Annotated in this window: 98 protein-coding genes, 4 tRNA genes and 1 pseudogene (2 of these 103 only partly in view); 59 read left to right on the top strand and 44 right to left on the bottom strand. The window is 66.4% G+C overall.

The window, feature by feature from the left end:
* Both fabG and RRU_RS15570 read right to left on the bottom strand, forming a co-directional pair.
* On the bottom strand, positions 1-707 hold the 5' portion of the coding sequence (fabG, locus tag RRU_RS15575) for a 3-oxoacyl-ACP reductase FabG (RefSeq protein ID WP_011390765.1). It extends 85 nt beyond the left edge of the window; the window shows 707 of its 792 coding nt (coding positions 1-707); its start codon is at positions 705-707; the stop codon falls past the left edge of the window.
* Between the two features lie 59 nt (positions 708-766).
* Entirely contained in the window at positions 767-1,768 is a 1,002-nt protein-coding gene (locus RRU_RS15570; protein ID WP_011390764.1) for a phosphotransferase enzyme family protein, read from the bottom strand.
* Positions 1,769-1,975: 207 nt separating this feature from the next.
* On the opposite strand from RRU_RS15570, the gene RRU_RS15565 reads away from it, so the two are divergent.
* The 4 genes from RRU_RS15565 (at position 1,976) to RRU_RS15550 (ending at position 5,991) form a co-directional block, all read left to right on the top strand.
* Complete coding sequence (locus RRU_RS15565) at positions 1,976-3,124, top strand: ABC transporter substrate-binding protein (protein WP_011390763.1); 1,149 nt, start codon at positions 1,976-1,978, stop codon at positions 3,122-3,124.
* A gap of 85 nt (positions 3,125-3,209) precedes the next feature.
* Complete coding sequence (locus RRU_RS15560) at positions 3,210-4,304, top strand: ABC transporter ATP-binding protein (RefSeq protein ID WP_011390762.1); 1,095 nt, start codon at positions 3,210-3,212, stop codon at positions 4,302-4,304.
* 5 nt (positions 4,305-4,309) lie between these two features.
* On the top strand, positions 4,310-5,176 hold the full coding sequence (locus RRU_RS15555) for an ABC transporter permease (RefSeq protein ID WP_011390761.1): 867 nt from the start codon (positions 4,310-4,312) through the stop codon (positions 5,174-5,176).
* 11 nt (positions 5,177-5,187) lie between these two features.
* Complete coding sequence (locus RRU_RS15550) at positions 5,188-5,991, top strand: ABC transporter permease (RefSeq protein WP_011390760.1); 804 nt, start codon at positions 5,188-5,190, stop codon at positions 5,989-5,991.
* 24 nt (positions 5,992-6,015) lie between these two features.
* On the opposite strand, the gene RRU_RS15545 is transcribed toward RRU_RS15550, so the two are convergent.
* A complete protein-coding gene (locus tag RRU_RS15545) occupies positions 6,016-6,723 on the bottom strand; it encodes a cysteine hydrolase family protein (protein WP_011390759.1) in 708 nt (235 codons plus the stop codon).
* A 110-nt stretch (positions 6,724-6,833) separates the two neighbouring features.
* Between RRU_RS15545 and RRU_RS15540 the strand changes: the two genes are divergently transcribed.
* A complete protein-coding gene (locus RRU_RS15540) occupies positions 6,834-7,628 on the top strand; it encodes a DeoR/GlpR family DNA-binding transcription regulator (RefSeq protein WP_011390758.1) in 795 nt (264 codons plus the stop codon).
* Positions 7,629-7,638: 10 nt separating this feature from the next.
* On the opposite strand, the gene RRU_RS15535 is transcribed toward RRU_RS15540, so the two are convergent.
* Positions 7,639-8,970, bottom strand: coding sequence for an aspartate aminotransferase family protein (locus RRU_RS15535; protein WP_011390757.1), 1,332 nt, complete (start codon positions 8,968-8,970; stop codon positions 7,639-7,641).
* 334 nt (positions 8,971-9,304) lie between these two features.
* On the opposite strand from RRU_RS15535, the gene RRU_RS15530 reads away from it, so the two are divergent.
* Entirely contained in the window at positions 9,305-9,616 is a 312-nt protein-coding gene (locus RRU_RS15530) for a YkgJ family cysteine cluster protein (RefSeq protein ID WP_011390756.1), read from the top strand.
* A gap of 1 nt (position 9,617) precedes the next feature.
* Here the strand turns inward: RRU_RS15530 and RRU_RS15525 are convergent, their stop codons facing one another.
* Positions 9,618-10,211, bottom strand: coding sequence for an SOUL family heme-binding protein (locus RRU_RS15525; protein WP_011390755.1), 594 nt, complete (start codon positions 10,209-10,211; stop codon positions 9,618-9,620).
* A gap of 229 nt (positions 10,212-10,440) precedes the next feature.
* Here RRU_RS15525 and RRU_RS15520 point away from each other — a divergent pair, with 229 nt between their 5' ends.
* On the top strand, positions 10,441-12,504 hold the full coding sequence (locus tag RRU_RS15520) for a PhoX family protein (protein WP_011390754.1): 2,064 nt from the start codon (positions 10,441-10,443) through the stop codon (positions 12,502-12,504).
* Positions 12,505-12,584: 80 nt separating this feature from the next.
* Here the strand turns inward: RRU_RS15520 and RRU_RS15515 are convergent, their stop codons facing one another.
* Positions 12,585-12,908 (bottom strand): rubredoxin, encoded by a 324-nt coding sequence (locus tag RRU_RS15515; protein WP_011390753.1) that lies wholly within the window; start codon positions 12,906-12,908, stop codon positions 12,585-12,587.
* 296 nt (positions 12,909-13,204) lie between these two features.
* Here RRU_RS15515 and RRU_RS15510 point away from each other — a divergent pair, with 296 nt between their 5' ends.
* The gene (locus RRU_RS15510; RefSeq protein WP_011390752.1) at positions 13,205-14,440 is read left to right on the top strand and encodes a PLP-dependent aminotransferase family protein; all 1,236 of its coding nucleotides are present in this window, start codon (positions 13,205-13,207) and stop codon (positions 14,438-14,440) included.
* 66 nt (positions 14,441-14,506) lie between these two features.
* Here the strand turns inward: RRU_RS15510 and RRU_RS15505 are convergent, their stop codons facing one another.
* Both RRU_RS15505 and pncA read right to left on the bottom strand, forming a co-directional pair.
* A complete protein-coding gene (locus RRU_RS15505) occupies positions 14,507-15,157 on the bottom strand; it encodes a GntR family transcriptional regulator (protein WP_011390751.1) in 651 nt (216 codons plus the stop codon).
* 134 nt (positions 15,158-15,291) lie between these two features.
* Entirely contained in the window at positions 15,292-15,897 is a 606-nt protein-coding gene (gene pncA / locus RRU_RS15500) for a bifunctional nicotinamidase/pyrazinamidase (protein ID WP_011390750.1), read from the bottom strand.
* Positions 15,898-16,674: 777 nt separating this feature from the next.
* Here pncA and RRU_RS15495 point away from each other — a divergent pair.
* The 9 genes from RRU_RS15495 to RRU_RS15455 all read left to right on the top strand — a co-directional run bounded on the left by RRU_RS15495 (position 16,675) and on the right by RRU_RS15455 (position 29,753).
* Positions 16,675-18,486 carry a carbon starvation CstA family protein gene (locus RRU_RS15495; protein ID WP_011390749.1) on the top strand — a complete coding sequence of 604 codons (1,812 nt, stop codon included), beginning with the start codon at positions 16,675-16,677 and terminating at the stop codon, positions 18,484-18,486.
* A 111-nt stretch (positions 18,487-18,597) separates the two neighbouring features.
* A complete protein-coding gene (gene pflB, locus RRU_RS15490) occupies positions 18,598-20,856 on the top strand; it encodes a formate C-acetyltransferase (protein WP_011390748.1) in 2,259 nt (752 codons plus the stop codon).
* A gap of 97 nt (positions 20,857-20,953) precedes the next feature.
* Positions 20,954-21,751, top strand: a complete 798-nt coding sequence (gene pflA, locus RRU_RS15485; protein ID WP_011390747.1) for a pyruvate formate-lyase-activating protein — start codon at positions 20,954-20,956, stop codon at positions 21,749-21,751.
* Between the two features lie 46 nt (positions 21,752-21,797).
* Positions 21,798-23,015, top strand: coding sequence for an acetate/propionate family kinase (locus RRU_RS15480; protein ID WP_011390746.1), 1,218 nt, complete (start codon positions 21,798-21,800; stop codon positions 23,013-23,015).
* Positions 23,016-23,205: 190 nt separating this feature from the next.
* Positions 23,206-25,317, top strand: coding sequence for a phosphate acetyltransferase (pta, locus tag RRU_RS15475; RefSeq protein WP_011390745.1), 2,112 nt, complete (start codon positions 23,206-23,208; stop codon positions 25,315-25,317).
* Positions 25,318-25,393: 76 nt separating this feature from the next.
* Positions 25,394-26,467 (top strand): cobalt-precorrin-5B (C(1))-methyltransferase, encoded by a 1,074-nt coding sequence (locus RRU_RS15470; RefSeq protein WP_011390744.1) that lies wholly within the window; start codon positions 25,394-25,396, stop codon positions 26,465-26,467.
* A 126-nt stretch (positions 26,468-26,593) separates the two neighbouring features.
* Positions 26,594-27,007 (top strand): hypothetical protein, encoded by a 414-nt coding sequence (locus tag RRU_RS15465; RefSeq protein WP_011390743.1) that lies wholly within the window; start codon positions 26,594-26,596, stop codon positions 27,005-27,007.
* On the top strand, positions 27,004-28,311 hold the full coding sequence (locus tag RRU_RS15460) for a KGGVGR-motif variant AAA ATPase (protein ID WP_011390742.1): 1,308 nt from the start codon (positions 27,004-27,006) through the stop codon (positions 28,309-28,311). Before RRU_RS15465 ends, RRU_RS15460 begins: the two co-directional genes overlap by 4 nt.
* Positions 28,308-29,753 carry a hypothetical protein gene (locus RRU_RS15455; RefSeq protein ID WP_011390741.1) on the top strand — a complete coding sequence of 482 codons (1,446 nt, stop codon included), beginning with the start codon at positions 28,308-28,310 and terminating at the stop codon, positions 29,751-29,753. Before RRU_RS15460 ends, RRU_RS15455 begins: the two co-directional genes overlap by 4 nt.
* Positions 29,754-29,768: 15 nt before the next feature.
* Here RRU_RS15455 and RRU_RS15450 read toward each other — a convergent pair whose 3' ends face one another.
* Positions 29,769-30,995: a bifunctional cobalt-precorrin-7 (C(5))-methyltransferase/cobalt-precorrin-6B (C(15))-methyltransferase gene (locus RRU_RS15450; RefSeq protein ID WP_011390740.1), complete on the bottom strand. Its 1,227-nt coding sequence runs from the start codon at positions 30,993-30,995 to the stop codon at positions 29,769-29,771.
* 252 nt (positions 30,996-31,247) lie between these two features.
* Between RRU_RS15450 and RRU_RS15445 the strand changes: the two genes are divergently transcribed.
* Genes RRU_RS15445 through cobJ form a run of 3 tightly spaced genes read left to right on the top strand, consistent with a single transcriptional unit; the run spans position 31,248 to position 33,378 of the window.
* On the top strand, positions 31,248-31,874 hold the full coding sequence (locus RRU_RS15445; protein ID WP_011390739.1) for a precorrin-8X methylmutase: 627 nt from the start codon (positions 31,248-31,250) through the stop codon (positions 31,872-31,874).
* Positions 31,871-32,605: a precorrin-2 C(20)-methyltransferase gene (locus RRU_RS15440; RefSeq protein ID WP_011390738.1), complete on the top strand. Its 735-nt coding sequence runs from the start codon at positions 31,871-31,873 to the stop codon at positions 32,603-32,605. Before RRU_RS15445 ends, RRU_RS15440 begins: the two co-directional genes overlap by 4 nt.
* A complete protein-coding gene (gene cobJ, locus RRU_RS15435; protein ID WP_011390737.1) occupies positions 32,602-33,378 on the top strand; it encodes a precorrin-3B C(17)-methyltransferase in 777 nt (258 codons plus the stop codon). The genes RRU_RS15440 and cobJ overlap by 4 nt, the downstream gene beginning before the upstream one ends.
* Before the next feature lie 9 nt (positions 33,379-33,387).
* On the opposite strand, the gene RRU_RS15430 is transcribed toward cobJ, so the two are convergent.
* From RRU_RS15430 to crtD, 5 genes are all read right to left on the bottom strand, one after another.
* On the bottom strand, positions 33,388-34,143 hold the full coding sequence (locus RRU_RS15430) for a cobalt-precorrin-6A reductase (protein ID WP_011390736.1): 756 nt from the start codon (positions 34,141-34,143) through the stop codon (positions 33,388-33,390).
* 9 nt (positions 34,144-34,152) lie between these two features.
* Complete coding sequence (gene tcuB, locus RRU_RS15425) at positions 34,153-35,322, bottom strand: tricarballylate utilization 4Fe-4S protein TcuB (RefSeq protein ID WP_011390735.1); 1,170 nt, start codon at positions 35,320-35,322, stop codon at positions 34,153-34,155.
* Positions 35,306-36,727, bottom strand: a complete 1,422-nt coding sequence (gene tcuA / locus RRU_RS15420; protein ID WP_014626486.1) for an FAD-dependent tricarballylate dehydrogenase TcuA — start codon at positions 36,725-36,727, stop codon at positions 35,306-35,308. Before tcuA ends, tcuB begins: the two co-directional genes overlap by 17 nt.
* Positions 36,728-36,798: 71 nt before the next feature.
* On the bottom strand, positions 36,799-37,560 hold the full coding sequence (locus RRU_RS15415) for a carotenoid 1,2-hydratase (RefSeq protein WP_011390733.1): 762 nt from the start codon (positions 37,558-37,560) through the stop codon (positions 36,799-36,801).
* Between the two features lie 137 nt (positions 37,561-37,697).
* Entirely contained in the window at positions 37,698-39,209 is a 1,512-nt protein-coding gene (gene crtD / locus RRU_RS15410) for a 1-hydroxycarotenoid 3,4-desaturase CrtD (protein ID WP_011390732.1), read from the bottom strand.
* Positions 39,210-39,411: 202 nt separating this feature from the next.
* Between crtD and RRU_RS15405 the strand changes: the two genes are divergently transcribed.
* The 10 genes from RRU_RS15405 (at position 39,412) to pufM (ending at position 49,097) form a co-directional block, all read left to right on the top strand.
* Positions 39,412-40,281, top strand: a complete 870-nt coding sequence (locus RRU_RS15405) for a polyprenyl synthetase family protein (protein ID WP_011390731.1) — start codon at positions 39,412-39,414, stop codon at positions 40,279-40,281.
* Positions 40,282-40,462: 181 nt separating this feature from the next.
* Positions 40,463-41,653, top strand: a complete 1,191-nt coding sequence (locus tag RRU_RS15400; protein ID WP_011390730.1) for a methyltransferase — start codon at positions 40,463-40,465, stop codon at positions 41,651-41,653.
* 69 nt (positions 41,654-41,722) lie between these two features.
* On the top strand, positions 41,723-42,676 hold the full coding sequence (gene bchC / locus RRU_RS15395; RefSeq protein ID WP_011390729.1) for a chlorophyll synthesis pathway protein BchC: 954 nt from the start codon (positions 41,723-41,725) through the stop codon (positions 42,674-42,676).
* Complete coding sequence (locus tag RRU_RS15390) at positions 42,673-43,641, top strand: chlorophyllide a reductase iron protein subunit X (RefSeq protein ID WP_011390728.1); 969 nt, start codon at positions 42,673-42,675, stop codon at positions 43,639-43,641. The genes bchC and RRU_RS15390 overlap by 4 nt, the downstream gene beginning before the upstream one ends.
* A gap of 103 nt (positions 43,642-43,744) precedes the next feature.
* Positions 43,745-45,151: a chlorophyllide a reductase subunit Y gene (bchY, locus tag RRU_RS15385; protein WP_011390727.1), complete on the top strand. Its 1,407-nt coding sequence runs from the start codon at positions 43,745-43,747 to the stop codon at positions 45,149-45,151.
* Complete coding sequence (gene bchZ / locus RRU_RS15380) at positions 45,148-46,590, top strand: chlorophyllide a reductase subunit Z (RefSeq protein WP_011390726.1); 1,443 nt, start codon at positions 45,148-45,150, stop codon at positions 46,588-46,590. The genes bchY and bchZ overlap by 4 nt, the downstream gene beginning before the upstream one ends.
* A 216-nt stretch (positions 46,591-46,806) precedes the next feature.
* Positions 46,807-47,016 (top strand): light-harvesting antenna LH1, beta subunit, encoded by a 210-nt coding sequence (pufB, locus tag RRU_RS15375; RefSeq protein ID WP_011390725.1) that lies wholly within the window; start codon positions 46,807-46,809, stop codon positions 47,014-47,016.
* 12 nt (positions 47,017-47,028) lie between these two features.
* The gene (gene pufA / locus RRU_RS15370; protein WP_011390724.1) at positions 47,029-47,217 is read left to right on the top strand and encodes a light-harvesting antenna LH1, alpha subunit; all 189 of its coding nucleotides are present in this window, start codon (positions 47,029-47,031) and stop codon (positions 47,215-47,217) included.
* 116 nt (positions 47,218-47,333) lie between these two features.
* The gene (gene pufL, locus RRU_RS15365; RefSeq protein ID WP_011390723.1) at positions 47,334-48,164 is read left to right on the top strand and encodes a photosynthetic reaction center subunit L; all 831 of its coding nucleotides are present in this window, start codon (positions 47,334-47,336) and stop codon (positions 48,162-48,164) included.
* A gap of 12 nt (positions 48,165-48,176) precedes the next feature.
* Entirely contained in the window at positions 48,177-49,097 is a 921-nt protein-coding gene (gene pufM / locus RRU_RS15360) for a photosynthetic reaction center subunit M (RefSeq protein ID WP_011390722.1), read from the top strand.
* A 675-nt stretch (positions 49,098-49,772) separates the two neighbouring features.
* Here the strand turns inward: pufM and RRU_RS15355 are convergent.
* The gene (locus RRU_RS15355; RefSeq protein WP_011390721.1) at positions 49,773-51,116 is read right to left on the bottom strand and encodes a M16 family metallopeptidase; all 1,344 of its coding nucleotides are present in this window, start codon (positions 51,114-51,116) and stop codon (positions 49,773-49,775) included.
* Between the two features lie 5 nt (positions 51,117-51,121).
* Positions 51,122-52,501 carry a M16 family metallopeptidase gene (locus RRU_RS15350; protein ID WP_011390720.1) on the bottom strand — a complete coding sequence of 460 codons (1,380 nt, stop codon included), beginning with the start codon at positions 52,499-52,501 and terminating at the stop codon, positions 51,122-51,124.
* Positions 52,502-52,712: 211 nt separating this feature from the next.
* Between RRU_RS15350 and RRU_RS15345 the strand changes: the two genes are divergently transcribed.
* Complete coding sequence (locus tag RRU_RS15345) at positions 52,713-53,945, top strand: multidrug effflux MFS transporter (RefSeq protein ID WP_011390719.1); 1,233 nt, start codon at positions 52,713-52,715, stop codon at positions 53,943-53,945.
* Here the strand turns inward: RRU_RS15345 and cobF are convergent.
* The 7 genes from cobF to RRU_RS15310 all read right to left on the bottom strand — a co-directional run bounded on the left by cobF (position 53,942) and on the right by RRU_RS15310 (position 61,040).
* A complete protein-coding gene (gene cobF, locus RRU_RS15340) occupies positions 53,942-54,715 on the bottom strand; it encodes a precorrin-6A synthase (deacetylating) (RefSeq protein ID WP_011390718.1) in 774 nt (257 codons plus the stop codon). The two genes, RRU_RS15345 and cobF, sit on opposite strands and share 4 nt — an antisense overlap.
* A 28-nt stretch (positions 54,716-54,743) precedes the next feature.
* Positions 54,744-55,388 carry an alanyl-tRNA editing protein gene (locus RRU_RS15335; protein ID WP_011390717.1) on the bottom strand — a complete coding sequence of 215 codons (645 nt, stop codon included), beginning with the start codon at positions 55,386-55,388 and terminating at the stop codon, positions 54,744-54,746.
* A 33-nt stretch (positions 55,389-55,421) separates the two neighbouring features.
* The gene (locus RRU_RS15330) at positions 55,422-55,979 is read right to left on the bottom strand and encodes a DUF3035 domain-containing protein (RefSeq protein ID WP_011390716.1); all 558 of its coding nucleotides are present in this window, start codon (positions 55,977-55,979) and stop codon (positions 55,422-55,424) included.
* Positions 55,980-56,043: 64 nt separating this feature from the next.
* Positions 56,044-56,526, bottom strand: coding sequence for a signal peptidase II (gene lspA, locus RRU_RS15325; protein ID WP_011390715.1), 483 nt, complete (start codon positions 56,524-56,526; stop codon positions 56,044-56,046).
* A 4-nt stretch (positions 56,527-56,530) separates the two neighbouring features.
* Positions 56,531-59,353, bottom strand: coding sequence for an isoleucine--tRNA ligase (gene ileS, locus RRU_RS15320; RefSeq protein WP_011390714.1), 2,823 nt, complete (start codon positions 59,351-59,353; stop codon positions 56,531-56,533).
* A 165-nt stretch (positions 59,354-59,518) separates the two neighbouring features.
* Complete coding sequence (locus tag RRU_RS15315) at positions 59,519-60,472, bottom strand: bifunctional riboflavin kinase/FAD synthetase (protein WP_011390713.1); 954 nt, start codon at positions 60,470-60,472, stop codon at positions 59,519-59,521.
* A 133-nt stretch (positions 60,473-60,605) separates the two neighbouring features.
* Complete coding sequence (locus RRU_RS15310) at positions 60,606-61,040, bottom strand: MaoC family dehydratase (RefSeq protein ID WP_011390712.1); 435 nt, start codon at positions 61,038-61,040, stop codon at positions 60,606-60,608.
* A gap of 470 nt (positions 61,041-61,510) precedes the next feature.
* Between RRU_RS15310 and RRU_RS15305 the strand changes: the two genes are divergently transcribed.
* A complete protein-coding gene (locus RRU_RS15305; protein WP_014626484.1) occupies positions 61,511-61,888 on the top strand; it encodes a hypothetical protein in 378 nt (125 codons plus the stop codon).
* Positions 61,889-61,953: 65 nt separating this feature from the next.
* Here RRU_RS15305 and RRU_RS15300 read toward each other — a convergent pair whose 3' ends face one another.
* The 11 genes and pseudogenes from RRU_RS15300 to RRU_RS15245 form a co-directional block, all read right to left on the bottom strand.
* The gene (locus RRU_RS15300) at positions 61,954-62,937 is read right to left on the bottom strand and encodes an MDR family oxidoreductase (RefSeq protein WP_011390710.1); all 984 of its coding nucleotides are present in this window, start codon (positions 62,935-62,937) and stop codon (positions 61,954-61,956) included.
* An 87-nt stretch (positions 62,938-63,024) separates the two neighbouring features.
* Positions 63,025-63,822 carry a hypothetical protein gene (locus RRU_RS15295; protein WP_011390709.1) on the bottom strand — a complete coding sequence of 266 codons (798 nt, stop codon included), beginning with the start codon at positions 63,820-63,822 and terminating at the stop codon, positions 63,025-63,027.
* A gap of 22 nt (positions 63,823-63,844) precedes the next feature.
* Positions 63,845-64,015, bottom strand: a pseudogene (locus tag RRU_RS20195) (putative PEP-binding protein); the annotation flags it as partial.
* A 138-nt stretch (positions 64,016-64,153) separates the two neighbouring features.
* Positions 64,154-65,674: an MFS transporter gene (locus tag RRU_RS15285; protein ID WP_011390708.1), complete on the bottom strand. Its 1,521-nt coding sequence runs from the start codon at positions 65,672-65,674 to the stop codon at positions 64,154-64,156.
* 351 nt (positions 65,675-66,025) lie between these two features.
* Entirely contained in the window at positions 66,026-66,808 is a 783-nt protein-coding gene (locus tag RRU_RS20235; protein ID WP_081467703.1) for an IS630 family transposase, read from the bottom strand.
* 33 nt (positions 66,809-66,841) lie between these two features.
* Complete coding sequence (ppdK, locus tag RRU_RS15270; protein ID WP_011390706.1) at positions 66,842-69,526, bottom strand: pyruvate, phosphate dikinase; 2,685 nt, start codon at positions 69,524-69,526, stop codon at positions 66,842-66,844.
* 2 nt (positions 69,527-69,528) lie between these two features.
* Complete coding sequence (glyS, locus tag RRU_RS15265; RefSeq protein ID WP_011390705.1) at positions 69,529-71,694, bottom strand: glycine--tRNA ligase subunit beta; 2,166 nt, start codon at positions 71,692-71,694, stop codon at positions 69,529-69,531.
* Positions 71,695-71,699: 5 nt separating this feature from the next.
* Entirely contained in the window at positions 71,700-72,587 is an 888-nt protein-coding gene (locus RRU_RS15260) for a glycine--tRNA ligase subunit alpha (protein WP_011390704.1), read from the bottom strand.
* 94 nt (positions 72,588-72,681) lie between these two features.
* The gene (locus RRU_RS15255; protein WP_011390703.1) at positions 72,682-72,969 is read right to left on the bottom strand and encodes a hypothetical protein; all 288 of its coding nucleotides are present in this window, start codon (positions 72,967-72,969) and stop codon (positions 72,682-72,684) included.
* A 69-nt stretch (positions 72,970-73,038) separates the two neighbouring features.
* Positions 73,039-73,821 carry a tRNA1(Val) (adenine(37)-N6)-methyltransferase gene (locus RRU_RS15250; protein ID WP_011390702.1) on the bottom strand — a complete coding sequence of 261 codons (783 nt, stop codon included), beginning with the start codon at positions 73,819-73,821 and terminating at the stop codon, positions 73,039-73,041.
* Positions 73,818-74,030: a DUF2007 domain-containing protein gene (locus RRU_RS15245; protein WP_011390701.1), complete on the bottom strand. Its 213-nt coding sequence runs from the start codon at positions 74,028-74,030 to the stop codon at positions 73,818-73,820. The genes RRU_RS15250 and RRU_RS15245 overlap by 4 nt, the downstream gene beginning before the upstream one ends.
* A 203-nt stretch (positions 74,031-74,233) precedes the next feature.
* On the opposite strand from RRU_RS15245, the gene RRU_RS15240 reads away from it, so the two are divergent.
* The 10 genes from RRU_RS15240 (at position 74,234) to RRU_RS15195 (ending at position 84,886) form a co-directional block, all read left to right on the top strand.
* Complete coding sequence (locus RRU_RS15240) at positions 74,234-75,259, top strand: polyprenyl synthetase family protein (RefSeq protein WP_014626480.1); 1,026 nt, start codon at positions 74,234-74,236, stop codon at positions 75,257-75,259.
* Positions 75,260-75,315: 56 nt separating this feature from the next.
* Positions 75,316-75,392, top strand: a tRNA-Pro gene (locus RRU_RS15235).
* 262 nt (positions 75,393-75,654) lie between these two features.
* Entirely contained in the window at positions 75,655-75,942 is a 288-nt protein-coding gene (locus RRU_RS15230; RefSeq protein WP_011390699.1) for a hypothetical protein, read from the top strand.
* Positions 75,932-76,501, top strand: coding sequence for a type II toxin-antitoxin system VapC family toxin (locus RRU_RS15225; protein WP_011390698.1), 570 nt, complete (start codon positions 75,932-75,934; stop codon positions 76,499-76,501). Before RRU_RS15230 ends, RRU_RS15225 begins: the two co-directional genes overlap by 11 nt.
* Positions 76,502-76,642: 141 nt before the next feature.
* Entirely contained in the window at positions 76,643-78,286 is a 1,644-nt protein-coding gene (pgi, locus tag RRU_RS15220) for a glucose-6-phosphate isomerase (RefSeq protein WP_011390697.1), read from the top strand.
* Between the two features lie 34 nt (positions 78,287-78,320).
* Positions 78,321-80,210, top strand: a complete 1,890-nt coding sequence (mutL, locus tag RRU_RS15215; protein WP_011390696.1) for a DNA mismatch repair endonuclease MutL — start codon at positions 78,321-78,323, stop codon at positions 80,208-80,210.
* A gap of 84 nt (positions 80,211-80,294) precedes the next feature.
* Complete coding sequence (locus tag RRU_RS15210) at positions 80,295-80,789, top strand: hypothetical protein (RefSeq protein WP_011390695.1); 495 nt, start codon at positions 80,295-80,297, stop codon at positions 80,787-80,789.
* Between the two features lie 42 nt (positions 80,790-80,831).
* Positions 80,832-81,791, top strand: a complete 960-nt coding sequence (locus RRU_RS15205) for an ArgK/MeaB family GTPase (protein ID WP_011390694.1) — start codon at positions 80,832-80,834, stop codon at positions 81,789-81,791.
* An 87-nt stretch (positions 81,792-81,878) separates the two neighbouring features.
* On the top strand, positions 81,879-83,069 hold the full coding sequence (lptF, locus tag RRU_RS15200) for an LPS export ABC transporter permease LptF (RefSeq protein WP_011390693.1): 1,191 nt from the start codon (positions 81,879-81,881) through the stop codon (positions 83,067-83,069).
* Positions 83,066-84,886, top strand: a complete 1,821-nt coding sequence (locus tag RRU_RS15195) for an ABC transporter ATP-binding protein (protein ID WP_014626477.1) — start codon at positions 83,066-83,068, stop codon at positions 84,884-84,886. Before lptF ends, RRU_RS15195 begins: the two co-directional genes overlap by 4 nt.
* Before the next feature lie 140 nt (positions 84,887-85,026).
* Here RRU_RS15195 and RRU_RS15190 read toward each other — a convergent pair whose 3' ends face one another.
* Positions 85,027-85,329 carry a helix-turn-helix domain-containing protein gene (locus RRU_RS15190; protein ID WP_014626476.1) on the bottom strand — a complete coding sequence of 101 codons (303 nt, stop codon included), beginning with the start codon at positions 85,327-85,329 and terminating at the stop codon, positions 85,027-85,029.
* Between the two features lie 167 nt (positions 85,330-85,496).
* Positions 85,497-86,435 carry a YgfZ/GcvT domain-containing protein gene (locus RRU_RS15185; protein WP_011390690.1) on the bottom strand — a complete coding sequence of 313 codons (939 nt, stop codon included), beginning with the start codon at positions 86,433-86,435 and terminating at the stop codon, positions 85,497-85,499.
* Positions 86,436-86,613: 178 nt separating this feature from the next.
* On the opposite strand from RRU_RS15185, the gene RRU_RS15180 reads away from it, so the two are divergent.
* The 6 genes from RRU_RS15180 to RRU_RS15155 all read left to right on the top strand — a co-directional run bounded on the left by RRU_RS15180 (position 86,614) and on the right by RRU_RS15155 (position 95,390).
* On the top strand, positions 86,614-87,669 hold the full coding sequence (locus RRU_RS15180; RefSeq protein ID WP_011390689.1) for a glycosyltransferase: 1,056 nt from the start codon (positions 86,614-86,616) through the stop codon (positions 87,667-87,669).
* Positions 87,670-87,741: 72 nt separating this feature from the next.
* A complete protein-coding gene (locus RRU_RS15175; RefSeq protein WP_011390688.1) occupies positions 87,742-88,797 on the top strand; it encodes a glycosyltransferase in 1,056 nt (351 codons plus the stop codon).
* Between the two features lie 21 nt (positions 88,798-88,818).
* Positions 88,819-90,579 carry an asparagine synthase (glutamine-hydrolyzing) gene (asnB, locus tag RRU_RS15170; protein ID WP_011390687.1) on the top strand — a complete coding sequence of 587 codons (1,761 nt, stop codon included), beginning with the start codon at positions 88,819-88,821 and terminating at the stop codon, positions 90,577-90,579.
* 102 nt (positions 90,580-90,681) lie between these two features.
* Positions 90,682-92,043 carry a dihydroorotase gene (locus tag RRU_RS15165; RefSeq protein ID WP_011390686.1) on the top strand — a complete coding sequence of 454 codons (1,362 nt, stop codon included), beginning with the start codon at positions 90,682-90,684 and terminating at the stop codon, positions 92,041-92,043.
* A 65-nt stretch (positions 92,044-92,108) separates the two neighbouring features.
* Complete coding sequence (locus RRU_RS15160; RefSeq protein WP_011390685.1) at positions 92,109-94,562, top strand: PAS domain-containing protein; 2,454 nt, start codon at positions 92,109-92,111, stop codon at positions 94,560-94,562.
* Between the two features lie 69 nt (positions 94,563-94,631).
* Positions 94,632-95,390, top strand: a complete 759-nt coding sequence (locus RRU_RS15155; protein ID WP_011390684.1) for an EAL domain-containing protein — start codon at positions 94,632-94,634, stop codon at positions 95,388-95,390.
* A 77-nt stretch (positions 95,391-95,467) separates the two neighbouring features.
* Here the strand turns inward: RRU_RS15155 and RRU_RS15150 are convergent.
* The 4 genes from RRU_RS15150 to RRU_RS15135 all read right to left on the bottom strand — a co-directional run bounded on the left by RRU_RS15150 (position 95,468) and on the right by RRU_RS15135 (position 96,894).
* Positions 95,468-95,544, bottom strand: a tRNA-Asp gene (locus RRU_RS15150).
* A gap of 234 nt (positions 95,545-95,778) precedes the next feature.
* Complete coding sequence (locus RRU_RS15145) at positions 95,779-96,342, bottom strand: hypothetical protein (protein ID WP_011390683.1); 564 nt, start codon at positions 96,340-96,342, stop codon at positions 95,779-95,781.
* A 237-nt stretch (positions 96,343-96,579) separates the two neighbouring features.
* A tRNA-Thr gene (locus RRU_RS15140) sits at positions 96,580-96,654 on the bottom strand.
* 165 nt (positions 96,655-96,819) lie between these two features.
* Positions 96,820-96,894: transfer RNA gene (locus RRU_RS15135), tRNA-Thr, on the bottom strand.
* Between the two features lie 140 nt (positions 96,895-97,034).
* Between RRU_RS15135 and RRU_RS15130 the strand changes: the two genes are divergently transcribed.
* Positions 97,035-97,217, top strand: coding sequence for a hypothetical protein (locus RRU_RS15130; protein WP_011390682.1), 183 nt, complete (start codon positions 97,035-97,037; stop codon positions 97,215-97,217).
* Positions 97,218-97,407: 190 nt separating this feature from the next.
* A complete protein-coding gene (gene murA, locus RRU_RS15125) occupies positions 97,408-98,685 on the top strand; it encodes a UDP-N-acetylglucosamine 1-carboxyvinyltransferase (RefSeq protein ID WP_011390681.1) in 1,278 nt (425 codons plus the stop codon).
* 118 nt (positions 98,686-98,803) lie between these two features.
* Here murA and RRU_RS15120 read toward each other — a convergent pair whose 3' ends face one another.
* Entirely contained in the window at positions 98,804-99,811 is a 1,008-nt protein-coding gene (locus RRU_RS15120; RefSeq protein ID WP_237703775.1) for an ATP-binding protein, read from the bottom strand.
* Positions 99,812-99,867: 56 nt separating this feature from the next.
* Complete coding sequence (locus tag RRU_RS15115; protein WP_011390679.1) at positions 99,868-100,620, bottom strand: response regulator; 753 nt, start codon at positions 100,618-100,620, stop codon at positions 99,868-99,870.
* Positions 100,621-100,755: 135 nt separating this feature from the next.
* Between RRU_RS15115 and RRU_RS15110 the strand changes: the two genes are divergently transcribed.
* The 5 genes from RRU_RS15110 (at position 100,756) to RRU_RS15090 (ending at position 108,656) form a co-directional block, all read left to right on the top strand.
* Positions 100,756-101,799 carry an efflux RND transporter periplasmic adaptor subunit gene (locus tag RRU_RS15110; RefSeq protein ID WP_011390678.1) on the top strand — a complete coding sequence of 348 codons (1,044 nt, stop codon included), beginning with the start codon at positions 100,756-100,758 and terminating at the stop codon, positions 101,797-101,799.
* 2 nt (positions 101,800-101,801) lie between these two features.
* Positions 101,802-104,831: an efflux RND transporter permease subunit gene (locus RRU_RS15105; RefSeq protein WP_011390677.1), complete on the top strand. Its 3,030-nt coding sequence runs from the start codon at positions 101,802-101,804 to the stop codon at positions 104,829-104,831.
* A 170-nt stretch (positions 104,832-105,001) separates the two neighbouring features.
* Positions 105,002-106,420: an efflux transporter outer membrane subunit gene (locus RRU_RS15100; protein WP_011390676.1), complete on the top strand. Its 1,419-nt coding sequence runs from the start codon at positions 105,002-105,004 to the stop codon at positions 106,418-106,420.
* Positions 106,421-106,464: 44 nt separating this feature from the next.
* The gene (locus tag RRU_RS15095; protein ID WP_014626474.1) at positions 106,465-107,694 is read left to right on the top strand and encodes an MFS transporter; all 1,230 of its coding nucleotides are present in this window, start codon (positions 106,465-106,467) and stop codon (positions 107,692-107,694) included.
* Positions 107,695-107,867: 173 nt separating this feature from the next.
* Positions 107,868-108,656, top strand: coding sequence for a glycosyltransferase family 2 protein (locus RRU_RS15090; protein ID WP_011390674.1), 789 nt, complete (start codon positions 107,868-107,870; stop codon positions 108,654-108,656).
* 4 nt (positions 108,657-108,660) lie between these two features.
* Here the strand turns inward: RRU_RS15090 and RRU_RS15085 are convergent, their stop codons facing one another.
* Positions 108,661-109,854, bottom strand: a complete 1,194-nt coding sequence (locus RRU_RS15085) for a glycosyltransferase family 4 protein (protein ID WP_011390673.1) — start codon at positions 109,852-109,854, stop codon at positions 108,661-108,663.
* Positions 109,855-110,073: 219 nt separating this feature from the next.
* Here RRU_RS15085 and RRU_RS15080 point away from each other — a divergent pair, with 219 nt between their 5' ends.
* From RRU_RS15080 to RRU_RS15065, 4 genes are all read left to right on the top strand, one after another.
* Positions 110,074-110,388, top strand: coding sequence for a hypothetical protein (locus RRU_RS15080; RefSeq protein WP_011390672.1), 315 nt, complete (start codon positions 110,074-110,076; stop codon positions 110,386-110,388).
* A 43-nt stretch (positions 110,389-110,431) separates the two neighbouring features.
* A complete protein-coding gene (locus RRU_RS15075; RefSeq protein WP_011390671.1) occupies positions 110,432-111,601 on the top strand; it encodes a tetratricopeptide repeat protein in 1,170 nt (389 codons plus the stop codon).
* Entirely contained in the window at positions 111,598-113,688 is a 2,091-nt protein-coding gene (locus tag RRU_RS15070; protein WP_011390670.1) for a tetratricopeptide repeat protein, read from the top strand. Before RRU_RS15075 ends, RRU_RS15070 begins: the two co-directional genes overlap by 4 nt.
* Positions 113,689-113,976: 288 nt before the next feature.
* Complete coding sequence (locus RRU_RS15065; protein WP_014626472.1) at positions 113,977-114,231, top strand: DUF2442 domain-containing protein; 255 nt, start codon at positions 113,977-113,979, stop codon at positions 114,229-114,231.
* Positions 114,232-114,387: 156 nt separating this feature from the next.
* Here the strand turns inward: RRU_RS15065 and RRU_RS15060 are convergent, their stop codons facing one another.
* Positions 114,388-114,605 carry the final stretch of a DUF2321 domain-containing protein gene (locus RRU_RS15060; RefSeq protein WP_042440478.1) on the bottom strand. The gene runs 265 nt beyond the window's last position, so the window shows 218 of its 483 coding nt (coding positions 266-483); its start codon lies beyond the right edge, outside the window; its stop codon occupies positions 114,388-114,390.

Raw genomic sequence — 114,605 nt, 5'->3', positions numbered from 1 at the left:
ACGTAAGCCGCTTCCTTGGTGGCGAAGAACAAGGCGGCATTGGCGATGTCGCTGACCGTGCCCAGGCGGCGCATCGGCACCGAGGCCTCCATCTTGGCGATGTAATCGGCGCCCATATCGGCCAACCCCTCGGTGAAGATATTGCCCGGCATCACGGCGTTGACCGTGATGCCCCAGGGCGCCAGTTCGATGGCGGCGGTGCGCATGAAACCCAATTGGCCGGCCTTGCTGGCGCCGTAATGCGACCAGCCGGGATAGCCGGTGACCGGGCCGGTGATCGACGAGGTCAGGATGATGCGCCCGGCCTCGCTGGCCTTGAGGGCTTCCAGGCAGGCCGACACCGTTAAGAAGGTGCCCTTGAGGTTGGTGTCGATGACGCCGTCGAAATCGGCCTCGGTCATCGTTCCCAGCTTGGCGGCGGGGAAGATGCCGGCATTGGCGCAAAGGATATCGATGCCGCCAAAGGCGGCGATGGCGGCCTCGGCCATCGCCCGGGTCTCGGCGGCCTTGGTGATATCGGCGGCGAAGGCCCGGGCGGTGCCGCCGGCGGCGGTGATTTCGCCAACCACCGCCTCGGCCGCGTCCTGGCCGCGCGCCACCACCAAAACGGCGCAGCCGACCTCGGCGAAGCGCAGCGCGAGGCCGCGACCGATGCCCTTGCTGGCGCCGGTGACGATCACGCTGCGCCCTTGAAGAGAGGTGAACATGGCAAGGGCTCCTGACAGAGGGGGAAAAGGAGAGGGGAGGGGTCGGGGAGTGTGGGGTTTTAGGCCGTTTGCTCAAGCCAGCGCGCCGCCAGGGCCACGGTGCCCTGGGTAAACGTCGTGCCCATCTGGCGGGCGAAGGGGATTTCGGCGTGGGAGGCCAGCCAGGCGGTCAGCAAGATACGGCGCAGAACGATGAAGGTCGGGATCTCGGCCAGTTCCGCAGCCGACAGCGGCGCCACCGCCTGATAACCCTCGACCCAGGCGTCAAGCAGGGCGGGCACGATCGGCTCGTGTTCGATGAAGCTGATGGCGGCGGCGAAATCATAGACGTACCAGCTTAGCCCGCAGTCATCGAAATCGATCACCCGCAGATGGTCGTCCTCGACCAGCAGATTGGCCAGCCGCAGATCGGCATGAACCAAGCCGAAGCGCTCGGGGCCCATGCCCAGGCGGGCGACCCGCCCTTCGATCCTGGCCAGGGCCTGTTCGATCACCGCCGTTCCGGCTTTGTCCAGGCCAAGGCCGGCCCGCCAGGGGCCCCAATAGCCGGCCGGCCCGACCATGGCGTCGAACGTCCAGACCTTGCGGACGAATCCCTTGGGGCGGCGCCAGCGCTTGGCATGGGCATGCATGCGCGCCGTCACCCCGCCTAGAACGCGAAACCAGCCGACCAGATCATCGCCCTGTTCGGGCTCCTTGCCGGCCACCCGTTCGAAGGCGACGGCGTGACGGGCCGGGCCCCCGGCGGGCGAGCGCAGGATCTGCACCGGCTGACCATCGGTTCCGGCGACCAGCGGCGCGGTTTCGATAACCTCCTCCCGGCGCAGGGCCTCGATCCAGGCCAGTTCCGAACGGATCTCCTCGGGCGAGGAATAGCCCACCCGATGCAGGCGGATCACCAGATCGCGGCCGCTCGCCTCGTCGCGCAGCCGAAAGGTGGCGTTTTCCGAAAGATTGAGCAGCGTCACCTCGGTGTGGGGCGACAGGCCCCAGGCGGGCAGGCCGCCCTGAACCATGGCTTGCAGGTCGGCAACGACCTCGGGGGCGTATTCGGCGGCCATCCCAGTCTCTCCGGGTTCGCGGGCAACGGGGCAAGTCACCCTAAAATTCTGTGACTTCCATCATGCTTTGTGGCTTTCATGTTGTAAAGTCCAGATATCGTGATGTAAGTTCCACATATGACGCGGCGTTCGCGGTCCTTTCCACCCCTATAACGCCGCGCTTGTTGGAAGCCCCACACCCTCCCACCCCACCCATGGAGTCCGGGCATGACACAGCTTTCCCGCCGATCGGTTCTTCAGCTCATGGGCGCCGGCGCGCTCGCCGTGGGCGGCCCGCTGGCGCTGGGCCGCAAGGCCTTTGCCGCCGGTCGCGACAAGGACCTCAATATCTTGTGTTGGGAGGGCTATAATTCGGCCCAGGTCCTCGACCCCTTCCGCAAGCTCACCGGGGCCACGGTCAAGGCCGAGTCCTCGACCAACGACCCGACGATGATCAACCGCCTGCGGGCGGGCGAGACCAATGTTTGGGATCTGATCAACGTCAACAATCCCTGGGCGCGCAAGATCCTGTGGCCGCAGAACCTGATCAAGCCGCTGGACCGCGCCGAGTTCGAGCCGTTTTTCGACAAGATGCTGCCCGAGTTCAAGGCGCCCTATCGGTGGGCGATGAGCGACGACGGCAAGGATCTGCTCGGCATGGCCCAGCGCTTCGGGCCGTTCTGCTTTGTCGTCGATACCGACAAGATCAGCCGCCAGACCGCCGAGGATCAGGGCTGGGATCTGTGGAACGACAAGGCCCTGGCCGGGCGCTACGGCATTCAGGAAAGCGATGACTGGAACGTCTTCGGCCTGTTCCTGATCGCCGGCATCAATCCCTTCAAGACCCATACCGAGGCCGAACTGGCCAAATTCGAGGAAACCGCCAAGGCCGTGTTCAAGGGCGCCAAGGTGGTTGGCGACATGGCGAGCATGAATCAGGCGCTGGTGTCGGGCGAGATCGATCTTTACCTGTCGGGCGGCACCTATACGGTCTCGCCGGCGCGGGCCGAGGGCTTAGGCAATCTGCGCGGCATCACCCCCTTGCGCGGGCCGATCGATGGCAAGGGCGGCGTGATGTGGGTTGAAATCACCTCGCAGGTCAATAATCCCCAGCTTTCGCCGTTGGCCGGGCAGTTCCTCAAGCACGTCCAGACCCCCCAGGTCGCCCATACGGTGGCCTTCGCCGAGGGCACCTTCAATCCGATCGCCCAGATGGGCAATCCCGATTGCTTCAAGCTGTTCTCCAAAGCCGAGCTTGACGCCATTCAGTGGGACTCGCTGGCCGAGGAAATGGCCCGCTCGGTCGCCTATGACATCGTGCCCGATTACGACAAGGCGCTCGATCTGATGACCGCGGCCAAACGGGTTCGCGGCTGATCCCGCGCGGCGGGACGGCCCCACCCGTCCCGCCGCGCCGTGCTCTTTTCTTCACGTCTCTGGCCCGCTTGCGGAGTGCCCGCCGATGTCTTCCCCCGCCGTTGCGATACCCACCCCCCGCAAGACCGCCGCCCTGCTTCATCTGTCGCGGGTCCGCAAAACCTTCGACGGACTGAACGCCGTCGATACCATCGATCTGACGGTGCGCGAGGGCGAGTTCTTCACCATCGTCGGCCCCTCGGGCTCGGGCAAGACCACGCTGTTGCGCATGCTGGCGGGCATGGATCGGCCGACGGCGGGCGATATCGTGCTGCGCGGCGTCAGCATTTCCAGCCTGCCGCCCAACAAGCGCCCGACTTGTCTGGTTTTCCAGTCTTTGGCGCTGTTTCCCCATAAATCCGTCGGGCAAAACATCGAATTCCCGCTGAAAATGCGCAAGGTCGGCGCCGAGGCGCGGCGCGAGCGGGCCGAAGAGCTGATGCGCATGGTGCGCCTACCCGAGTCCTATTACGCCAAGAACGTCATGAAGTGTTCGGGCGGCGAGCGCCAACGCGTCGCCCTGGCCCGGGCCTTCGCCTATGACCCGGAAATCCTGCTCTTCGACGAGCCGCTGTCGGCCATCGATTACAAGCTGCGCAAGACCCTGGAGAAGGAGTTGAAGGATCTGCACCGCCAAAGCGGCAAGACCTTCATTTACATCACCCACAGCCTGGAAGAGGCGATGGTGATGTCCGACCGCATCGGCGTGATGCAGGCCGGCAAGCTGGTTCAGGTCGGCACCCCCGAGGAAATCTACATGCGCCCGACCAACCGCTTCGTCGGCGAGTTCATGGGCGAGACCAATGTGCTGCCGGTGCGCTCCGATGGCTATGGCGGCTTCGCCATCGCCGAGTTGCCCGACAAATACAAGGTGGCCGGCCACGGCGAGGCCCTGGAAGGCTTCATTGTGCTGCGCCCCGAATTCGTTCAGTTCGTCGAGGCCCAGCATCCCCCCGAGAACACGCTGCGCGGCCGCATCTGCAACGAGTATTCCCTGGGTTCGCGGGTGCAGTATCAGGTTCAGGTCGGCAAGCGGGTGATCTTGATGGAACAGCCGCGTGGCGCGCTCTGCCCGCCGGGCGATGGCGGCGAGGTGCTGATCGGCTGGAACGCGGCCGATGCCGCCTTCGTGGCGGAGTAAGGGCGATGGAGGCGCGGTCCAAACCCCCTGTGCTGACGGCTGGCGGGCGCTGCTCGTTGCCGGTTCTGACCCTGCTGCTGCTCGGCTTCGTCGCCCCGCTGGTCGCCGTGATCGCCTTTTCCTTTGCCGAGCCCCGCAGCTTCGCCGCCTTTTCCAGCTTCACCCTGGCCAATTACCGCGAGATCTTCGATCCGGCCAATACGGTGTGGATGTCGTTCGCCTGGTCGCTGGGGCTGGCGGGGGTGACGGTCGCCTTGCTTGGCGTTATCACCTATCCGATCGCCCTGGGTCTGGTGCGGGTTTTCGGGCGCTGGGCGCCGGTGATCAGCATTCTGTTCGTCTTCCCGCTGTTTATCTCGGAGAACGTCCGGCTCTATGGCTGGGTGCTGTTCTTCATCAAGAACGGTGTGCTTGACGGCACCTTGCGGCTGCTGGGCGGTTCGGGGCCCGAGGTGCTGTATACCCCGGCGGCCACGCTGTTTGGCATGGTCTACACCTATCTGCCCTTCATGCTGTTTCCCACCGTGCTTGGCCTGTCGTTGCTGCCGCGCGACGTGGTCGACGCCGCGCGCGATCTCGGGGCGAGCCGGCTGCAGGCGTGGTGGGAGGTGGAATTGCCCTTGGCGATGCCGGGCATTCTGATCGGCACGCTGTTGACCTTCGTGCTGGCGGTCGGCGCCGTGGCCGAATCGAAGATCATGGGTGGGCAATCGTTGATCGTCATCACCCACGATATCGAAATCGCCTTCACCTATTCCCAGAACTGGCCGCTCGGCTCGGCTTTGGCGGTGCTGCTGACCCTGATCATCGGCGGCTTGACGCTGTTTGCCCTGTCCAAGCTCGATCTCGACCGCATTCTTGGGCGCAAGTGAGGATTCCGGCCATGGATATCAATCAAACCGACCGCCGCAATCGCGGGCTGCTCTGGGGCTGGACGCTGTTCGTGCTGGTGGTCTTGTATCTGCCGGTGGTGTGCAGCGCCTTGGCTTCGCTGTCGAAATCGCGCTACTTCCTGTTTCCGATCCGCCAGTGGTCGGGGGAATGGTGGCAGAAAACCACCGCGTCGATCGAAATCGGCATGCTGGTCAATACCTCGCTGATGCTGGCGGCGGTGGTAACGGCGATCAGCGTCGTTCTGGCCTTTTTCGGCGCCATGGCCTTCGCCCGCTATGACTGGTCGGGGCGGCGTTTGTTCCAAAAGGCGGTGCTTTTGCCGATCTTCTTTCCCCAGCCGGTGCTGGGTCTGGCCCTGCTGTTGTGGTTCAACGCCATCGGCGTGCCGCTGTCATGGCATACGGCGGTGCTGGCCCATCTGGTGTGGATCACCCCGGTGGTCACCCTGGTGATCGCCATCCAGGTCTATGGCTTCGATCCGACCGTCGAGGATGCCGCCTTCGACCTGGGGGCCAACCGCTGGCAGGTGCTGACCGAGATCACCTTGCCGATCCTGTGGCCGGGCATCTGGTCGGGCATGTTGTTCGCCTTCTTGCTGTCGTGGGGCAATTTCCCGCTGTCGCTCTATACGGCGGGGGCGGACGCCACCGTGCCCGAATGGCTTTATAACAAGATGGTCGCCGGCTATACGCCGATGGTGCCGACCCTGGGCACCATGAGCACCCTGGCCGCCGCCGGCGCCCTGATCCTGGGCGGCTTGGTGATGCGCCTTGTCCAGAAGCGGCGCGCCTGACCGGGCGCGCCCTTCCGTCCGTGGTTACGGCAGATAGCCCAGGACATCGTCGGCGGTCATCACCGCGCAATAGATGCGGTTGATGATCGCCAGTTCCTGGCGGTGCAGGGCGTCGGTGGCGGCGGCGCAGCCATCTTCGACAACGATCACCGAAACGCTTTCATCGGCCAAGCTGCGCACGGTCGACGACACGCATTGATCGGTGAAGATGCCGCAGCAGACCACCTGGGTCACCCCGAGGTTGGTCAGGATCAGCCGCAGATTGGTGCCCGTCAGGGCGCTGTCGGTGGTTTTGGTCACGACGATCTCGTCGCCCAGCGGGCTGAGCTCGGCCAGGATCTGCGAGGCCGGGGCGTCCTTGGGTAGCAGCAGATTGTTCCAGCCGGGCAGTTTCTGGCTGAGCGACCGGTCGCGGCCATCGGTGGTCTGGCAGGCGATGCGGGCGAAGAGCACCGGATGGCCGCCAGCGCGAAAGGCCGCCTGCAGGCGGGCGATGGTCGGAATGACCGTCTCCCCCATGCGCTGGTGAAAGGGCGTCCAGGCGTCGTAAGCGCGCTTTCCGGCGTCATCGAGGCTGGCCCGATCGGGGCGGCTGACATAGACGTTTTGCATATCGATGACCAGCAGGGCGAGCTTGCCGGCTTCGAGAAGCGGATCGTCAGGCGGGGGCGCATCCTGGTAATAGAACGAGCAAAAGGCGGTCTTCCACGCGGGCTGCGGGGCGTCGGACATCAGCGGGGGCTCCAGAAGAGTGGACTTCCCACAGAATAGCGAATTTCCGTGACCGAGTTGCCTCTATTATTGTAGGAAGATCAACATTTTGAGGCGTAAAGGAGTGGATGATGAGCGATAACGGCGCCTCCCCGGCGGGGTCGGGCAAGCTGTCGAAGGCCGGGCGCCAGGAGCGGATCGTGGCCGAGCTGCGGGCGGGACCGACCCTGCGGGTATCGGAGCTGGCGACCACCCTGGGCGTGTCGACCGAGACCATCCGCCGCGATCTCGACGAGTTGGAGGCGCGCGGCCTGATCAACCGCACCTATGGCGGGGCGGTCCGCCCCTTTGGCCCCGAGCCGACCATCCGCGAGCGCCATCAGATGCTGGTCAGCGAACGCGAGATCATCGCCGCCGCCGCCGCCCGCACCATCAGCCATGGCGATGTGCTGATCATCGGCGGCGGCGCCACCACCACCCATGTCGCCCGCCGGCTGGCCGCCGAGAAGCGCGATCTGAAGGTGTTCACCGATTCCTTCGCCGTCGCCACCGTGCTCGCCCCCAATCCCACCGTCGAGGTGTTCTTGTGTCCCGGCCGCTACAACGGCCAGGAGGGCTGCGTCTCGGGGGCCGAGACCATCGATTACATCGGCAAGATCTATGCCAATCACGCCATTTTGGGGGCCACCGGTCTGACCGAGGACGGCCCCAATGACGCCGATATCGACGCCGCCGCCACCTATCGCGCCATGGCCTTGCGGGCGACCGATGTCACCGTCGTCGCCGATCACACCAAATTCGATCGGGCGGCGATTTCGGTCTATTGCCGCTGGCCGGTGATCAGCCGCTTGGTCACCGATCAGCGGCCCGAAGGCGCTCTGCGGTTGATCCTCGAGCGCGCCGGGGTCGAGGTCATCGTTCCCTGAGCGGCCGGGCTCAGGGCGCGATCTCGGTCAATACCTCTTCGAGCGCCGCGCCCAGGATATCGACCTGATCGCGGGTGAAGCACAGCGGCGGGCGGACTTTCAGGATATTGCCGAAGGGACCGGCGGCGCCGATCAGCACATGACGCTGGCGCAGGCCGTTGATGATGGCGCTGGCCAGTTCGGGGCTGGGGGTTTTGGCCTCGGGATCGCTGACCAGTTCGACGGCGTCGAACAAACCGGCGCCGCGCACATCGCCGATCACCGGGAAGCGTTTGGCCAGGGCGCCCAGGCTCTCGCGCAGGTAAGCGCCGACGGCCTCGGCATTGGCCATCAGCCCCTCGCCCTCGATGACGTCAAGGACGGCCGAACCGGCGGCGCCGGCGGCCGGAGAGCCGCCGAAGGTGTTGAAATAGCCGACCTCGGCGCAGAAGGCGTCGAGGATCTCGGGCCGGGTCGCCACCCCGCCCATTGGCAGGCCATTGCCCATCGGCTTGCCCATGGTGACGATATCGGGCGTGACGCCATGGCGCTGGAACCCCCACAGGGCGCTGCCGGTGCGCCCGAAGCCGGGCTGAACCTCATCGGCGATGAACAGGCCGCCGTGGCGGTGGACGACGGCGACGGCCTCGGCCAGGAAACCGGCGGGATCGGCGTAGACGCCATCGCTGGAAAAGATCGAATCGACGAGCAGCGCCGACAATGTGATGCCGTGATCGGCCAGATCGGCGATAGCGGCGGCGACATCGCCGGCGAAGCGGGCGGCCAGGGCCTCGGGGGCGACGCGGTAGGAATCGGGGGCGCGGACCACGCGGACATGGGGGGCGAGGGCGTGATCGCGGGCCGAACTGGGCGAAACCTCGGTCACCGCCGCCGTATTGCCGTGATAGGCGGTCTCGGTGACGATCACCCCCCGGCCGCCGCTGTAGTGGCTGGCCAGACGCAGGGCCAGATCGTTGCTCTCGCTGCCGGTGCAGGTGAAGGTGATATTCGACAGGCTGGGCGGCAGCGTGGCGACCAGCCGCTCGGCGTAGCGATGGATGGCCTCGTTCAGATAGCGGGTATGGGTGTTGATCTTGGCCAACTGGTCGGCGACCGCCGCCACCACATGGGGGTGGCAATGCCCGACCGAGGGCACGTTGTTGTAAACATCGAGATAGCGCTCGCCGGCCTCGTCAAAAAGCCAGCAGCCCTCGGCCCGCACCAGTTCCAGCGGCTTATCGTAGAACAACACCGATGCGGCGCCGAACAGGGCCTTGCGCTTGGCCAGCAACCGTTGAGCGCTGTCGCTCAGGGTGGGGGCGTCGCTCATGTCGAAGGCATTGAGCGCCAGGATCTGTTTCATGGCTTTCCCATTCCCGCTTTGCGGCCGTCGCGGGCGGCGGACGAGCCGCGGCGCCGCGTTTCTAAGGCATGGAACAAAAACGCGAGGATCGCGCCTTTGTCCTGTCGAGAGGGCATTTTGTCCGATCGCGTGTGTGACATGCAACACAATATGTTGGCAATTCCACATATTAATGTTGTACCCCGAAGCATGTTCCGGCGGCAGCGGCGGTTTCGCGCCTTGAATCGCCGGGCAAAACCCGCCAGCATGGGCTTTCGCAAAAGGAGAAATTTGGGCCGCATCTTCCCTTTTTAAGGGAAGATTGGTCCATGGGATCAGTGAGAGTGGCCTTTTAATGCTGGATTGCCGGTTTTGCGGAGCGTGCTGCGCGTTTTCACGGTTTTGGCCGGTGCTGCGGCCAAGCGACCGCCTGGGCGAGGGGGGCATTCCCCCGGAGCTGACCACCGCCGAGGGCGCGCGCATGCTGTGTGAGGGCGACCGCTGCGTGGCCCTTCAGGGAACCCTGGGCGACAGGGTGTCTTGCGCGATTTACGCCAATCGGCCCGAGGCCTGCCAATCCTTCAGCCCCGGCGGCCGCGCCTGCCATCTCGCCCGTCAGGAGGTGGGGTTGGAGGTCCGGGCGTTTGGCCGCCGGGAGGCGTTCTGAGTTATCCCCGTTCGACGGGAACGGCGACCTCGTTGCGGCGCAAGAACGGCAGGCTGAACGGCGGATCATAGAAATAGGCCACCGCCTCGCCGCTGGCGGTCCAGCCGCTGGCGGTCAGGCTTTGGCGCAGCTGCGCCTTGCGCCGGTCGACCTCGATTCCATGGCGGAACCCCGAAAAGCCCAGAACCGCCATGTCCTGGGCGGCGATGTCGCGCAGGGTGACGCGGGGGTCGGAGGGAACCGGCGCGGTTTGGGCGGTGAGGCCGGCGGGCAGGAAGAACTGCAAGGCGGCGCCGGCGCCCGTTGCGACCGGAATGGTCATCGCCAGCCGTTGCGAGGCGCCCCCCACCGCGCCCACCCCGACGGGCTTGGTCATCGGCAGGTTTTGGCGCGCCGTGTTGGCGCCGGTGATATAGGCAAACAGCAAACGGAAGGCGTGGGTCCGCTCGCCCGCGCCGCCACTGTGGCGCGCGGCCACCTCGGCGGCGACGCGGGGGCCGTAATGGCGGATCTCCACGCCGTCGCCCAGGGTGGCGATCACCGTGTAAGCGGGTTCTTCGGTCGATGACCGCTTTCCGAAAACTCTGCAAGCCATGGTCGTGTGATCCTTCCAGCCAAAAGGGTGGATGTGTCGGCGAGGCGGAACGCATCCCTCCCCATACTACGGGCGAACGGGGGGAATGGATGCGCCGCAAGGGTGAAATTCCCGCGCCGCGGCTAATCGTCCCGGTGGAAAATGACCTGAAACTTTAACGGGAAAAACAGACCCCGGCTTTCTATTCTCCCGCCGGACCCTTAGGCCTCGAATCTCCGGGAGAGTGATCATGGACGACCACGACGTACCGTTATCCGTTCGCGCCGCCGATGACCGCGAAAACATCGGCGTCAATCCGACCTCGGGCGCGCGTTTTGATACGATGATGGCGGCGCGCGGTGTCGCGGCGAGCGATGCCCGCGAGAACCTTGGGGTCAATCCCTCGACCGAGCCGTCGATCGACGATCTGGTCGCCGCCCGTTTCGGCCGCCGCGCCGCCTTGAAGGGCCTCTCGGCCGCCGCCACCCTGGCGATGCTGGCCGGAACCGGCGCCGTCGGCGCCCTGTCGCCCCGCTCGGCCCGCGCCGCCACCCCTACGGGCGGATCGTCGCTGACCTTCAAGGAACTGCCCCACGGCTATGACGAAGATCACCATGTGGCCGAAGGCTATCAGGCCCAGGTGCTGATCCGCTGGGGCGACAAGGTTCTGCCCGGCGCCCCGGCCTTCGCTCCCCAGGCCCTGACCGCCGCCGCCCAATCGGCCCAATTCGGCTATAACAACGACTATGTCGGCTACTTCCCCCTGCCGCGCGGCTCGCAAAGCTCCGATCATGGGCTTTTGGCGGTCAATCACGAATACACCGACCGCCAGTTGATGTTCCCGGGCATCGGCCCCGAGGATCAGGACAAGCAGACCAACGAGATGATCGATGTCGAACTGGCCGCCCATGGTCACAGCGTCATCGAGATCAAGCGCGAGGGCGAGCGGTGGTCGGTGGTCGAGGACAGCCCCTATAACCGCCGCTTGACCGCCCTGGCGACGCCCTTCCTGGTCACCGGTCCGGCCGCCGGTCATGACCGCCTGAAGACCAAGGCCGATCCGACGGGAACCCGGGTGATCGGCACGCTCAACAACTGCGCCGGCGGCACCACGCCCTGGGGCACGGTGTTGATCGCCGAGGAAAACGTCCACCAGTATTTCCGCGGCACCGGCGCGGCCACTGCCGAATCGGCCAATTACAAGCGCATGGGCATCACCGACAAGCCGGCCTATGACTGGGCCCGCTTTCACGATCGCTTCGATGTGTCCAAGGAGCTCAACGAAGCCAATCGCTTCGGCTGGATGGTCGAATTCGATCCCTATGATCCGGCCTCGGTGCCCAAGAAGCGCACCGCCCTGGGACGCTTCAAGCACGAGGCGGCGACGACCATCCTCAATGCCGACGGCCGCTTGGCGGTCTATTGCGGCGACGATGAGGCCTTCGAGTACGTTTATAAGTTCATCACCACCGGCAAGGTCGATCCCGCCAATCCGGCGGCCAATGCCGATCTTCTCGATGACGGGGTGTTGTTCGTTGGCAAGTTCAGCGCCGATGGCGCCCTGCGCTGGATCCCGCTGGTTCATGGCCAGGGGCCGTTGACCGCCGCCAACGGCTTTAACAGCCAGGCCGATGTTCTGATCGAAGCCCGCCGGGCCGCCGATCTGCTGGGGGCGACGCCGATGGACCGCCCCGAGGATGTCGAGCCCAATCCGGTGACCGGCACGGTGTTCATGAACCTGACCAACAACACCAAGCGCAAGGATGATCGGATCGATGCCGCCAATCCCCGCGCCGGCAATGGTCATGGTCATGTGATCGAAATGATCCCGCCGGGCGAGCGCGGCAAGCGCGACCATGCCGCCAGCGAGTACACCTGGGATATCTTCCTGCTGGCGGGCAATCCGGCCAATCCCAAGGATGGTGCCCGCTATGGCGCCGGCGGTGTTAGCGAAAGCGGCTGGCTGTCGTGCCCCGACAACATGGCCTTCGACAACCAGGGGCGGATCTGGATCTCGACCGATGGCGCGCCCAAGGCCGGGATCGCCGATGGCATCTGGGCGGCCGATGTGGAAGGTCCGGGGCGGGCGGTCACCCGTCACTTCTACAGCGCGCCGCGCGGGGCCGAGATGTGCGGACCCTGCTTCACCCCCGATAACACCACCTTCTTCGTCGCCGTCCAGCATCCGGGCGACGAGGCCAAGGCCACCTATGAGAATCCGGTCACCCGCTGGCCCGATTTCAAGCCCGATCTGCCGCCCCGGCCCTCGGTCGTCGCCATCACCCGCAAGGCCGGCGGCTTCATCGGCGTCTGACCGGGGGCTAAAGACTCCCGACACCAGGAAAGGGGCGCTCCCGCAGGGGCGCCCCTTTCGCCGTTCGCGTCGGGGCGCGCCTAACGCTTGCTGGGGCGGAAGAAGCTTTTGGGCGATCCGCAATTGGGGCAAAGCCACCCCGCGGGCAGGTCTTCGAAGGCCAGACCGGGGGGCAGGGGGTGATGGGGATCGGCCAGATTGACCGGGTCGCCCAGGGCCGGATCATAGATGTAAGGGTCGCAATCGGCGTTGGTGCAGACCCATTTCCCCGGCGACGGCGGTGCGGCGCGGGCGGTTCCGATCGCCGGAGCGATCAGCCCGCCCAATCCCAGCCCCCCCAATCCGAGGACGCGCGCGAGATGCAAGATCCGTCGACGGGTGAGAGGGACGCTTGGGCCGGTCATGGGAACGATCTCCTGAAGGGGGTGGGGGCCGTATCGGCTCGATCGGTTGCTTGGCAAGAATATGAGGCATGCGTGCCAAAGCGAGGATGACAGTGTCGTGACGGTCGCCTTACGGGTAAGATCCTGTCGCCGCCGGGGTCATATGAGGCGTCCTAGGGCACTATTCGAATTGACGGCGGTTTGACGCTGGGACACCTTTCTAAAGAGCGTGCGCCGAGCCCCGGCATCGGTACGCCCCGGTTTTCTGAAGGCGGGCCCATCCTTGTGGCCGCCTGTTTGTGGAGGGTTATAAGGTGATGGACTGGAAGGGCGCCTACGCCCACCGGGCGGGGGCGATGCGGGCCTCGGAGATCCGCGAGCTTCTGAAGCTTCTTGATCAGCCGGATGTCTTGTCCTTTGCCGGCGGTATTCCCGATCCGACGCTGTTTCCCACCGAGGCGGCGCGCGAGGCCTATGGCGCGGTGCTTGGCGAACCCGGCGTCGGCCCGCTGTCCCTGCAATATTCGATCAGCGAGGGCTATGTGCCCCTGCGTCGCTGGATCGTCGCCCATATGGCCAGCCGTGGCGTGGTCTGCGACGAGGAGAACATCGTCATCACCTCGGGGTCGCAGCAGGGGCTTGATTATCTTGGCAAGCTGCTGATTTCACCCGGCGATAGCGCCTATGTCACCCGCCCGACCTATCTGGGGGCGCTTCAGGCCTTCAACCCCTATGAACCGCGCTATGCCGATCTGGCCTTTGGCGAGGGCGCTCCGACGCCCGCCCAATGCCGCGAGGCGGCGCTGGCGGCCGGCGGTCGTCCGGCCTTGGCCTATGTGGTTCCCGATTTCGCCAATCCGACCGGGGAAACGCTGAGCCGCGAGGATCGCCTGCGCCTGCTTGAGCATGTCAGCGCCCTGGGGGTGCCGTTGGTCGAGGACGCCGCCTATGCCGCGTTGCGCTATGCCGGGGCCGATATCGCCTCGTGTCTGGCCCTTGATATCGCCCGCGTCGGCGATATCGACCACAGCCGGGTGATTTATTGCGGCTCGTTCTCCAAGACCATCGCCCCGGGCCTGCGCGTGGGCTGGATCTGCGCGGCCCGCGATCTGGTGCAAAAGGTGGTGCTGACCAAGCAGGCCGCCGATTTGCACAGCGCCACGATCAATCAGATGGTCATGCATCGGCTGGCCGAGGCGATCTATGACGAGCAGGTCAAAAAAATCATTGGCGTCTATGCCGCCCGCCGCGACGCCCTGCTTGCCGCCCTGGCCAAATTCATGCCCGAAGGCGTGAGTTGGACGGCGCCCGAAGGCGGGATGTTCGTTTGGGTGACCCTGCCGGCGAATATCGATGGCGCCGAGTTGTTGGCGGAGTCGCTGCGCGACGAGCGGGTGGCCTTCGTTCCCGGCGGCGCCTTTTTCTTCGATGGCAGCGGCGCCAATACCTTGCGCCTGAACTTCTCGCTGCCCTCGGAAGCCGTCATCAACGAGGGCATCGCCCGTCTGGCCCGGCTGATCGCCCGCAAGAACAACCAGTTCCGCGCCGCCTGACGGGCGCCCATCCGCCGCGCCCCCCTCCGTGTCGCCCTCTGATCGCGAGCGCGACGACGATTTGCCTTAGGCGCGGCGGATGGTGCGATAGGCGAAATCCGTCAGATAGTCGTTGAGCGCCAGCGAGGCCTGGGCGGCGGCCTCGGCCTCGCCCAGGCAGATGTGCTCAAGGACGGCGCAATGCAGGCGGGCGGCCTTGGCCAGTTCGCCCTGTTGGTCGCCGACATTGGCGAACCAGAAGCGCCGGGACAGGCCCTGCAGCGGCGCCATCGCCAGCAGCAGATAGTCGTTGCGCGCCGCCATGACGATGGCCTCGTTGATCCGCCGCAGCAGATCGCCATAGGTCACCAGATCATTGCCGCCGATCACCTTGTCCATCTCGCCGGCCAGTCGGCCCATATCGGCCTTTTGCAGGGCATCGGCGCGCTGGGCGGCAAGGCGCACGGCCAGTTCCTCGACCCCGCGACGGACCTCGAGGATCTTCAGTTGGACCTCGACGAAGATATGGGGAATGAAGGCGCCGCGCCGGGGATGGATCTCGACCATGCGCTCCCAGGCTAGGCGCTGAAGCGCCTCGCGGATCGGCGTGCGACCAAAGCCGGTAAGCTCCATCAGGGTCGATTCGGAAACCATGGTGCCGGGTTTCAACTCCTGAAAAGCGATCATCCGTTCAAGCTGGTCATAGGCCTGATCGGTCTTATAGGTCACACCCGACACCCGTCCGGTCCTTCAAAATACTGGAAATAATGGGGATTTCGTGAGCCGTGCAGCCTTTGCCCCGGCTTTTGGCCAGCATAGCGGCGCCGGCGGGGGGTGGCAAGGCGCGCCGGGGCGCCCGACCGAGGCGGCGATCAGGGGCTGGTGACGATCTTCACCCCGGCCGCCGCCATCTTCGCCCGGGCAAGGTCCAGCGATCCGTCAAGATCGATGGCCCGGCAGCCGTCTTCGACCAGACAGACCTCGAAGCCCAGGGCGCGGGCGTCCAGGGCGCTGTAACAGACGCAGAAGTCCGTCGCCAATCCGGCCAGGAAGATCCGCTCGATGCCGCGTTCGCGCAACAGCCCGGCCAGACCGGTGCTGGTGCGCTTGTCGTTTTCCTGGAAGGCCGAATAGCTGTCGGTGTCGCGGTTGGTGCCCTTGCGCACGATAACATGGGCCGGGCCGAGATCCAGGCCGTCGACAAAGGCCGCGCCCCGGGTTCCGGCCACGCAATGGGGCGGCCACAAGACCTGGGGGCCGTAGTCCATGGTCACGGACTCGAAGGCGGCCTTGCCGGGATGGGCGGTGACAAACGAGCGGTGATCGGCCGGGTGCCAATCCTGGCTGAGGATCACCGTGCCGAACATCGGCGCCAGCCGGTTGGCCACCGCCACCACCCGATCGCCTTCGGGAACGGCCAGGGCACCACCGGGACAGAAGTCGTTCTGGATATCGATCAGCACCAGGGCGTCGGTCATGGCGGTCCTTTCAGGAACAAGCGGGGCCGGGACGGCGGAGCGGGCCCCACAGTTTAATCGGTCAGCGGGGCAGCGTCACCCGCGAGGCGGGTCGTCGTCCGCCCGCCGGAAGTCGGACATGGCGAATCAAACAAAGGTCCTTTGCGTTTGTCGCCGGAATAGCTGGGTTTGGTCGTTTTCTTCAGAAATCGGCAAAAACGGCTAATAAAACTACGGGTATTAGGTATCAGAGACACCCTTTAGGACGAATAGTGCGCGTTCAAAGAGTGTTTTCAGGCAAGTAACCTCATCCGTTGGTATTATTCTTCCGTTGAGTTAAACCGGCTTTTCAGATAGCAAATATATCAGTTGTATGTGATCGCTTGCGAAGCGGGCCGGTAAAAAAAGGCCCACGGAACGCGCTCCGGCGGACGCGGTCACCCTTACGGGCCCCCGGGCCCCTCACGTCCGTTCGCCGATGCGCCGGGCTGGCCCTAGGCCGCCCTTTCGATCCGGCCGGAACGGTTCCGTTGATCGGTGATGCCCATGACGCACGCCCCCCTCCCCATGGTTCCTCCAAGCGTCCCGGCTGTTCGCCGTGGGAGCGCCCAAGCCATGGCCGGGGGTGAGTCGCCTTGTTTTTCATGTGGTCTTGATCGCAAGGGCATCGCGGTTTCGCCGCTCGCCCGCCCTCTGGCACCGCTCGCCGCGCTATGGCGCCGCTCACCTGGAAGCCTCTCCCGCCGCGTGGCGGGAAGAGTAGCGTCCCTCTCGTAATTTCTCACGGAGAGAGACGCCATGGACAACGCCCTAACGTTCGTGATCTCGACACTGTGTATCCTCGCGCTTTGTTACCGCTTCTATGGCGTGTTCTTTGTGCGGAAGGTACTGCGTGCCGATGATTCAGTCGTAACCCCCTCGCATACGTTCGAGGACGGCAAGAATTACGTACCCACGAAAAAGTGGGTCAACGCCGGTCAGCATTTCGCCGCCATCGCCGCCGCCGGTCCGCTGGTCGGTCCGGTTCTGGCCGCCCAGTTCGGCTACCTTCCCGGTTTCCTGTGGTTGCTCGTCGGCTGCGTCGTCGGCGGCGCCGTTCACGACACGGTCGTGCTCTTCGCCTCGATGAAGCACAACGGCAAGTCGCTCTCCAATGTCGCCAAGGCCGAATTGGGCCCGGTGGCGGGGTGGTGCACCGGTCTGGCGATGCTGTTCATCATCACCATCACCATGGCCGGCCTGTCGATGGTGGTCGTTCACGCGCTGGAACGGAACCCCTGGGGAACCTTCGCCGTGTTCATGACCATTCCCATCGCCATCGCCGTGGGTCTGTACGAACGCTTCACCGGCAACCACAAGGGCGCCACCTGGGTTGGCATCATCGCCATCATGGTCGCGGTTCTGGCCGGTCCCTATATCCAGGGCACGCTGCTTGGCGATTGGCTGACGCTGCGCGTCGACTCCGTCGCCCTCGCCCTGCCGATCTACGCCTTCTTCGCCAGCGCCCTGCCGGTGTGGCTGCTGCTGACGCCGCGCGGCTATCTGTCGAGCTTCATGAAGATCGGCGTCTTCGGCGCCCTGGTCGTCGGCGTCGTCATCATCAACCCGACCATCCAGTTCCCCGCCCTGACCGATTTCATCCACGGCGGTGGTCCGGTCCTGGCCGGCCCGGTGTGGCCCTTCATCTCGATCACCATCGCCTGCGGCGCCATCTCGGGGTTCCACGCCTTCATCGGCTCGGGCACCACGCCCAAGCTGGTCGATAAGTGGAGCGACATCCGCCCCGTCGCCTTTGGCGCCATGCTCGCCGAATGCATGGTCGCCGTGCTGGCCCTGGTCGCCGCCACCGCCCTGCACCCCGCCGATTACTTCGCCATCAACGCCAGCCCCGCCGCCTTCGCCAGCCTGGGCATGGAGGTCGTCGACCTGCCGCACCTCAGCCAGGAGATCGGCATGGATCTGGCCGGCCGCACCGGCGGCGCCGTCACCCTGGCCGTCGGCATGACCTTCATCTTCACCAAGCTGCCCTGGTTCGCCACGCTGTCGTCCTACTTCTTCCAGTTCGTCATCATGTTCGAGGCGGTGTTCATCCTGACCGCCGTCGACTCGGGTACCCGGGTCGCCCGCTACCTGATCCAGGACCTGGGTGGCGATCTTTACGCCCCGCTCAAGCGCCTGGACTGGATCCCCGGTTCGATCGGCGCCAGCGTCGCCGCCTGCGCGCTGTGGGGCTACCTGCTGACCTCGGGCGATATCAACTCGGTCTGGGCGCTGTTTGGAGTGTCGAACCAGCTGATGGCCTCGATCGGCCTGATCATCGGCGCCACGATCATCCTGCGGGTCGCCGCCAAGCGCATCTACATGCTGACCTGCCTGATCCCGCTGGCCTACCTGTTCGTCACGGTGAATTACGCCGGCTACTGGATGATCGCCAACGTTTATCTGAACACCCAGGCCCGCGGCTACAACCCGATCAACGCCGGCATCTCGGCCATCATGATGGTGCTCGGCCTGATCATCCTGATCACCGCTTTTGGCAAATGGAAAACGATGCTCGCCCTGCCCAAGAGCCTGCGCTCGGGTGAGGTGCCGGCCCCGTCGCTGCCCTGACGCCCCGCGCGCTCCCACACCTTGTGACAAAGGCGCCGCCGCCGGTGGCGCCTTCCCCGACCAGGAACCGCTTTCCCCCGATTTTCGGTTATCCGCTCATAGGAGCTTCTGATGAGTATCGTGCAAAAGGACATTCCCGCCACCAACCCCTGGAAAGGCTTTACCGAGGGCCCGTGGCAGACCGGCATCGATGTCCGTGATTTCATCCAGAAAAACGTGACCCCCTATCAGGGTGACGGCGCCTTCCTGGCCGGGCCGACCGACCGAACCCGCCTGTTGTGGGAAAAACTGTCCGCGCTGTTGCTCAAGGAGCGCGAGAAGGGGGTGCTTGACGTTTCGGCCGACCGCGCCTCGTCGATCACCGCCCATGACGCCGGCTATATCGACCGCGACGCCGAGATCATCGTCGGCCTGCAGACCGACGCCCCGCTCAAGCGCGCCATCATGCCCAACGGCGGCCTGCGCATGGTTCAAAGCGGCCTGGAGGCCTATGGCTTCGCCAGCGATCCCACCGTCAACGAGGTGTGGACCAAATACCGCAAAAGCCACAACCAGGGCATCTTCGACGTTTACAGCCCCGATGTTCTGGCCGCCCGCAAATCGGGCGTGATCACCGGCCTGCCCGACGCCTATGGCCGGGGCCGCATCATCGGCGACTATCGCCGCGTCGCCCTCTATGGCGTCGATTTCCTGCGCGACCAGAAGCAAATGGAATTCCACGAGCTTGATGACGCGGTGTTCAGCGAGGACGTCATCCGCCTGCGCGAGGAACTGTCCGAGCAGTGGCGGGCGCTCGATGAGCTCAAGCAGATGGCGGCCAAATACGGCCATGGCATCGGTCGCCCAGCGGCCAATGCCCGCGAAGCCATCCAGTGGACCTATTTCGCCTATCTGGCGGCGGTCAAGGAGCAGAACGGCGCGGCGATGTCGCTGGGCCGGGTGTCGAGCTTCCTTGATATCTACATCCAGCGCGATATCGAAGCCGGCCTTCTCAGCGAAGACGGCGCCCAGGAGATGATCGACGATCTAGTGATCAAGCTGCGCATCGTCCGCTTCCTGCGCACCCCGGACTACGATCAGCTGTTCTCGGGCGATCCGACCTGGGTCACCGAATGCGTCGGCGGCATGGCCGAGGATGGCCGTACCCTGGTCACCCGCAACAGCTTCCGCTTCCTCAATACCCTTTACAACCTGGGTCCGGCCCCCGAGCCCAATCTGACCGTGCTGTGGAGCACGGCCCTGCCGCAGAGCTTCAAGACCTTCTGCGCCAAGGTTTCGGCCGATACCAGCGCCATTCAATACGAGAATGACGACCTGATGCGCCGGCGCTGGGGCGATGATTACGGCATCGCCTGCTGCGTGTCGGCCATGCGCATCGGCAAGCAGATGCAGTTCTTCGGCGCCCGCGCCAATCTGGCCAAGGCCCTGCTCTACGCCATCAACGGCGGCGTCGATGAAAAATCCGGTCAGGTGGTGGCCAAGGGCTTCGCGCCGATCACCGCCGATGTCCTCGACTATGACGAGGTGATGGCCAAGCTCGACAAGACCATGGACTGGCTGGCCCAGACCTATGTCAAGGCGCTCAACACCATCCACTACATGCACGACAAATACGCCTATGAGCGGATCGAGATGGCGCTGCATGACCGCGACATCCTGCGCACCATGGCCTGCGGCATCGCCGGGCTGTCGGTGGCGGCCGATTCGCTTTCGGCCATCAAGTTCGCCAAGGTCCATGTCGTGCGCGACGACAAGGGGCTGGCCGTCGATTACACGATCGAGGGCGACTATCCCGCCTATGGCAACAACGACGACCGCGCCGATTCCATCGCCGTCTGGCTGACCGAAACCTTCATGGAAAAGGTCCGCGCCCAGCCGCGCTTCTACCGCGACGCGATGCCGACCCAATCGGTTCTGACCATCACCTCGAACGTGGTTTACGGCAAGAAGACCGGCAACACCCCCGACGGCCGCCGCGCCGGCGAGCCCTTCGCGCCGGGTGCCAACCCGATGAACGGCCGCGATGTCAAAGGCTTCGTCGCCTCGGGCGCCTCGGTCGCCAAGCTGCCCTATGCCGCCGCCCTCGATGGCATCAGCTGGACCGCGTCGGCCACCCCGGATTCGCTCGGACGCACCGACGAGGAGCGGGCGGTCAATCTGTCGAATTGCCTGGACGCCTTCGCCACCGCCGGCGGCTTCCACGTCAACGTCAACGTCTTCAACCGCGACACCTTGCTCCACGCCATGGACCACCCGGAGCTTTACCCGCAGTTGACCATCCGCGTGTCGGGCTACGCCGTGAATTTCGTCAAGCTGACCCGTGAACAGCAGCTCGACGTTATCGGCCGCACCTTCCACCAGACCATGTGATCCATCCCCTTTCCCGGGCCGCCGGTCGGCCCGGGATTTCGAACGGTGCGACGGGCCGGCAAGCCTCCCCGGTCCGTCGCAGGAAGAGGACAAACCGATGTTCGACCTCCCAGCGCCCCTCCCCCAAGTCCCCGCCGAAGCCGATCTGGTGTCTCCCCCCCTCCAGACACGCGGGTTCCTCCATTCGGTGGAGACGGGGGCGGCCGTGGACGGCCCGGGCATGCGGTTTGTCTTCTTCCTGTCCGGCTGTCAGTTCCGCTGCGCCTATTGCCACAACCCCGATACCTGGAAGCTTCATAACGGCCGTGCCCTGGATCTCGACGAGGCCATGGCCGAGGTTTCCCCCTATGCCGGTTTCCTGCGCATCGCCGGCGGCGTCACCGTTTCGGGCGGCGAGCCGCTGATGCAGGCCGATTTCACCGGGGCGCTGCTCGCCCGGCTCAAGGACCAGTTGGGCTTGCACACCGCGCTCGACACCCAGGGCTTTCTGCACGCCGGGGTGAGCGACCGCTGGTTTGACCCGGTCGATCTGGTGCTGCTCGACATCAAGCATTCCGATCCCGAAGCCTATCACCGCCTGACCGGTCAGGCCCTGGCTCCGACGCTGGCTTTCGCCCACCGTCTGGTCGATTTGGGCAAGCCGATGTGGATCCGCTATGTGCTGGTCCCCGGGCTGACCGACGGCGCCGACGATATCGATCGTCTGGCCGATTTCCTGGCTTGCCTTGGTCCGGCCGTTCAGCGGGTCGAGGTCTTGCCGTTTCATCAGATGGGCGCGGCCAAATGGGCGCGCCTGGGGCTGACCTACAGCCTCGCCCAAACCCCCACGCCAACCGCCCCCCAGGTCGACGCCGCCCGCGCCCGCTTCGCCGAGCGCGGCTTGAAGGTGTTTTGAAACACCCACCGCGGTCCGTGCCGCTAGCCCCTTTGGGACCACCGACATGATCCATGAGAACTCTCTGATCCTTGTGCTCAACTCCGGCAGTTCATCGCTGAAGTTCGCCCTTTTCGCCGCCGACGCCCGCGAGCCGTTGTGTTCGGGTCTGGCCGAATGCCTGGGCCGCGCCGATGCCCGCCTGACCGTCAAGCGCGACGGCACCAAGGCGGTGACGCCGATGGAAGGCGGCGGCCACGACGTCGCCCTCGGCGCCATCCTCGATATCCTGGCCTCGGCCGATCTGTTGGCGCCGATCCGCGCCGTCGGTCACCGGGTGACCCATGGCGGCGAGCGCTTCCGCGCCTCGGCCCTGATCACCGACGCCGCCCTGGCCGATATCGAAGCCTGCAGCGCGCTCGCCCCCTTGCATAATCCGCCCAATCTGTTGGGCATCCGCATGGCCCGGGCCCGCATGCCCGATGTGCCCCATGTCGCCGTCTTCGATACCTCGTTCCACCAGACCATGCCGCGCGCCGCCTTCATGTACGCCCTGCCGCTGCGCTTCTATGCGAAGTTCGGCGTGCGCCGTTACGGCTTCCACGGCACCAGCCACCGCTTCGTCGCCGCCCAGGCGGTGACGCTGCTCGGCCTTGATCCCGAGGATCACGGTCTGGTCATCGCGCATCTCGGCAATGGCTCCTCGGCCACCGCCGTGCTCGATGGCCGCAGCGTCGACACCACCATGGGCATGACGCCGCTTGAAGGCCTAGTGATGGGCACGCGGTCGGGCGATGTCGATGCCGGGGCGCTCAGCCATATCGCCCGCCAGACCGGTTGGAGCCGCGAAGAGCTTGATGCGGTTCTGAACAAGGAAAGCGGCCTGCTGGGTCTGTCGGGTCTGTCCAACGATTGCCGCACCCTGGAAGCCGCCGCCGAGGACGGCAACGACGGCGCCCGTCTCGCCCTTGATGTGTTCGTGCACCGGCTGGCCCGCCATATCGGCGGTCTGGCGATGGCCCTGCCGCGTCTTGACGCCGTGGTCTTTACCGGGGGCATCGGCGAAAACTCGTCGCGGCTGCGCGCCGCCACCCTCGAGCGCCTGAAGCCGCTCGGCCTGACCCTGGACGCCGCGGCCAACGAGCGCTGCGTGCGCGGCGTCTCGGGCCGCATCAGCCAGGGGCTTTTTCCCGCCGCCGCGGTCATTCCGACCGACGAGGAATGGATGATCGCCCAGGACACCCTGGATCTGACCTCCGACGAGTCCTTGTCCTGCGTCGCCTAAAGCAAATCCCGAGCGATCTGAACCAGATCGCGACGACGATTTGCTTGACTATCAGCCTGTTAGAGCGGTGCGCCGGGACTTTAGGTGTTACATATGCCGCTCTAACAACTGATTAGTACTTTTTCTGGTCGTTCACTAACCATACCCCCGGCCGTAAAGCCCTGCTTTCGGCCGGGACAGGGGGACCCTGATGCCCGCACGCATGTTCTTTCTCGCCCCGATGGCCCAGGATGTCGGACTGACCTCGGTGGCCCTTGGTCTGGCCCGCGCCCTTCAGCGCGACGGCATCAAGGTTGGCTTCGCCAAGCCGATCGGCCATGCCGAGGCCGATGGCGAGCCCGGCGATCCGTCGAGCCATTTCGCCCGCAGCCTGTGCCTGCTGGAGGCCCCGGAATCGATCGCCTTCGCCCGCGCCGAGGATCAGGTGCGCCGGGGCGATCTGGCCGCCCTGATGGAAGAGGTGGTCACCCTGGTCGACGGCCTGCGCGCCAGCCATGATGCGGTGATCATCGAAGGGCTGATCCCAGGGGCCGATACCCAGGTGGCCGGGCGGTTGAACGCCGAGATGGCGCGGGCTTTGGGGGCCGATCTGATCCCCGTGCTGTCGGGGGCGGGTCGCGATGGCGCCGATCTGGCCGAGGCCATCGCCCTGGCGCGCCGCCAGTATGATGGCGCCCAGAACGCGGCCTTCGCCGGGGTGCTGATCAACAAGGTCTCGCCCTCCCATGGCGCCGAGCTGCGCGGCGATCTGGAGCGGGCGGTGGGCGAACGCCTGCCCATTCTCGCCACCATTCCCTTTGAAACCCGCCTGCAGTCGCCGCGTCTGGCCGATGTGGTGCGCGGCCTGGGCCTGACCGTCGAGCACGAGGGCGCGCTTGCTCAAACCCGGGTGCGCGAGATCGTCATCGCCGCGCGCTCGGTGGAAAACATCATCGAACGCCTGCGGCCGGGCGCCCTGGTCGTCACCCCGGTCGACCGCATCGATATCGTGCTGGCCGCCACCCTGGCCAGCCTGCGCGGCGTGCCGCTGGCTGGCGTGTTGCTAACCTGTGGCGGATCCCTGCCCGATACCGTGGCCTCGCTGGTGCTTTCCGCCCGGCCCGAGGGGCTGCCGATCCTGTCGACCCCGGCCGACACCTATGCCACCGCCAGCCGGCTGTCGCGCTTGAGCGGCCATGTCGGCGCCGATGATCACGCGCAGATGGAAGAGGTGATCGACTTCATCGCCGAGCAGATCGCCACCGCGCCGTTGCGCCGGCGCATCGGCGAGCCGGGCGAGGTGCGGATGTCGCCGCCGGCCTTCCGCAACCGCTTGATCCAAAGCGCCCGGCGGGCGGCCAAGCGCATCGTTTTGCCCGAGGGCGACGAGCCGCGCACCCTGCAGGCGGCCATCGCCTGCCACGCCAAGGGCATCGCCCGCTGCGTGCTGCTCGGCCATCCCGCCCAGGTCCGTCAGGTCGCGAGCGCCCAGGGGCTGGAGATCCCCGCCGATCTGGAAATCCTCGATCCCGAGCTGGTGCGCGGGCGCTATGTCGAGGCTTTGGTCGAGATGCGCCGGGCCAAGGGATTGACCGCCCTTCAGGCCGCCGCCCAGCTTGAGGACACGGTCGTGCTGGGCACGGTGATGCTGGCCTTGGGCGAGGTCGACGGTCTGGTCTCGGGCGCCGTTCACACCACCGCCAGCACGGTGCGGCCGGCCCTGCAGCTGATCAAGACGGCGCCGGGCGCCAGCATCGTTTCAAGCGTGTTCTTCATGCTGATGCCCGATCAGGTGCTGGTCTATGGCGATTGCGCGATCAATCCCAATCCGACGGCCGAGCAACTGGCCGATATCGCCATCCAATCGGCCGATAGCGCCCTGGCCTTTGGCATCGAGCCGAGGGTGGCGATGATTTCCTATTCCACCGGCAGTTCGGGGGTGGGCGACGACGTGGAGAAGGTCCGCGCCGCCACCGCCCTGGCCAAGCTCAAGCGCCCCGACTTGATGATCGACGGGCCGATGCAATACGACGCCGCCAGCGTGGAAAGCGTCGGCCGCCAGAAGGCCCCCGACAGCCCGGTCGCCGGTCGGGCCAATGTCTTCGTCTTCCCCGACCTCAACACCGGCAACACCACCTATAAGGCGGTGCAGCGCTCGGCCAATGTGGTCAGCGTCGGCCCGATGCTTCAGGGCCTGCGCAAGCCGGTCAATGATCTGTCGCGCGGCGCCCTGGTCGACGACATCGTCTATACCATCGCCCTGACCGCCATCCAGGCCGACCAGGGGGCCGATCCGATGGCCGAAAAAGTCGCCGCCGAGTAAGCCAAAACCCGCGCCTTCGCGTCGCCGCATCGGCTAAAGTCCCTCCCCCAAGGACCAAACGTGGGGAGGGGCGGCGGTGGATGAGGCGGACGAGGGGCGGAGCCTGCGCAGGGGCTGGACGACGGGGGCCTGCGCCACGGCGGCGCTGAAGGCCGCCCTGGAAGCCCTGGTCGACCGGCCGTTTCCCGATCCGGTGGCCCTGACCCTGCCGCGCGGCGAACGCCCGGCCTTTGCCCTGGCGACGCGGGAAACCGGCCCCGGCTGGGCCCGGGCTGGGGTGATCAAGGACGCTGGCGACGATCCCGACGTGACCCACGGCGCCCTGATCGAAGCCACCGCCCGCCTTTTGCCCAAGGGAAGCGGTTTGATCTTCCGCGCCGGGTCGGGGGTGGGCACGGTGACCAAGCCCGGGCTGCCGCTGGCCGTGGGCGAGCCGGCGATCAACCCGGTGCCGCGCGCCATGATGACCGAGGTGGCCACCGCCGCCGGTCTGGCCGATCTCGAGATTTCCATCGCCGTCGCCCAAGGGGCGTCGATCGCCCTGCGCACCTGGAACCCGCGCTTAGGGATTCTGGGCGGGCTGTCGATCCTTGGCACCACCGGGGTCGTCGTGCCCTATTCGTGCTCGGCCTGGATCCATTCGATCCGCCGGGGCGTCGATGTCGCCCGCGCCACCGGCCGCGCCCATGTGGTCGGCACCACCGGCGCCACCTCGGAACGCGCCGCCCTCGACCATCTCGGACTCGACGCCGAGGCGGTGATCGACATGGGCGATTTCGTCGGCGGCCTGCTCAAATACCTCCGCGACCACCCCATCCCCCACCTTACTATCGCCGGCGGCTTCGCCAAGCTGTCGAAACTGGCCGACGGCGCCCTGGATCTGCATTCCAAACGCGCCCAGGTCGACATCCCCGCCCTGGCCCGCCGGCTGGCCGCCCTGGGGGCGACGCAAGCGGTGGTGTCCGAGGCCGAACGCGCCAATACGGCGCTCGAGGTTCTCACCCTGGCCCAAGCCGCCGGCCTGCCGTTGGCCACAGCGATTGCCTTTGAGGCGGCCACCGTGGCGCGGGCCGTCCTGGGCGAGGCCCCGGTGCGGGTAAGCGTGCTGGTGGTCGATCGCGGCGGACGGGTGGTGGGGGAGGGTGGGTGAGGGGGGCTCACCCGCATTTATCGGTATCGGCAGGCGGTTCTTGGCCCGGCTCCTCGCCGCTCTTGTTAAGATTGTTGAGGGAAATACAGTAGGTTAACCATCAGCCCGTGAGCCGGATTCAAGGTCATGAGAATAGATTTTCACGATGCATGTCTGCGACATTTTGATGATGCGGAACGGTTGTTTGAGGTTCAACGTTGGGCCAACGCTGATCACTTGTTTGGTATTTCGGTGGAATGTGGATTGAAATGTTTGATGGCTGCGTTCGGCATGAAGATGGAGGGAGATCGTCCTGCGGAAAAAGCAGACAGGGTGCATACCAATCGGATCTGGGAGCGCTATGAAGCCTACCGATCTGGTCATGGTCAGGGGGCGCACTATGCTCTTGGAGCCGATGGGAATCCCTTTCAAAACTGGGATATAAACCAGCGGTATGTTCATCAGGGGGAATTCGATCACCCCTATATCGCTCCCCATCGCGCGGCGGCCCAGGAGATTCGCGGACTCCTCAAGCGTGCGGAAAGAGACGGGTTTCTATGATCACTTTTGACGAAATCATTCCGGGTGTGACGGATATTCTAAAGGAATATTCTAAGGAACTCGATCAAATGGCCCCGATTTTGGTCAATAGAGACTTGAACGGTCGGGTGCGCCTTATCATCAAAGATGATATTCGCGGAAACTCTCATGCAGAGGGCGTGCTTGATAAGATTTCAAAGGCGCTGCATCAGCGACTTGGGGCGCATGGTTTTCCGCCAGAGCGGATTGTTCTTTTCGAAACAGACATGCAGACGGTACTCGCCGAGACGCCGTGTTTTCCCCTCGATGGGGTTGAAGGGGTATCGGTTGCCGACCGCCTTGTCACGGAAAGCAACTGGTCCAAGGGCATTGCGCCGACCGAAACCGTACCACGGATCGTATTTTTTTCGATCAAGGGGGGTGTTGGGAGGTCGACCAGTTTAGCCGCCGCCGCCTGGGCGCTTGCCGAGAGTGGAAAGCGTGTCCTTGTGCTTGATATGGATCTGGAATCTCCCGGTCTGTCGTCATCATTGCTGCCCCAAGATCGCCGGCCAAAGTTCGGTATTACGGATTGGCTGGTTGAGGATCTGGTGGATAACGGTGACAGGGTGATAAGCGATATGATCGCCACCAGCCCTTTATCCCGAAATGGGGACATTTATGTGGTTCCGGCGCATGGCGCCGATCCGGGCGAGTACATCGCCAAGCTCGGTCGTGTATGGATGCCTAAGGTTAATGCGGAGGGACGCCGGATACTATGGGTGCAGCGGTTGCAGGGGCTTCTCAACGCCCTTGAGGATCGCTTGAAGCCCGACGTGATCTTACTCGATTCACGCGCGGGAATTGACGAGGTCGCCTCAGCCTGCGTAACCGATCTTGGTGCGTCGAGCGTGCTGCTGTTTGCCCTTGATGGCGATCAAACCTGGTCCGGGTATCGAATCTTGTTTCGGCATTGGCGGCAGTCTGGCGTGGTCAGAGATATTAGAGAACGCCTTCAAGTTGTTGGGGCGATGATTCCAGATGTCGACGCTGCTGGGTACTATGCGGATCTTCTCGAAAGCTCATGGAACGCTTTCTCGGAAGAACTGTATGACGAAATTCCCGCCGGTCTTTCTGCCAACGGAGAAGACTACTGGAACTTTGATCAGGCAGATGAGGCGGCACCCCATTATCCTTGGTCCATTCGGTGGAACCGTGGCTTTTCAGCTATGCGCTCTCTGCACAATCGCTTTGATACGGTCGACGCCGAACAGGTCAACTACGTTTTTGGAGACTTTTTAACGGGGCTCGCGGCTTCGGTGCAAAACGAGGAAGATGAGCGATGACTGATGCCGCCGAGATTCGCCGGGCCATCGTCGACGCCCTGCCGATCACGACATCCAACTATGGGGAATTACCCGATTTAGGCCAAGTCTACGTGCCGCCCTCGCATCTTAGGGCGCTTCGCTTGGACTGCAATCTGGTGATCGGTGCGCGTGGTGTCGGGAAGTCATTTTGGGCCTCTGCCCTCCGCTTAGAAGGCGTGCGCCAACAACTTGGGGAATCGCTTTCCCCTCTTACGAAGACCGATGTGTTCGCGGGTTTTGGAACGCAGCCGGATATCGAGTTCTACCCGGATGGAGACACGTTCTCCGGCATCCTCTCTCAAGAGCGGACGCCCTATGATGTCTGGCGCGCGGTGGTCGCTCGACGGCTTTCTGCCATCATCGGATTAGATATTCCTAAAGGGACTTGGAAAGAGACTGTGGATTGGGTTTCTAAAAACCCGGAACCCTTTGCTCTTCTTCAGCAAAATGCCAATATATTCTTTCGGGACGAAGGAAAGGCTTGTCTTATCGTATTCGATGCACTCGATCGGACAAGTTCCGATTGGCGTACGATGGACAATATTGTCCGAGAATTATTGCGCGTTATTCTTCAGATGAAAGCGCACTCCCTGTTGCATGGTAAGGTGTTTCTTCGGGAGGATCAGTTTCATCGCACCATCACGGACTTCCCGGACGCCTCGAAGCTGCTGACAACCCGTGTCGAGTTGTCATGGGCTCCTCATGATTTACATGGATTGCTATGGCAATTACTTTGTAATGCTTCTGGGAAATCAGGGGAATGCCTTAGAGGCGTCTATAAATCTGTACTGGAAGAAGCCCCAATCGAGCAGGCGGGCGTTTGGCTCCTGCGAGAAGACTCCAAACGCGAAGGAAAAGCTCAAAGAGAGCTTTTTGAAAGGCTTGCGGGGAAATGGATGGGGCGAGACCGTCGACGGGGAATTCCATACACGTGGTCGGTAAGCCATCTGGAAGATGCGCGCCGACATGCGTCACCCCGCTCCTTCATTGCAGCTATCGGGACCGCCGCCGATGTGTCTAACCAGCGGTATCCAGAGCACTCCTACCCTTTGCATTACGAAAGCATCAAGCTCGGCGTTCAGAAGGCTTCTGAAATACGAGTTTCGGAAATGGCCGAAGACTACCAATGGGTTAAAACCCTGATGGAGCCGTTGAGAGGGATCACAGTGCCGTGCGACTTCAGCATGATAGAAGAGTGCTGGAACACCTCCTTTCCTCAAGGCGCAGGTGATATCGGATCAAATCATCTGCCCCCTCAGCGTATCGAGCAGGGGTGGCAAGGAATTCGCGAGGACCTTCAAGGCCTGGGAATCTTTGAAGCGATGAAAGACGGTCGTCTTAATATGCCCGATCTTTACCGAGTCGGATTCGGATTAGGACGACGAGGCGGTGTCAAGCCTATGAGAGCCGGTTCTAGGTAATACCTGTCACCCCCCTCACCCCTGCTTGGGCTTGACCACCTCATAGAGCGTCACCGGCATCGCCGAGCGCCAGCCGTGGAAGCGGCCGACGGGGTCGGCGTGGGCGACCGAGAGGCGGGTCAGCTCGCCGCCTAGCACGCCGTGCCAATGGGCGAGGCGGGCCTCGCTTTCGAGGGTGACGGCGTTGGCGACCAGCCGGCCGCCCGGTTTCAGGGCGATCCAGCAGCGTTCGAACACGCCATTGGCGGTCAGGCCGCCGCCGATGAAGATGGCGTCGGGATCGGGCAGGCCTTCAAGCACCGCCGGGGCGCGGCCTTCCACCAGTTCCAGGCCGGGAACGCCCAGGGCGGCGCGATTATGGGCGATGACATCGGCGCGTTCGGCATCGGCTTCGATGGCGAAGGCCCGGCAGCTGGGCGCGCTGCGCATCCATTCGATGCCGATCGAGCCGCAGCCCGCCCCCACGTCCCACAGCACCTGGCCGGGCAAGGGGGCGAGGTGGGCCAGCGTCACGGCGCGGACGGCGCGTTTGGTCAATTGGCCGTCGTGGCGATAGGCGCTGTCGGGCAGGCCGGCCAGCCGGGGCCAGGACTGGGCGCCCGCCTCGGCCCGGCAGTCGACGGCCACCAGATTGAGATCGGCGCAAGGCGCGGACTCGGCCGCCAGCCAGCCGCGCGCCGTGGCGTGGCGGATGCGCTCAGTCGGGCCGCCCAGGTGTTCGAGCACGATGAACGGGCTCTCGCCAAAGCCGCGTTCCACCAGCAAGGCGGCCAGGGCGGCCGGGGTCTGGCCGTCTTCCGACAAGATCAGCAGCCGGGCCTCGGGATAAAGAGCCACCCTGACGCTCTCGAGCGGGCGGCCATGGACGGTCAGCAGTTGGCAGTCCTGCAGCGGCCAGCACAGACGGGCGGCAGCCAGCGAGAACGACGAGGGCGCGGGCAGCACCCGCATTTCGCCCGGCTCGAGCCTCGCGGCCAGCGAGGCGCCGATGCCGTAATGCATGGGATCGCCGCTAGCCAGCACGCAGACCGGCGTTCCTCGGCGGGCCAGCACCAGATCATAGGCCAGGGAAAACGGGCTGGGCCAAGCTTGGCGCTCCTGCCCTGCGACCACCGGAACCAGATCAAGGTGGCGCTGGCCGCCCAGCAGCAGCGAGGCCTTGGCGATGGCGTCGCGCGCTCCCTCGCCCAGGCCGGCCAAACCGTCCTCGCCGATGCCCACCACCGTCAGCCACGCTGTCATGGTCGCTTCCTTTCCGGGCCAAAATCCCTGCCTTCGGGCGTGATACGCGACGCCGCTCCCCGCCGCAACCCCCGGCGGAACGCGGGCTTTCGCCGCCTGCGGCTTTTCGATCACCGCGCCCTAATCCAGGGACTCCGGATCAAAGCGCCCATGTTAAAGGATTCTCATTTAACGCGGCGTGATCTATAGGGTATCTGTCCGCCGCCGGAGCGCCGAACGGCGGAGCCGGCTTTGCCGAGAACGAGGGGTGCGATGATCGATTATAGCCGCGACGGCGCCGATATCTACCGGCGGTCCTTTGCCATCATCCGGGCGGAGGCCGATCTTTCGCGCATCCCGGCCGATCTGGAAAAGCTGGCGGTCCGCGTCGCCCATTCCTGCGGCATGGTCGATGTGATCAATGATCTGGTGTTCTCGCCCCAGGCCGGAGCGGCCGGGCGGGCGGCCTTGGCCGCCGGGGCGCCGATCCTGTGCGATTGCAAGATGGTGGCCGAGGGCATCACCCGCTCGCGGCTTGAAGGCGGCAACCCGGTGATCTGCACCCTGGCCGACAGCGGCGTGCCCGAACTGGCCCGCGAGATGGCCACCACGCGTTCGGCGGCGGCTTTGGAGCTGTGGCGGCCGATGCTGGCCGGGTCGGTGGTCGCCATCGGCAACGCGCCGACGGCGCTGTTCCGTCTGTTGGAAATGCTTGATGGCGGGGCGCCGCGCCCGGCCTTGATCCTGGGCTTTCCGGTCGGCTTCGTCGGCGCGGCCGAATCCAAGCAGGAATTGGCCGAGAACAGCCGCGATGTACCCTTTGTCGTGGTGCGTGGACGGCGCGGCGGCAGCGCGATGACGGTGGCGGCCATCAACGCCCTGGCGACGGAGCGCGAATGATGGCGGACAAGGGACGGCTGTTTGGCCTGGGCGTCGGTCCGGGCGATCCCGAATTGATCACGCTGAAGGCCCTGAAGCGCCTGCGGGCGGCGCCGGTGGTGGCCTATATGGCCGCGCGCGGCAAGGCCGGCAACGCCATCTCGATCGTCGCCGAGTATTTGAGCGAGGATCAGATCCGCCTGCCGCTGATCTATCCGGTGACCACGGAAAAACTGCCGCCGCCGTTCTGCTATGAAACGGCGATGAGCGATTTCTACGACGCCTCGGCCGAGGCGGTGGCGGCCCACCTGGAGGCCGGCCGCGATGTGGCGGCGCTGTGCGAGGGCGATCCGTTCCTTTATGGCTCGTTCATGTATCTGCACGACCGGCTGGCGACGCGCTATGAGACCGAGGTGGTGCCCGGCGTTTGCGCCATGCTGGCCTGCGCCTCGGTCGTCGGCGCGCCGCTGGTCTATCGCAACCAGACGCTGAGCGTGATCTCGGGCGTGTTGCCGGCCGAGGAGCTGGCCCGCCGCCTCGCCGACTGCGAAGCCGCGGCGATCATGAAGCTGGGCAGCAATTTCGCCAAGGTACGCGCCGTTCTGGCCGATCTCGGGCTGCTCGATCGCGCCCTTTATGTGGAACGCGCGACCATGGCCAATCAGCGGACCGAGGCCCTGGCGTCGATCGATCCGGCCAGCGTGCCCTATTTCGCCATGATCCTGGTGCCCGGCCGGCGGTGGGCGTCGTGAGCGGCGGCGGCAAGCTGAGCGTCGTCGGCCTTGGTCCGGGCGATGGCGCGCTGATGGCGCCGGCGGTGCGCGCCGCGCTTGATGCCGCCGAGGAGGTGATCGGCTATATCCCCTATGTCGAGATGGCCGGACCGTTCCGCGCCGATCAGCGCCTGCACGCCTCGGACAACCGGGTGGAGATGGACCGGGCGCGTCTGGCCTTCACCCTGGCGGCCGAGGGGCGGCGCGTGGTGGTGGTGTCCTCGGGCGATCCCGGCATCTTCGCCATGGCGACCGCGGTGATCGAGGCCCTGCACCAGGGCGACCAGCCGGGCTGGGCGGCGGTGGATCTGGAGATCCTGCCCGGCATCACGGCGGCGCAAGCCGCCGCAGCGCGGGTCGGGGCGCCGCTCGGTCACGACTTTTGCGTGATGTCGCTGTCGGACAATCTCAAGCCCTGGGAAATCGTTGAACGGCGGCTGGAACTGGCGGCTTCGGCCGATCTGGTGCTGGCCTTCTACAACCCGATCTCCAAGGCCCGGCCCTGGCAATTGGGCCGCGCCTTCGAGATCCTGCGCCGTTACCTGCCGGCAACCACCCCGGTGGTGCTCGGCCGCGATATCGGCCGGCCGGGGGAACGGGTGATCGTGACCACCCTGGGCGAGGTTCATCCCGAGCAGGTCGATATGCGCACGGTGGTCATCATCGGCTCGTCACAAACCCGCAGCTTCCCGCGCGCCGACGGCCGATCCTGGGTCTATACTCCGCGCTGGTATGGGAGCGAACGGGGCTAACCACCGTCCCTATCGATCCTCTCCCCGCAAGCGCTCCACCCAGGTCACCGCCTCGTCCGGGGTGGCGGCGGTGGGCAGGGGGGGGCGTTTGGGGCGGCGGCGCATGATGACGCGCAGGCCCAATTCGCGGGCGGCGGTCAGTTTGGCGTCGGTGGCGGTGCCGCCGCTGTTCTTGCAAACGATGGTGTCGATGGCCCGCGCGCCGAGCAGGGCACGTTCCGAGTCCAGCGAGAACGGGCCGCGGGCGAGCAGAACCTCGGCATGGGCGAAGGGCGGCAGCGGATCGGGGGCGTCGACCGAGCGGATCAGGAACCACAGGTGGCGCAAGGGGGTGAAGGCGTCGAGGTCCTGGCGGCCGAGCGCCAGCAGCACCCGATTGGCGGCGTAATCAAGAATTCCGGCGGCTTCTTGCCAGTTATCGACCTCGGCCCAGCGGTCGTAATCGCCGGCCACCCAAGCCGGACGCTCCAGGCGCAGCAGCGGCACCCCGGCCTTGTCGCAAGCCGCCGCCGCGTTCCAGCCCATGGTGCTGGCGAAGGGATGGGTGGCGTCGATCACCGCGTCGATTCTTTCCGTCGCCAGATAAGCGCCCAGGCCGTCGATGCCGCCGAAACCGCCGATTCGACAGGCCCCCGCCGGGCGGCGCGGGGTGGCGGTGCGTCCGGCCAGGGAACTGATCACCCGCAGGCCAGGCGCGGAGTCGAGGGCGGCGGCCAGGGCATAGCCTTCGCTGGTTCCACCGAGAATGAGCAGGCTAAGGGACATGGGAAACCTTCACGGAAGATCGCGATCAACGCCCGGTCTTTCGGCCAAGGGAGCGCGCGGATCGGTGCGCCGTTCGGCCGCCGAGCGCAGCAAGGCCGCCGCCCGGTAGGCGCCATGGACGAATTTGCCGTAGGGCAGGGTGATAAAAAAGCCCAGAACCGTGCCCAGATGCAAGGCGAGCAGCAGGCCCATCGCCGCCGTGTCGCGCAGGGCGAGCAGGACCAGACCGCTGAGCGCCACCGCGATCAGCATGGCCAGCAGGCAGCGGTCGGCGCCCAGGGTCTCGGCCGCCTGGGGCTCAGGGTCGGCGTGGCGTTTGAGCCAGGCCAGACCGCTCGCCCCCCCCACCATCAGGCAGCCGCCAACCAGCCCCAGCAGCACCGGCAGGCTGGTTAAAGGATAGGGGGCCTCGCGCCCCAGGCCATGGTGATAGACGGTCGCGGCGAGGGTCGAGCCCAAACACAGCAGGAATCCGCCGGCCAGGGCATGGTGAAGCCAGCGGCGGCGATGGCTCGGGCGATCGTCGGTCTCGAAACAGCCCCGGCCGCCGCCCTTGAGATTGCGCAAGGAGACGATATCGGCCAAGGCCCGCCCCCAGACGCGGGCCAGCGGGGCGGCGGGCGGTCCCTGGGCGCCCTCCCGCCAGAACCGCGCCACGCCCAGGCCGACGGCCAGCGCCGCCCAACCCAGGGTGAGCAGGGCGATCGGCGTCATCACCCCCCAGGGGATCACCCCATAGAACGCCCCGGGGGCGGCATTGGCGGCGAACAGATCCTGCGACGGAACCAGCAGCACGGTAAGCAGCGGCACGACCAGCGTGGCCGCCAGGGCCAGGGCCAGCACGGCCGGTCCTTTCAGGGGGCGGGGCCAAGCATGGCGGGCGTAGCTTTCGGCCCGCACCCGGGCCAGGGTGGCGGGAACGACGATGGCGAAGACATGGGGCGGCGTGTATTGGCAGGCGTGCCAGCAGGCCTGACAGCCATGGCAGAGATGGGCGAGATGGCCGAGATCGCCCGACGTCAGGGCCGGCCGGCGCTCGGCGGCGCGGAAGACGTCGCATAATCCGGTGCAATAGCCGCAAACAGTGCATAGGGCGAGAACCCGGCGGGCCTCGGCCTCGGCGGCGGAGGCGCCGGGCGCCGGCGCGGGTGGGGGGGGGAGGTCACAGGGATCGAACACGCCGCGCCGCTCCTTCGCCGGCAAGCCGGCCAAATACCCCGCCAATGGTCAAAGCCGCCCCCGACAGATAGCCCGCCCCGAGCAGCGCCGGGGCCATGATCATGCCGGCGGCGAACAGCCCCAGGCAAGGCCCGTTCTCGCCGCGCCTTACCCGGGCCTCGCCATCGACGCCCACCCCCTCGCCGGTGAAGGTGGTTCCCGGGCGCATCGGATAGGCATGAAAGGGCGGCGCGTTCAGCGGTCGGGCAAGGCGGCTTTTGGCGGGAATGAGGCCCAGGGTATGGGCGTCGTCGCCGGTCCCGTCGCCCGTCCCGCTGATCGCCCGGTTATAGGCGAGCAGGGTGTCGACGAAGGGCGCCACCGGCAGGGCGAGCTTTTCGGCCAGGGCGGCCGGGGTCATCGCCGAAATCGGCGGATAGATCGAGGCCGGCGAGCGGGCCAGCCCGGCCGAATCGAGGATGACATGGGCCAGGGCCCGCGGCCGTCCGGCCACCAGACGGCCCCAGGTGGAATAGCGCGGCGGTCCGATGACGGCGCCCTCGTCGGCGAAGCGCCGTCCGCTGTCATCGACCACGATCCCCCAGGGCATGCCATCGACCCGGGTGACGATGCCGCCGTCCTCGCGCGGGGAACGGGCGTCGACGGCGACCAGATGGCAGGCCCCGGCCACGCCCGCCCGCGCCGCGCCGGCGGCGAAGAGCGCCTTGAGCAGGGCGCCATCGACAAGGGGGCTGCCGCGATTGTGGAAATGGGCGGCTTGGTCGCCCCAGGTCTCGGCCAGCCAAAGCCGATCGCCCTGATAGCCGCCGCTGCCCAGGATCACCGTCTTCGCCGGGCAAAGCGCCAAGGCGCCGCCGGGGCCGGTCAGGGCAATGGTTTGTGGACCATCGGCCAAGGCCACGGCGCTCGCCCGCCAGCCGTTCTCGACCACGACCCCCAGGCGGTGGCAGGTGGCATACAGGGCATTGACCATGGCCTTGCCGCCGCCGCGCAGGAACACCGTTTTGCGCGACCAGGGCAGGGCGCCCTCGGCCGGAGCCTGAAAATCCACGCCCTGGGCGGCCAGCCAGTCGGGCAGGGTGCTCGAGCCGGCGCAGAGGATCTCGATCAGGGCGGGGTCGGCCAGACCGCCGCTGGCCGTGATCAGATCCTCGCGGAATTCCGCCAGCGGGTAGCGCCCGGGAACCAGCGGGGTGGGGGTGTCATGGGCCAAGCGGAAATTGCGCGAATGGCGGCTGTTGCCGCCGCGCAGGGCCTTGGGCGCGGCATCGACCAGCCGCACCGACACCCCGGCCCGGCGGGCGGCGATGGCGGCGCACAGCGCGGCCATGCCGCCGCCGATCACCAGCACATCGCAGGCGGGGGCGGGCTCGGGCGGCGTGGAAGGCGGGGGGATCCTTGGCATGGGGCCGATCATGACCCAGGCGGTGGCGGCGGGGAAAGCGGCTTTTCCCCGGACGCCCTGACCAGAAGCCCTTAACCGCCGCGCCGGGGCATGCGGAAGGGCAGCAGCGGCCAGACCCAGCCGGCGCGCAAACGGTCGAGATCGATGCTTTCATGAACGGCCCGGGTCTCTTCGCCGGCCAAACGGGTGGACAGCAGCGAGCGGGCGTAGAAGGGGGTGTCTTCCAGGGTGCGCAAGACCGTGGGCGGCGCCCCGACGTCGCAGCGCGTTCCCCGGGCCACCCGCCACCCAGTGGCTCCCAGCGGCGCCTTGGGCGGGGGTGAAAAGGCCGACAGCGCGCCGTCGCGGTCAACGCGCAAGGACAACAAGCGGTCGGCGCCTTGGCGCGGGGTCACCTCATAGAGCAGGGCCGCGCCGCCATCGGCCAGCGGCGCCCGCGACCAGTCCCAGCGCGAGAAGGCGTCCTGCAGGGGTTCGCTGCCGCAGTTGAAATCGAAATAGCCATGGCCGTTCCACCGGATGTCGGGATTGTCCATGCGCAATTCCACCCGCGAGCGCGGGGCGAAGGGCCACCACACATGGCGGCCGGCGCCATCAAGGACTTGCGGAACGGTGGTGCGGACCTCGGGATGGATGACCACTTCGCCGCGCACCCGCGCCGGCTTGGGAAAGCTGATCTCGTTAAGCGTGATGCGCAGGGCCGTTCCATCCCAGCGCAGGGCGCTGGGGCCGATGGCCAGGGTGCTGTCATCGCGAACCAGGGCCTCGCGGCCGCGCTCGGTCATCGCCCAGCGCCCGCCGCGTCGGTTGTACAGGGCGACGTTGATGGCCACGTGGTTTTCCGGATCACGGCGCTTGGCCCAATGGTAATAGGGCGAAAAGACGCTGCCGACGAAGGCGATCAGGGTGAAGGCCTGGGCGCCGTCGTCGCTGAAGGCGTCGACATACCACCAGGCATAGCCGCCCGGGGCTACCGGCCGCGCGAAGTCAGGTCCGCCAGAACCGCCTGGGCCGCCAACCGTCCCGATAAGGCCGCCATCGGCACCCCCGGTCCCGGATGGACGCTGCCCCCCGCCAGATAGAGGCCGGGCATCGCCGTTTTCGCCCCCGGCCGGTCGAAGGTCGCCGACCACCCGTGCGACGCCCGGCCGTAGAGCGCTCCCCCCGTCGCCGGGAACAGGCTGTTGAAGTCGGCCGGAGTCGTTACCCGGGTCGCCTCCGGCGTCCGGCGCAGCGTTAGGCCGCAACGTTCCAGGAAGGCGAAGGTCCGGGCGGTGCATGTGTCGAGCTCCATGGCATCGGGAAAGGAAAGATCCCCGCGGGCGGGGGCGTTGACCAGAACCAGCAGCCGTTCGGGGCGGGGCCCGCTCGGGCCGACGGTGGGGGCCTTGTCGCCCCGGTCCTGGGCGCAGACATAGACCGTGGGGGAGCTGGGCAGACGGCCGTGGGTGAAGATGTCGCGGAATTCCCCCGGATAATCATTGCCGAAGAAGACGCTGTGGCGCAGCAGGGGAAACCCCTCCGCCTCCGCCAACAGGCCCCAGGTGACCGCGGAGAGAGAGCGCGCGGTGGGCGGCACCGGCGGAACCGCCGCAGCCACCTGAGGTCCGAAACAGCGCGCGGCCAGGGCCGCCGCGTCGCCGTTGATGAGAACGATGTCGGCGGCGAGACGTTCGCCGCCCTGAAGGATAAGGCCGCCGACCTTGCCGTTTTCCACCAGCACGCTTTCGGCGGTGGTGGAATAGCGAAACGTCGCGCCCTTGGCCGTCGCCAGATCGGCCATGGCCCGGGCGATCTGGTGCATGCCGCCGTCGACCATCCACACCCCTTGCTGCTCGACATGGGCGACCAGCATCAGGGTCGCCGGGGCGAGAAAGGGCGAGGAGCCGCAATAGGTGGCATAGCGGCCGAAAAGCTGGCGCAGCCGGGGATCGTGAAAATGCTCGCCCAGGGCCTTCCACAGCAAGGTGAAGGGCGAGATGCGGGCGAGGCCCGACAGGCCCGACAACCCGGAGCGGCGCACCAATTCGCCCGGACTTGGCCGCTGGCCGCGAATGAAGGGGCCTTCCAAGGCCTGCCAGATGCCGCGCGCCCGGGCGCAGAAGGCGACGAAGCGCTTGGCTTCGGCCGCCCCGGCCAGCTCGCCCACCGCCTCGGTCGAACGCGCGGCGTCGGCGAACAGATCGAAGGGCGCGCCGTCGCCCCAGGTGTGGCGGGCCAGCACCTCGGCGGCGCGCAAACGGAGCGACTCGCCAAGCGAGGCCCCGGCGTCGGCGAAGAGCTCCTCGAACACCCAGCGCATGGTGAAAACCGTCGGCCCGGCGTCGAGCCGGGCGCCGCCGACGGCGATCTCGCGCATCTTGCCGCCGGGCGACGGGGATCGCTCAAGGACGGTGACGCGCAGGCCACGCGATGCGAGATCGATGGCCGCCGCCAGTCCGCCCATGCCGGCGCCTACCACGACCACGTGCTGGGTCTTCACAAGCCTTTATCCTTTGTCGATCGCCATTGACTCGAGCCTACCAAATGTCCATGCTGATTTACAGTTTCGAGTGGCAACTTTTGTTGACAATCGACATGTCGACGGTGCAATCCCTAAGGGATTAGGGGCCACATGCGGGCATGGCGGGCGGCAAGCCGGCGACCCTGTTTGGCGGCTGTTTTCGGGGGCGGGAGACGCGATCATGGATGTTCGGCAACATATCGACAACGTTCTTGAAGCCACGATGACCCGGGCGGATCTGCCCGACGCGCCACCCTTGCTGGCCAAGGCCATGCGCCACGCCGTGTTTCCCGGTGGTGGGCGCCTGCGGCCGCGGTTGACCCTGGCCGTCGCCGCCGCCTGCGGCAATGACCTGCCCGCCGCCGCCGATGCCGCCGCCGCCGCCATCGAACTGCTCCATTGCGCCTCGCTCGTCCACGATGATCTGCCCTGCTTCGACGACGCCCACTCCCGCCGGGGTCAGGCCTCGGTCCATGTCGCCTATGGCGAGCCGCTGGCGGTTCTGGCCGGCGACGCCCTGATCGTCATGGCCTTCCAGGGCTTGGCCAGCGGTCTGGCCATGGTTCCCGAGCGGTTGCCCCTGCTGCTGGGCATCGTCGCCGACGCGGTGGGCATGCCCGCCGGCATCTGCGCCGGTCAGGCCTGGGAAAGCGAACCGACGGTTAAACTGGCCGAATACCAGCGGGCCAAGACCGGCGCCCTGTTCGCCGCCTCGACCATGGCCGGCGCCGCGGCGGCTGGCCGCGAGGCGCGGTCCTGGCGGATGTTGGGCGAATGCCTGGGCGAGGCCTATCAGGTGGCCGATGATCTGCGCGATGTCGCCGCCGATCCGGCCGAACTGGGCAAGCCGGTGGGTCGCGACGCGGCGCTGGGACGGCCCAACGCCGTTGGTCATCTGGGAATCGTCGGCGCCGTGCGCCGGCTGGAAAGTCTGGTCGCCGATGCGGTGGCCTCGGTGCCCGATTGCGCCGGAGCCGGGGCGTTGCGCGCGCTTATTCACAAGGAAGCCGAACGCTTCCTGCCCAAGGAACTGGCGCGCTACGCCGCCTGATCGCTCCGACGCCGCCCTGGCGCCGGAGGTCCGGTTTTCCCGAGCCCGGTTTTCCTGGTCGCGGTGATCCTGACGGAGTCGGGAGCCGCAAGGGGAACCACCAAGGATCGCAACACGCAAGTTGAGTGCCGCTTGGCGCTGGACCGATGGAGCATGGCGCCCTGGGGCGCCGGAACACGCCATGAAAACACTGTCTTCCCATGCCGTTTCCGACGCCCTGACCGGGTGGCGCGACCGTCTTCTGACCAATGACCGCTTCCAGTATTGGGCGATGCGCCTGCCGGGGCTGCGCACGATCGCCCGGCGCCGGGCGCGCTCGTTGTTCGATCTCTGCGCCGGCTTCGTCTATTCCCAGGTGCTTGACGCCTGCGTTCGTTTGGATCTGTTGCCGGTTCTGGCCGAAGGGCCGCAGACGGCGACGGTGGTGGCCGAGCGCATCGCCCTGCCGGTCGAAGGGGCGCGGCGTCTGCTTGAGGCGGCGGTGTCGCTCGATCTGGTCGAGCGGCGACGCGGCGGCCGATTCGGTCTGGGGGCGCTGGGGGCGGCGATGCTGGGCAACCCGGCGGTGTTGGCCATGGTGCGCCATCATGGGTTGTTCTATCAAGACATGCGCGATCCGGTGGCCCTGCTGCGCGGCGAAGCCGGAGAGACGGCGCTGTCGCGCTATTGGGCCTATGCCCGTTCCCAGGCTCCCGACGAGTTGGCCGAGCCGGCGGTGAGCGATTATTCGGCTTTGATGAGCGCCTCGCAGGCTTTGGTCGCCGACGAGATTCTTGACGCGGTGCCGCTGGGCAATGCGCGTTGCCTGATGGATATCGGTGGCGGCGAGGGTGGCTTCATGGCCGCGGTGCTTGGCCGCTATCCGAAGATTCGCGGCATCGTCTTCGATCTGCAATCGGTGGCCGATCGCGCCGCCGACCGCCTGGACGCCGCCGGATTCGAACCCCGCGTGCGAGTCGCCGGCGGCGACTTCCGAGTCGATCCGCTGCCCACCGAGTCGGATGTCATGACCCTGGTCCGCGTCGTTCACGATCACGATGACGACACGGTGCGCGCCCTGTTGGCCGCCGCCCACCGGGCGCTTCCCGACTCCGGCCTGCTGATCGTCGCCGAGCCGATGGCCGATACCCCGGGCGCCGAGCCGATGGGCGCGGCCTATTTCGGGTTTTATCTGCTGGCCATGGGCAGTGGACGGCCGCGGAGCCGGGCGACACTGACCGAAATGCTGCGCGAAGCCGGCTTTGCCGACGTACGGATGGCGAAAACCCGCAATCCGTTGCTGACTCAGGTTCTGGTTGCGCGCAAGGCGGCGCCCGCGTCGCTTGCGGCGGTCGGCGCCAAGGTCCCCCAGGCTGCGGGCGACTGTAAGTAAAGATTGACATTCACGGCAGTCAGGCTAACCTGACAGCAGTTGTTTCGGCTCGAACCACGAGACGCCTTTATGGACACCCTCGCCGTCGTCATCCAAGAACCCGAGCGTCTGACGCTCAGCCGGCTGGATCTCACCGATCCGGCGCCTGGCGACGTGGTCGTGGATGTCGAATGGAGCGGGATCAGCACCGGAACCGAACGGTTGCTGTGGTCGGGGCGGATGCCGCCCTTCCCGGGGATGGGATATCCGTTGGTGCCTGGATACGAGTCGGTCGGTCGGGTGATCGCCGTTGGGTCGCAGGCGCGGGCCAAGGTGGGGACGCAGGTCGGTGATCGGGTGTTCGTTCCCGGTGCGCGGTGTTATGGCGCGGTGAACGGCCTGTTCGGTGGCGCCGCGTCGCGGGTGGTTGTGCCCGCCGATCGGGTGGTCGCCCTTCCCGAGGGGTTGGACGACAAGGGTGTGTTGTTGGCGCTGACGGCCACGGCCTACCACGCCATGGTCATCGCCGGGGATCTCCGGCCCGAGTTGATCGTCGGTCACGGCGTCCTCGGTCGGTTGCTCGCCCGGCTGGTGGTCGGGGTCGGCGGTACGGCGCCGACGGTTTGGGAGCGTAATCCGCAGCGTCGGAGCGGGGCGATCGGTTATGCGGTCGTCGATCCGGCGGAGGATCCGCGTAAGGATTATCGCTGCATTTGTGATGTCAGCGGCGACGCGACGATCCTTGATACCCTGGTGGCGCGCTTGGCGCGTGGCGGTGAGATCGTTCTGGCGGGGTTCTATGAATCGGCCCTGTCGTTCACTTTCCCGCCGGCTTTCATGCGCGAAGCCAGGATCCGTGTGGCGGCCGAATGGCGGCCCGAAGATTTGGCGGCGGTGATCGACATGATCGTTGATGGGCGGATGTCGCTCGATGGTCTGATCACCCACCGCGAGGAGGCCCCGCAGGCCGCCTCGGCTTATCGGACGGCGTTCACCGACCCGTCTTGTCTGAAGATGGTTTTGGATTGGAGAGCTTGCTCATGAGCGCGCCCCTCCGCGATGTGGCCGCGATTACCCCCGCCCCTCTGGCGTCGACCGCCAAGAAGGAGACGCAGGTCATCGCGATCTATGGCAAGGGCGGCATCGGCAAAAGTTTCACGCTCGCCAACCTGTCCTACATGATGGCGCAGAAGGGCAAACGCGTTCTTCTGATCGGCTGTGACCCTAAAAGCGACACCACGTCGCTGCTGTTCGGTGGCCGGGCTTGCCCGACCATCATCGAGACTTCGTCGGCGCGCAAGCTCGCCGGCGAGGACCTTGGTATCGGCGACGTGTGCTTCAAGCGCGACGGCGTCTATGCCATGGAGCTGGGCGGTCCCGAGGTGGGTCGGGGCTGCGGTGGCAGGGGAATTATCCATGGGTTTGAAACCCTGGAAAAGCTTGGCTTTCACGAGTGGGGCTTCGACTACGTCCTGCTCGACTTCCTTGGTGACGTGGTTTGCGGGGGCTTCGGTCTGCCGATCGCCCGCGATCTTTGTCAGAAAGTGATCGTTGTCGGGTCTAACGACCTGCAGTCCCTCTATGTCGTCAACAACGTCTGCTCGGCGGTGACCTATTTCCGCAAGATGGGCGGCAATGTCGGCGTGGCGGGGATGGTCATCAACAAGGATGACGGGACCGGCGAGGCTCAGGCCTTCGCCGCGAAGGCGGGCTTGCCGGTCCTGGCGTCCATTCCCGCCGACGAGGATCTGCGACGCAAAAGCGCCGCTTATCAGATCGTCGGCCGTCCCGGATCCCCCTGGGGTCCGCTGTTTGAACAGCTTGCGATCAACGTGGGGGAGGCACCGCCCCTGCAGCCGACGCCGCTCGATCAGGACAGCCTGCTTGGCCTGTTCAGCGGAGACGAGGTGGGTCGAGACGTGGTGCTTGAACCGGCCACTCCCGAAGACATGCGCGGGGGCGCTGTCGTCGAGAAGGCCTCGCTTGAAGTGGTTTACGATAGCGTCTGAGTTTTTCCGTCCGCCTTTCGTTTGCTTTTCCGCTGGTCTTCGCTCCCAATTTTTTGGAATCCCGTTCGCGATGGCACCCTTCGACCACACCAGTGAAATCCCGATGACGGAGCTGCCCGCCGAGGCGGCCCAGGTCGTCGCCGGGTGCCACGTCGGATCCGACGCGATGCGTCGGTCCGCCGAGGTCGCTGGCAATGGGGCGGTGCTGGCGCGCTATGCGGCCGATTATCCGGCCGGTCCGCATGACCAGCCGCAAAGCATGTGCCCGGCCTTCGGGTCGTTGCGCGTCGGCCTGCGGATGCGGCGGACGGCCACGGTGTTGTCGGGCTCGGCCTGCTGCGTCTATGGCCTGACCTTCGTGTCGCATTTCTACGGGGCCAAGCGTTCGGTCGCCTATGTGCCGTTCTCGTCGGAGACCCTGGTCACCGGCAAGCTGTTCGAGGATATCCGCGACGCGGTCGAGGATCTGGCCGATCCCGCCCTTTATGACGCGGTGGTGGTGACCAATCTTTGCGTGCCCACCGCCTCGGGCGTGCCGCTGCGGCTGTTGCCCAAGGCGATCAACGGCGTGCGCATCATCGGCATCGACGTTCCCGGGTTCGGGGTGCCGACCCATGCCGAGGCCAAGGACATCCTGTCGGGCGCCATGCTGGCCTATGCCCGGGGCGAGGCCGAACAGGGCCCGGTCCAGGCGCCGCGCGGCGGTCCGGCCAGCCGGCCGACCATCACCTTGCTTGGCGAAATGTTCCCGGCCGATCCGATGGGGATCGGCGCCATGCTCGACCCCCTGGGTCTGGCCGTTGGCCCGGTGGTTCCGGTCGGCGAATGGCGCCAGCTTTACGCCGCGCTGGATTGCGCCGCCGTGGCGGCGATCCATCCCTTCTATACCGCCAGCTTGCGCGAATTCGCCGCCGCCGGCCGCACCGCCGTCGGATCGGCCCCGGTGGGCCGCGACGGCACCGCCGCTTGGCTTGCCGCCATCGGCGAGGCTTGCGGCATCGCCGCGGCCAAGGTGGCGACGGCGCAGAACCGCTTCCTGCCGTTGATCGGCGAGGCCCTGGCCAAGGCGCCGATCCGCGGACGGATCACCCTGTCGGGCTATGAGGGATCGGAACTGATCGTCGCCCGCGTGCTGGTCGAAAGCGGCGCCGATGTCGCCTATGTCGGCACCGCCTGTCCGCGCACGCCGTGGTCGGAAGACGATCGCGCTTGGTTGGAAGCCCGGGGCGTACCGGTGAAATTCCGCGCCTCGCTGGAAGATGATCTGGCCGCCGTTGACGCCCTGGCCCCCGATCTGGCGATCGGCACGACGCCGGTGGTTCAGCACGCCAAGCAAAAGGCCATTCCGGCGCTGTATTTCACCAACCTGATTTCCGCCCGGCCGCTGATGGGGCCGGCCGGCGCCGGCTCGCTGGCTCAGGTTATCAACGCCGCCCTGGCCAATAAGGCCCGGTTTGAAACCATGCGCGCCTTCTTCGAAGGCCCGGCCGAAGGGGAGGGCGGGCGATGATGCTGCTCGACCACGACCGCGCCGGCGGCTATTGGGGCGCCGTTTATGTGTTTGGGGCGCTGAAGGGACTGCAGGTGGTGATCGATGGCCCCGTGGGCTGCGAGAACCTGCCGGTGACCGCCGTTCTGCATTACACCGACGCCCTGCCTCCGCACGAGCTGCCGATCGTCGTGACCGGCCTTGGCGAAAGCGAGTTGGGCCGCGACGGAACCGAAGCGGCGATGACCCGCGCCCATGCGACGCTCGATCCCAGCCGCCCGGCGGTGGTGGTGACCGGCTCGATCGCCGAGATGATCGGCGGCGGGGTGACGCCGGCGGGCACCGGCCTCAAGCGCTTCCTGCCGCGCACCATCGACGAGGACCAGTGGCAGAGCGCCGACCGGGCCTTGCGCTGGCTGTGGAGCGAGTTCGGGGCGGGCAAGCGGACGAAGACGCCGGCGCGCCCGGCAGAGGCTAAGCCGCGGGTCAATATCATCGGTCCGTCCTACGGCATGTTCAACATGTGGTCCGACATCGCCGAGATCCGTCGGCTGGTCGAGGGCATCGGCGCCGAGATCGCCCTGGAATTCCCGCTGGGCAGCCATCTGGACGACGTGCCGCGTCTGGCCGAGGCCGATGTCAATATCTGCCTCTACCGTGAATTCGGACGCGGCCTCTGCGAGGCGCTCGGCAAGCCCTATCTGCAGGCGCCGATCGGCTTGCATTCGACGACCGCCTTCCTGCGCACCCTGGGCCAGTTGCTCGGCCTTGATCCCGAGCCGTTCATCGAGCGCGAGAAGCAGACGACGATCAAGCCGTTGTGGGATCTGTGGCGCTCGGTCACCCAGGATTTCTTCGGCACCGCCAGCTTCGGCATCGCCGCCAACGAAACCTATTCCCGGGGCGTGCGCCACTTCCTCGAAGAGGAAATGGGCCTTCCCTGCCGCTTCTCCTTCGCCCGCAAGGCCGGGTCGAAGACCGATAATCAGGCGATCCGTCAGGCGATCAAGGACACGCCGCCGCTGGTGCTGTTTGGCAGCTTCAACGAACGCATGTATCTGGCCGAGGCCAATGGTCGGGGCGCCTATGTTCCGGCGTCGTTCCCCGGCGCCATCATCCGGCGCCATACCGGAACGCCCTTCATGGGCTATTCGGGTGCCACCTATCTCGTTCAGGAAGTGTGCAACGCCCTGTTCGACATGCTTTTCAACATCCTGCCGATGGCCCGCGATCTTGACGCGGTCGAGGCGACGCCGTCGCGGATGCACGACGAGCTGCCCTGGGATGACGAGGCGCGCGCCGTGCTTGATCGCACGGTCGAGGCTCAGCCGGTGGTGGCGCGTATTTCGGCGGCCAAGCGCCTGCGCGACGCCGCCGAGCGCAGCGCCCGGGCGGCGGGTGAAGGACAGGTTACGGCGGCGCGGGTTATCCGCCTGCTCGATCTTCAGGCTGGAGCGTAAGGGCATGGCGCGGATGATCCGCCCGCTCTCGGGCTCGCCACACGAGGTTTTCCGGGGTTTTCCGCTCCTTTCGGGGCAGAACACGCCGGATAACAAGGTCCGTCCCGACCTGGTCGGGTGGACTTCTTACCGCGGTTCTTCACCGCGGTAGAGCAGCCGTTCCCTGCGCGGATGCAGTGGAATGGTTTTCTGGGCAAGAATTAGGAGGTAGCACCTATGGCTGAAGTTAAGCAAGAAAGCCTCTCCGGGATTACCGAAGGAGAAGCCAAGGAATTTCACAAGATTTTCACGTCCAGCATCCTGGTGTTCTTTGGCGTCGCCGCCTTCGCTCACCTGCTGGTGTGGATCTGGCGTCCCTGGGTTCCGGGCCCGAACGGCTACTCGGCCCTCGAGACCCTGACTCAGACTCTGACCTACCTTTCTTAAGGAGACGGCGATATGTGGCGCATTTGGCAGCTTTTTGATCCGCGTCAGGCTCTCGTCGGTCTGGCCACCTTCTTGTTCGTTCTGGCTCTGCTGATCCACTTCATTCTGCTGAGCACCGAGCGCTTCAACTGGCTGGAAGGCGCTTCGACGAAGCCCGTCCAGACCTCGATGGTCATGCCGTCGTCGGACCTCGCCGTTTAATCTAGGTCACGCTCCAACAGTAGCGGACGGGGATCCCGGCTAACGCCGCCCCGTCCGCTGCCGCAAGGCCGGCAGGGCGGCTGCCGTTTCCATACTCCCGACCGGAGGGGCCAGCTATGGCGTTGCTCAGTTTTGAAAGAAAATATCGTGTCCGCGGCGGGACGCTGATCGGCGGGGATCTGTTCGACTTCTGGGTGGGGCCCTTTTATGTGGGCTTCTTCGGAGTCACGACGCTCCTCTTTACCGTTCTTGGCACCGCGCTGATCGTTTGGGGGGCCGCTCTTGGTCCCTCGTGGACTTTTTGGCAGATCAGCATTAACCCCCCTGACGTCAGCTATGGCCTCGCCATGGCGCCGATGGCCAAGGGTGGGCTTTGGCAGATTATTACCTTCAGTGCCATCGGCGCATTCGTTTCGTGGGCGCTGCGTGAGGTCGAAATCTGCCGCAAGCTCGGTATCGGCTATCACATTCCGTTCGCGTTCGGTTTCGCCATCCTGGCTTATGTCAGCTTGGTGGTTATTCGTCCGGTGATGATGGGCGCCTGGGGCTATGGTTTCCCCTATGGCTTCATGACCCACCTCGACTGGGTGTCGAACACCGGTTACCAGTACGCCAACTTCCACTACAACCCGGCCCACATGCTGGGTATTACGCTTTTCTTCACCACCTGCTTGGCGTTGGCCCTGCACGGCTCGCTGATTCTTTCCGCCGCTAACCCCGGCAAGGGCGAAGTGGTCAAGGGCCCCGAGCACGAAAACACCTATTTCCAGGACACCATTGGCTATTCGGTGGGCACGCTTGGTATCCACCGCGTGGGTCTTATCCTGGCTCTCAGCGCTGTCGTGTGGAGCATCATCTGCATGATCCTCAGCGGCCCGATCTACACCGGGAGCTGGCCTGATTGGTGGCTTTGGTGGCAGAAGCTTCCCTTCTGGAACCATGGGTAAGGGGGTACACCGATGTCGGAATATCAAAATATCCTCACCGGCGTGCAGGTGCGTACCGCGCCCCATTCCGCTCCTATCGCCAAGGGGATTTTCCCCCGTCTAGGCAAGCCCGGGTTCTCCTACTGGTTGGGTAAGATCGGCGATGCGCAGATCGGCCCCATCTATCTGGGAACCACCGGTGTCCTGTCGCTGGTCTTCGGCTTCTTCGCCATCGAGATCATCGGCTTCAACCTGCTGGCCTCTGTGAACTGGTCGCCGATGGAATTCGGTCGTCAGTTCTTCTGGCTGGGCCTTGAGCCTCCCGCCGCCGAATATGGTCTGGGCTTCGCGCCCTTGGCCGAGGGTGGCTGGTGGCAGATCGCCGGCTTCTTCCTGACCACCTCGATCCTGCTGTGGTGGGTGCGCATGTATCGCCGCGCCCGCGCCCTCAAGATGGGCACCCATACCGCTTGGGCCTTCGCTTCGGCGATCTTCCTCTTTCTGTCGCTGGGCTTCATCCGCCCGCTGCTGATGGGGAACTTCTCCGAGTCCGTGCCCTTCGGGATCTTCCCGCATCTGGAATGGACGAACTCGTTCTCGCTCAACTACGGGAACTTCTTCTACAACCCGTTCCACATGCTCTCGATCGCCTTCCTGTATGGCTCGGCTCTGCTGTTCGCCATGCACGGTGCGACCATCCTGGCGGTCTCCCGCCTGGGCGGCGACCGGGAAGTCGAGCAGATCACCGACCGTGGTACGGCCGCTGAGCGTGCCGCCCTTTTCTGGCGCTGGACCATGGGCTTCAATGCCACCATGGAATCCATCCATCGCTGGGCTTGGTGGTTCGCCGTTCTCTGCACCTTCACCGGCGCCATCGGCATCCTGCTGACCGGCACCGTGGTCGACAACTGGTTCGAGTGGGGCGTGAAGCACGGTCTGGCCCCGGCTCCCTGAGCCTGAGCTTGATCGCATAGCCTACCGTCCTTGATCGCCTCGCGGCGGAACAGGACCTACGGGGCGGGAATGGTCGAACAGACCGTTCTCGCCCTGTTGCTTTTGGCGGCTTGCGTCTTTGTTTCGAAAGGGGGGGGCTTGCTACGCGGGGATCTTTACGGCCGGGGCATCCTTGGGCAAAGGAGCCCCGGCCAAAGATCGTTCTGGGTAGCGGTCAGAGGCTGTTAAGCCTGAAGCGTCCGGAGGTGGGGTAGGGGGCAAAGAACAAGAGGTATGGCTTTAAGCATTGAAAGCATGGGCGGTCCAGAGGGCGGATCCCCTGGGGTGGATATCGGGTTTCTGAAGGGCGGATCCTTCTGAGACCGTCGATATAATTAGAATGCCTCAAAGCGAGAGAAGTTGCAAAGACATAGTTGGGGGGTCAGCTAATTTTTTTCCCTCCATCGGAAAGAGCGGCGATCCTCTGGGTGTGTGCTCCCCTAAGGCCTTGTTTCCAAATAAAAACGCGCCAGAGGAATCGTCTCTGGCGCGTTTTGATCAAGGGCTGGAGGACCGGATCAACCCCGGCGGGAGGGTCGGGTTCTCCGGCCGGGCGCTGGTCCGCCCGGCCGGAAGGACGCCTGAGAGCCAAGCAAATCGTCGTCGCACTCTGCTGCGGAGTGCTGGGGATTTGCCTTAGCGGACGGCCGGCGCCGTCGGGTCGGCGGCCGGTGGCAGGCCTTCGGGACGGCCGACGACGACGGCGGTCAGCTGATCGGGGGTCATCAGCCGCTTGGCCACCCGGCGCAGATCGTCCGTGGTCAAAGCCAGGATCTCGGCGTTGCGACGATCGATGTAATCGGCGGGAAGGTCGGTCATCCGCATCGAGGCGAGGATGGCGGCCACCGCCTCGGTCGAGGTGAAGCGCAGCGGCCAGGCGCCGGTCAGATAGGTCTTGGCATCGGCCAGTTCCTGATCGGTCGGGCCGCTTTCGGCCATGCGCGCCCATTCCGCCCGCATCACCGCCAAGGACTCGCCCAGGCGGGCGTTCTGCGTCGCCGTGCCGGCCAGCCAGAGGCCGACGGTGCGGAAGGGGTAAAGGGTGCTATAGACCGAATAGGCGAGGCCGCGTTTCTCGCGCACCTCGTTCATCAGCCGGCTGTTGAAGCCGCCGCCGCCCAGAATGTAGTTGAGCACATAGGCGGCCTGCCAATCGGCATCCTCGCGCTTCAAACCGCCCTGGGCAAGCAGGGCGATGCTTTGCGGGATGTCGCGGTCGATCACCGTCGTCGTTCCGGCAAGGCGCGGGGTGGGGACGGGCAGGGGCGGCTGATCGCCGGTGGCGGGCAGGTCGCCGAAGGTCCGCTCGAGCAGGGCGCTTAGGTGCTCGGGCGTGATATCGCCGGCCACGCCGATCGCCAACCCCTGGCGGACCAATTGGCGCCGCACGAAGCCGCGCAGGTCGTCGGCGGTGATGGCGCGCAGGCCCTCTTCGCTGCCCTGTTCGTCGAAGGCATAGGGGCTATCGGCGAAGACGGCGGCGAACAACGCCTTGCTCGCCAGGGTCTGCGGATCGGCCTCGCCCATGCGGACGGCGGTCATCACCTGGGCGCGGATGCGGTCAACCGGCTCGGCGTCGAAACGCGGTTCGTGAAGGGCCAGACGCAGCAGCGCGAAGGCGTCCTCAAGGGTGGCGGTAGTGGTCTTCAACGAACCCGAAAAGCTGTCGCGCCCGGCGTCGAAGCGCAGCTCGATCGCCTGATCCTCCAGGCGGGCACGGAAGGCTTGCGAGTCATAGGGCCCGGCCCCCTCGTCAAGCAGGCCCGAGGCGAGCGTCGCCAGTCCCCGGCGATCGGCGGGGTCGCTGACCGCGCCGCCGGGAAGAATGAAGCTGAGCGAGACGATGGGCAGGGTCGGATCAGCTAGCAGATAGGCGGTGACGCCCGAGGGGGTGGTGACGGTCTGAACCGGCGTGGCCTGGGCGGAGAAGGCCCCCCAGGGCGCGACGAGCAGAACAAGGGCAAACAGCAGGCGCTTCATCGCGATCAACTCCGCGGCTCGGGAAGAAGGAAGCCGGTCACCGAACGGTCGCGCCGGCCAAGCACGGCGCGGGCGGCGGCGCTCACCTGTTCGGGGGTGACGGCCTTGATACGCTCGGGCCAGGATTCGACCTGGGCCACGGAACTGCCGGTGGTCAGGGCCTCGCCCAGCGCCCGGGCGCCTTCGGAAAGCGAATCGCGGGCATAGACCAGACCGGCGGTCAGGCGGCGCTTGGCGTCATCGACCTCGTCGGCCTTCACCCCCTGATCAAGCAGGCTGGCGACTTCGGCATCGACGGCGGCGACCAGATCGGCCATCGCCACCCCGTCGCGCGGGCTGGCGTACAGGCCGAAGCTGCCCCAATCCAGGGCCTCGCCGCGATACCAACTGCCCGCCGAAACGGCCATGCCGCGCTCGATGACCAGATGCTTATACAGCCGGCCGCTGGAGCCGCCGCCGAGGATCTCGTCGAGAACCTCCAGGGCGTCGGCCATGCCCTGGGGATCGAAGGCGGCCGAGGGCGCCACATAGCGCCGCGAGAACGACGGCTGGGCGACCTGGGCGTGATGCATGGTGATGACGGTTTCGGCCGGCGGCGGCAGGGCGCGCAAGGGATCGCGCAAGCTGGCGCGCTGGGGCGTGTCGCGCCGGGGCAGGGCGCCATAGGTGCGCTCGGCCAAGGGCTTCAATTCCGCCGCCGTGATGTCGCCCGCCACCACCAAGATGGCGTTGTTGGGCGCGTAATAGCGGTCATAGAAGGCCAGGGCGTCGGCCCGGGTCAGGGCCATCAGCTCGGGTTCCCAGCCGATGATCGGGTTCTTATAGGGGTGGGTGCCCCATAGCGCCTGACCGATGCGTTCGGACAGCAGTTCGCCCGGTTCGTTATCGGTGCGCGAGCGCCGTTCCTCGCGCACCACCTGGCGCTCGGTCTGGAAGTCCTCCTCGCTCAGCCGCAGATTGGCCATGCGATCGGCCTCCATCTCCATGACCATCGGCAGGCGGTCCTTGGCGATGGACTGGAAATAGGCGGTGAAGTCGGAACTGGTGAAGGCGTTGTCCTGGCCGCCGTTGCGGGCGACGATCTTGGAGAATTCGCCCGGCGGAATGGTCGGCGTGCCCTTGAACATCAAGTGTTCGAGCAAATGGGCAAGCCCGGATTTCCCCGCCGGCTCGTCGGCGGCGCCGATCTTGTACCACACCATGTGGTGAACCACCGGCACCCGGTGGTTGGGGATCACCACCACCTCCATGCCGTTTGGCAAGGTGAAGGTCTCGGGATTGAAGACCTGGGCGCGGGCTAGGGCCGGCAGACCCAGAACCACGAGCACGATCAGGGCCCCCAGGCGTGAGCCCGGTCCCCGGAAACCAAAGCGTCTTTTGATCATCGGTCAAAATCTCTTTCTTGCGGCCGCGACGGCGCCGATATGGGACACCGCGATCACGGCCACAATGGGGCCGCCTGCCGGCGATCCGCCGGCCGCCCCCCCCCATTCCCCGGCTCTTTGGATCTGCGGGCTTTCAACGGCGAAGCGTGTTGCCTATGTTTGGCCTGCCGCGTCCCCCGGCGCGCCTTGAAAACCCTGCCCCGGATCCCCCATGCCCCAGCTTTCCCCGCCCACCGATCGCCATCGCGAGATCGGATTTCCCGAGTTCGTCGGCTTGATGGCGATGCTGATGGCGCTGACGGCGTTGTCGATCGACGTCATGCTGGTTGCCCTGGCCGATATCTCGTCGGACTACTTTTTGGCCGATGCCAATGACCGCCAGTTGGTCATCACCGCCTATCTGCTGGGGTTCGCCGTCGGCCAGCCGGTCTGGGGGCCGCTGTCGGACCGCATCGGCCGCAAGCCGGTGCTGATCGCCGGGCTGGTGATCTATGGCCTGGGCTGCCTGGGCGCCATGGTGTCGCCCAGCTTCGAAACCCTGCTCGCCGCCCGGCTGGTCCAGGGACTGGGCGGCGCCTCGCCCCGGGTGATGACCATGGCCGTGGTCCGCGACCGCTATGCCGGCAGTGGCATGGCCCGGGTGATGTCGCTGTTGATGATGATCTTCATCATCGTGCCGATCCTGGCGCCGACCATGGGCAGCGCGGTGATGGCCTTCGCCCCCTGGCACTGGCTGTTCGGCTTCATGATGGTTTTCGATCTCATCGTGCTGGTCTGGACCCTGACCCGGCTGCGGGAAACCCACCGGCCCCAGCGCCAACTCGCCCCGTCCTTGGGCGGGCTGCTGGAAACCCTGCGTGTCGTCGTCAGCAACCGCCAGACGGTGGGCTATACGGTGGCCTTCGGCTTCATGATGGGCAGTCTGATGGGCTATGTCGGCACCGCCCAGCAGGTTTTCGTCGAGGTTTATCACGAGGTCGAGCTGTTCCCGATCCTCTTTGGCGCCATCGCCTCGGCCATCGCCGCCGCCTCGATCATCAACGCCCGTTTCGTGACGCGGATCGGCTCGCGGCGGATGTCCCATGCCGCCTTGCTGGGGTTCGTCGCCGTCGGGCTGGTGACGGCGGCCTTCGGCTTCCCGGCCAAGCCGCCGCTTGCCCTGTTCATGGCGGCCCTGGGCATCCAGTTCTTTTGCTTCGGCCTGATCGGGCCGAATTTCAACGCCATGGCGATGGAGCCGATGGGCCGGGTCGCCGGGGCCGCCTCGTCGTTCGTCGGCTTTTACTCCACCGCCGCCAGCGCCTTTCTGGGATGGGCGGTCGGCCAGCAGTTCGACGACAGCGTCCGGCCGCTGATGATGGGCTTCGCCGGCTTTGGCATTCTCGCCCTGGTCTGCGTGCTGGTCACCGAGCGCGGCCGGCTGTTCCGTCGCGCCGCCGCCTAACCTTTCGCCTCGTCCTCGGGCTTGCGCAGGATATAGGTGTCCATGATCCAGCCCTTGGCTTGGCGCGCCCGCTCGCGGCGGGCGAGGATCGCCTCGGAGGTTTCGGCCAGCGGGCCGCTGATCAGGATTTCGTCGGGGGTGCCGAGATAGGCCCCCCAATAGATCTCCAGATCGGTTTGGGTGAAGCGCTGGAAGGTGGCATTGCCATCAAGCAGAACCACGCTGTTGTGCAGGCTCGCCGGATCGGCGGTCTCCAGGCGGCGGCCGGTGGTGATCTCGATCGATTCGCCGATGCGGTTGAGCGGGATGCGGTGGCGGGCGGCCAGGGCCTGAACGGCGGTGATGCCGGGAAGGACGTCGTAGTCAAAGGACGCGCCCTCTTCGCCGCTTAAGCGGGCGAGGATCTGCAAGGTGCCGTCATAAAGTCCGGGATCGCCCCAGACCAGAAAGGCGCCGTGGCCCTCTTCGGTCAACTCATCGGTGATCAGGCGGCGAAAGATCGCCAGCCGCTCGGCGTACCAGTCTTCGACCCCGTCGCGGTAGGAGGCGCTGGTATCGCGAACCGGGCTGGGAACGGTGACGACGCGGTAGCGGCCGGGGGTGGCGTGGCGGTCAAGAATGGTGCGGCGCAGGGCCAGCAACTCGTCCTTGCCCCGCCCCACCTTGTCGAGAAAAAAGAAGACATCGACCTCGGCGATCCGTCGCGCCGCCCGCAAGGTCAGGCAGTCGGGATCGCCCGGGCCGATGCCGATGATCGAAACGTGACGCATGGCGCAAGCGTCTCCTTTTGGCCGGCGGCTAATCCCCAGCCAGCAGCACTTCGATGCGCTCGCGGCCCTTGCCGATGTTCTTGCGTTTGAGGGCGAGCGGGCCGATTTCCCCGGTTCGCCGGGGGTGGGTGCCGCCGCAGGGCACGCGGGCGAAGCCCTCGATTTCCCAATAGCGGCGCTGGCTGGCCTCGTCGGAAAAGGCGGTGATGATCGGCAGGTCGCGGGCGATCACCGCCCCGCTCGATTCGAGCAGGCTGGGAAAGATCGGGGCGATCGAGCCCTCCCAGGTGAAGTCGATCCGCGCCTTGTCGGGGGCGATATGGGCGCCGGTCTTTTCCAGGGGGCCGAAATCGCGCATCACCAGTTCCAGAATGATCTCGGCGGCGAAATGCAGGCGCATCAGCCGGTAGCGGCGCGACCAGTCGAGAACCAGACCGACCGGGTCGCCCGGGCTTAGGCCGTGATCGGGGCCCAGGTCGTAGAGGATGGTCAGGCCATCCTTGCGCGCGCCCAACACGGGGCGGCCGCCGATCGTGCCGTGATCGCTTTCCTGGCCGCCTGAAAAGGCATAGAGGATGGTTTCGCCGACCATGACCTCGGGCCCCGCCACCCGGGTGACGCGGGTGTCGAGGGTTTGGCGATAGGGGTCGTCCCAGAACAGTTTATGGGTCATCGCGGTCCCTTGGATCCGGAGGGGGAGCCGGGTTTAGAAAATCCCTTCCAAGAACCCCTTCTCGCGCCGTTCGATGGTCGGGGTGCGGCCGTCGGTCACCGGCTTGCCCAGCGACTGGTTCTCGCGCAGGCGACGGTTTTCGGCCTCGGGGTCCACGGTGCTGCCGGGATCTTCCTCGGGGGCGCGCCAGAACACCAAACGATCGGTGAAGGTGCGTTCTTCGGCGCTGAGCGCCGAGGTTTCGCGGTTGACCACGGTGCGGATATCGGGAATGGCCCGGTCGGCGCCGGCCTTGGCCAGCAGCACCTGTTCGCCGTTTGACAGCCCGCCGGCCACCATCGGCGTCTCAACGCCGGTCAGGGCGGCGCGGGCCGAGTCGCGGGGGGTGACCTCCTGCGGGCGGGCGATGCCGGGCTGGGGCGGGCGCAGGTTGAAATCGGGCGGCATGGCCAGCGGCGCCCGGGTCACCACCTTGAACTCATCGGGGGGCTGGCGGTCGAGGCCAAGGCTTTTCTTGGCGTTGGAACAGCCGGAAAGGGCGAGCGGCGCCAGAAGGGCGGCGGCCACAAGAGTGCGTGCGAAGGGGTTCATGACGGACCTGCTTGCCTGATTCCGAGAAAGGACGGGTTCTTGTTACTCGCCTTGATGACCGGGCTCAACCCCCGGCCTTATCCGTGCCCACCGGCGGGCGATGGACCAGCGTATCGATCAGCAGGAGAATAGCACCGACGGTGATCGCCGCATCGGCGACATTGAAGGCCGGCCAATGATATCCGGCGATGCTGAGATCGACGAAATCGACCACCGCCCCGTGGATCAGCCGGTCGATGACATTGCCGATGGCGCCGCCGATGATCAGCGGCAGGGCCAGCCGCTGCCAGCGGGTTTCCGCCCGCCGCAGCCACCAAGTCAGGCTGCCGGCGATGACCAGGGCCAGCGCCGACAAGATCGCGGCATTCCATTCGCCGTGGTTGTTCATCACCCCGAAGCTGATGCCGCGATTCCACACCAGCACCAGATTGAAAAATCCGGTGACATCGATGACCCGGGGCGGGTCCATCACCCAGGTCAGGATCGCCCATTTGGTGGCCTGATCCAGGGCGATGACCAGGGCGGCGAGCGACAGGGCCGGGGCCATGGGCTCAGCCCGCCGTCAGCGAGGAAACGACCTCGTCGCAGCGCCCGCACAGGCCCTCGTGGGCGTGGGTGCCGACATCGGGCAGGATCTCCCAGCACCGCTGGCATTTCTCGCCCTCGGCCAGGGCGACGACCACGCCGACGCCGGCGACCTCGTCCAGGGTATAGGCGCCTTCGGGGATGGGCTGATCGGCGCTGTCGGTCAGGGTGATGTCCGAGGTGATGGAAATCTCGGCCATATCAAGGCCGGCGCAGGCGTTGAGCAATTCGGCCGGGGCATGGACGACCGGGGCGGCCTGCAGGCTGGCGCCGATGGTCTTATTGGCGCGCGCCACTTCCAGGGCGCCGGTGATCACCCGGCGCAGGCGGCGGACCTTGGTCCAGCGCTCGGCCAGGGCGTCGTCGCGCCAGTCGCCTGGAACCGTCGGGAAGCTTTGGAAATGGACGCTGTCGTCCTCGCTGGGGAAGCGGGTGAGCCAAGCCTCCTCGGCGGTGAAACACACGAAGGGCGCCAGCCATTTGACCAGACAATCAAAGACAGTGTCGATCACCGTGCGGCAGGCCCGCCGGCGCAGCGATCCGGCGCCGTCGCAATAAAGGGCGTCCTTGCGGATATCGAGATAGAACGCCGACAGGTCGACGGCGCAGAAGCCGTGCAACTCCTGGAACATCTCGTGGAAGCTGAAGGCATCGCAGCAGCCGCGTACCTTGACGTCGATCTCGCTCAAGCGGTGAAGCACCCAGCGCTCCAACTCGGGCATGGCGGCGATGTCGTCGATGCGCTCGGCCTTGTCGAAGCCGGCCAGGGCGCCAAGCAGGAAGCGCAGCGTGTTGCGCAGGCGGCGATAGGTATCGGTGGTCTGCTTGAGGATTTCCGGCCCAAAGCGGATATCGCCGGTGTAATCGGACGACACCACCCACAAGCGCATGATATCGGCGCCGACGCTGGAGACGACCTTTTGCGGGCTTTCGGCGTTGCCCTTGGACTTGGAAAGCTTGTCGCCCTTTTCGTCGAGCAGGAAGCCGTGGGTCAGCACCGCGTCATAGGGGGCGCGGCCGCGCGTGCCGCAGCTTTCAAGCAACGAGGTATGGAACCAGCCGCGATGCTGGTCCGAGCCTTCCAGATACAGATCGGCCGGCCATTTCAGATCGTCGCGGGCTTCAAGCACGAAGGCGTGGGTTGATCCGCTGTCAAACCACACCTCGACGATGTCGCGCACCGGCTCGAAGTTTTCGGGATCATGCTCGGCGCCCAGGAAGCGCCGGGGATCGCCGGTGAACCAGGCGTCGGCGCCTTCGGCTCCGAAAGCCTGGGCGATGCGTTCGGTGACGGCGGCGTCGCGCAGCGGCAGGCCATCGCGCTTGTCAACGAAGATGGCGATCGGCACGCCCCAGGAGCGCTGGCGCGACACGCACCAGTCGGGCCGGCTTTCGATCATCGCCCGGATGCGGTTGCGCCCTTGCGGCGGCACCCAGCGGGTCTCGTCGATGGCGGCCAGGGCCTTGTCGCGCAGGCCGTTCTTCTCCATCGAGATGAACCACTGCGGCGTGTTGCGGAAGATCAAGGGCGCCTTGGAGCGCCAGGAATGGGGATAGCTGTGGGTCAGGCTGCCCTGGGCGAGCAGGGCGCCGGCATCGATCATCGCCGCGACGATATCGGGGGCGACCTTGAACACATGCTTGCCGGCGAAGCCGGGCACGTGATCCATGTAAAGCCCATCGCCATCGACGGTGTCGGGCGGGGCGATGCCATTGGCCAGGCACAGGAAATAGTCGTCCTCGCCATGGCCCGGGGCCATATGGACGAAGCCGGTGCCCTGTTCGGTGGTGACGAACAGCCCCGACAGCAGCGGCACTTCGAAGTCATAGCCCTTGCCGGCCCAGGGATGGCGGCAGACGGTGCCGGCGAGGTCGGCGCCCTTGACGTGGGCGATTTCCTCGATCTCGGTGATCTTGGCCTGCTTGAGCACATCATCAAGCAGATCGGCGCAGACGGCGATGCGCTCGCCGGCGCGGGCCAGAGAGCCCTCGGCGGTGGCGGTGACGCGGAAGACCACGTAATCCATGCCGGGGCCATAGGCGACCGCCCGGTTGCCGGGCATGGTCCAGGGCGTCGTCGTCCAGATCACCACCGAGGCGCCCTCCAGGGCGGTCACCGGCGTGCGGATCACCGGGAAGCGGATCCAGATGGTGGTCGAGGTATGGTCTTGATATTCGACCTCGGCGTCGGCCAAGGCGGTCTTTTCGACCACCGACCACAGCACCGGCTTGGCGCCCTTATACAGGTCGCCCGCCATCAGGAACTTGCCCAACTCGCGCACGATCTGCGCCTCGGCGGCGAAGGCCATCGTCGTATAGGGCCGCTTCCAGTCGCCGGTGATCCCTAAGCGCTTGAATTCCTCGCGCTGGATGGCGATCCATTCCTCGGCGAACTGGCGGCATTCGCGGCGGAACTCGATCACGTCGATTTCGTCCTTGCGCCGACCCTGGGCGCGGTAGCGCTCTTCGATCTTCCATTCGATCGGCAGGCCGTGGCAGTCCCAGCCCGGAACGTAATTGGCGTCCTTGCCCAGCATCTGCTGCGACCGGGTGATGACGTCCTTGAGGATCTTGTTCAGCGCATGGCCATTATGCAGGTGGCCATTGGCGTAAGGGGGGCCATCGTGCAGCACGAACTGCTCGCGTCCCTTGGAGCGCTCGCGCAGCCGGGCGTAAATGTCCAGCTTCTCCCACCGGGCGAGAATGCCCGGTTCCTTTTCGGCCAGACCGGCCTTCATCGGGAAATCGGTGGTGGGCAGGAAGACGGTGGACTTGTAATCGGCTGTCATGGCGGAGGTCTCGGATCACGGGAAGCGGCGCCGGAAAAGGCGGGGCGCTGTGGTTCCAGGCGGGGTGCTGGGCCCCAAGGACGGCGCGAACCGCCATGGATACCCGACAAAGCGGCCCGCCTTCAACCGATTCATCGGAAAATCCCGCCTTAGTTGGCGCCTTAGTTAAGGGGCGGCGGGGGGGAGTCCGAACAGGGCGCGGGCTTGGGCGGCGTCCTGGCCGATCTGGGCCTTCAGGGCCTCAAGGCCCGGGAAGGTCTGTTCGGGGCGCAGGAAGTCGTGGAAGCGCACCCGCAGGTGGCGGCCGTAGAGATCAGGGCTGACATCGAACAAATGGACTTCAAGCAGGGCGTCGCCGTTATCAAACGTCGGGCGGCGGCCGAAGTTGGCCACGCCTGGGCGAAAGCGGGTCTGGGCGCCGTCATCAAGCCCGGCGGTGACCGCATAGACGCCGGCGCGCGGCCGCTGATAGTCGCCAAGCTTCAGGTTGGCGGTGGGGAAGCCGATGGTCCGTCCGCGCTTGTCGCCATGCTCGACCCGGCCTTCGACCTCCCAGGGATGGCCCAGAATTTGCGCCGCGGTGGTGACGTCGCCCTCTTGCAGGCAGGCGCGCACCCGGGTCGAGGAATAGATGGCGCCGCCCTCGTCCTTGACCGGGGCGACGGCGGTGACGCCAAAGCCGAGATCAAGCGCCATCTTCTGCAACAGGCTGACCGTGCCCTGGCGGCGGTGGCCAAAGGCGTAATCCTGGCCGACGACGACATGGGCGACATGCAGGCCCTTGACCAGCACCTCGGTGACGAACCATTCGGCCGAGCCCTTGGACAGCGCCTCGTCGAAGGCCTGGACATAAAGGAAATCGGCGCCTTCCTCGCTGATCAGATGGGCCTTCAGGCGGAAGGAGGTCAGGGTGAAGGGCGGCAGGTCGGGCTGGAAGAAGCGCCGTGGATGGGGGGCGAAGGTCATGACGCCAAGGGGCAGGCCCTGCTGGGCGGCGATGGCCCGGGCCGAGCCGATGACCCGCTGATGGCCACGGTGGACGCCGTCGAAATTGCCCAAGGCCAGCGAGCCCCCGAGCAGGGAGGCGGGTAGCTCGTAGGGATGGCGAAGGATACGCATGAGAGGATCGACCGACCGTCAGGGAAAAGAGCGGAGGGTAGAGGTAGGCGAAAGCGGCCGCGCGCGCAACAGCGGGGAAGACCCGGCGGGTCGCGACAAGGACCCGCCGGGGCGCGAAAAGTCGGCCGGGGGCTTAGCCGCGCGCGGGAACCATCACCGTCGCCTCGCCCTCGATCACCACCTTGCCGGCCACCGTGCAGGTGGTGCGGAAGGTGACGAATTTCTTTTCGGGAACCAGCCCGGTGACGGTGACGGTGGCGGTGACCGTGTCGCCGATGCGCACCGGTGCCTTGAACTTCAGCGATTGGTTGACATAGATGGCGCCCGGCCCGGGCAGGCGGGTGCCCAGCACGGCCGAAATGAAGCCCGCCGACAGCATGCCGTGGGCGATGCGGGTTTTGAAAACCGTGGTCTGGGCGTAGTCCTCGTTGACATGGGCGGGATTGGTGTCCATCGACAGGCCGGCGAACAGATAGATGTCTGACTCGCTGATGGTCTTGGCGAGGCTGGCACTCTGCCCTTCCTTGATGTCTTCAAAATAATGGAGGATCAGGTCGTCGGCGCTCATCTTGGTCTCCCTCTTCCTTTGGTGGGGCGCGCAGGCAGTGTAGCAGGCGCGGCGGGGATCGGACAGGGAAGGGCTGCAAGGGGGGGCGTGTTCTCGGCCAGATTGGGGCGAGGGAGCCAGGGTGCGGGCTCGGCCGGACAAAGCTTGCGCCGAGCGAGGGCGGGCAGGTCGCCGGGGGGCGGGAAGACGACCACCCGGAGAGTATCGATGTTTGATGGGGGCCGCGCCTATGGTGGTTTCAGGCGCGGCTTTCCCCGTAAAACCCCTGTCGCACAGCACCCCCCGGCGCCGATGATCGATGCCAGACGATCGACATGGACGATGGGGTAGATTTTTGGCGCGGATGGGGGCGTCATGACGGGGTGTCGTGTCCGTCGATCGGGAAACGCGGGAGCGCCCCAGGGTGCCGCTCGGCGCTGATCGCGGCGATCGGCCTAACCCGCCAGCCCTTCCTGAAGAAAGACCCCGCTATGTCGCTTTGCAACCACGGCCCCCGGGCCCTTCTCGCCGCCCTTGTCCTGCTCAGCCTTGGCGGCTGCGGGTCGTCCGAGCCGCAATGGCATAAGGCCGGAAGCGACGGGGCGCGGACGCGGGCGGATTATCGGGCCTGCCGGGCCCTGGCCGACGACGAGGCGATGCGCAAATCCGGCGCCATCCATGGCGAGGATGTCAGCGACATCGGCTCGTCGTCCGATCCGATGGCCCAGATGACCGCCTATGACGCCCGGCGGATCTTCCAGGGCGCCCTGGCGTCGTGCATGCGCCAGCGCGGCTATGCCAAGGGCGCCTCGCCCACCGCCGGTGCCGATGGCGCCGTCGAGGGGCTGAGGCGGTCCCTAAGCTGGTGACGGGTTAGCAAGTCCCGCGCACTCTGAACCAGAGTGCGACGACGATTTGCTGCCCTCTCAAGAGCCTAGGCGTTGACGTCGACGACCAGCCGGCCGCGCACCTGACCGGCCAGCATGCGGCTCGCCGCCGGCACCACCTCGGACAAAGGGATGGTGCCGGTGATCGCTGCGAGCTTATCGATATCGAGGTCGCGGGCGAGGCGGGCCCAGGCTTCCCGGCGCTGGGCGATCGGCCGGTAAACGCTGTCGACGCCGGCCAGGGTGACGCCGCGCAGGATGAAGGGGGCGACGGTCAGCGGCAGATCCATGCCCTGGGCCAGCCCGCAGGCGGCCACCGTGGCGCCATAGCGCAGGGCGGCGCAGACATTGGCCAGGGTATGACTTCCCACGGTGTCGATGGCGCCGGCCCAGCGTTCGCGCGCCAAGGGCTTGCCCGGGGCCGACAGCGTCGCGCGGTCGATGATCTCGCTCGCGCCCAGCGAACGCAGATAGGGGGCTTCGGCGGCCCGCCCGGTCGAGGCGACAACCCGGTAGCCCAGCTTGGCCAGCACCGCCACGGCGACGCTACCGACGCCGCCGGCCGCGCCGGTAACCAGGATCTCGCCCTGATCGGCGGTGACGCCCTGGCGTTCCAGGGCGAGCACGCAAAGCATGGCGGTATAACCCGCCGTGCCGATGGCCATGGCCTGGGCGGCGGTGAAGGGGGCCTGCAGCGGGATCAGCCAATCGCCGTTCACCCGGGCCTTTTGCGCCAGCCCGCCCCAATGGCTTTCCCCAACCCCCCAGCCGTTGAGCACCACGCTGTCGCCGGCCTTGAAGTCCGGATGGCGGCTGGTTTCGACGAAACCGGCGAAATCGATGCCCGGCACCATCGGGAACTGGCGGACCACCGGACCCTTGCCGGTGATCGCCAGGGCGTCCTTGTAGTTCAGCGTCGAATAAGACACCGCCACGGTGACATCGCCTTCGGGCAGGGCGTCGTCGGCCAGTTCGGTCAGCGCGGCATGGTGGCCCGCCTCGGTCTTTTCGATCAGCACGGCTTTGATCATCGGTCTGTCCTTGCGCATGGGGGATACGACGAACGTGATTAGACCAAACTGTACAAAACGCCCGGCTTTTTTGGCGGAATTTTTGATCTAAGGGGTGGGGCTTGCCAGCAGGCCGCCCATCACCTTGTGGCGCACCGAAAGGCCGTTTTCGGCTTCGCCGCGCGGGGCGAGGTCCCACAGCCATCTTTGGCCATCGATGCGCGGGCGGGCGCCAAACAGCAGATCGAAGCGCTGGGGGCCGCCGGGGGCGCCGCGTTCCTCGCGTTCGAAATCGCTGATCAGGCAAACCCGGCCCCGGCAGCGGCCAAGGGCTTCGAGATGGGCCTCGATCAGGGCGCGCGACAGGCGGTCTTGGGTATCAAGATCGGCGCCGTGGCGATCAAGCCAAAGCCTAGGCGCCATGGCCAATTGACTGAGCAGATTGGCCGAGATCACCAGATCGGCCGCAAGAACGGCTTCGGGAAAGGGGGCCGGCCTTGGAACATCGGGCGCTTGCCCGCGCGCTCCGCCCTTTTGCGCCGCTAAGGTCGCCAGCACGCCGCCCAGGTCGTGGGCTTGCCAGAGGGCGCCGGCATGACCAGCCCGGGCGCGCACGGCGCGCGGAACCACGGCATCGATCAGCAGCACTTGGTCGAAGCGGCGGGTCAGGGCGTCGAAGGGCACGTCCAGCAACCAACCCGCCCCGAGCACGGCGACGCTGCCGGGGTTGGCGACGGTTTGGCAGGCGGTAAGGATGGTTTGGTGACAGGCGGCAAGATGGGGGGCCCAGGCCTTGGCCTGACGGCGGGCCCGGGCGCGCACCGCCACCACCTCGGCCACCACGCCCAAACGCCGCGCCTCAAAAGAGGCGGGCGTCAGGACGCTGGTGAGCCATTCGGCGATCACGGTTGGTCGCCAGAGGTCTGGCTTAAACCGGCGCGGGCTGTTTGACGGCGCTGCGCAGGGCGGCCTGGGCGGCGGCCAGTCGGGCGATCGGCACCCGGTAGGGGGAGCACGAAACGTAATCCAGGCCGACCGACTGGCAGAAGCTGATCGACTGCGGATCGCCGCCATGTTCGCCGCAGATGCCAAGCTTCAGAGTACGGATTCGAGATCCACCTGGGCCGGGTGCTGGACCACAACCGGGATAAGAAAGCCGCCCCCGCGCGATCCTCTCGCCAGGGGGCCGCATAAGGTGCCCCTTTCAGGGCAGGCTTGCCGCCAGCCCCCTGGGCCGTTACCTGTCGCATGGTGCCGGACCGCTCCGTTTTGCTGAACCGAAGACCAGCTTGCAGATCGCCGCGAACAGCCAGACGCCGCCCGCACCGTACAACATCACCCAGTCGAAGCCGTGAACCAGGGACTGGCGGACAAGCGCGATCGGCAGGCCGGCCCCGGCCGCCACCGCCTCCCCCCCGGCGGCGACGCTTTCCGCCAGCAGTGACAACTCGTCCCCGGTCGCGGCGGGCAACAGCCGTTCCAGCCCTGCCTGGGTTCCTTGCAGCAGGATGAAACCCATTAGGGCGATGTTGATCGCCAGGGCGATCATGCTGGCGCTCATGTTCATGCCCGAGGCCATGCCGGCCCGTTCCGGCGGCAGGGCGGCCGAGGCGGTGTTGGTCGCCGTGGTGTTGGCCAGCCCCAGGCCGCTTCCGGCAAGGATGCAGCCGGGCAGCATGTCCACCCAGCTTGCATCTCCCCCAAGGGCCGCCGCCCGCATCAGGACGAAACCGCACCCGATGATCACCAGCCCCAGGGGAATGACCACCTGTGGTCCGAAATGCAGCAATAACCGCTCGGCAATCGGCGGCGCCAGCAGCGGCGGCAAGGTATAGGCCAGCAGGCACAGCCCGGCGTCCAGGCTGTCCAGACCCAGGACGCCCTGGAAATAGACCGGCAGGTAGATGATGAACGGCCAGAAGCTGAAGTTCATGCCCGCTGACGCCAGCAGCGCGCCCGAGAAATTCGTGGTGCGGAAAGCGGTGAAGTCGAACATCGGCCGGGCCACCCGCGTTTCGACCACCACGAACGCGCTGAAACAGGCCACGCCCAGTGCGGCAAGCGCTAGCCCGGAGATGTCTCCGGGCCCCGGCATACGCCCGCGCGTGATCAGATAGACCAGGCAGAATACGGCCAGCGACAATGTCACCATCCCCGCGACGTCAAGGCGCAGGGCGTGCGGATCGGTGCTTTCCTCGACCCCCACCTGGATCAGGATCACCGCGACCGCCGCCAGGATCACATGGACCAGGAACACCCATTCCCATCCCAGAACCACCGCCGTCAGCCCGCCGATCAACGGCCCGAATCCCAGGCCGACGCCGAAGGTCACCCCCCACCAGCCGAAAGCAAGCGCTCGTTCCCGTCCGTCGCGGAATTGCTGGGACAACACCGCGATCTGACAGGTGAGCAACGCCGCCGCCGCCGCGCCCTGAAGCGCGCGGGCGCCGATCAGCATCGATGGGCTGTCGGCCAGCCCGCAAGCCAGCGACGCGACGCCGAACACAACCTGTCCCGCCAGAAAGACCCGCTTGCGGCCAAAGCGGTCGGCCAAGGCCCCCATGGCCATCAGACAGGCGGTCATGGCGGTGGTGTAGGCGTTCATCACCCACTGCAGTTGCCGGAAATCAGCCGAAAAAAGCTGTTCCAGCGTCGGCAGGATGGTCGGGACGCTTGATATCTCCAATCCGAACATCAAGGCAGACAGGCAGACAGCCGACAGGGCGACCTGATTCCTGGACGACGTGGAATGAAGCATGGCGGAAATTCACCCTTGTGAATGTCAAAATTTGTTCCGCGGAATTTTGTCCGTTGCGAGTCTAAGTTTAATTAACCATTTTATACGCGCAAACACATTTCCCCTATTTAGAATAAAATTTCCTCTGTATGGGGTGCGGCAAGCACAAAAAGAAAGAATGCCCGAATGCGCCCTTTCCGTAACGGCGGACAGCGAAGGATTACTTTTCTTCCTGTGCGCGGCGCATGGCTGCACTCAGGATGCCGCCCAGGTCTCGCTCGACTTGTCCCAGGACAGGTCGGACGGGTGCACCATGCCGTCGATGTCGCCCGGCAATTGTCTACAACATGCGCCGCCTAGGGCGTGTTGAGATTAAGTTCGTCCATACCCGGAATTAGAGAGATAGTTCTGACATTCTCCCGTTGAGACGTCCTCCAGGATTCTGGCGATTTCGTCACAGACCTCATCACAGGTCCTCTTGGCAGCTTCTCGTAGTCGGTGCTTCAATTTTGAGAAGAATTGCTCAATAGGATTGAAGTCAGGAGAATATTTCGGAAGAAAAAATAACTTGGCGCCGGCAGATCGAATCGCTTGTCGAACCGCTTTGCTCTTGTGACTTCCCAGGTTATCCATAACAACGATATCACCTGGCTTCAGGGTTGGAACCAAAACATCCTCAACATAAACTCGGAACCGTTCGCCATTGATCGGACCATTGATCAACCATGGGGCTTCAATACTGTCATGGCGTAGAGCGGCGATGAAGGTCGATGTATTCCAGTGACCAAAGGGCGCTTTACCCTCAAGGCGCTGTCCACGGGGAGCCCACCCCCGAAGCGGGCGATCCCGCCGGCGCGGGCGGCGCGGGCGCGCACGGCGCGTGGAACCACGGCGTCGATCAGCATCACCCGGTCGAAGCGGCGGGTCAGGGCGTCGAAGGGCACTTCCAGCAACCAGCCCGCCCCGAGCACGGCGACACTGCCGTGGGTGGCGACGGTTTGGCAGGCGGCAAGGATGGTTTGGTGACAGGCGGCGAGGTGGGGGGCCCAGGCCTTGGCCTGACGGCGGGCCCGGGCGCGCACCGCCACCGCCTCGGCCACCACGCCCAAACGCCGCGCCTCGACAGAGGCGGGCGTCAGGACGCTGGTGAGCCATTCGGCGATCACGGTCGGTGGCGAAAGGTCTGGCTTACACCATCGCGGGTTGCTTGACGACGCTGCGCAGGGCGGCTTGGGCGGCGGCCAGCCGGGCGATCGGCACCCGGTAGGGCGAGCACGAGACGTAATCCAGGCCGACCGACTGGCAGAAGGCGATGGACTGCGGATCGCCGCCATGTTCGCCGCAGATGCCCAGCTTCAGGCCGGGGCGGGTCGCCCGGCCGCGTTCGGCGGCGATCTTGACCAATTCGCCCACGCCCTCGACATCCAGGCTGGCGAAGGGATCGCGCTCGTAGATGCCCTTGACCCGGTAGGTTTCCAGGAACGACGCGCTGTCATCGCGCGACAGGCCAAGCGTGGTCTGGGTCAGGTCGTTGGTGCCGAAGCTGAAGAACTGGGCGGTCTGGGCGATGCTGCCGGCCTGCAGGGCGGCGCGCGGCAGTTCGATCATCGTGCCGACGCTATAGGTGACCTCACCGCCCTTTTCGGCGAAGACCGCCTTGGCGGCGGCGTCGACCACCGCCTTCATCAGGTCAAGCTCGCGCTTGGTGGCGACCAGCGGGATCATGATCTCGGGCACCGGCGCCTCGCCGACCTCCTGGGCGATCTCGAGCGCCGCTTCGAAAATGGCCCGGGCCTGCATCTCGTAGATCTCGGGATAGGTCACCCCCAGGCGGCAGCCGCGATGGCCGAGCATCGGGTTGCTTTCCGACAGCACGCTGGCGCGGTGGCGAACCAGGGATTCGTCAACGCCGGCGATGGCGGCGACCTCGGCGATCTCGCCATCCGTATGGGGCAGGAACTCGTGCAGCGGCGGGTCGAGCAGGCGGATGGTGACGGGCAGCCCGGCCATGATGCGGAACAGCTCGACGAAATCGCCGCGCTGGTAGGGCAGAAGCTCGGCCAGGGCGGCGCGACGGCCGGCCTCGTCGGAGGCCAGGATCATGCGGCGGATATTGATGATGCGCCGGGGATCGAAGAACATATGCTCGGTGCGACAGAGCCCGATGCCTTCGCAGCCGAAGCGCTTGGCGGCCTCGGCGTCGACCGGGGTCTCGGCGTTGGCCCGCACCTTCATCGTGCGCTTGGCGTCGGCCCAGTCCATCAGCACGCCGAAATCGCCGGTCAGTTCGGGCTGGATGGTCGGCACCGCGCCCAGCATCACCGTGCCGGCGGCGCCATCAAGGGTGATGATGTCGCCCTCGCGCACGGTCTTGCCGCCAACGGTGAACAGCCCGGCCTTATAATCGACGCGGATTTCGCCGGCGCCGGCCACGCAGGGCGTGCCCATGCCGCGCGCCACCACGGCGGCGTGGCTGGTCATGCCGCCGCGCGTCGTCAAGATGCCCTGCGAGACATGCATGCCGCCGATATCCTCGGGGCTGGTCTCGATGCGCACGAGGATAACCTTCTCGCCGCGCTGCACCCAGTCTTCGGCGACCTCGGCCGAGAACACCACCTTGCCCGAGGCGGCGCCCGGCGAGGCGGGCAGGCCCTTGGTCAGCACGATCTTCGCGGCCTTGGGATCAAGGGTGGGGTGCAAAAGCTGGTCCAGCGCCTCGGGATCGATGCGCAAAATCGCCTCGTCGCTGGTGATGATGCCTTCGCGGGCCATTTCAACGGCGATGCGCAGGGCGGCGCCGGCGGTGCGCTTGCCGGTGCGGGTTTGGAGCATCCACAGCTTGCCGCCCTGGATGGTGAACTCCATGTCCTGCATGTCGCGGTAATGGGCCTCGAGCACGTCGCGGGTGGCGACCAACTCCTTGTAAAGGCCGGGCATCACCTCTTCCATGGCGGGCAGGGCCGAGGCGTTCTTTTCCTTGCCGGCGATCGAGATCTGCTGGGGGGTGCGGATGCCCGCCACCACGTCCTCGCCCTGGGCGTTGACCAGATATTCGCCGTAGAAGGTGTTCTCGCCGGTCGACGGATCGCGGCTGAAGCAGACGCCCGTCGCGCAATCATCGCCCATATTGCCAAAGACCATCGACTGCACGGTCACCGCCGTGCCCCATTCCTGGGGAATGTCGTTGAGGCGGCGATAGGTGATGGCGCGCTGGTTCATCCACGAGCCGAAGACCGCGCCGACGGCCGCCCACAGCTGCTCTTCGGGGTTTTCGGGGAAGGGCTTGCCCAATTCCTGCTGGACCTTGGCCTTGAAGCGCTCGACCAGCAGCTTCCAGTCGTCGGCGCCCAGCTCGGTATCAAGGCTGAGGCCTTTGTCTTCCTTGTGGTTTTCCAGGATTTCTTCGAAGTGGTAATGCTCGACGCCGAGCACCACGTCCGAGAACATCTGGATGAAGCGGCGGTAGCTGTCATAGGCGAAGCGGGCGTCGCCCGATTGCTTGATCAACCCCTGAACCGTCTGGTCGTTAAGCCCGAGGTTGAGCACCGTGTCCATCATGCCCGGCATCGAGGCGCGGGCGCCCGAGCGCACCGAGACGAGCAGCGGGTTGTTGGCGTCGCCAAAGCGCGCGCCCATGATTTCCTCGACCCGCGCCAGGGCGGTGACCACCTGATCGGTCAATCCGGCCGGATAGGCGTGGTCGTTGTCGTAAAAGGCCGTGCAGACCTCGGTGGTGATGGTGAACCCGGCGGGAACGGCGATGCCGAGATTGCTCATTTCCGCCAGGTTGGCACCCTTGCCGCCCAGGAGGTTCTTCATATCGGCGCGGCCCTCGGCCTTGCCGTTGCCGAAGCTGTAAACCCACTTGGACATGATCATCCCTCGATTTTTGAGAAGTCCGCCAGGGTGGCCATGGCGGTGCCGATGCGCGCGAGCAGGCGCAGGCGATTGTTGCGAAGAGCGGGCGTATCGGCGTTCACCGTCACCCGATCGAAAAAGGCGTCGACGGGACCGCGCAGGCGGGCGAGAGCCCGCATGGCGGCCGCGTGATCCTCGGCGGCGAGGGAGGGGGAAACCTCGCCGAGCAAAGTATCAAGGGCTAGCGACAGGGCGCGTTCCTCGTCCTGTTCGAAAAGAGCGTTGTCGGGATCGCCCGAAACCGGCTTTCCGTCTTTTTTCTCTTCGATCCGCACGATGTTCGTCGCCCGCCGATAGGCGCTGAGCAGATTGGTCCCTTCTTCCGAGGCCAGGAAATCGGCCAGGGCCGAAACGCGCGCGAGCAGGCGGACCAAATCGTCCTCCCCACCCTGCGAGAAGACCGCCTCGATCAGATCGTGACGGACCCCTTTTTCGCGCTGCTGAACCTTCAAACGCTCAGCGATAAAAGCGATCAAATCGTGTTCTATCACATCGGAGGATGTTCCGTCAGCTTTCCCGCATTGGGCGAGCATCCGGTCTCCATATGTGGAGATTGCCGAGCCGAGCACCTCTCGCAAGGGCAGGCGCAGACTATTTTCCACGATCAGGCGAATCACGCCGAGGGCGGCGCGACGCAGCGCGAAGGGATCCTTCGATCCGGTGGGCTTTTCATCGATCAGCCAGAAGCCGGCCAGGGTGTCGATCTTGTCGGCCAGGGCGACGCAAACGCTGGTGGCGGCGGTCGGGCAGGCGTCGCCGGGGCCGACGGGCGAGTAGTGGTCCCGGATGGCCTGGGCCACCGCCGGCGGCTCGCCGTCGTGCAGGGCGTAATAGCGGCCCATCAGGCCCTGGAGTTCGGGGAATTCGCCGACCATGCCGGTGGTCAGATCGGCCTTGGCCAGCAAGGCGGCGCGATCGACCAAGCTAGCGTCGGCCCCGGGAACCCGGGCGGCCAGCCAAGCCGCGCCGGCGCGCACCCGGGTGACCTTATCAAGATCGCTGCCCAGTTTGGCGTGGAAGACGCGCGCGCCCAGGGCTTCGACCTTGCCGGCCAGCGGCGCCTTGCGGTCTTGGTCCCAGAAGAACTTGGCGTCCGACAGCCGGGCGCGCAGCACGCGCTCGTTGCCGGCGACGACGCGGGCCGAGCTGTCGGTGGCATCCATGTTGGACACGACGACGAAGCGGGCGTTCAGGGTGCCATCGGCGTTTTCGACCGAGAAATACTTCTGGTGGCTGCGCATCGAGGTGGTCAGCACCTCGGCCGGCACATCCATGAAGGCCTTGTCGATATGGCCCATCAAGGGCACCGGCCATTCGACCAGCCCGGTGATTTCCTCGAGCAGGGCCGGATCGTCCTTGACCCGCAGGCCCTCGCCGGCGGCCAGGGCGGCGGCGCGCTCGGCGATCACCCGCTTGCGCTCCTCGCGGTCGATCAGCACATGGGCCTGGCGCAGGCGGGCGGCGTAATCGGCGAAATCGCGCACGGGGAAGGGCTCGGGCGCCAGGAAGCGGTGGCCGCGCGTCGTCGCTCCGAACGCCAGCAACGGCGTGCCTTCGGGGGCGGCGGCCGGATCGGCGATGAAGCCGACCGGCAGACCCTCGAGCGAGACGCCAAGGCCGATGGCGCCGCGCAAAGGGGCGCCCTCGAAGACGGCCAGGATGGAATGGAGCGGGCGGACCCAGGTGAACTGGCCGCGCGCCCAGCGCATCGACTTCGGCCAGGACAGGGCGGTGAGGGCGCGATAGATGATCTCGGGCAGCACCTCGGCGGTGGGCCGGCCCTTGCGCTCGATGACGGCGAACAGGAAGGGGCCCTTGGGCGTTTCGCGGGTTTCCAACTGGTCGCGGGTCAGTCCCAGCGAGCCGAGGAACCCGGCGATCGCCTTGTCGGGGGCGTCGGCCTTGGGGCCGCGGCGCTCCTCGTGGACATCGGGCTGGGCGACCGGCAGGCCGTCGACGACCAGGGTCAGGCGGCGCGGGGTGACGAAGCCGCGCAGCCCGCCATGGCTCAGCCCGGCCTCGGCCAGACCGGTGCCGACCAGCTTGGTCAGATCCTCGATGGCGCGCACCTGCATGCGGGCGGGGATTTCTTCCGACAACAGTTCCAGAAGCAACTCGGCCATGATGCTCAGCCCTCCGTTCCGGTCAGCGGAGGCAGGTGGCCGCGCGCCCGCAGCCAGCCCTCGCAACAGCCCTTGGCCAGGGCCCGCACCCGGCCGATATAGGCGGCGCGTTCGGTCACGCTGATGACGCCCCGGGCATCAAGCAAATTGAAGCGGTGGCTGGCCTTGATGCACTGATCATAGGCCGGCAAGGGCACGCCCTTGGCGAGCAGGGCCATGCATTCCTCCTCGGCGTCCTTGAAATGGCGGAAGAGCGCCTCGGTATTGGCGTATTCGAAATTATGGGCCGAGAATTCCTTCTCGCCCTGAAGGAAGATGTCGCCGTAGCGCACGCCCGCCCCGTTGTAATCCAGGTCATAGACGTTCTCGACGCCCTGGATGTACATGGCCAGACGTTCCAGGCCATAGGTCATCTCGACGGGCACCGGGTCGCAGTCGAAGCCGCCGACCTGCTGGAAATAGGTGAACTGCGTCACCTCCATGCCGTCGCACCACACTTCCCAGCCCAACCCCCAGGCGCCCAGCGTCGGGCTTTCCCAGTCGTCTTCGACGAAGCGGATGTCATGCTTGAGCGGATCGATGCCGAGCGCGCGCAGGCTGTCGAGATAGAGCGCCTGGGGATCGGCCGGCGAGGGCTTCAAGATCACCTGGAACTGATAGTAATGCTGCAGGCGGTTGGGGTTCTCGCCATAGCGGCCGTCGGTCGGCCGGCGCGAGGGCTGGACATAGGCGGCCTTCCACGGCTCGGGACCAAGCGCGCGCAGCGTCGTGGCCGGATGGAAGGTGCCCGCGCCCACTTCCATATCGTAGGGCTGGAGCAGGACGCAGCCCTGGGCCGCCCAAAACTGCTGGAGGCGCAGGATCAGCGACTGAAAACTCGGTGTCTCGGCCATGGGGACCTTGAATCTGGGTGGGAAAGGGTCGGGAAACCTACCCCCCGCCCGCATCAGGGTCAACGGCGGCACACCGCGCAAAGGTCAACCGGCGTCAGGACGGGCGCTTCTGGCAGGCACAGGGCGTTCCCTGGGGAACGAAAGCCCCGCAGTCGGGGCAGCGCACCAGATCGAGATCATTGGAGTCCGTCTCGCCGGAAGCGCGGGCGCGCGTGGCGCCGGAGGCGCGGGCCCGCGTTGTGCGTCGCGCCGCCTCCGCCCCGCGCTCGGCGGGGGTCTGCGGCCGCCGGCCCAGGGCCTTGCGCTGGATCAGGCGGAAGATCGTCCAGATGCCGATGATGGCGAGAACGGTGAAGATAAGCTTGGCCAAGCTAAGTCCCATCGGTGGTTTTTCCTTAAGGGGCGGGCGTGTTATCGGCGCCCGGGCAGATCAAGGTCAAGGTCAGGGGCGCTACAGGCGCCCGAGGGGGTCAAGATCGAGGGCCTTGCCGGAGCGCAAGAGGGCGGTGGTCTCGTCGGTATAGGCGGTGGCGTCGGCTTGATGGAGCACGAGGCCGGGCAGCAGGCGGGCGCCGCCGCGCACGCCTTTGCGGGCGGCGACGATCACCCGCTCGGCCGGCCGGCCGGCCCGCGACCACAACGGCAGCACGGTGATCTCGCCGGCCCTGCCGGTCAGGGCGCTGATCAGATCATCAAGGCGGTCGGCGCGGTGGACGGCGAAAAAGCGGCCCTTGGGGCGGAGAAGGGCCAGACAGCGCGCCACCCAGCGCTCCAGGGCCATGCCCTCCATCATCGCTCGCGCCCGCCCGCCATCGGGTGGCGGGGTGCCGGCGCTGGTGAACGGCGGATTGGTCATCACCGCGTCGAACGGGGTGGCGCGCAGTTCCGGGGGCGGGCGGTCGAGATCGCCGGCCATCACCCGGGCGCGCCCGGCCAGGGCGTTGAGCTCGATCGACCAATGGCACAAGCCGGCATGCAGGGCCTGCAGCTCGAGGCCGGTCACCCGCAAATCGGGCCGGCGCGCCGCCAGGCACAGCAGGGCCGCCCCGGTTCCCGCCCCGGCATCGAGCACATGGGCCCCGGGCGCGGCATCGACGGCGGCGGCCAGCAAAACCGAATCGATGGCCACCTTATAGCCGTCAACGGGTTGCATCAGCCGCAGGCGACCATCAAGCAGGCCATCCTCGCGCCACGCGGGCGCCCCGGCGGGGGTGGCGACCGGCGGCTGGGTCACGGGGTCGCTCCGGCCTGGGCGAGGATCCGCCGGGCGGCGTCCAGGTCGTCATCGCCCACCATCACCCGGCTTTGGATCAGCCCCAGGGTTCCCGGCAGCAGGGCGGTGGTGTGGGAATCGAACACCACCGCGCCGATTTCGGCATCGGCGAGTTGGGCCATAAGCCAGGACAACAACACGGGGTCATCCGTGCTCACCAGTTCCACCATCGTCTCGCTCCTTTGGCGATCAAGGCCCGCGTCGTTCGCTCGGCACCGTTCAAAGGGCGCCGGTCAACCCAAGGGAAAAGCGGCGAACCCCATTACTTTCGCGCGACCCGGGCCTGCTCGCTTGACCCGAGCGGCTGGGCGCTCCTATGCTCCGCCTGACTCCAGGGGGGGTCCGTCGCCATCATCAGGGATCAGGTAAGGCCTTGGCCAACGTCGTCAATCACGAAAAACAGCGCGAAGGGCGGGAAGACGCCCTTGATGTGCTTCTCACACTGGTCGGCGGCGACCTGAAAAGGGTCAATGAGATCATCGTCGAACGGATGCACAGTCCGATCGCCCTGATCCCGCAACTGGCCGGCCATATCATCGCCGCCGGCGGCAAACGCCTGCGGCCGCTGCTCACCCTCGCCTCGGCCCGCCTGTGCGGCTACGAGGGCGAGCGCCACGCCCAGCTCGCCGCCTGCGTCGAATTCATCCATACCGCCACCTTGTTGCATGACGACGTGGTCGATGAAAGCCTGTTGCGCCGGGGCCGCGACAGCGCCAACGCCCTGTGGGGCAACAAGGCCAGCGTGCTGGTCGGCGACTTCCTGTTCTCGCGCTCCTTCGAACTGATGGTCGAGGACGGGGTGCTCAAGGTCTTGGGCATCTTGTCCCACGCCAGCCGGGTGATCGCCGAGGGCGAGGTTGCCCAGCTGATCACCGCCAATGACATGGCGACGACCGAGGCCCAGTACCTTGAGGTCATCCGCGGCAAGACCGCCCAGTTGTTCGCCGCCGCCTGCCGCATCGGCGCCGTCGTCGCCGAACGCCCGGAGGCCGAGGAAGAGGCGCTTGACACCTATGGCATGACCCTGGGTATCGCCTTCCAGCTGGTCGATGACTATCTGGACTATTCGGCCCGCCAGCAGGATCTGGGCAAGACGGTCGGCGATGATTTCATGGACGGCAAGATCACCTTGCCCGTCATCCTGGCCTATCAGCGCGGCACCGACGACGAGCGCGCCTTCTGGCGCCGCTGCATGGAAGCCCAGGACATGGCCGAGCCCGAGAAGGATCTGGCCAAGGCCATCGAGCTGATGACCCGCTACGGCACCCTGGCCGAGACCGTGGAACGCGCCCGCCACTACGGCGAACGCGCCCGCTCGGCCCTGGACATCTTCGCCGATGGCCCGGCCAAGGCGGCTTTGGCCGGCATTGTCGATTTCTGCATCGAACGGGCCCGATAAGGCGCGTTTTCTGCTTGCGCCCCCCGGGCCGGGGGGCTATAACCCCGGCCCTCGGACGGAGTGTAGCTCAGCCTGGTAGAGCACTGTCTTCGGGAGGCAGGGGCCGGAGGTTCGAATCCTCTCACTCCGACCAAAAAAACCCCAGATGGCCTAACGGCTTATCTGGGGTTTTCTTTTGCCCGGAATTTGAAATCGCCCGAGATGATCCGGCCCTCGGCCGCGTTAGGCCAAGAAGACCCGCCAAACCCCCGCGGTCTTGGTCCGAGTATTGTCCCAGACGTCTTTGATCACGCCGCCGCCACCCCTGTTGCCGGTCGAGGGTGGGCGTTGCTCGGGGATTGACGATCTTTCCGCCGACCGCCACCTTGGTTAGACACACAGCCGGAGTGCGTGCCATGGCAGGGGAAGACGCCAGCCCGATGGATCAGGATCGCATCGCCGGGGAGCGCCGTCAGGCGGCCTATGACGCGGCGGCGGACGAAGGCCTGCTTGGTATCAAAGACGTGACGATCGGCGGCCGGGTTCCCTCAAGGCTTCTCGCCGCGGCTAAAAAGCGCTCCGGGGCCGGAAATACCAGCGAGTTGCTGCTCTATGCCTTGGCGAAAGTGGCGATCGAGGATGACTTCGGCCCAAGGCTGCTGGCCCGCAAGGGGCAGGTGCCAAGGGGGACGCTTGAAGGCTGACCTCGCGCGCGCTCTGCGCCGTCTTCGGCCCGACCGGATAACAACGGCGCCGACCCGCCGCGCCGATGCCGATCTGCCGTTCGTCGATGATCGGGCGGCTGTCGGTGGACCGCTTGTTCTCGATACCTGTGTTTATATCGACGTACTGGAAGGCAAGTCGCCGCCGCTCGTCGATGACCTTTTACAAAGACGCCCGATTTTCCATCTCGCGGTCATTCTTGGCGAGCTTTGTCATGCGTTTGGCCGTCTTTCTCCCGGTCATCCGGGAACGGCGGCAATCCTCGCGGTCTTGCGCGATACGATCGAAGATATTCCCCGCCATCGGGTGGCCGCTCCATCGGTCGGGGTCATGATGGAAGCCGGAATTCTGGCTGGCCTGCTCTTTCGTCTGGGGTCTTTGCCCAAGGGGCGGGAGGGTGCGGCTTTCAACGATGCCGTTCTGTTTCTTCACGCCCTGGAAAAAGGTCAAACCGTGTTGACCCGGAACCTGCAAGACTTCGATCTGATGGCGCAGATCGCCCCCGCCGGACGGGTTCTTTTCTATCGGGCGGTTTCCTAAGGCGGCCCAGCCAAGCAACCCCGGGGCGGGTTTGGGCGTTTTGGCGCGAGCGGCGGGCGATCTTTGCCGTTTGGCCTCCCGTTTGGGCGGGCTGTCGGCTATTGTCAGTGCCGCGCCCCTGCCTCCGACCCCGGAGATTTCATGCCCGATCCCACCACCCTGTCCGCCTGGGCGGCCCTTGCCGCTCACGCTCCGACCTTGAGCGATCAGCCGCTGCGCGTTCTGTTCGACGCCGATCCCGACCGCTTCGCGCGCTTCCATCTGCGCTTCGAGGATCTGGTGCTCGATTACTCGAAAAACCGCATCACCGGCGAGACCATGGCGCTGCTGGCCGATCTCGCCCGCCAGAGCGGGGTCGAGGCCCGGCGCGACGCCATGTTCGCCGGGGAGCCGATCAACACCACCGAGGGCCGCGCCGTTTTGCATGTGGCCCTGCGCGATCCCACCCCCACCCCGGTTCTCGTCGATGGCGCCGATGTGAAGCCGGCCATCGCCGCCGTTCTCGCCCATATGGAGGCGTTTTCCGAAGCGGTGCGCAGCGGCGCCTGGACAGGGGCGACCGGCAAGGCGATCACCGATGTCGTCAATATCGGCATCGGCGGCTCGGACCTCGGGCCGGTGATGGTGGTCGAGGCGCTCAAGGCCTATGCCAAGCCCGGTCTGAGGGTGCATTTCGTTTCCAATGTCGATGGCACCCATATCGCCGAGACGCTGAAGGGGTTGTCGCCGGAGACCACGCTGTTCCTGGTCGCCTCCAAGACCTTCACCACCCAGGAAACCCTGACCAACGCCCATACGGCGCGCGACTGGCTGGTTGGCGCCCTGGGCGAGCCGGCGGTGGCCCGCCATTTCGCCGCGCTGTCGACCAACGCCAAGGCGGTCAGCGCCTTTGGCATCGATACCGCCAATATGTTCGAATTCTGGGACTGGGTGGGCGGGCGCTATTCCCTGTGGTCGGCCATCGGCCTGCCGATCGCCATCAGCGTCGGTTTCGCCAATTTCCGCGCCCTGCTCGATGGCGCCCATGCCATGGACACCCATTTCCGCGAGGCGCCGATCGAGCGCAATCTGCCGGTGATCCTCGGCCTGCTCGGCGTCTGGTATGGGGATTTCCTGGGCGCGCGCGCCCAGGCGGTGCTGCCCTATGACCAATATCTGCACCGGCTGGCCGCCTATCTGCAGCAGGCCGATATGGAAAGCAACGGCAAGCGCACGACCTTGGACGGCAAGACCGTGGCCTACGCCACCGGCGCGGTGCTGTTTGGCGAGCCCGGCACCAATGGCCAGCATTCCTTCTATCAGCTGATCCACCAGGGAACCTCGCTGATCCCTTGCGATTTCATCGCTCCGGCGATCAGCCATAATCCGCTGGGGCGCCACCACGCCATCTTGCTGTCGAACTTCCTGGCCCAGACCGAGGCGCTGATGCGCGGCAAGACCGAGGCCGAGGCCCGGGCCGAGTTGGCGGCCCAGGGGCTGGCGGGCGAGGCCCTTGAGGCGCTGCTGCCCCATAAGGTCTTCCCCGGCAATCGGCCGACCAACGCCATCCTGGTCAAACGCCTTGATCCGCGTACCCTTGGCATGCTGATCGCCCTTTATGAACACAAGATCCATGTCCAGGCGACGGTGTGGAACATCAACGCCTATGACCAGTGGGGGGTGGAACTGGGCAAGCAACTGGCCAAGGCGATCCTGCCCGAACTGGAGGACGCGACCATTTCCCCGGCCCATGATAGTTCCACCAATGGCCTGATCGCGCTATATAGGGAGTTCAGCGCCGGGTAACCCCCAGATGTAGCCCCCAGCGAGAGGGACGCCGATGACGATCCGTTTGTTGCCGCCGGTCCTCGTCAACCGCATCGCCGCCGGCGAGGTGGTTGAACGTCCGGCCTCGGCGGTCAAGGAACTGGTCGAGAACGCCATCGATGCGGGGGCCTCCCGCATCGATATCACCATGACCGACGGCGGCCGCGCCCGCATTCTGGTGGTCGACGACGGTCGGGGCATGGATCCCGGCGAATTATCGCTGGCGGTCGAACGCCATGCCACCTCGAAGCTGCCCGGCGACGATCTGCTTGATATCCACACCCTGGGGTTTCGCGGCGAGGCCCTGCCGTCGATTGGCTCGGTCGCCCGCCTGACCCTGACCAGCCGGGCGGCGGGGGCTGGCGACGCCTGGGCTTTGACGGTCGAGGGCGGCGCCAAGGGCGAGCCCGAACCGGCCAGCCATCCCCAGGGCACCCGGGTCGAGGTCCGCGACCTGTTCTATGCCACCCCGGCCCGGCTGAAATTCCTCAAGGCGCCGCGCACCGAGCAGATGCACGCCGTCGATGTCGTCCACCGCTTGGCGATGGCCCATCCGGCGGTCGGCTTCACCCTGTCGGACGGCACCCGCCAGCAGATCCGCCTGTCGGGCGCCCAGGGCGAATTGTTCGAAGCCCGGCTGACCCGCCTGGGCGCCATTCTTGGCCGCGAGTTTTCCGATAACGCCATTGCCATCGAGGCCGAGCGCGAGGGCATCCGCCTGACCGGCCATGCCGCCCTGCCGACCTATAACAAGGCGACCAGCGCCGGCCAGTACCTGTTCGTCAATGGCCGGCCGGTGCGCGACAAGTTGCTGCACGGCGCGGTGCGCGGCGCCTATCAAGACGTGCTGGCCCACGACCGCAACGCCGTTCTGGCGCTTTATCTCGATCTGCCGCCCGAGATGGTCGACGTCAACGTCCATCCGGCCAAGGCCGAGGTCCGCTTCCGCGATCCCGGTCTGGTGCGCGGGCTGATCATCGGCGCCCTGCGCCATGCCCTGGCCGCCGCCGGCCACCGGGCGAGCAGCACGGTCTCGCTGGCCGCCCTGGGGGCCCTGCGCCCGGCCCAAGGATCGGGCGCTCCGGCCCTGCCCTGGGGGGCGGGCGGCTATGGCGGCGGAGCCTCCCATCCGGGATTGGAGGAGCGCCGCAGCGCCTATGCCGCCCAGGCTCCGGCCGGAACGCCCGATCCTTGGGCCGGGCGGGGAATGGGGGCCGGAGGTGGAAGCGGGCAGGCGGCGATGGCCTGGCTGGCCGGGGCGCCCCCGGCCGCCCCACGCCTGGCCGGCGAGCCCGAAGCCCCGCCGACGGGGGCCGAGGATTTTCCCTTGGGCGCGGCGCGCGGTCAGATCCACGACACCTATATCATCGCCCAAACCCGCGATGGCGTGGTCATCGTCGATCAGCACGCCGCCCATGAACGGCTGGTGATGGAGCGGATGAAGGCCGCCCTGGCCGAGCGCGGCGAGGTCGCTCGCCAGATCCTGCTGCTGCCCGAAGTGGTCGAACTCGACGAACCGGGGGCGGTGCGGGTGGCGACGGCGGCGGCCGAGTTGGCCAAGCTGGGGCTGGTGGTCGAAGGCTTCGGCCCCGGCGCCGTGGTGGTGCGCGAGGTGCCGGCCCTGCTCGGCGATACCGACGTCAAGGGGCTGGTCGCCGATCTCGCCGAGGGGCTGGCCGAATGGGGCACCGCCCAGGCCCTGGAGGACAGGCTGGGCGATGTGGTGGCGACCATGGCCTGTCACGGCTCGGTGCGGGCCGGCCGGCGGCTGCGCATCGAGGAGATGAACGCCCTGTTGCGCGATATGGAGCGGACTCCGCGCGCCGGCCAATGCAATCATGGCCGACCGACTTATGTTGAGCTAAGATTGGGCGACATCGAACGGTTGTTCGGCCGGCGCTGAGGCGGCGGAGGACGGCGGTTCTGGAACCGGGGAGGGGCCGCGCTTTTGGGGCGTGGTCTAAGGGGAATGGGATTTCGCGAAAAAATGGGCCGCTCGTCACTCGTCGTGTCCGCTGTCTTTGCCGGGGGCTCGCTGCTGGGCGCCCTTTGCGGGATGGGACCCGCCTTCGCCGAACCACCGACCGCCGATGAGTTCCGCACCCTTGATACGGTGCCCGATCGCATGGCCGCCTGTTCGGATGCCGGGGCCGATGCCTATGAATCGGGGGATGCCGAACAGATCCGCAAGGCGATGGACGGCGAGATCGCCTGTCTAACGGTGATCGCCGCCGATCTGGGGAAAACCTTTTATGGGGCCGAGGCCTTCGGCGCCGATGGCATCGAAGGCGCGCTCAAGCGGCTGAGGGATCCCTTGGGCCGGCTTTACGCCACGGTGCAGAACGATCCGGTCGCCTGCGCCCCGGCCTGCGGCACGCTCTACACCATCCAAAGCGAAGACATGTATCGCCGTTTTCTCGCCACGCTCATCCTTGATATCAGTGAACGGCTGAAGGATGACAGCCCGGTTCATTCGGAGTAGCGGCTTGGCGAGCACGCCCCTTCGTCAGCGGGAGGCCACCTCGTGTCGGCGTCTCTGACCCCCGGCCGCGCCGCCGCGCCGGCCGAGGCCGCCGATCGGCTGGGCCTTTTGCGGGCGGGCGGCAAGGCGGCCCTGGCGCGCGCCCTGGCCGGCCTGGAAACCGCCCCCGACGCGCTTGAAACCACCACGCTGCTGGCCCAGGCCCATGCCGCTCCCCGGGCCCGGGTGATCGGCATCACCGGACCGCCCGGGGTTGGCAAGTCGACGCTGGTCAACGGCCTGATCACCCACTGGCGGGCGGCCGGGAAAACCGTGGGCGTCATCGCCATCGATCCCAGTTCCCGGCGGTCGGGCGGCGCCCTGCTTGGCGATCGCACGCGGCTGAGCGTCGATCCCGAGGATCGCGGCGTCTTCGTCCGCTCGATGGCGGCGCGCGATCATCTGGGCGGCTTGGCCGGGCTGACCGTGGCGGCGATGGTGCTGATGCGCGCCCTGTTCGACGTGGTGCTGATCGAGACCGTCGGCGTCGGCCAGTCGGAAACCGAGGTCAGCCGGGTGGTCGATACGGTGGTTTTTTGCGTTCAGCCCGGATCGGGCGATAGTTTGCAGTACATGAAGGCCGGCATCGCCGAAATCCCCCATCTGGTGGTGGTGACCAAGGCCGATATGACGCGCGAGGCCATGCGGGCGCGCGCCGATGTCGAAGGCGCGCTGTCGTTGAGCGATGCCGAGGACGATTGGACCGCCCAGGTGCTGATGGTCAGCGCCCGGATGGGCGACGGCGTTGACGCCCTGGCCCGCGCCATCGACGAGCATGGCGCCTATTTGGCCAAGGGCGACCGCATAAGGGCGCTCCGTCATCTTCAGGCCGAGGGCTGGCTGAAGGACTCGGTGCGCGAGCGCTTCGGCCGCGAGGGCCTGCGCAAGGCCGGGCCGCTGGCCCTGGCCCCCGGGGAAAGCCCCTTTGACCGGCTGGCCGTGCTGGCGCGGGAACTGGCTTGACCTTCTCGCCCCCGGCCGTTACCCCCTGACACGCGCCGGGATGATGGCCCCGGGACTTTTGTTTGGGCCCTGGGATATCGGGAACCGATGATCATCCATACGCTGCACCGCTATATCCTGCGCAACCTGCTCGTCGGCCTCGCCGTGGGGTCGGTGGCCTTGATCGTGTTGATCTGGCTGATCAATTCCCTGAAGTTCCTCGATTGGTTCGTCAACAAGGGGCTGTCGGTCGCCACCTTCCTGCGCCTGACCCTGCTGCTGATGCCGGGCTTCCTCACGGTCTTCATTCCCATCGCCTTGTTCGCCGTGGTGCTGTTCACCTACAACCGGCTGGCCGCCGACCGCGAACTGATCGTCATGCGCGCCGCCGGCATGGGGCCCTGGCAATTGGCCCGCCCGGCCCTGGCGCTCTGCGCCGTGCTGACCGGGGTGGGCTATTGGCTGACGCTGTCGGTGGTGCCAGCGATGGAAGGGGCCTTCGAGGCGATCAAATACGAGGTGCGCGGCGAGGTTTCGAGCTTGGTCATCAAGGAAGGCCAGTTCAATCAGATGAAGGACGGGCTGATCGTTTACGCCGGTGAACGGGCCAAGGACGGCCGGCTGATCGATCTGATGATCCACGATACCACCGGCAAGACCAGCGATCTGACGGTGATGGCCGAAAGCGGCGCCCTGGTGCGCGAAGGCGAGGGCGCGCGCATCTTGCTGATCAATGGCAACCGCCAGGAACGCAACCGCCAGACCGGTAAGGTCAATTTCCTGTATTTTGACAGCTATGCCGTGGATCTGGGCGGCAAGGCGGCAAGCACCGAAATGCGCTTTCGCGAGGAACGCGAAAGGCCGCTGTCGGAGCTGATTTCGCTCAAGGCCGGCGATCGCATCGATCCCGATTATCCCTTTACCTATGAAGAGCGCCATATCCGGCGCATGCGCATGGAGGCCCACCTGCGGCTGTTGCGGCCTTTGGCCCATATCGGCTTCCTGCTGATCGGTCTGGCCGCCGTGCTGACCGGCGAGTTTGATCGGCGCGGCGGCAATAAGCGGGTGATTTTGGCCGTCGCCCTGGTCGTGCTGTTCCAGGCCGGTAGCCTGGGGGCGGCGACGGTGGCCAAGAAATCCCTTGATGGCCTGCTGCTGCTTGATCTGATGACGCTTCTGCCGATCCTCGTCGGCTGGATCTGGCTGGTCTGGCCTTCCGAGCGCTGGGGGCGGCGGCGGCTGGCGCCACGGCGCGGGCGGACGGCGGCCCCGGCCCTGGGCGGCGGAGCGGGACGATGATGACGACCCGGACGGCGCGCGAGGCGGGTGAGGCCGAGGCGGCGGGGCCATCGACCCTGCGGCTGGTCGGCCGGCTGATCAAGGATCATCTGGCCCAGCAATGGGGGCTGATCGCCCTGGCGGTGCTGTGCATGCTGGCGGTGGCCGCCTCGACCTCGGCGATCGCTTGGTTGATGAAGCCGGCGGTCAACGACGTGTTCGCCCGCCACGACCGCGACGTGCTGATGCTGATCGCCCTGGCCTTTCCGGTGGCTTTCGTCCTCAAGGGCTTGGCCAATTACGGCCAGCGCACCCTGATGAACCGGGTGGGGCTGCGGGTGGTGCAGCGCTGTCGCGAGGCGCTTTACGATCACCTTCAGGGCATGGATATCGCCTTCTTCGCCCAGCAGCAGACGGCGGCCCTGGTCAGCCGCTTCACCGTCGATCTGACCTTGCTCAAGAACACCATCACCTCGGGGATCATGGTGGTCGGCCGCGACGCGGTGACCATGGTCAGTCTGGTGGTGTCGCTGTTCCTTCTTGATATCGAACTCGCCCTGATCGCTGTGACCGTGTTCCCCGCCGCCGTTTTGCCGATCGCCCTGCTTGGCAAGCGGGTGCGCAAGGCGGCGCGCGGCATGCAGGCCCAATCGGGCCAGCTTGACGCCCTGCTGCTTCAGGTCTTCCAGGCGATCCGCGTGGTCAAGGTCTATAACGCCGGCGAGCACGAGCGGGCGCGGGTGGCGGCCACGGTCGATCGCATCTATCGCCACCTGATGCGCTCGGAACGCATCGGCGCGGCGATTTCGATGGTGGTCGAAATCCTGTCGGGCTTCGCCTTCGCCGCCGTGGTCATCTATGGCGGACAGCGGGTGACGGCGGGCGATCTTGATCCCGGCACCTTCTTCGCCTTCATCACCTCGTTATTCCTGCTCTATCAGCCGATCAAGCGCATCGGCGGCGTCAATGTCGTCGCCCAGGAAGGCATGGCGGCGGTGGAGCGGATGTATGGGGTGATCGACACGCCGCCGGCCCTGCGCGAGGGCAAGGACGCCCCGGCCCTGGTTGTTGGGGGGGGCGAGATCGTGTTCGACGACGTGCGTCTGACCTATCCCACCCAGGAGGGGCCGGCCCTCGATGGCTTATCGTTTCGCGCCCCCGCCGGGGCGACGGTCGCCCTGGTCGGTCGCTCGGGGGCGGGCAAATCCACCGCCTTGCAACTGGTGCCGCGTTTCTATGACGCCGATGGCGGCCGGGTGTTGATCGACGGCCAGGACGTGCGCGCGGTGACCTTCCGCTCGCTGTGGGCGGCGATCGCCATGGTCACCCAGGAAATCATCCTGTTCGATGACAGCGTGCGCGCCAATATCGCCTATGGCCGCCCCGGCGCCAGCCAGGCCGAGATCGAGGACGCCGCCCGCCACGCCGCCGCCCACGACTTCATTCTGGCCCTGCCCGAGGGCTATGACACGGTGATCGGCGAGCAGGGAACCCGGCTGTCGGGTGGTCAGCGCCAGCGTCTGGTCATCGCCCGGGCGATGCTGAAGAACGCGCCGATCCTGCTGCTTGACGAGGCGACCAGCGCCCTTGACACCGAAAGCGAACGCCATGTCCGGCAGGCCTTCGAGCGCCTGCGCCAAGGCCGCACCTGCATCGTCGTCGCCCATCGCCTGTCGACGGTGATGAACGCCGATATCATCCATGTGATCGATGCCGGGCGCATCGTCGAATCGGGCTCCCACGCCGCCCTGCTGGCCGAGGGCGGTTTGTATGCCGACCTCTGCGCCACCGATCTGTCCGACGAGCCGGCCGAAGACCCCGAGGTCGTGCCCGCCTAGGGGCAAATCCCGAGCGATCTGAACCAGATTGCGACGACGATTTTCTTGACTATCAAGACCTTAGAGCGGTGATGGGGGCCAGACTTCACGGTCCCCGCTCTCAGTCTCTGGTCGCCGCCCGGTCGGAAGCGTCCTGGTCGTCAGGCGGCGTCGTGCAAGGCGGCTTCAACCGCTTGCGGGTTATGCTTGATGACCAGCATCAAGGCGCGTGCCGCCCGATCCGGGCGCCGTCGCTTCTGCTCCCATTCCTGCACCGCGCGGATGTCGAGGCCGAAGCGGCGGCAGAAGGCGCTGCGGGTAAGGCCCAGTCCCTTGCGGATCGCCGCCACGTCCACATCATCGGGAACCAGGACCTCGTGCGTCACCAAGCCCTTTGTCTTGCCGTCCATGTAGGCCACGGCCTCGGCCATCGCCTCTATCAGGTCATCGCCCATCTTGCTCATGGTTCCTGCCTTTCCGCTGATAGGAGTTTTTCCGCCCGACGGGTGAAGGCGCTCAGTTCCACGATGGTGATTGGCTTGGTGATCATAGGGCGACGATGCGGCATTGCCGCAATGGAGGCAAATGAAATTCACCAATGGTTGTTATCGCGGGAAAGTGGAATGCTCGATCACTCCGCCGTTGGGATGATCATCCACGACGGGATCGACGGTGTCAGGGTGGCGCCGCCATCCTCGGCGAGGATCGGGCCGCCGAGGCGGGCGAGGCGGAGCAGGGCGAGGCCGAGGGTCTGGCCATCGGCGCGCACCAGACCCGAGCGCATCTCTCCGGCGTCCAGGCCTTCCCCGGTGCGCAGCGCGCTGCCCGGGGCGGGCAGGGGGCCGTCGATGGCGACGGGGATCAGGCGTTTTTTGACGAGGCCGCGGTATTTGGTCCGCGCCGTCAGTTCCTGGCCCATGTAACAGCCCTTCTTGAAGTCCACGCCGCCCAGTTCCTCGAAGCCGTTTTCCAGAAGCAGGGCCTTTTCGGGCTCAAGGTCGTCGCTGCCCTCGGGCAGGCCCAGGGCTAAGCGATGGGCCTGCCACAGGCTTTCCTCGCCGAGGGGCAAAGGCGGCTTGGCGGCCGCTTCGGGCAGCAGCAGGTGAACGCCCGCCGCGCTCAGCCGGGGATCGACGAAGGCGAGGCCGCCGCCATCAAGGGCGCGCATCGCCCCCGGCCGATCGGGTAAACCCAGGCTGGCCGCCGCGTTGCGGCCGGGGATCACCGCCACCGTCCAACCGCCGGCAAGATCGAGGGTGACCTTCGAGCGCAGGCGGTAGCGCGACAGGCGGGCGCGCAGGTCTTCCAGGCGGGCCGCCTCGCCGACCAGCAGCAAGCGGGCGCTTTCCCCCTCGCCAACGGAAACGACGAAGAAATCATGGAGATATTTGCCCTGGGGGGTGAGGAATGCCGCCCATAACGCCTGTTCCGGTCCGGCCCGGGTCACGTCATTGGAGACCAACCCCTGAAGGAAGCTCACGCGGTCCGCGCCGCTTAGGCCGAGAACGCCGCGATCGGGGCGGGGGCACAGCACCGGCGGGCTGACGGCGGAAGGGTCGGCAGGGGTCATCGGGACACTCCGGCAGGGATGGGCGGGACGCGGTGGGTATCACCACACACCCCTTCGCAGGTATGGTGCGGCGGCGGCGTTGGCAAGCCGGGGGGTGGGGGGGTATAAGGTCAGAACCACCGCCGGGACTTTATCATCCCTTTTTCCTGCCCGCGATGCCCGCCGTTTTGGAGCCGCCATGAAGATCGCCATCGCCGACGCCGGTCCCGCCTTTGACGGGACCTCGCCCGAAGCGCGCCCTTTGGACGGCGCGGCCCGGGCGGTCTGCGGTCTGGCCGCCGCCCTGGCCGGGCGTGGCCATCGCGTCAGCGTCCATAATTCCTGCGCCCAGGCGGTCGAGGTGGCCGGGGTGTCCTGGCGGCCGCTGCCGGTCGGCTGGCAGGGTGGCAAAGAGGGCGCGCGCCTGGAGGATGTCGAGGCGCTGATCGCCATCGATCAGCCGGCCCTGCTTGATCTGGCCGAGGGGCCGGCGGTGCGGCGCATTCTGCTGCCCTTCGCCGCGCCCGGTCCGTTGGCTTGGCCGCTGGCCCGCGATCCGATCGAACGCCATCAGCCGCTGACCGCCTATCTCGGCCTGACCCAGCGCACCGCCGCTCCCCTGTTGCCCGGGCATTCGACGGTGATCGCGCCCGGCGTTTCGGGCGCTTTCCGGCCGCGGATCGGCCAGGGGCCCAGTGATCCGCCGGTCGCCGTGGTCACCACCCATCCGTTGCATGGCCTGGATTGGCTGCTCGACCTGTGGGAGGACGTGATCGTCCGCGAGGTGCCCGCCGCCCGGCTGCATGTCTATTCGGCGCTGCTCCACCGGGCGCTGGGCGGCGAGGTCATGCCCGGCGCCCTGTCCCGGCTGACCGACCGCGTGCGCGGGCTGGCCGGGCGCGGCGTCGAGGTTCGCGCGCCCTTGGGCGAAACGGCGATGGCGGCGGTTTATCGCGCCGCCACCCTTCATCTTTACCCCGGTCATGTCGATGACATGACCTGCTGGACCCTGGCTGAGTCGCAGGCCTGCGGCCTTCCCGCCGTGGCCCGCGCCCTGGGCGCCACCAGCGAGCGGCTGGTCAACGGCGAGACGGGCTATCTGGTCCCCGACGGGGCGGCCTTCGCCAATGTCGCCGTGCAGATCCTAGTTGAACCGGCGGTGCGGCGCAGTCTGTCGGCCGCCGCCGCCGACCCGGGGCGGCTGCGCCCCTGGGAAGCCGTGGCCCTTGATATCGACCGTATTTTAACCGCCTGAGTTTTCTCCTCCGGCGCCCCCTGCCGGGTCGCCTGATTTTCCTTTTCTTCCCGGTGATTTATCGGAGTCCCCATGGGTTTGCGCATTCTTCAAGTCATGGCCGGTGCCGAACAGGGGGGCGCCGAGCTGTTCTTCGAACGCCTGTGCATCGCCTTGCACCGCGCCGGTCTGCACCAGCACGTGGTGATGCGCGAGGCCAGCGTCCGCTTGGCGCGGATGCGCGAGGCCGGGTTGCGCCCGGTGCTGCTGCCCTTTGGCGGGCGCTTCGACTTCAAGACCGGCCGGGCGCTGCGCCAGGAGATCGCCCGCTTCCAGCCCGCCGTGGTCCTAAGCTGGATGAACCGCGCCACCCGCTTCGTCCGTCCGGGCAATCACGTGTTCTGCGCCCGGCTCGGCGGCTATTACGATCTGAAGTACTATCGCGGCTGCGACTGGTTGGTCTGCAACACCGAAGACATCCGCGATTATGTGATCAAGCAGGGCTTTCCCGCCGAACGCGCCGTCCATCTGCCCAATTTCGTGCCCCAGCAGCATATGGCGCCGACCGCGCGCAAGCTGCTTTACACCCCGGAAAACGCCCCCCTGGTGCTGGCTTTGGGCCGGCTGCACGAGAACAAGGCCTTTGACGTGCTGTTGCGCGCCCTGGCCCTGGTTCCCGATGTCTATCTGTGGCTGGCGGGCGAAGGGCCCTTGCGCGCCTCGCTGGAAACCCTGGCCCAGGATCTCGGCGTCAAGCCCCGGGTGCGCTTCCTCGGCTGGCGCGACGATACCCCGGCCCTGTACGCCGCCGCCGATCTGGTGGTTTTCCCCTCGCGTCACGAGCCGCTGGGCAATGTGGTTCTGGAAGCCTGGGCCCAGCGCACGCCGATGGTGTCGACGCGCACCGATGGTCCGGCCCGGCTGATCACCTCGGGACACAACGGCCTGCTGGTGCCGATCGACGATCACCGGGCGATGGCCGGGGCGATCCGTCAGGCCTTTGGCGAACCGGGCCTGGGCGAGGCGATGGCGCGGGCGGGCTGGGACAGCTATCTCGCGGCCTATACCGAGGAGAAGGTGGTGGCGAGCTACCGGAGTTTTTTTGAAACCATCGTCGCCGAGCGCTCCGGCGCCGTCGACCGTGGGTGAGCGGACGGGGACCGGCGCGGCATGTGTGGCATAGCGGGCATGGTGACCAAACTCGGGCGGAGCGTGCCCGAAGGACTGGCCGACCGATTCGCGCAAAAGCTGGCCCATCGCGGGCCCGATGGCAAAGGGGTGTTCGAGGCGCCCGGTGTGCTGCTGGTTCAGGCCCGGCTGGCGATCATCGATCTGTTGACCGGCGATCAGCCGCTGCATGGCCCCGACGGACTGGTGCTGGTGGCCAATGGCGAGGTCTATAACTACCGCGAACTGCGCGCCGAATTGGGCGAGGGGGTGTTCCTGACCCGCTCGGACTGCGAACCGCCCTTGCACCTTTACGCCCGTCGCGGGCTGGCCGGGTTCGATGTGCTGCGCGGCATGTATGCCATCGCCCTGTGGGATCCGCCGCGCCGCCGGCTGGTGCTGTGCCGCGATCCCTTTGGCATCAAGCCGCTTTATTACGTGGAAACCAACGATGGCGTGGCCTTCGCCAGCGAGCCCCAGGCGCTGATCGGCGCCGGTCTGCTGCCCGCCCGGGAAGACGCCGCCGCCGTCGACGAGCTTTTGCAGCTGCAGTTCACCTGCGGGGCGCGGACGATCTTCCAGGGGATCCGCCGGGTTTTGCCCGGGGAAACCCTGGTCTTCGAAGACGCCCAATTGGTCGAGCGCCACCGGCGCCCGGCGCTGCCCGCCGTCCGCGAGCGGGTCAGCCCGGCCGATCCTTTGGCCCTGCTGGACCATGTGCTTGAAGACAGCCTTGATCTTCATCAGCGCGCCGACGTGCCCTATGGGCTGTTCCTGTCGGGCGGCATCGATTCATCGTCGGTGCTGGCGATGATGGCCCGGCTCAACGAACGCCCGGTGCTGGCCTTCACCGCCGGCTTTCCCGGCACCGAGGTCGCCGACGAGCGGGCCGATGCCCGGGCGGCGACCAGGGCGGTTGGCGCCCGGCATGTGGAGGTGGCGGTCAGCGAGGGCGATTTCCTGGAGCATCTGCCGGCGATCGCCGCCGCCGTCGATGATCCGGTGGCCGATTACGCCATCGTCCCAACCTGGCTGCTCGCCCGCGAGGCGGCGAAATCGGTCAAGGTCGTGCTGTGCGGCGAGGGTGGCGACGAACTGCTGGGCGGCTATGGCCGCTATCGTAGCGCCATGCGCCCCTGGCCGCTGGCCCGTCCCTTGCGCCGCAAGGGCCTGCTTGATGGCCTGGGGCTGCTGCGCGGCGGCGGTGGACGAAACTGGCGCGCCGGCATCGCCCGGGCCGAGGTCGAGGCCCGGGCCCAGGGCGGAAGCCGGCTGATCCGCGCCCAGCGCGTTGATTGCGCCGATTGGCTGCCCCACGACCTGCTCAACAAGCTTGACCGCTGCTTGATGGCCCATGGCCTGGAGGGGCGGGTGCCCTTCGTCGATGTCGATGTCGCCCGCTTCTGTCTGCCGCTGGCCGATGGATTGAAAGTGCGCGACGGCATGGGCAAATGGATCTTGCGCTCCTGGCTGGAACGCACCCTGCCCGAGGCCCGGCCCTTCGCCCCCAAACGCGGCTTCAGCGTGCCGGTCGGCGAATGGATGAGCCGCCATGGCGATCGCCTGGGGCCGCTGGTCGCCGCCTCGCCGGCGGTGGCGGCGCGGTGCCACGGCGAGGCCGTGCGCGCCCTGTTCACCCATCCGCGCAAGGAGACGGCGCTCGCCGCCTGGATCTTGCTTTACTATGCGCTGTGGCACCGCCGCCATATCGTCGGGCTGGCGCCCGAGGGCGATGTGTTCCACTGCCTGTCCACCGCCGCCTGAGGCGGCCGGCGGGGAGATCTTTGGCATCCCTCCTTTGAAGAAAAAGACCAAGAGCGCGACGCCTTTTTCGAACCGAAGACGCTATCTGTGGAGAGACGAGACGTGGCCCAGTCCTATGATCTGATCCTCAAGGGCGGCACCGCCGTTCTGCCCGGCCGTACCATGCGCGCCGATATCGCCGTGTGTGGCGGCAAGGTGGTGCGCGTCGGTTTCCTCGATGCCGGATCGGCGCGCCAGACCATCGATTGCGCCGGCTTGCACGTGCTTCCCGGGGTCATCGATACCCAGGTGCATTTCCGCGAGCCCGGTCTAGAGCACAAGGAGGATCTGGAAAGCGGCACGCGGGCCGCCGTTCTGGGCGGGGTGACCGGCGTCTTCGAGATGCCCAACACCGCACCGGCCACCGACAGCCCCGAGGCCCTCGAGGAAAAGCTGACCCGGGCCCAGGGCCGCACATGGTGCGATCACGCCTTTTTCCTGGGGGCGAGCGCGGCTAACGCCGCAGCCCTTGGCGGCTGGGAACGCCGGGATGGTTGCGCCGGGGTCAAGATCTTCATGGGATCGTCGACCGGCTCGCTGCTGGTCGATCAGGACGAGGCGATCGCCCGGGTCCTGGCCGGCGGCTTCCGCCGGGTCGCCGTCCATTGCGAGGACGAGGCCCGCTTGAAGGAGCGCAAGGCCCTGGTGGCCGATGGGGCTTCGGTGGCGCTTCATCCCGAATGGCGCGACGTGGAAACCGCCCTGGCGGCGACGCGGCGCCTGCTGGCCTTGGCCCGCCAGGCCGGACGCAAGGTGCATGTGCTGCATGTGACCACCGCCGAAGAAATGGCCCTGTTGCAAGACAACCGCGACATCGCCAGCGTCGAGGTGACCCCCCAGCATCTGACCCTTGCCGCCCCCGATTGCTACGAGGGGCTGGGGACCTTCGCCCAGATGAACCCGCCGATTCGCGAGGCTCGCCACCGCGAAGCCCTATGGCGGGCCCTGGAGCAAGGCGTCGTTGATATCATCGGCTCCGATCACGCGCCCCATACCCTGAAGGAGAAATCCCTTCCCTATCCCAAAAGCCCCTCGGGCATGCCCGGAGTGCAGACCCTGGTTCCGGTGATGCTTGATCATGTCAACACCGGCAAGCTGAGCCTGGAACGCTTCGTCGATCTGACCAGCGCCGGACCCGCCCGGGTTTATGACATCGCCGGCAAGGGGCGGATCGCGGCGGGCTATGACGCCGATTTCACCGTGGTCGATATGAACGCCGAACGCACCATCACCAACGAATGGATCGCCAGCAAATGCGGCTGGACACCGTTTCATGGGCTGAGCGTGCGCGGCTGGCCGGTGATGACCATCATTCGCGGGGCCATCGTCATGCGCGACGGCGCCCTTCAGGGGCGTCCCTTGGGGGCGCCGGTGCGTTTTCATCCCCTGCCGCCCCTGACGAAGGAGTCCGCCGTTCTTCGGTAAGCGGGCTGTGACAGCGGGGCGGAAGGCGATAAGCTGACCCGCTTGGTTATGGCAAAGGGATCCGCATGATCAATGGACTGGCGGACTCGACGGGGTGGATCGCAGGCGGCGTCGGGGATGGCGCCCAGATAGCCCTGTGGGTTCTGGGAGGCGGCTTCCTGGCCGGGGCCTGGGCGTGGTCCCTGCGCCTGGCCTGCCGCAGGGGCGAGCGTTTGGCCCGGGCCCGCGGGCCGCATCTGCTTGATAACCTCGATGAAGCGGTGGTGGTGACCGGGGGCGATGGGCGGGTGGCCTATCGGAACCGGGCGGCGGCAAGGCTGCTTGCCCACCTCGCGCCGACCGCCGGCAGCGAACCCTCGCTGGATGGCTTTTGGGAAAAGGCCCTGCCTTTGCGCCCGGCGCGGACCACCGACGGGCTGGTCGTCGAGCGGCGGTTGATCGAAGGAGGCAGCCTTGACCAGGGGGTCTGTCTTCTGGCGATTCGCCAAAGCCTGCCGCCGGGCGCTTTCACCCTCGACCCGGCCGAGGCGGGGAACGCCGCCGGCCTGTCGGGGCTGACCCTATGGACCTTGCTTGATGTGTCGCATTGGCGGCGGCTTGACCAGACGGTTACCGAGCGCGAGGCCCGGCTGAGCGCCGTGCTCAATGCCATCGACGAATCGATCATGCGCATCGAGCCCGATGGCCGTATCGGCTTTATCAATACCGCCGGAACCGTGATCCTCGGGGTGGCGCGCGATCAGGTGATCGGTCAGCCGCTGGCCGCCTTCTCGCCACCGGCGGTGGCCTGGGTCCGCCAGACCCGGGTGCGCGAGGTGATCGATGGCGGCAAGGCGGTGCGCTTCGTCGATCGCAGCGGCGATCGGTGGCGCGAGCACACCTTTTCCCCAATCCCGGATGGCGAGGGGCGAACCGTGGCCATCGCCGCCTGTTCGCGCGATGTCACCGCCGAAAAGCGGGTTCATCAGGAGTTATGCCGACGCGAGCAGTTCATTCGGCTGATCACCGACAACCTGCCCGGCGTCGTCTTCTATGTCGATGAGGCCGACACCTTCAAATTCGTCAATCGCCGGGTGACCGACTGGCTGGGCAAGCCGCCGACCGATCTGCTGGGACGGCCCTTCCGCGAGGGCGTCGATCCGCTGCTCAATGAGGCCACCCTGGCCGGCCGCAAGGCGGCGCTGGCCGGGGAGCGGGTCGACTTCGATTCCGAGTTCGTCGATCCCGATGGTCACACGCGGCGCTTCCAGGCGACTTTCATCCCCCACCTCGAAGGCGGCGAGGTTCTGGGGTATGTCGGGCTGCTTCTTGACACCACCAAGCGGGTCGAAGTGGAAGCCGCCGTGCGCGACGCCCTGGCCCGGGCCGAGGCGGCCAGCACCTCGAAATCCCGCTTTCTGGCCGCGGCCAGCCACGATCTGCGCCAACCGATGCAGGCGCTCAACATCTATGTCGGTCTGCTGACCCGTCAGGTCCGCGAGCAGCCCCGCGCCTATGAACTGGTGCAACGGGTGGGGCAATCGGTCAATGCCCTGGGCGACCTGCTCGATTCGCTGCTCGATGTGTCCAAGCTCGATGCCGGCATCGTCACCGCCGCCCCCCAGCCCTTCGCCGTGAACAATATCCTTGAGCGCATGGATACGGAGATGCGGCCGCTGTTCGAGGCCAAGGGCCTGCGTTTCCGGGTCGTCAAAAGCGCGCTGATGGCCTGTAGCGATGATACGCTGGTGGAACGGATCTTGCGCAATCTTGTTACCAACGCCTACCGCTATACCCAGAGCGGCGGCGTGGTTCTGGGATGCCGGCGACGGGGCGGGACCGTGGTTTTCCAGGTCTGGGACAGCGGCATCGGCATTCCCGCCGACCGTCTGGATCTGATTTTTGAAGAATTCTATCAGGTGGGCAATCAGGGGCGCGACCGGGCCCAGGGGCTGGGCCTGGGGCTGGCCATCGTCCGCAGGCTGTCGCAGTTGCTTGGTCATCCCGTCGCGGTGCGCTCCGAGGTTGGCCGGGGAACGATGTTCGAGGTGGCTTTGCCCCAGGCCTCGCCCGAAGAGATGGAAGCGGCCGTGACCTCGTGGACGGCCACCGGCCTGCCGGCCATCCGCGATGGCACCCTGGCGGTGGTGATCGACGATGACAGCGCCGTGCTCGACGGCATGGCCCTGCTGCTCGAGGACTGGGGCTTCGACGTGGTGGCCGCCCAGGACATGCTGGAAGCCTTCGAGGCCTTGCGCGGGTCGCCAAAGGCGCCGGCGGTGATCATCGCCGACTATCGCCTTCAGGCCGGGGGGACCGGCGTGGCGGCGGTGCAAAGCCTGCGTCAGGCCTTTGGCGTGACCATCCCCGGGGTGATCGTCACCGGCGATACCTCGCCCGAGCGCCTGCGCGAGGTCACGGCCAGCGGCTTTCGTTTGCTGCACAAGCCGGTGCGCACCTTCGACCTGCGCGCCGCCCTGGCCGAGGAAATGGGCGAGGACGCCCTGGAAGGGATTCCGCCCCAGCGCCGGGGCGCCTGAGTCGCGCCCCGCTTTTGTCAGAGCCCCCCTTTTGTCAGAGCCCCCCTTTTGTCAGAGAAGGACTGCGCGATGCCCGAGACGCCGGCCTGCGGGGGAGAGTGCAAGCGATCCCTGGGCTTCGAGTTCACCATGGCCTTTCAGCCCGTCGTCGATCTGCCCACGCGGCGCATTTATGCCTATGAGGCCTTGGTGCGCGGCGTGGACGGCGAGGGGGCCCAGGCGGTTTTGGCGCGGGTTACCCCCGAGACCCTTTACGCCTTCGATCAGGCCTGCCGAACCAAGGCGATCGAACTGGCGGTCGCCCAGGCGATGACCGCCCGCCTCAATATCAATTTCCTGCCCAATGCGGTCTACCACGCGGAAACCTGTTTGCGGCTGACCTTGGACACCGCCCGCCGCCTGGGCTTTCCTATGGACCGCATCACCTTCGAGTTCACCGAGAACGAAAGGGTGATGGATCGCGACCATCTGCGCGCCATCGTCGCCACCTACCACCGCTTCGGCTTTCAGACGGCGCTGGATGATTTCGGAACGGGCTATGCCGGTTTGGGGCTGCTGGCCGATTTCCAGCCCGATTGCCTGAAGATCGACCGTCTTCTGGTCGAGGGCATCGGCGAGGATCGGGTGCGGCAGGCCATCGTCGGCGGACTTGTCGGCATCTGCGAGCGGCTGGCCATCGATGTGGTGGCCGAGGGCGTGGAAACCCTTGGCGAATTGCGTGCCCTGGTCGCCATGGGCATCACCCGTTTCCAGGGCTACCTGTTCGCCCGGCCCAAGCTTGGCCGGTTGATCACCGAGGCCGAGATCGTCTTTCCCGACCTGGGGTGACCTATCCCGAGCCGGGATAACCCTTGGAAAACGCGCAAAAGAAAGGCCCCCGTGAGGGGGCCTGATCTTCCTTCGGATGGCGCGAGTGACCGGACTTGAACCGGCGACCTCTGGCGTGACAGGCCAGCGCTCTAACCAACTGAGCTACACCCGCGTCGTTCCGAGGTGGCGGTTTATATCGGTGTCTTTCGGGGGGCGCAAGCAAGAAATGCGGTCTTATCGCATTTTTTTATCGGGGGGTCGTCGTCGCGGCCAAAACGGCGCCATTCCGCGCCCGATGATAAAAACCCCCCGCGCGAAGTTCGCGCGAGGGGCTAAAAACGGAGAAAAACAGGAAAACCGCAAGGTCAAGGCGGCCCACATCGGGCCGGGGTGCCTTGATCGGCTTTTACGCCTCCAGTTCCACGGTCTGTCCGGGCGCGCTGACCTGCCGGGGGGCGGCGGCCGCCGCCGGGCGACCGGTATCGGCGCGGGAGGCGCCCGACGGATCGACCGTGGTGGTCTGGCTGACGACCGAGGCGGCGACTATGCCCGAAGCCTGGGTCTCGGCCGGCCCTTCGCCGTCGGTGACCTGCTGAACCTCGCTGGTCTTTTCAACCACCTTGCGGTCGGTGACTTCGACCTTCTCGGCTTGGACCACCGTGGCCTGAGCGTCCTGATTGCGTTGATAGGCCTCAAGCTGGTCGCGGGAAGGAACCTGGAATTGCACGCTTCCGTTGTTAAAGGAGTATTTGGCGACGTTCACATAAAGCTTGGGGTCGAGAATCATGCGCGGGTTGAGCAAGGGACCATCGCCGTTGGGCCGCCGGCTTTCCTGCCGGGTCGCCGTCGCCCCGCTGGGGGCCACCGCGTCCTCGGTCGGTAGAGGGGCCGCCGGTTCGATCCGGGGGGGCGCATAAGCCTGCGCCGCCAAAGCGGTGCCGCCGAGATCAATGTTCTGCTGGGAGTCCATGGCCTTCTGCCCTCCAAAGATATCTGACCATGATCATGCTCTTGGGGCGGGCGCTTTGACAACAAGTCGCTGCGCTCAAAGGTAACCCAATGAATGTACTCGGCGTTTTAGGAGGGGAGAACGGCCTGACTCGCGCCGCAAGGGCGGGTTTTTCGCGACTCGGGATTTTTGTCAAGAAGAAAAGACCAAACGGTCCCGTGAAGGGAGCGTTTCCCGCACGTATGGGGCGTGGGAAAATGGTGCCGCCGGGGTGAATCGAACACCCGACCCCACCCTTACCAAGGGTGTGCTCTACCCCTGAGCTACGGCGGCATGCCAGCGTCCCGCGAAGGGACGGCCAAGGGGCCCAAAAGGCCCCGTTTCCCGAGGGATAGACCCGATGTCAAGGGTCGGCGGGAAGGCGCGCAAAGTGACACAAGGCGCCGGTCCTGGCAAGGCGCTTTTCCAAAGAAAAAGGCCGATAGCGGACCGGGAAACTGGTGCCGCCGGGGTGAATCGAACACCCGACCCCACCCTTACCAAGGGTGTGCTCTACCCCTGAGCTACGGCGGCACGATTTTCCGCGAGAAATCCGGGAAAAGCCCGGGCCCCTCGAAGGCGGCGGAAAGTGCCACAGCGCTTCGGGGGATGCAAGGGATGATTTCGGCGTTTTTTGGTTTGCCGGGACGGGGATCGCGGGCACAATCGCCCCCATGACCCAATCCCGCGATTTTGACGACAAGGACGGTGGCGCGCCCAAGGCTCCTCCCACCCGCCGCCAACCCGCCCCGCAGCGCGATGTCGACCGCCTGGAACGCGAGGCCGCCGCCTTGCGCGAAAACCTGCGCCGGCGCAAGGATCAGGCCCGCGCCCGCGCCAAGCCGTCCGCGGATTAGGCCTTCGGTGGGTCGATCTCTGCTTAATCTGTTGATTCTAGACAAAAGTTTCTAAGCGAATCGCGGTCTCTCGCGCTCAGTTTTGATCTGGCGCGCCGCGCCGTTATGGGATAGGAAACGCCCTTCCGTCGCCGGGCCGCAGAATCAATTCCGCCGGCCCGCTTAGAAAGTTTGGAAGGTCTTTCCGGTTATGGACAGGATACGCATTGTCGGCGGCGCTCCGCTTGATGGCACCATCCGGATCGGGGGGGCCAAGAACGCGGCGCTGACCTTGATGCCGGTCTGTCTGCTGACCGACCAGCCGGTGACCCTGACCAATCTGCCCGATCTGGCCGATATCCGCACGATGGCGGCGCTGCTCGGCCAGATGGGGGTGGGGACCTTGCTCAATGGCGCCGAGTCCAGCGCCGGTCGCCATATCGATCTTGACGCCTCGGGCCTGTCCGATACCACCGCCCCCTATGATCTGGTGCGCAAGATGCGCGCCTCGATCCTGGTGCTCGGGCCGCTGGTCGCCCGCCACGGCCGCGCCCGCGTCTCCTTGCCCGGCGGCTGCGCCATCGGCACCCGGCCGGTCGATCTGCACCTCAAGGCCCTGGAAGCCCTGGGCGCCCATATCGAACTGAAGGAAGGCTATATCCACGCCAGCGTCGAGGGCCGGCTCAAGGGGGCGAAGATCACCTTCCCCAAGGTCACCGTCGGCGGCACCGAAAACGCCCTGATGGCGGCGACCCTGGCCGAGGGCGAGACCCTGCTGGAAAACGTCGCCCGCGAGCCCGAGATCACCGATCTGGCGCTGTGCCTGCGGGCGATGGGGGCGAAGATCGACGGCATCGGCACCGGAACCCTGCGGGTAGAGGGTGTGGACACGCTGGGCGGGACCAGCCACGCCGTGGTCCCCGATCGCATCGAAACCGGCACCTATGCCCTGGCGGCGGCGGCGACGCGCGGCCGGCTGACCCTGACGGGAACCCGGCTTGATCTGGTGGAATCGCTGGTCGATCACCTGCGCCGCGCCGGAGTCGTGGTCACCGCCATCGAGGGTGGCCTGGAAATCGACGCCCGAACCAGCGCGTTGACCGGCGTTGACGTGATGACCGAGCCCTTCCCCGGCTTTCCCACCGATATGCAGGCGCAATGGATGGCGGTGATGAGCACGGCCCGGGGCGCTTCGATGATCACCGAAAGCATCTTTGAAAACCGCTTCATGCATGTGCCCGAACTGAGCCGCATGGGCGCCGATATCAATATCCATGGCGGCTCGGCGATCGTGCGCGGCGTCGCCGGCCTGTCGGGCGCCCAGGTGATGGCCACCGATCTGCGGGCTTCGGTCTGTCTGGTGCTGGCCGCCCTGGCGGCTTCGGGCGAGACCATCATCAACCGGGTCTATCATCTCGATCGCGGCTATGAACGGGTGGAGGACAAGCTGGCCGCCTGCGGCGCCACCATCGAACGCCTGCGCGATTAGAAGAGTGGATTTGCTTAACGATTAGACTTTTAGAGCGGTAGGCGGCGCCCCGGTTTCACGCCTGCCGCCTTAAGGGCGCCGCGCCGCGACAGGAGCGGGCGGAGCACGGCCGCCGGCCTCAGGCGGGCCACGTCAGTTCGAAGATCGTTCCCTGGCTATCGGAGGCCCGGCAGGCGGCTTCTCCGCCATGGGCGCGGGCGATGGCCCTTACGACGGCCAATCCCAAACCACTACCTCCGCCCAGGCGCGGCTTCGCGCCACGGCGGAACGCATCGAACACGCACTCCATGAGGTCGGTCGGGATGCCCGGCCCCTTGTCTTCGACCTGAAGGCGGATCCGCTCGTCCTCCAGGCGGAGGCGAACCTGAAGGGCTCCGGGTTCGGCGTGATGGATGGCGTTGTCGAGCAGCGCCGAGAGCGCCTGCCGAATCCGCATCGGGTCGCAGACGACCTCGCCTCCGTCCAGATCCTGGGCGAGAACGAAACCGGCGGCGCGCAGATTGGGCTCGAAGGCGTTGATCAGCGCCGCGATTTCGGCGGCGAGGTCGCATTGCTCCAGCCGCAACTCCAGCCGCCCGCTTTCGTCCAGGCCCAGCACGCGCAAATCCTCGACCAGCCGGCTCAACCCCTCCATATGGATCAGCAGCCCCGAGAACATGGCGGGGGTGGGTTCGAACACCCCCTCCGCCAAACCTTGAAGGCGACCGCGAAGAACCGTCACGGGCGTTCGCAATTCGTGGGCGATCGCGGCGTTCCAGAAGGCGCGTTCCCGCGCCATGCCATCCAGGCGCTCGGCCATGTTGTTGAAATCGGCCACCAGACGCGTGGCTTCGCCCATCGACAGATCGTCGGCGACCGCCCGGGCCGAAAGGTCGCCCTCCGCCATCCGATGCAGGCTGTCGGCGACGGAGTTGAGCGGCGTCAGGATCCGCCGCGCCAATCGGATGGCGATCACGGCGGCGAGAAGCAGGGCCGCCAGCATCGTGACGGTCATCCAGGCGACCTCCGCCGGAGCGGGCAGCAGGTCATCGGAGATGCTGGACGGGGAATAGGTCAGGAAGACCGCATAGAACACATAGGATCCGCATATCGACAGCAGGACGACACTGAAGGCCATGACCGTCATCGAAAGGAAAATCTGTCGGCGCAATCCCGAAGTTTTCTTCCCCGAGGCCATCGACCTCATCCCCCTCCGAAGCGATAGCCGACGCCGCGAACATTGGTGGGGACGCCCATCACGCCGAAGGCTTCGAGTTTCTTGCGCAACTTGCTCAGATGACTGTCAACGGTGCGCTCCAGGGCCTCGCCCTCGGGCAGGCAGGCGCCCAGAAGCTCCATCCGGCTGAAGACCCGTTTGGGAGTCCGGGCCAAGTGAACCAGAAGGCGAAATTCGGTCAGCGTGAGATCGATGGCCAGACACCGCCCGCCGTCGTCCTCGACCATGGCTTCGTGCCCGTCGAGATCGATCCTCAGCGTGCCGAAACGCAGCACGCGCCGCGCCCGCTCTCCGCCGTCTCCGCCCATGCGACGCAGCACGGCGCGGACCCGGGCGACGACTTCCGCCGGATTGAACGGTTTCACCACGTAATCATCGGCGCCGATGCGCAAGCCCATCAGTTTATCGATGTCCTGATCGAGCGCCGTCAGCATGATGACCGGCGTGTCGCCGCGGTGGCGTAGCTCGGAGAGCACCCGCCATCCGTCCATCACCGGCATCTGCACATCGAGCAGCAGCAAATCGGGATTGAGCGAGGCGTGAAGGTCCAAGGCTCGCCGCCCGTCCCGCGCGCTTACGACGCGCATTCCGGCGCGTTCGAGATAGGCCCTCAGGATGTCGGCGATATCGGGTTCGTCTTCGACGACCAGGATCAGCGCGTCCCTGTCGGGCGGTGTGGTCTCCGCCGCGCCGAGACCGGGCTCGTCCATCATATCCATCCCGCTTTCTTTTCCCTCTCCATCATACCTCCACACACCGTCGATCGAAACGCAACCGATTTCGTCCACACCAGGGTCGGGCATCCGTCATCGCGACCGGGCCGCGTCATCCCCCTGTTGAGTACGAACGCAATCATGAACAAGAGATTTTTGATCAGCGCCGCCTTGTTGAGCGTGGCGGCCTATGCGGGATCATCGTTCCTTCATAGCGAGACGCCGCCTCCGGCCAAGCCAGCGAGCGAGATCCTGAGCGTCACGGTGACGGCCCCCCGCGAGGAGACGGTCGTCGAGCGGGTCGGGACCACGGGAACCCTGGTCCCGCGCGAGGAAATCGTCGTGATGGCCGAGGTCTCCAACGCGCGCATCCTGAGTTTGGCCGCCGAGGTCGGCGATCAGGTTCAAAAGGGCCAAAAACTGGCCGTTCTCGACACCGAAAGCCTGCTCTTGCAGGTCGCGCAGATGGAGGCGGAGTACACCAAGGCGCGGGACGAATTCGTTCGGGTCGACTCGATCAAGGAGAGCGGCGCCGTCAGCAAGAGCCTGCGCATCGAGAAGAAGACCGCGCTCGACACGATGACGGCCAAGCTGCAGGAGGCGAAGCTGGCGGTGAGGCGCACCGTTATCACGGCTCCGGCCAGCGGAACGGTCTATGAGCGCCGCGCCGTCGTCGGCGGTTTGTCGAGCCAGGGCGATCCGCTTTTCCGCATTGCCGGGAAGGGCGAGATCGAAGCGGATCTGCGCGTTCCAGAGGGGGTGGCGGGCCGGGTATCGGTGGGGCAAGCCGTCAGGCTCTCGCTGCCGGGGCTGAAGGCCCCGCTGACCGGCACGGTGCGGCTGGTGGCGCCACGGATCGACGCCTCCGACCGCTCCGCCTCGGTTCGCGTTTCGGTCCTCACCGGCCAAGCCTTGATGGTTGGCGCTTTCGTCCATGCCGACATCGACCTGGGCGAGGTCACGGGCCTGGCCGTTCCCACCACGGCCATTCAGCGCGATAGCGAAGGCGCCTTCATGTGGACGGTGAAAGGGGACGGCGGTGTCGCCCGCTTGGCGGTGACGCCGCTTCTCGAACGCGATGGCCTGACCTTGGTCGGCGACGTTTCCCCCGACCTGCGCGTCGTCGCCAGGGCGGGAGGGCTCGTGCGTGCCGGTGACATCGTGAAGACGCTGGAGGCGCGCTGATCATGTCCATGCCGATATCCACCTGGGCGATCCGCAATCCCATTCCCCCCATCGTGCTGTTCCTCGCCCTTACCATCGCCGGGCTGATCGCCTTTACGAAGCTTCCCGTCACCAGCATGCCCAGCGTCATCGTGCCGGTCGTCAGCGTCACCATCAGCCAACCCGGCGCGTCGCCGACGGAAATCGAGTCCCAGATCACCCGGCGTGTCGAAGGGGCCTTGGCGGGGCTGCGCGGGGTGAAACACATCACCTCGACAATCTCGGAGGGGACCTCCCTCTCGACCGTCGAATTCCACCTGGAAACCGACTTCGACCGGGCGATGAGCGACACGCGGGATGCCATCACCAATATTCGCGACCAACTGCCGCGATCGATCCTGGAACCCCAGGTGCAACGGGTGGAGATTGACGGTGGGGCGCTGCTCGCCTTCAGCGTCGAGGCTCCGGAAATGCGGGCGGAGGACCTCGCGTGGTTCATCGACGACACCGTGAGCCGGAACCTGCTGGCGGTTCCGGGCGTGGCCTCGGTCCGCCGCCAAGGCGGAGTCGTCCACGAGATCACCGTCACGCTTGATCCGGCCAAACTCGCCGCCTTCAGCGTCACCGCCGCCGAGATCAGCCGCCAACTCGCCCTGACCACCATCGATCTTCCGGGGGGCAGGCTGATCGAGGGGGAGAGGGAATACAGCTTGCGGACGCTTGGCGGCGCGCAATCGGCCTCGGCTTTGCGGGACATTTGGATCGGTCTCGGCTCGGGACGGGGCGTGCGTCTGGGCGACATCGCCGAAGTGACCGACGGTGGCGCCGAGGCGCGTTCGATCACCCGGCTCGACGGTAAGCCCGTCGTCACGTTCGCCGTTTTCCGCGCCAAGGGAGCAAGCGAGATCACCGTCGGCGAGAGCGTCAAACGGGCGCTGGAGGACAGTCAAGCCGCCGACCCCTTCGTCACCTACAAAGAGATCTTCTCTCTCGTTGATTTCACGCAGACGAGCTACCAATCGACGTTATACGTTTTTTTCGAAGGGGCGATCCTGACGATTCTGACCGTTTTCCTTTTCCTGCGCGATAGACGGGCGACGGCGCTGGCGGCGCTGACAATTCCGCTGTCGATCATTCCGACGTTTCTTGTCCTCTATTTCCTCGGGTTCTCTTTGAACTTCGTCAGTCTGATGGCGATCTCCCTCGTCACCGGCGTGCTTGTCGACGATGCGATCGTCGAGATCGAGAACATTCATCGCCATATGGCGCAAGCGAAGGGCCCCTATGACGCGGCCATGATCGCCGCCGACGAGATCGGTCTGGCGGTCGTGGCGACGACGGCGGTGATCTGCGCCGTCTTCATGCCCGTCAGTTTCATGGGCGGCGCCGCCGGCAAATTCTTCATTCAATTCGGCGTGACCGTGTCGGTCGCCGCCTTCTTCTCTTTGATGGTCGCCCGCCTGCTGACGCCGATGATCGCCGCCTATGGTCTGAAAGCGCCCGCCCACCGCGACGACAAGCCGGGCCTTTGGGGCCTTCGCTATCGCCATCTGGTCGTCTGGACGCTGGACAACCGGGGCAAGACCTTGGGCATCGCGGCCCTCAGCGTGGTCTTGTCGTTCGGTCTCGTCCCTTATCTTTCAACCGGCTATCTGCCCTATGAGGATTATGCGCAATCGAGCATGACGATCGAACTTCCGCGAGGGGCGACGCTGGAGCAAACGGACGCGGTCGCTCTGCGTGTCGTCGACATCCTGAAAAAACATCCCGAGGTGATGTATGTGCTGACCAGCGCGGGCGGGGAGACGGGGGTGAACACGGCGACCGTTGAGATCAAACTGCTGCCGCTGAAGGCCCGCAACGTCAGCCAGCGCGGCTTCGAAAGTCAGGTTCTGTCCGAATTGACGGACCTGCCCGACGTTCGTATCAAATTCGCTAATTCCGGCGGATCGAAGGATATCAGCATCGCCTTAACGGGCGAGAACGCGGCGGCCTTGGACGCGGCGGCGCGGGCGATCGAACGCGACATGCGGGGCATCGCCGGCCTTATCGCCGTGGGAAGCACCGCGCCCTCCGAACAGCCCGAGATCGTCATCCTTCCCGATTTCGCCAAGGCCGCCCAGCTTGGCGTCACCGTCCAGGCGTTGAGCGACGCGGTGAACATCGCCACCATCGGCGATATCGACACCAACCTCGCCAAGCTCAACCACGACGGTCGCCAGTTTGCCATTCGCGTGCGACTGGCCTCCGGTCCGACGACGACGCTCGACACCATCGGGGAATTGCGCATTCCAACCTCGGAGGGGGGCTCCGTGCCGCTTTCCGCCCTGGCTGAAATCCGCTTCGGTTCCGGTCCGGCGAGCATCGAGCGTTACGATCGCCGCCGTAAGATCGCCGTCGAGGCGAATTTGGTCGACCTCTCGTTGGGCGACGCCTTGCAGTTGATCTCGGATCTGCCGTCGATGAAGGCGCTGCCCAAGGGGATCGAAGCTCTAAACACCGGCGATGTCGAGGAAATGACCGACTTGTTCTCCCGTTTCCTGACGGCGATCGGCGCGGGACTGATGATGGTCTATGCGATTCAGGTCTTGCTTTATAAAGACTGGATTCAGCCGTTCACCCGCATGGCGGCCCTGCCCCTGTCCATCGGTGGCGCCTTCCTGGCCCTGGTGCTGACCAACACCGACCTCAACATGCCCGCGGCGATCGGCATCCTGATGCTGATGGGCATCGCCGACAAGAATTCGATCCTTCTTGTCGACTATATGGTGGAACGCATCCGCCAGGGGGTTCCGCGTCGCGAGGCGATCATCGAATCCTGCGCTGTGCGGGCGCGGCCGATCATCATGACCTCCCTGGCCATGCTCGCCGGGATGGTGCCGATCGTCCTGGGCATCGGCCTGGATACGGCGTTCCGCGCCCCCATGGCGGTCGCGGTGATCGGCGGCCTGATCTCGTCCACCGCTCTCAGCTTGGTTTTCGTCCCCGTCTTGTTCGACTGCGTGCGCGATTTCGAGGACTGGCTTCTGCCCAAACTCCGGCGTTTGGCATGACCCGTTCAGGACCATGCCGCCGGCGGTTCGACCGTCCCGGCCCAAACGCCGGTCTCGGCTTCGCGCCGCCCGTCCCCGTCCCCGTGCTGTCGATCCCAGCGCGCCCCGATCCTCCCCCGGTGAGGACAGCTTCTTGTATCGGGCCTGTTTCTGGCTCAAGGACCAAGTCAATGCGCCTTCCTAGTTTGTCCGTGCTGATCCTGACCCTGTCGGCCTGCTCCCTCATTCCGCCGTTGGAGACGCCCAAACCGCCGGTTCCGCCGGTCTTCCCTCAGAGCGATGGGGTGGCCGAGGGCGCGGGCGTGGCCGGATTGCCCCTTGCCGGGCTGGTCCGCGACCCCCGCTTGCTGCGGATCGTCGATCTGGCCCTGGAGAACAACCGCGACCTGCGGCTGGCCCTTCTCAATGTCGAGGAGGCCCGGTCGCAATATGGCGTTCAAGACGCGGATACCTTGCCCGGCGTCGACACCCAGGCCTCCTACAGCCGCGAACGGACCCCCGGTTCCGGGGGCAGATCGGCGACGGTCGCCGATCAGCATGGGATGACCTTGGGCTTGAACGCCTTCGAGATCGACTTGTTCGGTCGCGTCCGCGCCCTTTCCGCCGCCGCCCTGGAGCGCTATCTCGCCAGCGGCGAGGGCTACCGGGCGGCGCGCCTCACCTTGGTCGGGGCGGTTGCCGACGCCTATTTCGCCGAGCGGCTGGCCGTTGAACAACGCGCCCTCGCCGAACGGACCTTGGCCGATTGGCGTCAATCCCTGGAACTGGCGCGCGATCTCCGGCGCAGTGGGCAGAGCGGCGAGGGGGATATGGTCCAGGCCGAGGCTCAGGTGGCTTTGGCCGAGGCCGATCTCCGGTCGCGGGAACGGGCCGTTTCCCAGGCCGGCAACGCCCTTCGCCTCGTCGTCGGAACCGATCTTCCCGCCGATCTGCCCGCCGCTTTGCGCCTGGACGAGCAACCGGTGACGACACGGCTGCCCGCCGGTCTTCCGTCCGATCTTTTGTTGAACCGGCCCGACATCCGCCAAGCGGAGCGGACTCTCGCCGCCGCCAACGCCGATGTCGGCGCCGCCCGGGCCGCGTTCTTCCCCCGACTCTCGCTTACCGCCGCCTTCGGCTTCGCCTCGCCGACCCTGGGGGCGCTGTTTCAGTCTTCGCACAACGCCTGGAACGTCTCCCCCCGTCTGGTTTTGCCGATTTTTGACGGTGGGCGGCTTGATGCCGAATTGGATTTGGCGAAGGCCCGGGAAAAAGAGGCGGTCGCCCACTACGAAAAGGCGATCCAGACCGCCTTTCGCGAAGTCGCCGATGGTCTTGCCGGAAGCGCCACGCTCGACAGACAGATCGAGGCGCAGAGCCGAAGCGTCGCGGGGACGGCGCGCGCCGTCGCCTTGGCCGAGGCGCGCTATCGCGCCGGGCTGGAGGGCCGGCTGGCCTTGCTTGATGCCCAACGCCAGCTTCAAGCCGGTCAACAGACCCTGCTAAGCTTGCGCCGCGAGGAAATCGCCAACGCCGTGGCCCTCTACAAGGCCTTGGGCGGCGGATCGACCGACGTCCGAGCGCCGGGAATGGGCGGGCCGGTCCAATGAATGCGGACCAAGCGCCCGCGCCTTTGGAAAAGGACTCTGTGATCATGATGTCCGATCCCGGCGAGGGGCGATGGCGGCTGCGCTTCTGGACGATTTTCGGCGGGCAGGTCCTCTCGCTCTGCGGCTCGTCGCTGACCCAGTTCGTCCTGATGTGGTGGATCGCCGATACGACGGGCAGTGTCGCGGCGCTGTCGGTGGCGGGCCTTGCCGCCCTGCTGCCCCATGCCCTCTTCAGCCCGCTGGGAGGGGTTCTTGCCGACCGTTACAGCCGGCGGGTTTTGATGGCCTTGACGGACATCGTCAGCGCGCTGTGCATGGTCGTGTTGATCGCCCTGTTCCTGACGGAGCGGGTGGAGATGTGGCATGTCTATCTGATGATGGCGATCCGTGGGGCCATGCAGGCGCTTCAGGAGCCGGCGGCGGTCGCCTCCCTGGGAATGCTGGTGCCGCGCTCGTTCCTTTCCCGGGTCGGCGGCCTGCAACAAACCCTGCAAAGCATGACGCAGGTGGTCGCCGCTCCCCTTGGCGCGCTGGCGATGAGCGTGCTGCCGCTGGGGTGGGCCCTCAGCATCGATGTCGTCACCGCCCTGTTCGGCATCGTCCCGTTGCTGATCTTCCGGATCCCCCAAAACCAAATTCCCGCCGGGGAGCGGACCGGCGTCTGGCGGGAGTTTCGTGACGGGATCGGTCTGGTACGGCGGTCGCGGGGCCTGAGGCACCTGTTTTTGCTGCTCGCCGTCGGCTTGTTGGCCGTCATGCCATCGCTCATGCTGGTTCCCTTGCTGGTGAAGGAGCATTTCGGCGGCGGAGCCGGCGAGGTGGCGCTGATGGAGGGACTATCGGGGTTTGGCATGATCGCTGGCGGCATGATCGTGACGGCGTTCGCGCCGCGGCGGCAGGTTCCCTGGGTGTTGTGGGGCATGTCCCTGTCGTGTCTGACGCTGGCCTTGACCGGTTTGGCGCCCGCCGGCTTGTTCGGCGTCGCCGTCCTGTGGTGGGTCCTCAGCGGTTTGACCTACTCGCTGAGCGCGGCTCCCTGCATGACGCTGCTGCAGATGGTCGTTCCCAACCATCTGCTGGGGCGGACGCAATCCCTGCTCAACACGATGCTGAGCCTCGCCGCCCCCGTGGGGCTGGTCATCACCGCGCTGTTGAGCGCCCAGGTCGACGTGCGCGCCCTGTTCGTCATGACCGGGGCCTTCGCGGCGATCGTGACCGCCCTGGGATTCCTATCGCCCGCCCTGATGACGCTGGAGGACACGCCGCCGCGCTGACGGGCGGATCCTGGGGGCGGCCTTTCCACACACAGCGGCCACGTCGGCTTCTTCATTCGGCTGCGGGACGTGATAGGATTCGGCGAGGAGGACTTTGGCGGATTTGGTCCAAATACAGGGACGCGCGGAACGCCGGCGCTCCTTTTTCCGCTTGCCGCTCGGGAGGTTTTACCATGGACGACGCGTCGCCGACCCTCGCCAGCGTCATCATCCCCGCCTTCAATGCCGAGGCGGTGCTTGAACAGGCCGTCGACAGCGTGCGGGCCAGCATTGCCCACTGCGCGGCCCATCTGGCCGCCGCGCCGGCCGGCGCCTTCGAGATCATCCTGGTCGATGACGCGTCAACCGACGCCACCCTGGCCCTCGCCCGGCGCTTGGCGGCCGAAGACCCGCGGATCACCGTGATCGCCCGCCGGCGCAACGGCGGCGCCGGTCCGGCGCGCAATGCCGGGGCGCGGGCGGCCAAGGGCGAGATCTTGTTTTACCTTGATGCCGATGACGGCTTTTTGCCGCCCCATGTTCTGGCCTGCCTTCAGGAACTGCTCCGCCATCCCGAGGCCGGGCTGGTCAAGACCGGCATCGCCGTCGACTTTCCCCTGACCGAGGAATGGCGCCAAGCCTTGATCGTCAGCGTGGTTTTCAACACGGCGCTGTGGAAGCGCTGCCACGAGGCGATCGGCGGCTTCATGGAGGATCCCGAGCTGTGCGTTCTGCGCTGCGAGGACGTGTTTTATTGCGATCTGCTGATGCGGGCCTTTCCGGCGCGCGGCATCGAGGCGCAAACCGTGCGCCATACCCTGCGCCCCGGCGGCGCTTTTGATGGCCAGCGCGCCAAATTCTCCGCCCCACCGGGCGAGGGCCCCGAGTCGCTGACCCCCGCCCAAAGCGCCGTGCTGCCCTTGATCCGCGCCCGCCACGCCGAGCGCTTGGCCCGGCTTGGCCTGGAAGACGCGGAGGCCTAAACGCCTAAGCTCGCCCTTCGACCTCGGCGAGCAGGTCGACCAGCCGGGCGACCTGGGTGTCCCACGACCAGCCGGCCATGAAGCGGGCGCCGGCGCTTCCCCGGCGGCGGTTTTCGTCGCGGTCGCGATAGGCGGCCTCCATGGTCTCGGTCACCTCCTCGACGCTGGTTTCCCCCCAGCCGGTGCGGCCGAGATCGCCCGATAGCTCGGCGATCGCGCTCTGGCCGCGCATCTCCCAGCAGACCGGCTCGCCGAGCTGGCGGCTGCCGGCGATCAGATCGAGGTGGCCGGTATTGGCCGACAGCGCCACCGGAACGCCGCAGGCCATCGCTTCCATCGCCACCAGATTGGTGCCGCCCTCGCAGCGGTTGGCAAAGACCGCCAGATCGGCTTCGCGCATCAAGCGGGGGGCCTGGGCGTTGGTCAGCGGGCCGAGGTCGATCACCGCTTCGGCCGGCAGGCCATGGGCGGCGGCCCAGGCCTTGATCTTCAAGCGGCCCTGGCCATCGATCTCGGGCAGGCTGGAAACCAGGGCGGACTCGCGCAGGGTTTCCAGGCTTTCGGGCCACAGGTTGTGCCACGCGGTGACCAGCAGGGCCTCGGGATGGCGGGCGTGGAAGCGGGCGAAGGCGGCGAGCACGATGTCCTGGCCCTTGCGGTATTCCAGCTTTCCGCCCGAAAAAACCACGAAGGCGCCCGGGGCGAGAAGACCGGCGCGCGGGGCGGGATGGAACAGGCTGGGATCGATGCCCTGGGGACAGAAGCGGGCGTTGGTCAGGCCATGGGCCTCGAGCACCATCTGGTTCCAGCTCGACCCGCTGACGATCAGCGCCGTGTCGCGGGCGCGGGCGAGGTTGTCGGAGGGGATCAGGGCGGATTCGAAAAAGGCGACCCCGACCTCGGGCGATCCGTGGACGCGGTCGGCGAAGCTGCTGAAGCTCAGGTGGTCGCCCAGACCATGCAGCACCATATGGGGCAGATCCAGACCGCCATGCAGGCTGAGCAATTTCTCGGCCATGGCGTGATCGCGCAAGGCCACGGCCAGGGTGCGCGCCGTCAGCCCGTCAAGGCACAGGTCCTGGGCCAGCGATAAGGGCACCGGCCGGTGCCCCTGGCGGGCCAAAGCCAGGCACAGATTAAGCCCATAGGTTCCCCAACCACTGGGAACCCCCACCTGCCAGCCGATGCCGATCTTCATCGAACGCCCCTTCCTGGTGCTTCGTTGATGCCCGTTCAGTCTTTAATAACCGTCCTGTCGCAAGGTGTTCGCGCATGACAGCCAGGGGGGCGGCCGGTATTCTTCATCCGGGCGACGATGGGCCGAACCATCCACCCCTTGGCGCTCTTTGCGGTTCGGCCGCCCGAGTGCCGCCGAATCCATAGGCCAGACCCAGAAATCCAGAAAGGAGTTTCCTTCATGTCCGAGCTGATGCTCAACCAGATCCAGGTTCTGCTGACCAAACTTTCCGAGGACGTGGAGCGCATGGGCGATCTGTCCACCGAACAGGTGAACAATCTGCTCAACATGCTTGATGGTCTGGCGGCCCATGTTTTGGGAACCAAGGCGGTGGTCGCCGCCCTTGTGAAGAAATACCCCATCGATCTGGCCGATGCCGAGGCTTGGCTGGCCGAGAACACCGATGTCAACGGCGCGTCCTATTCCGATATCCTGGATGCCGCCCGCCACCTCGTGACCGGCGAGAAGCCGTCGAAGGATCTGCCGATCGCCTAAAAGGCCGGCGGAGGCGAAAAACACCTCGGCAAAGGGGGATGGCATGGGGCGGGCGGTCGGCGCGGAGGTCGAGGATCTGGCCGCCCGGGGCCGGCGGCTGGCCGAAGACGGCCGGCTTGACGAAGCCCGCGAGGCTTTCGCCGCCGCCCTGGCCGCCGCGCCCGGACGCGTTGATCTGTTGACCAATCTGGGCGCCATCGCCCTGCGCCTGGGCGAGCCGGCCCAGGCCATTGATTTATTCGACCGGGCGCTGGCCCAAACCCCCTCTGATGCCGATGCCCGCTATAACCGCGGCCTCGCCCGCCTGCTGGCCGGGGATCGGCGTGGCGGCTTTGAGGATTATCGGGCGCGCTGGCGGGCCTTCGGGCTGACCCCGCCCTATGACGCGCTTCCGCCCTGGGACGGCGCGGCCGATGGCCCCGGGCCCTTGCTGCTTCATACCGAACAGGGCCTGGGCGATGCCCTTCACTTCGTGCGCTATTGTCCCGATGCCGCCGCGCGCGGGCTCAAGGTGGTGCTGGCCTGCCAGCCGGCTTTGGGCGCCTTGCTCGCCGGCGCGCCGGGGATCGACCGGCTGATCCCGCTGGGCGCCCCGCCGCCGCCCGGGGCCCGCGCCCTGGCCCTGATGGATCTGCCCGGCCTGCTGGAATTGGGCGAAGAAGGCCACCGGGTGCCTTATCTGGGCGCCGAGGGCCGCCGGGTTGACGCCTGGGCGGCGCGGCTGGCGGCGATCGCTCCCCGGGACATGCGCATCGGCGTGGCGTGGCGGGGCAGTCCGACCCATGGGCTTGACCGCGAGCGCTCGTTTTCCCCGGCGCTGTTCGGCCCGCTGGCGGCTTTGCCCGGCGTGCGGCTGATCGCCCTTCACCCCGATGCCACCCCGGCGGAAGCCGGTCCGGCGATCCTCTGCCCCGAGCCCGACGCCGATTGGCGCCGCGACGCCTTTTTGGGAACGGCGGCGATGATGGGCGCCCTGGATCTGGTGATCACCGTCGATACGGTCTTTGCCCATCTGGCCGGGGCCCTGGGCCGCCCGGCCTGGGTGCTGCTGCCCCGGGTGCCCGATTGGCGCTGGGGATTGTCCGGGGAAACCACGCCCTGGTATCCGACCCTGCGGCTGCTCCGCCAAAAAGAGGCGGGGGACTGGCCCGGGGTGGTCGCCGAGGCGGCGCGACGGCTGGCGTCGCGCCTTGCCCGCAAGGGAAGACGATGATGACCCATTCCGTCGAGTCGGCGATGTCGGTCCCCGTGCGGCTGGACGAGGCGCTTCGCCTCCACGGCCTGGGGCGCCCGGCCGAGGCCCTGGCCCTTTATGACGCCGTTCTGGCCGAGGAGCCGCGCCATGCCGAGGCCCTGCATCTGTCGGCCCTGGCCGCCCTGGCCGCCGGCAAGGGCGCGCTGGCCCGCGCCCGGGTCGATGGCGCCCTGGCGCTGACCCCCGATGACGCCGATCTCTGGCGCTCGCTGGCGCTGATCTTGCGGGCGGCGGGCGAGGCGGAGGCGATGGGGCGCGCCCTGGAAACCGCCTTGGCCCTGCGCCCGGCCTTTCCCGCCGCCGCCCTGGCCCTGGCCGAAAGCAGGCTGGCCGCCGGCGACGGGCCGGGCGCGGCCAGCCTGCTGCGCCAGCAACCCGATAGCCCCGAGATCCTGGCCGCCCTGGCGCCTTTGCTGGTCGGTCTGGGCGATGCCGAGGGGGCCCTGGAGGCCGCCGACCGCCGCTTGGCCCTGGAGGAGGACGACCCCTCGGCCGGCGGCTTGATCGATCGCGGAACCGCCCTGCTTGCTTTGGGGCGGACGGAGGAGGCGATCGCCACGCTGCGCACCGCGCTCGCCCTGGCCGAGGGGCAAGAGGCCTGGACGGCGCGGATCAATCTGGCCGATGCCCTGGCCCGCCAGGGTAACTGGCGCGGCGCGGCGCGCACCTATGGGGCCAATGCCGGTGATTTTCCCGCCGTCGCCCTGGCCCTGGCCTCGACCATGCCGCTGGTCCCCGCATCGACCGCCGACATCGCCGAAGCCCGCCAAAGGCTGGTGACCGGCTTGGAAACCTTGCGCGAGCGCCGGGCCTTCGTGCCCGATCCCAATGCGCTGTTCGCCGGGATCGCCCATCCGCTGCTCGCCGCCCATGGCATCGACGACCGGCTTTTGATGGCCGACATCGCCGATACCGTGCGGGGGCTTTGTCCGGTGCTCGGCCATACCGCCCGCCATATCGGCAAAGCGCCGCACCGGGGGCGACGGCGCATCGGCGTGCTGGCTCCGGCGGGTGCCCCGGCGGGCGAAGGCATCGCCGCCGCCCTGCTGGAAGGCTTGGCCGCCCGCGCCGATGTCGAGGCGATCGCCCTCACCCTGGACGGGGCGGAGGCCAAGGCTCCGCCCGCCGGCCGGGGGGCCGCTTTGCCCACCGATCTGTTCAAGGCCCAGGAGGCGCTGGACGCCCTTGAGCTTGATGGACTGGTCCATGCCGAAGTGGGGGCCGGCGCGCGGGCCACCGCCCTGGCCCATGGCCGTTTCGCCCCGCTGCAGGTGGCTTTGGGCGGTCATCCGGCGACCAGCGGGCTGGCCTCGATCGACTGGTTCGTCAGCAGCGCCGGCATGGAGCCGGCCGGGGCCCGCGCCCATTACCGCGAGGCCCTGTTCCGCTTGCCCCATCCGATCATGCCGGCCCTTCCCCCCGTTGCCGAGGCCGCCGATCGCGACCGTCTGGCCCTGCCCGGGGACGAAACGCTTTACCTGTGCGCCCAGCCGCTCCACCGCTTGCCGCCGGCCTTCGATCGGCTGGCCGCGGCGATCCTCGAGGGGGACCGGCGCGGCCGGCTCTGCCTGTTCCGCCCCGACGAACCCGCCCTTGCCGGCTTGCTTGAAGCCCGTATGGCCCTGGCCGGGGTGGCGGCTGAGCGGATCTTGTGGCTGCGGCGGACGCGGCGGGGGATTTATCTGGCCGCCCTGAAGGCGGTGGACGTGGTGCTTGACGCCCCCCACTGGGGCGGCGACGGTACCGCCCGCGATGCCCTGGCCCTGGGCACCCCGGTGGTGGCTTGGCAGGGCGCCCTGATGCGCGACCGCCGGGCCGCCTTCTGGTGCGCCGCCTTTGGCCTGGACGAAGCCGTGGTGCGCACCGCCGAGGCCTATGTCCGCCAAGCCCTGGCCTTCGGCCGCGACCGCGCCAAACGCCGCGCCGCCGCCGAGCGCCTGTGCGCCGCCGCCCCCCGCCTGTTTGGCGACCCGCGCGGCCTGTCAGCCCTGGTCAGCTTCCTGGCCGACGGCCCGCCCTCGGCCGAGGCGCGGCCGAAAGCTTAAGTCATGCCATTTTGCACAAAACTCCGCGTTTTGAGAGGCGGGATGCATCGGCGCCGGGGGGCTTTTAGGCGAAAGGCATGCAAACACATCGCTTTTTTTCTGGCATGGGGGTTGCTTCCTGAGCGGTGTGCTTCTTCCCAACGTGCCCCGAGCGGCCCGGTCTCCCCCCAGGGAGCCGGGCCGTTGTTTTATGTCGGGTGGCTTGTCATCACTCCGTTTGAACGCGCGTTTGACTTGGTACGATCGCGAGACAATAGGGCGTTAACGGAAGGATCAAGGAGGCCTGGAATGGATATTTTGGCTAAGTCCGTCACGTTCCATGAAAACCGCATGTGGCTGGACCTTTCCGATGGTCGGACCCTGGGTATTCCCCTTTCCTGGTTTCCCCGCCTGCTGAAGGCGACACCTGAACAACGCCAGGGTTTCGAGATCGGTTCGTGGGAGATCCATTGGGAAGCGATTGATGAAGACATCTTGATCGCCGGCCTTCTCGCTGGGCTGGGGGATCAGACGAAACGGGGCCGCTTGGTGAACGCGCTTTGAGTTAGGTGTTCGCGTCCTCCGCCGCCCTCAGGATCTCGGTGACATCACAACCCTAATGACATTACCGGCACTCGTTTTTGTCTCTGAGAGCGTCTCTTCAGATCTCTGGGCAGAGGAATGAATGGGCATGCTCCAAGCCACCATGGAGGCGGGTCGTTACGGGAAGATGATCTTCTTCGCTGTCTCGCTGATAACATCGACAACGATATCCCGCATAGCTGAGGCGCTGGCACTACCCATCTTCGTCAACAATTTCTTGAAGCGATTCGCGCCTAACTCAGTTCGCGCCCCCTCGATCACGATGTCGTCAATGGCGCCTTTCAGCTTCTCCCGTTCGTCCGGGGAAAGTTCATCAATTTCTTCGACCATTTCCT

Origin of the sequence: Rhodospirillum rubrum ATCC 11170 (assembly GCF_000013085.1) — a bacterium.
Classification (GTDB): domain Bacteria; phylum Pseudomonadota; class Alphaproteobacteria; order Rhodospirillales; family Rhodospirillaceae; genus Rhodospirillum; species Rhodospirillum rubrum.
Note: the sequence above shows the minus strand (reverse complement) of the source record. Positions and strands in the feature narration are given on the sequence as shown.

Excerpts from the sequence above, each read along its gene's own strand:
- RRU_RS15465 (WP_011390743.1), top strand. The coding sequence starts at position 26,594 with ATGAGAATAGATTTTCACGATGCATGTCTGCGACATTTTGATGATGCG.
- RRU_RS20235 (WP_081467703.1), bottom strand. The coding sequence starts at position 66,808 with ATGGCTCACCAGCGTCCTGACGCCCGCCTCTGTCGAGGCGCGGCGTTT.
- RRU_RS15100 (WP_011390676.1), top strand. The coding sequence starts at position 105,002 with ATGCGCCTTCCTAGTTTGTCCGTGCTGATCCTGACCCTGTCGGCCTGC.
- RRU_RS15210 (WP_011390695.1), top strand. The coding sequence starts at position 80,295 with ATGGGCCGCTCGTCACTCGTCGTGTCCGCTGTCTTTGCCGGGGGCTCG.
- RRU_RS15545 (WP_011390759.1), bottom strand. The coding sequence starts at position 6,723 with ATGTCCGACGCCCCGCAGCCCGCGTGGAAGACCGCCTTTTGCTCGTTC.
- bchC (WP_011390729.1), top strand. The coding sequence starts at position 41,723 with ATGGACACCCTCGCCGTCGTCATCCAAGAACCCGAGCGTCTGACGCTC.
- RRU_RS15550 (WP_011390760.1), top strand. The coding sequence starts at position 5,188 with ATGGATATCAATCAAACCGACCGCCGCAATCGCGGGCTGCTCTGGGGC.
- RRU_RS15400 (WP_011390730.1), top strand. The coding sequence starts at position 40,463 with ATGAAAACACTGTCTTCCCATGCCGTTTCCGACGCCCTGACCGGGTGG.
- RRU_RS15560 (WP_011390762.1), top strand. The coding sequence starts at position 3,210 with ATGTCTTCCCCCGCCGTTGCGATACCCACCCCCCGCAAGACCGCCGCC.
- RRU_RS15555 (WP_011390761.1), top strand. The coding sequence starts at position 4,310 with ATGGAGGCGCGGTCCAAACCCCCTGTGCTGACGGCTGGCGGGCGCTGC.
- RRU_RS15570 (WP_011390764.1), bottom strand. The coding sequence starts at position 1,768 with ATGGCCGCCGAATACGCCCCCGAGGTCGTTGCCGACCTGCAAGCCATG.
- tcuA (WP_014626486.1), bottom strand. The coding sequence starts at position 36,727 with ATGCCAAGGATCCCCCCGCCTTCCACGCCGCCCGAGCCCGCCCCCGCC.
- asnB (WP_011390687.1), top strand. The coding sequence starts at position 88,819 with ATGTGTGGCATAGCGGGCATGGTGACCAAACTCGGGCGGAGCGTGCCC.
- RRU_RS15115 (WP_011390679.1), bottom strand. The coding sequence starts at position 100,620 with ATGGATATGATGGACGAGCCCGGTCTCGGCGCGGCGGAGACCACACCG.
- RRU_RS15520 (WP_011390754.1), top strand. The coding sequence starts at position 10,441 with ATGGACGACCACGACGTACCGTTATCCGTTCGCGCCGCCGATGACCGC.
- pufM (WP_011390722.1), top strand. The coding sequence starts at position 48,177 with ATGTCGGAATATCAAAATATCCTCACCGGCGTGCAGGTGCGTACCGCG.
- RRU_RS15070 (WP_011390670.1), top strand. The coding sequence starts at position 111,598 with ATGATGACCCATTCCGTCGAGTCGGCGATGTCGGTCCCCGTGCGGCTG.
- lptF (WP_011390693.1), top strand. The coding sequence starts at position 81,879 with ATGATCATCCATACGCTGCACCGCTATATCCTGCGCAACCTGCTCGTC.
- RRU_RS15110 (WP_011390678.1), top strand. The coding sequence starts at position 100,756 with ATGAACAAGAGATTTTTGATCAGCGCCGCCTTGTTGAGCGTGGCGGCC.
- glyS (WP_011390705.1), bottom strand. The coding sequence starts at position 71,694 with ATGGCCGAGTTGCTTCTGGAACTGTTGTCGGAAGAAATCCCCGCCCGC.
- pgi (WP_011390697.1), top strand. The coding sequence starts at position 76,643 with ATGCCCGATCCCACCACCCTGTCCGCCTGGGCGGCCCTTGCCGCTCAC.
- RRU_RS15180 (WP_011390689.1), top strand. The coding sequence starts at position 86,614 with ATGAAGATCGCCATCGCCGACGCCGGTCCCGCCTTTGACGGGACCTCG.
- RRU_RS15155 (WP_011390684.1), top strand. The coding sequence starts at position 94,632 with ATGCCCGAGACGCCGGCCTGCGGGGGAGAGTGCAAGCGATCCCTGGGC.
- RRU_RS15120 (WP_237703775.1), bottom strand. The coding sequence starts at position 99,811 with ATGACGGTCATGGCCTTCAGTGTCGTCCTGCTGTCGATATGCGGATCC.
- RRU_RS15285 (WP_011390708.1), bottom strand. The coding sequence starts at position 65,674 with ATGCTTCATTCCACGTCGTCCAGGAATCAGGTCGCCCTGTCGGCTGTC.
- RRU_RS15390 (WP_011390728.1), top strand. The coding sequence starts at position 42,673 with ATGAGCGCGCCCCTCCGCGATGTGGCCGCGATTACCCCCGCCCCTCTG.
- RRU_RS15345 (WP_011390719.1), top strand. The coding sequence starts at position 52,713 with ATGCCCCAGCTTTCCCCGCCCACCGATCGCCATCGCGAGATCGGATTT.
- RRU_RS15145 (WP_011390683.1), bottom strand. The coding sequence starts at position 96,342 with ATGGACTCCCAGCAGAACATTGATCTCGGCGGCACCGCTTTGGCGGCG.
- RRU_RS15300 (WP_011390710.1), bottom strand. The coding sequence starts at position 62,937 with ATGATCAAAGCCGTGCTGATCGAAAAGACCGAGGCGGGCCACCATGCC.
- pflA (WP_011390747.1), top strand. The coding sequence starts at position 20,954 with ATGTTCGACCTCCCAGCGCCCCTCCCCCAAGTCCCCGCCGAAGCCGAT.
- pufA (WP_011390724.1), top strand. The coding sequence starts at position 47,029 with ATGTGGCGCATTTGGCAGCTTTTTGATCCGCGTCAGGCTCTCGTCGGT.
- bchZ (WP_011390726.1), top strand. The coding sequence starts at position 45,148 with ATGATGCTGCTCGACCACGACCGCGCCGGCGGCTATTGGGGCGCCGTT.
- RRU_RS15230 (WP_011390699.1), top strand. The coding sequence starts at position 75,655 with ATGGCAGGGGAAGACGCCAGCCCGATGGATCAGGATCGCATCGCCGGG.
- RRU_RS15085 (WP_011390673.1), bottom strand. The coding sequence starts at position 109,854 with ATGAAGATCGGCATCGGCTGGCAGGTGGGGGTTCCCAGTGGTTGGGGA.
- RRU_RS15330 (WP_011390716.1), bottom strand. The coding sequence starts at position 55,979 with ATGAACCCCTTCGCACGCACTCTTGTGGCCGCCGCCCTTCTGGCGCCG.
- RRU_RS15305 (WP_014626484.1), top strand. The coding sequence starts at position 61,511 with ATGTCGCTTTGCAACCACGGCCCCCGGGCCCTTCTCGCCGCCCTTGTC.
- RRU_RS15535 (WP_011390757.1), bottom strand. The coding sequence starts at position 8,970 with ATGAAACAGATCCTGGCGCTCAATGCCTTCGACATGAGCGACGCCCCC.
- bchY (WP_011390727.1), top strand. The coding sequence starts at position 43,745 with ATGACGGAGCTGCCCGCCGAGGCGGCCCAGGTCGTCGCCGGGTGCCAC.
- RRU_RS15260 (WP_011390704.1), bottom strand. The coding sequence starts at position 72,587 with ATGGCCGAGACACCGAGTTTTCAGTCGCTGATCCTGCGCCTCCAGCAG.
- murA (WP_011390681.1), top strand. The coding sequence starts at position 97,408 with ATGGACAGGATACGCATTGTCGGCGGCGCTCCGCTTGATGGCACCATC.
- RRU_RS15445 (WP_011390739.1), top strand. The coding sequence starts at position 31,248 with ATGATCGATTATAGCCGCGACGGCGCCGATATCTACCGGCGGTCCTTT.
- RRU_RS15185 (WP_011390690.1), bottom strand. The coding sequence starts at position 86,435 with ATGACCCCTGCCGACCCTTCCGCCGTCAGCCCGCCGGTGCTGTGCCCC.
- pflB (WP_011390748.1), top strand. The coding sequence starts at position 18,598 with ATGAGTATCGTGCAAAAGGACATTCCCGCCACCAACCCCTGGAAAGGC.
- RRU_RS15105 (WP_011390677.1), top strand. The coding sequence starts at position 101,802 with ATGTCCATGCCGATATCCACCTGGGCGATCCGCAATCCCATTCCCCCC.
- pufB (WP_011390725.1), top strand. The coding sequence starts at position 46,807 with ATGGCTGAAGTTAAGCAAGAAAGCCTCTCCGGGATTACCGAAGGAGAA.
- RRU_RS15450 (WP_011390740.1), bottom strand. The coding sequence starts at position 30,995 with ATGACAGCGTGGCTGACGGTGGTGGGCATCGGCGAGGACGGTTTGGCC.
- RRU_RS15515 (WP_011390753.1), bottom strand. The coding sequence starts at position 12,908 with ATGACCGGCCCAAGCGTCCCTCTCACCCGTCGACGGATCTTGCATCTC.
- ppdK (WP_011390706.1), bottom strand. The coding sequence starts at position 69,526 with ATGTCCAAGTGGGTTTACAGCTTCGGCAACGGCAAGGCCGAGGGCCGC.
- RRU_RS15525 (WP_011390755.1), bottom strand. The coding sequence starts at position 10,211 with ATGGCTTGCAGAGTTTTCGGAAAGCGGTCATCGACCGAAGAACCCGCT.
- pufL (WP_011390723.1), top strand. The coding sequence starts at position 47,334 with ATGGCGTTGCTCAGTTTTGAAAGAAAATATCGTGTCCGCGGCGGGACG.
- RRU_RS15095 (WP_014626474.1), top strand. The coding sequence starts at position 106,465 with ATGATGTCCGATCCCGGCGAGGGGCGATGGCGGCTGCGCTTCTGGACG.
- RRU_RS15540 (WP_011390758.1), top strand. The coding sequence starts at position 6,834 with ATGAGCGATAACGGCGCCTCCCCGGCGGGGTCGGGCAAGCTGTCGAAG.
- RRU_RS15350 (WP_011390720.1), bottom strand. The coding sequence starts at position 52,501 with ATGATCAAAAGACGCTTTGGTTTCCGGGGACCGGGCTCACGCCTGGGG.
- RRU_RS15065 (WP_014626472.1), top strand. The coding sequence starts at position 113,977 with ATGGATATTTTGGCTAAGTCCGTCACGTTCCATGAAAACCGCATGTGG.
- mutL (WP_011390696.1), top strand. The coding sequence starts at position 78,321 with ATGACGATCCGTTTGTTGCCGCCGGTCCTCGTCAACCGCATCGCCGCC.
- RRU_RS15190 (WP_014626476.1), bottom strand. The coding sequence starts at position 85,329 with ATGAGCAAGATGGGCGATGACCTGATAGAGGCGATGGCCGAGGCCGTG.
- RRU_RS15565 (WP_011390763.1), top strand. The coding sequence starts at position 1,976 with ATGACACAGCTTTCCCGCCGATCGGTTCTTCAGCTCATGGGCGCCGGC.
- RRU_RS15455 (WP_011390741.1), top strand. The coding sequence starts at position 28,308 with ATGACTGATGCCGCCGAGATTCGCCGGGCCATCGTCGACGCCCTGCCG.
- RRU_RS15440 (WP_011390738.1), top strand. The coding sequence starts at position 31,871 with ATGATGGCGGACAAGGGACGGCTGTTTGGCCTGGGCGTCGGTCCGGGC.
- RRU_RS15430 (WP_011390736.1), bottom strand. The coding sequence starts at position 34,143 with ATGTCCCTTAGCCTGCTCATTCTCGGTGGAACCAGCGAAGGCTATGCC.
- RRU_RS15315 (WP_011390713.1), bottom strand. The coding sequence starts at position 60,472 with ATGCGTATCCTTCGCCATCCCTACGAGCTACCCGCCTCCCTGCTCGGG.
- RRU_RS15080 (WP_011390672.1), top strand. The coding sequence starts at position 110,074 with ATGTCCGAGCTGATGCTCAACCAGATCCAGGTTCTGCTGACCAAACTT.
- RRU_RS15355 (WP_011390721.1), bottom strand. The coding sequence starts at position 51,116 with ATGAAGCGCCTGCTGTTTGCCCTTGTTCTGCTCGTCGCGCCCTGGGGG.
- RRU_RS15530 (WP_011390756.1), top strand. The coding sequence starts at position 9,305 with ATGCTGGATTGCCGGTTTTGCGGAGCGTGCTGCGCGTTTTCACGGTTT.
- RRU_RS15480 (WP_011390746.1), top strand. The coding sequence starts at position 21,798 with ATGATCCATGAGAACTCTCTGATCCTTGTGCTCAACTCCGGCAGTTCA.
- RRU_RS15075 (WP_011390671.1), top strand. The coding sequence starts at position 110,432 with ATGGGGCGGGCGGTCGGCGCGGAGGTCGAGGATCTGGCCGCCCGGGGC.
- RRU_RS15405 (WP_011390731.1), top strand. The coding sequence starts at position 39,412 with ATGGATGTTCGGCAACATATCGACAACGTTCTTGAAGCCACGATGACC.
- RRU_RS15335 (WP_011390717.1), bottom strand. The coding sequence starts at position 55,388 with ATGACCCATAAACTGTTCTGGGACGACCCCTATCGCCAAACCCTCGAC.
- cobF (WP_011390718.1), bottom strand. The coding sequence starts at position 54,715 with ATGCGTCACGTTTCGATCATCGGCATCGGCCCGGGCGATCCCGACTGC.
- pta (WP_011390745.1), top strand. The coding sequence starts at position 23,206 with ATGCCCGCACGCATGTTCTTTCTCGCCCCGATGGCCCAGGATGTCGGA.
- RRU_RS15255 (WP_011390703.1), bottom strand. The coding sequence starts at position 72,969 with ATGGGACTTAGCTTGGCCAAGCTTATCTTCACCGTTCTCGCCATCATC.
- RRU_RS15495 (WP_011390749.1), top strand. The coding sequence starts at position 16,675 with ATGGACAACGCCCTAACGTTCGTGATCTCGACACTGTGTATCCTCGCG.
- RRU_RS15130 (WP_011390682.1), top strand. The coding sequence starts at position 97,035 with ATGACCCAATCCCGCGATTTTGACGACAAGGACGGTGGCGCGCCCAAG.
- lspA (WP_011390715.1), bottom strand. The coding sequence starts at position 56,526 with ATGGCCCCGGCCCTGTCGCTCGCCGCCCTGGTCATCGCCCTGGATCAG.
- RRU_RS15510 (WP_011390752.1), top strand. The coding sequence starts at position 13,205 with ATGGACTGGAAGGGCGCCTACGCCCACCGGGCGGGGGCGATGCGGGCC.
- RRU_RS15310 (WP_011390712.1), bottom strand. The coding sequence starts at position 61,040 with ATGAGCGCCGACGACCTGATCCTCCATTATTTTGAAGACATCAAGGAA.
- RRU_RS15195 (WP_014626477.1), top strand. The coding sequence starts at position 83,066 with ATGATGACGACCCGGACGGCGCGCGAGGCGGGTGAGGCCGAGGCGGCG.
- ileS (WP_011390714.1), bottom strand. The coding sequence starts at position 59,353 with ATGACAGCCGATTACAAGTCCACCGTCTTCCTGCCCACCACCGATTTC.
- RRU_RS15245 (WP_011390701.1), bottom strand. The coding sequence starts at position 74,030 with ATGGTGGAACTGGTGAGCACGGATGACCCCGTGTTGTTGTCCTGGCTT.
- RRU_RS15090 (WP_011390674.1), top strand. The coding sequence starts at position 107,868 with ATGGACGACGCGTCGCCGACCCTCGCCAGCGTCATCATCCCCGCCTTC.
- RRU_RS15160 (WP_011390685.1), top strand. The coding sequence starts at position 92,109 with ATGATCAATGGACTGGCGGACTCGACGGGGTGGATCGCAGGCGGCGTC.
- RRU_RS15460 (WP_011390742.1), top strand. The coding sequence starts at position 27,004 with ATGATCACTTTTGACGAAATCATTCCGGGTGTGACGGATATTCTAAAG.
- RRU_RS15175 (WP_011390688.1), top strand. The coding sequence starts at position 87,742 with ATGGGTTTGCGCATTCTTCAAGTCATGGCCGGTGCCGAACAGGGGGGC.
- pncA (WP_011390750.1), bottom strand. The coding sequence starts at position 15,897 with ATGACCGACGCCCTGGTGCTGATCGATATCCAGAACGACTTCTGTCCC.